At 67.9% G+C, this 114,170-nt stretch carries 100 protein-coding genes, 1 tRNA gene, 5 pseudogenes and 2 CRISPR repeat arrays; of the genes and pseudogenes, 53 read left to right on the top strand and 53 right to left on the bottom strand.

The features are described from left to right. Positions 1-35: 35 nt before the first annotated feature. Positions 36-109, top strand: a tRNA-Ile gene (locus tag AB0C28_RS24540). Positions 110-136: 27 nt separating this feature from the next. Here the strand turns inward: AB0C28_RS24540 and AB0C28_RS24535 are convergent. Together AB0C28_RS24535 and AB0C28_RS24530 are read right to left on the bottom strand one after the other, a co-directional pair. After that, positions 137-1,756, bottom strand: a complete 1,620-nt coding sequence (locus AB0C28_RS24535) for a site-specific integrase (RefSeq protein WP_358077681.1) — start codon at positions 1,754-1,756, stop codon at positions 137-139. A 7-nt stretch (positions 1,757-1,763) separates the two neighbouring features. Continuing rightward, positions 1,764-2,801: a helix-turn-helix transcriptional regulator gene (locus tag AB0C28_RS24530; protein ID WP_358077678.1), complete on the bottom strand. Its 1,038-nt coding sequence runs from the start codon at positions 2,799-2,801 to the stop codon at positions 1,764-1,766. Between the two features lie 172 nt (positions 2,802-2,973). Between AB0C28_RS24530 and AB0C28_RS24525 the strand changes: the two genes are divergently transcribed. The 4 genes from AB0C28_RS24525 (at position 2,974) to AB0C28_RS24510 (ending at position 6,653) form a co-directional block, all read left to right on the top strand. Next, positions 2,974-3,228 (top strand): DNA-binding protein, encoded by a 255-nt coding sequence (locus AB0C28_RS24525; RefSeq protein WP_346110855.1) that lies wholly within the window; start codon positions 2,974-2,976, stop codon positions 3,226-3,228. Positions 3,229-3,353: 125 nt separating this feature from the next. After that, a complete protein-coding gene (locus AB0C28_RS24520; RefSeq protein WP_358077675.1) occupies positions 3,354-4,223 on the top strand; it encodes a hypothetical protein in 870 nt (289 codons plus the stop codon). Then, entirely contained in the window at positions 4,220-5,758 is a 1,539-nt protein-coding gene (locus AB0C28_RS24515; protein WP_358077672.1) for a YfjI family protein, read from the top strand. The genes AB0C28_RS24520 and AB0C28_RS24515 overlap by 4 nt, the downstream gene beginning before the upstream one ends. A gap of 487 nt (positions 5,759-6,245) precedes the next feature. Continuing rightward, on the top strand, positions 6,246-6,653 hold the full coding sequence (locus tag AB0C28_RS24510) for a hypothetical protein (RefSeq protein ID WP_358077669.1): 408 nt from the start codon (positions 6,246-6,248) through the stop codon (positions 6,651-6,653). Positions 6,654-6,929: 276 nt separating this feature from the next. Beyond that, a CRISPR array of direct repeats spans positions 6,930-7,140; the repeat unit is 28 nt; unit sequence GGACCATCCCCGCGTGCGCGGGGAGCAC. Between the two features lie 148 nt (positions 7,141-7,288). Here AB0C28_RS24510 and cas2e read toward each other — a convergent pair. From cas2e to AB0C28_RS24495, 3 genes and pseudogenes are all read right to left on the bottom strand, one after another. Next, positions 7,289-7,636 (bottom strand): annotated as a pseudogene (gene cas2e, locus AB0C28_RS24505) (type I-E CRISPR-associated endoribonuclease Cas2e); the annotation flags it as partial. Next, a complete protein-coding gene (locus tag AB0C28_RS24500; RefSeq protein WP_358077666.1) occupies positions 7,633-8,091 on the bottom strand; it encodes a hypothetical protein in 459 nt (152 codons plus the stop codon). The gene AB0C28_RS24500 and the pseudogene cas2e, both read right to left, overlap by 4 nt. Positions 8,092-8,475: 384 nt before the next feature. Continuing rightward, positions 8,476-9,546, bottom strand: a complete 1,071-nt coding sequence (locus tag AB0C28_RS24495) for a recombinase family protein (protein WP_358077663.1) — start codon at positions 9,544-9,546, stop codon at positions 8,476-8,478. 511 nt (positions 9,547-10,057) lie between these two features. Here AB0C28_RS24495 and AB0C28_RS24490 point away from each other — a divergent pair. Then, positions 10,058-10,447: a VOC family protein gene (locus AB0C28_RS24490; RefSeq protein WP_358077660.1), complete on the top strand. Its 390-nt coding sequence runs from the start codon at positions 10,058-10,060 to the stop codon at positions 10,445-10,447. 168 nt (positions 10,448-10,615) lie between these two features. Here the strand turns inward: AB0C28_RS24490 and AB0C28_RS24485 are convergent, their stop codons facing one another. The 3 genes and pseudogenes from AB0C28_RS24485 to AB0C28_RS24475 all read right to left on the bottom strand — a co-directional run bounded on the left by AB0C28_RS24485 (position 10,616) and on the right by AB0C28_RS24475 (position 13,481). Then, entirely contained in the window at positions 10,616-11,098 is a 483-nt protein-coding gene (locus AB0C28_RS24485; protein ID WP_358077658.1) for a hypothetical protein, read from the bottom strand. Beyond that, positions 11,095-12,335 (bottom strand): annotated as a pseudogene (locus AB0C28_RS24480) (glycoside hydrolase family 15 protein). The gene AB0C28_RS24485 and the pseudogene AB0C28_RS24480 overlap by 4 nt, the downstream one beginning before the upstream one ends. A 417-nt stretch (positions 12,336-12,752) precedes the next feature. Next, positions 12,753-13,481 carry a tyrosine-type recombinase/integrase gene (locus AB0C28_RS24475; protein WP_358077655.1) on the bottom strand — a complete coding sequence of 243 codons (729 nt, stop codon included), beginning with the start codon at positions 13,479-13,481 and terminating at the stop codon, positions 12,753-12,755. A gap of 299 nt (positions 13,482-13,780) precedes the next feature. Here AB0C28_RS24475 and AB0C28_RS24470 point away from each other — a divergent pair, with 299 nt between their 5' ends. The 7 genes from AB0C28_RS24470 to AB0C28_RS24440 all read left to right on the top strand — a co-directional run bounded on the left by AB0C28_RS24470 (position 13,781) and on the right by AB0C28_RS24440 (position 17,522). Beyond that, positions 13,781-14,482: a DUF5994 family protein gene (locus tag AB0C28_RS24470; protein WP_358078124.1), complete on the top strand. Its 702-nt coding sequence runs from the start codon at positions 13,781-13,783 to the stop codon at positions 14,480-14,482. A 122-nt stretch (positions 14,483-14,604) separates the two neighbouring features. After that, a complete protein-coding gene (locus AB0C28_RS24465) occupies positions 14,605-14,928 on the top strand; it encodes an STAS domain-containing protein (protein ID WP_358077652.1) in 324 nt (107 codons plus the stop codon). Continuing rightward, positions 14,925-15,167, top strand: coding sequence for a hypothetical protein (locus AB0C28_RS24460; RefSeq protein WP_358077649.1), 243 nt, complete (start codon positions 14,925-14,927; stop codon positions 15,165-15,167). Before AB0C28_RS24465 ends, AB0C28_RS24460 begins: the two co-directional genes overlap by 4 nt. Further along, on the top strand, positions 15,164-15,616 hold the full coding sequence (locus AB0C28_RS24455; protein WP_358077646.1) for a fatty acid desaturase: 453 nt from the start codon (positions 15,164-15,166) through the stop codon (positions 15,614-15,616). Before AB0C28_RS24460 ends, AB0C28_RS24455 begins: the two co-directional genes overlap by 4 nt. 33 nt (positions 15,617-15,649) lie before the next feature. Beyond that, a complete protein-coding gene (locus tag AB0C28_RS24450; protein WP_358077643.1) occupies positions 15,650-15,952 on the top strand; it encodes a hypothetical protein in 303 nt (100 codons plus the stop codon). A gap of 87 nt (positions 15,953-16,039) precedes the next feature. Next, the gene (locus tag AB0C28_RS24445; RefSeq protein ID WP_358077640.1) at positions 16,040-16,342 is read left to right on the top strand and encodes a hypothetical protein; all 303 of its coding nucleotides are present in this window, start codon (positions 16,040-16,042) and stop codon (positions 16,340-16,342) included. 364 nt (positions 16,343-16,706) lie between these two features. Beyond that, positions 16,707-17,522, top strand: coding sequence for a GAF and ANTAR domain-containing protein (locus tag AB0C28_RS24440; protein ID WP_358077637.1), 816 nt, complete (start codon positions 16,707-16,709; stop codon positions 17,520-17,522). Between the two features lie 158 nt (positions 17,523-17,680). Here AB0C28_RS24440 and AB0C28_RS24435 read toward each other — a convergent pair whose 3' ends face one another. From AB0C28_RS24435 to AB0C28_RS24405, 7 genes and pseudogenes are all read right to left on the bottom strand, one after another. Continuing rightward, positions 17,681-17,923, bottom strand: a complete 243-nt coding sequence (locus tag AB0C28_RS24435) for a hypothetical protein (RefSeq protein ID WP_358077634.1) — start codon at positions 17,921-17,923, stop codon at positions 17,681-17,683. A gap of 286 nt (positions 17,924-18,209) precedes the next feature. Next, the gene (locus tag AB0C28_RS24430) at positions 18,210-18,449 is read right to left on the bottom strand and encodes a Tn3 family transposase (protein WP_358078121.1); all 240 of its coding nucleotides are present in this window, start codon (positions 18,447-18,449) and stop codon (positions 18,210-18,212) included. A 112-nt stretch (positions 18,450-18,561) separates the two neighbouring features. After that, positions 18,562-19,446, bottom strand: a pseudogene (locus AB0C28_RS24425) (Tn3 family transposase); the annotation flags it as partial. Positions 19,447-19,555: 109 nt separating this feature from the next. Continuing rightward, positions 19,556-21,238, bottom strand: a complete 1,683-nt coding sequence (locus tag AB0C28_RS24420; RefSeq protein ID WP_358077632.1) for a DUF4158 domain-containing protein — start codon at positions 21,236-21,238, stop codon at positions 19,556-19,558. Positions 21,239-21,767: 529 nt separating this feature from the next. Then, positions 21,768-24,518 carry a pyruvate dehydrogenase (acetyl-transferring), homodimeric type gene (gene aceE / locus AB0C28_RS24415; protein ID WP_358077629.1) on the bottom strand — a complete coding sequence of 917 codons (2,751 nt, stop codon included), beginning with the start codon at positions 24,516-24,518 and terminating at the stop codon, positions 21,768-21,770. Positions 24,519-24,721: 203 nt separating this feature from the next. After that, positions 24,722-24,946 (bottom strand): hypothetical protein, encoded by a 225-nt coding sequence (locus AB0C28_RS24410; RefSeq protein ID WP_358077626.1) that lies wholly within the window; start codon positions 24,944-24,946, stop codon positions 24,722-24,724. Beyond that, complete coding sequence (locus tag AB0C28_RS24405) at positions 24,943-25,689, bottom strand: helix-turn-helix domain-containing protein (RefSeq protein ID WP_358077623.1); 747 nt, start codon at positions 25,687-25,689, stop codon at positions 24,943-24,945. The genes AB0C28_RS24410 and AB0C28_RS24405 overlap by 4 nt, the downstream gene beginning before the upstream one ends. A gap of 78 nt (positions 25,690-25,767) precedes the next feature. On the opposite strand from AB0C28_RS24405, the gene fdxA reads away from it, so the two are divergent. The 3 genes from fdxA (at position 25,768) to AB0C28_RS24390 (ending at position 27,667) form a co-directional block, all read left to right on the top strand. Then, on the top strand, positions 25,768-26,109 hold the full coding sequence (gene fdxA / locus AB0C28_RS24400) for a ferredoxin (protein ID WP_358077620.1): 342 nt from the start codon (positions 25,768-25,770) through the stop codon (positions 26,107-26,109). Between the two features lie 104 nt (positions 26,110-26,213). Next, complete coding sequence (gene gap, locus AB0C28_RS24395) at positions 26,214-27,218, top strand: type I glyceraldehyde-3-phosphate dehydrogenase (RefSeq protein WP_358077617.1); 1,005 nt, start codon at positions 26,214-26,216, stop codon at positions 27,216-27,218. Between the two features lie 116 nt (positions 27,219-27,334). Then, a complete protein-coding gene (locus AB0C28_RS24390; RefSeq protein WP_358077614.1) occupies positions 27,335-27,667 on the top strand; it encodes a cupin domain-containing protein in 333 nt (110 codons plus the stop codon). Positions 27,668-27,975: 308 nt separating this feature from the next. Here AB0C28_RS24390 and AB0C28_RS24385 read toward each other — a convergent pair whose 3' ends face one another. Next, positions 27,976-29,220 carry a helix-turn-helix domain-containing protein gene (locus tag AB0C28_RS24385; protein ID WP_358077612.1) on the bottom strand — a complete coding sequence of 415 codons (1,245 nt, stop codon included), beginning with the start codon at positions 29,218-29,220 and terminating at the stop codon, positions 27,976-27,978. 558 nt (positions 29,221-29,778) lie between these two features. Here AB0C28_RS24385 and AB0C28_RS24380 point away from each other — a divergent pair. From AB0C28_RS24380 to AB0C28_RS24365, 4 genes are all read left to right on the top strand, one after another. Next, positions 29,779-30,114 (top strand): TraR/DksA C4-type zinc finger protein, encoded by a 336-nt coding sequence (locus AB0C28_RS24380; RefSeq protein WP_358077609.1) that lies wholly within the window; start codon positions 29,779-29,781, stop codon positions 30,112-30,114. A gap of 80 nt (positions 30,115-30,194) precedes the next feature. After that, positions 30,195-30,515 (top strand): STAS domain-containing protein, encoded by a 321-nt coding sequence (locus AB0C28_RS24375; RefSeq protein ID WP_358077606.1) that lies wholly within the window; start codon positions 30,195-30,197, stop codon positions 30,513-30,515. Positions 30,516-30,519: 4 nt separating this feature from the next. Continuing rightward, a complete protein-coding gene (locus tag AB0C28_RS24370; protein WP_358077603.1) occupies positions 30,520-31,839 on the top strand; it encodes a universal stress protein in 1,320 nt (439 codons plus the stop codon). 137 nt (positions 31,840-31,976) lie between these two features. Further along, complete coding sequence (locus tag AB0C28_RS24365; protein WP_358077600.1) at positions 31,977-34,727, top strand: cation-translocating P-type ATPase; 2,751 nt, start codon at positions 31,977-31,979, stop codon at positions 34,725-34,727. 397 nt (positions 34,728-35,124) lie between these two features. Here the strand turns inward: AB0C28_RS24365 and AB0C28_RS24360 are convergent, their stop codons facing one another. Then, entirely contained in the window at positions 35,125-36,390 is a 1,266-nt protein-coding gene (locus tag AB0C28_RS24360) for a GAF domain-containing SpoIIE family protein phosphatase (RefSeq protein WP_358078118.1), read from the bottom strand. A gap of 734 nt (positions 36,391-37,124) precedes the next feature. On the opposite strand from AB0C28_RS24360, the gene AB0C28_RS24355 reads away from it, so the two are divergent. The 5 genes from AB0C28_RS24355 to AB0C28_RS24335 all read left to right on the top strand — a co-directional run bounded on the left by AB0C28_RS24355 (position 37,125) and on the right by AB0C28_RS24335 (position 40,394). Further along, positions 37,125-37,463, top strand: coding sequence for a carboxymuconolactone decarboxylase family protein (locus AB0C28_RS24355; RefSeq protein WP_358077597.1), 339 nt, complete (start codon positions 37,125-37,127; stop codon positions 37,461-37,463). 71 nt (positions 37,464-37,534) lie between these two features. Continuing rightward, a complete protein-coding gene (locus AB0C28_RS24350) occupies positions 37,535-38,227 on the top strand; it encodes a GTP cyclohydrolase I (protein ID WP_358077593.1) in 693 nt (230 codons plus the stop codon). A gap of 6 nt (positions 38,228-38,233) precedes the next feature. Then, positions 38,234-39,109 (top strand): dihydrofolate reductase family protein, encoded by an 876-nt coding sequence (locus AB0C28_RS24345; protein WP_358077590.1) that lies wholly within the window; start codon positions 38,234-38,236, stop codon positions 39,107-39,109. Next, complete coding sequence (locus AB0C28_RS24340; protein ID WP_358077587.1) at positions 39,106-39,414, top strand: hypothetical protein; 309 nt, start codon at positions 39,106-39,108, stop codon at positions 39,412-39,414. The genes AB0C28_RS24345 and AB0C28_RS24340 overlap by 4 nt, the downstream gene beginning before the upstream one ends. Then, complete coding sequence (locus AB0C28_RS24335) at positions 39,411-40,394, top strand: magnesium transporter (RefSeq protein ID WP_358077584.1); 984 nt, start codon at positions 39,411-39,413, stop codon at positions 40,392-40,394. The genes AB0C28_RS24340 and AB0C28_RS24335 overlap by 4 nt, the downstream gene beginning before the upstream one ends. A 94-nt stretch (positions 40,395-40,488) precedes the next feature. Here AB0C28_RS24335 and AB0C28_RS24330 read toward each other — a convergent pair whose 3' ends face one another. The 6 genes from AB0C28_RS24330 to AB0C28_RS24305 form a co-directional block, all read right to left on the bottom strand. Beyond that, positions 40,489-42,483, bottom strand: coding sequence for an aconitate hydratase (locus AB0C28_RS24330; protein ID WP_358077582.1), 1,995 nt, complete (start codon positions 42,481-42,483; stop codon positions 40,489-40,491). 253 nt (positions 42,484-42,736) lie between these two features. Further along, the gene (locus AB0C28_RS24325; RefSeq protein WP_358077580.1) at positions 42,737-43,105 is read right to left on the bottom strand and encodes a DUF488 family protein; all 369 of its coding nucleotides are present in this window, start codon (positions 43,103-43,105) and stop codon (positions 42,737-42,739) included. Between the two features lie 59 nt (positions 43,106-43,164). Beyond that, positions 43,165-44,406, bottom strand: coding sequence for an FAD-dependent oxidoreductase (locus AB0C28_RS24320; RefSeq protein WP_358077577.1), 1,242 nt, complete (start codon positions 44,404-44,406; stop codon positions 43,165-43,167). After that, complete coding sequence (gene tal, locus AB0C28_RS24315) at positions 44,396-45,523, bottom strand: transaldolase (RefSeq protein WP_358077574.1); 1,128 nt, start codon at positions 45,521-45,523, stop codon at positions 44,396-44,398. Before tal ends, AB0C28_RS24320 begins: the two co-directional genes overlap by 11 nt. Positions 45,524-45,767: 244 nt before the next feature. Further along, positions 45,768-46,685 (bottom strand): slipin family protein, encoded by a 918-nt coding sequence (locus AB0C28_RS24310; RefSeq protein WP_358077571.1) that lies wholly within the window; start codon positions 46,683-46,685, stop codon positions 45,768-45,770. Positions 46,686-46,777: 92 nt separating this feature from the next. Further along, entirely contained in the window at positions 46,778-47,083 is a 306-nt protein-coding gene (locus AB0C28_RS24305; protein ID WP_358077568.1) for a DUF3040 domain-containing protein, read from the bottom strand. 187 nt (positions 47,084-47,270) lie between these two features. Here AB0C28_RS24305 and AB0C28_RS24300 point away from each other — a divergent pair, with 187 nt between their 5' ends. From AB0C28_RS24300 to ctaD, 3 genes are all read left to right on the top strand, one after another. Beyond that, complete coding sequence (locus AB0C28_RS24300; RefSeq protein WP_358077565.1) at positions 47,271-47,786, top strand: MarR family winged helix-turn-helix transcriptional regulator; 516 nt, start codon at positions 47,271-47,273, stop codon at positions 47,784-47,786. A gap of 292 nt (positions 47,787-48,078) precedes the next feature. Further along, positions 48,079-48,756 carry a hemerythrin domain-containing protein gene (locus tag AB0C28_RS24295; RefSeq protein ID WP_358077562.1) on the top strand — a complete coding sequence of 226 codons (678 nt, stop codon included), beginning with the start codon at positions 48,079-48,081 and terminating at the stop codon, positions 48,754-48,756. Positions 48,757-48,760: 4 nt separating this feature from the next. Next, positions 48,761-50,395, top strand: coding sequence for a cytochrome c oxidase subunit I (ctaD, locus tag AB0C28_RS24290; RefSeq protein ID WP_358077559.1), 1,635 nt, complete (start codon positions 48,761-48,763; stop codon positions 50,393-50,395). Positions 50,396-50,552: 157 nt separating this feature from the next. Here ctaD and AB0C28_RS24285 read toward each other — a convergent pair whose 3' ends face one another. The 5 genes and pseudogenes from AB0C28_RS24285 to AB0C28_RS24265 all read right to left on the bottom strand — a co-directional run bounded on the left by AB0C28_RS24285 (position 50,553) and on the right by AB0C28_RS24265 (position 55,036). Beyond that, entirely contained in the window at positions 50,553-51,047 is a 495-nt protein-coding gene (locus AB0C28_RS24285) for a DUF6245 family protein (protein WP_358077556.1), read from the bottom strand. A 319-nt stretch (positions 51,048-51,366) separates the two neighbouring features. Then, positions 51,367-51,570, bottom strand: a pseudogene (locus AB0C28_RS24280) (Tn3 family transposase); the annotation flags it as partial. A 600-nt stretch (positions 51,571-52,170) separates the two neighbouring features. Beyond that, positions 52,171-52,998, bottom strand: a complete 828-nt coding sequence (locus AB0C28_RS24275) for a thiopeptide-type bacteriocin biosynthesis protein (protein ID WP_358077553.1) — start codon at positions 52,996-52,998, stop codon at positions 52,171-52,173. Positions 52,999-53,028: 30 nt separating this feature from the next. Continuing rightward, positions 53,029-53,928 (bottom strand): lantibiotic dehydratase family protein, encoded by a 900-nt coding sequence (locus AB0C28_RS24270; protein ID WP_358078115.1) that lies wholly within the window; start codon positions 53,926-53,928, stop codon positions 53,029-53,031. A 43-nt stretch (positions 53,929-53,971) separates the two neighbouring features. Further along, a complete protein-coding gene (locus tag AB0C28_RS24265) occupies positions 53,972-55,036 on the bottom strand; it encodes a lantibiotic dehydratase (protein WP_358077550.1) in 1,065 nt (354 codons plus the stop codon). Positions 55,037-55,196: 160 nt separating this feature from the next. On the opposite strand from AB0C28_RS24265, the gene cas3 reads away from it, so the two are divergent. From cas3 to cas6e, 5 genes are read left to right on the top strand one after another with little or no spacing between them, the layout of a single operon-like run. Then, positions 55,197-59,714, top strand: coding sequence for a CRISPR-associated helicase Cas3' (cas3, locus tag AB0C28_RS24260; RefSeq protein WP_358077547.1), 4,518 nt, complete (start codon positions 55,197-55,199; stop codon positions 59,712-59,714). A gap of 29 nt (positions 59,715-59,743) precedes the next feature. Beyond that, positions 59,744-60,391: a type I-E CRISPR-associated protein Cse2/CasB gene (gene casB, locus AB0C28_RS24255; protein ID WP_358077544.1), complete on the top strand. Its 648-nt coding sequence runs from the start codon at positions 59,744-59,746 to the stop codon at positions 60,389-60,391. A 5-nt stretch (positions 60,392-60,396) separates the two neighbouring features. Then, positions 60,397-61,566, top strand: a complete 1,170-nt coding sequence (gene cas7e, locus AB0C28_RS24250; RefSeq protein ID WP_358077541.1) for a type I-E CRISPR-associated protein Cas7/Cse4/CasC — start codon at positions 60,397-60,399, stop codon at positions 61,564-61,566. Continuing rightward, a complete protein-coding gene (gene cas5e / locus AB0C28_RS24245; protein ID WP_358077538.1) occupies positions 61,559-62,338 on the top strand; it encodes a type I-E CRISPR-associated protein Cas5/CasD in 780 nt (259 codons plus the stop codon). The genes cas7e and cas5e overlap by 8 nt, the downstream gene beginning before the upstream one ends. Further along, the gene (gene cas6e, locus AB0C28_RS24240; RefSeq protein WP_358077535.1) at positions 62,331-63,074 is read left to right on the top strand and encodes a type I-E CRISPR-associated protein Cas6/Cse3/CasE; all 744 of its coding nucleotides are present in this window, start codon (positions 62,331-62,333) and stop codon (positions 63,072-63,074) included. Before cas5e ends, cas6e begins: the two co-directional genes overlap by 8 nt. Positions 63,075-63,736: 662 nt before the next feature. Here cas6e and AB0C28_RS24235 read toward each other — a convergent pair. Continuing rightward, positions 63,737-63,874, bottom strand: coding sequence for an HD domain-containing protein (locus AB0C28_RS24235; RefSeq protein ID WP_358078112.1), 138 nt, complete (start codon positions 63,872-63,874; stop codon positions 63,737-63,739). 538 nt (positions 63,875-64,412) lie between these two features. Next, positions 64,413-66,027: direct repeats of the CRISPR family, unit length 29 nt; unit sequence GTGCTCCCCGCGCACGCGGGGATGGTCCC. Between the two features lie 274 nt (positions 66,028-66,301). Continuing rightward, on the bottom strand, positions 66,302-71,536 hold the full coding sequence (gene mobF, locus AB0C28_RS24230; protein WP_358077532.1) for a MobF family relaxase: 5,235 nt from the start codon (positions 71,534-71,536) through the stop codon (positions 66,302-66,304). 275 nt (positions 71,537-71,811) lie between these two features. On the opposite strand from mobF, the gene AB0C28_RS24225 reads away from it, so the two are divergent. After that, positions 71,812-72,018 (top strand): hypothetical protein, encoded by a 207-nt coding sequence (locus AB0C28_RS24225; RefSeq protein WP_358077529.1) that lies wholly within the window; start codon positions 71,812-71,814, stop codon positions 72,016-72,018. A 36-nt stretch (positions 72,019-72,054) separates the two neighbouring features. On the opposite strand, the gene AB0C28_RS24220 is transcribed toward AB0C28_RS24225, so the two are convergent. After that, positions 72,055-72,438, bottom strand: a complete 384-nt coding sequence (locus tag AB0C28_RS24220) for a hypothetical protein (RefSeq protein WP_358077526.1) — start codon at positions 72,436-72,438, stop codon at positions 72,055-72,057. A gap of 122 nt (positions 72,439-72,560) precedes the next feature. Between AB0C28_RS24220 and AB0C28_RS24215 the strand changes: the two genes are divergently transcribed. After that, positions 72,561-72,938 carry a hypothetical protein gene (locus tag AB0C28_RS24215; RefSeq protein WP_358077522.1) on the top strand — a complete coding sequence of 126 codons (378 nt, stop codon included), beginning with the start codon at positions 72,561-72,563 and terminating at the stop codon, positions 72,936-72,938. 126 nt (positions 72,939-73,064) lie between these two features. Beyond that, positions 73,065-73,427 carry a hypothetical protein gene (locus tag AB0C28_RS24210; RefSeq protein WP_358077519.1) on the top strand — a complete coding sequence of 121 codons (363 nt, stop codon included), beginning with the start codon at positions 73,065-73,067 and terminating at the stop codon, positions 73,425-73,427. Positions 73,428-73,782: 355 nt separating this feature from the next. Here the strand turns inward: AB0C28_RS24210 and AB0C28_RS24205 are convergent, their stop codons facing one another. The 4 genes from AB0C28_RS24205 to AB0C28_RS24190 form a co-directional block, all read right to left on the bottom strand. After that, positions 73,783-74,076: a hypothetical protein gene (locus AB0C28_RS24205; protein ID WP_358077516.1), complete on the bottom strand. Its 294-nt coding sequence runs from the start codon at positions 74,074-74,076 to the stop codon at positions 73,783-73,785. 92 nt (positions 74,077-74,168) lie between these two features. Continuing rightward, the gene (locus AB0C28_RS24200; protein WP_358077513.1) at positions 74,169-74,672 is read right to left on the bottom strand and encodes a single-stranded DNA-binding protein; all 504 of its coding nucleotides are present in this window, start codon (positions 74,670-74,672) and stop codon (positions 74,169-74,171) included. A gap of 78 nt (positions 74,673-74,750) precedes the next feature. Further along, positions 74,751-74,942 (bottom strand): hypothetical protein, encoded by a 192-nt coding sequence (locus AB0C28_RS24195; RefSeq protein ID WP_358077510.1) that lies wholly within the window; start codon positions 74,940-74,942, stop codon positions 74,751-74,753. 842 nt (positions 74,943-75,784) lie between these two features. Further along, entirely contained in the window at positions 75,785-76,615 is an 831-nt protein-coding gene (locus AB0C28_RS24190) for an IclR family transcriptional regulator (protein WP_358077507.1), read from the bottom strand. 168 nt (positions 76,616-76,783) lie between these two features. Between AB0C28_RS24190 and AB0C28_RS24185 the strand changes: the two genes are divergently transcribed. Beyond that, positions 76,784-76,927 (top strand): hypothetical protein, encoded by a 144-nt coding sequence (locus AB0C28_RS24185; RefSeq protein ID WP_358077504.1) that lies wholly within the window; start codon positions 76,784-76,786, stop codon positions 76,925-76,927. Between the two features lie 9 nt (positions 76,928-76,936). Beyond that, entirely contained in the window at positions 76,937-77,239 is a 303-nt protein-coding gene (locus AB0C28_RS24180; protein ID WP_358077501.1) for an amidohydrolase family protein, read from the top strand. 637 nt (positions 77,240-77,876) lie between these two features. Here AB0C28_RS24180 and AB0C28_RS24175 read toward each other — a convergent pair. Beyond that, on the bottom strand, positions 77,877-79,082 hold the full coding sequence (locus AB0C28_RS24175) for an FAD-dependent monooxygenase (RefSeq protein ID WP_358077498.1): 1,206 nt from the start codon (positions 79,080-79,082) through the stop codon (positions 77,877-77,879). A gap of 824 nt (positions 79,083-79,906) precedes the next feature. Here AB0C28_RS24175 and AB0C28_RS24170 point away from each other — a divergent pair. After that, a pseudogene (locus tag AB0C28_RS24170) lies at positions 79,907-80,590 on the top strand (IS5 family transposase); the annotation flags it as partial. Between the two features lie 31 nt (positions 80,591-80,621). On the opposite strand, the gene AB0C28_RS24165 reads toward AB0C28_RS24170, so the two are convergent. Both AB0C28_RS24165 and AB0C28_RS24160 read right to left on the bottom strand, forming a co-directional pair. Further along, on the bottom strand, positions 80,622-81,791 hold the full coding sequence (locus AB0C28_RS24165; protein WP_358077495.1) for a zinc-dependent alcohol dehydrogenase: 1,170 nt from the start codon (positions 81,789-81,791) through the stop codon (positions 80,622-80,624). Continuing rightward, entirely contained in the window at positions 81,788-82,681 is an 894-nt protein-coding gene (locus tag AB0C28_RS24160; protein WP_358077492.1) for an SRPBCC family protein, read from the bottom strand. The genes AB0C28_RS24165 and AB0C28_RS24160 overlap by 4 nt, the downstream gene beginning before the upstream one ends. Before the next feature lie 403 nt (positions 82,682-83,084). Between AB0C28_RS24160 and AB0C28_RS24155 the strand changes: the two genes are divergently transcribed. The 4 genes from AB0C28_RS24155 to AB0C28_RS24140 all read left to right on the top strand — a co-directional run bounded on the left by AB0C28_RS24155 (position 83,085) and on the right by AB0C28_RS24140 (position 87,623). Beyond that, positions 83,085-84,191, top strand: coding sequence for a hypothetical protein (locus AB0C28_RS24155; RefSeq protein WP_358077489.1), 1,107 nt, complete (start codon positions 83,085-83,087; stop codon positions 84,189-84,191). A 213-nt stretch (positions 84,192-84,404) separates the two neighbouring features. Further along, the gene (locus AB0C28_RS24150; RefSeq protein WP_358077486.1) at positions 84,405-84,869 is read left to right on the top strand and encodes a hypothetical protein; all 465 of its coding nucleotides are present in this window, start codon (positions 84,405-84,407) and stop codon (positions 84,867-84,869) included. Between the two features lie 238 nt (positions 84,870-85,107). Then, positions 85,108-86,160: a glucose 1-dehydrogenase gene (locus AB0C28_RS24145; protein WP_358077483.1), complete on the top strand. Its 1,053-nt coding sequence runs from the start codon at positions 85,108-85,110 to the stop codon at positions 86,158-86,160. A 62-nt stretch (positions 86,161-86,222) separates the two neighbouring features. Then, positions 86,223-87,623, top strand: coding sequence for a sugar porter family MFS transporter (locus tag AB0C28_RS24140; RefSeq protein WP_358077480.1), 1,401 nt, complete (start codon positions 86,223-86,225; stop codon positions 87,621-87,623). A gap of 44 nt (positions 87,624-87,667) precedes the next feature. Here the strand turns inward: AB0C28_RS24140 and AB0C28_RS24135 are convergent, their stop codons facing one another. From AB0C28_RS24135 to AB0C28_RS24120, 4 genes are all read right to left on the bottom strand, one after another. Further along, complete coding sequence (locus AB0C28_RS24135; RefSeq protein WP_358077477.1) at positions 87,668-88,765, bottom strand: hypothetical protein; 1,098 nt, start codon at positions 88,763-88,765, stop codon at positions 87,668-87,670. 244 nt (positions 88,766-89,009) lie between these two features. Continuing rightward, positions 89,010-89,510, bottom strand: coding sequence for a phosphate-starvation-inducible PsiE family protein (locus AB0C28_RS24130; protein WP_358077474.1), 501 nt, complete (start codon positions 89,508-89,510; stop codon positions 89,010-89,012). A 149-nt stretch (positions 89,511-89,659) separates the two neighbouring features. Continuing rightward, positions 89,660-90,274, bottom strand: coding sequence for a DUF1345 domain-containing protein (locus tag AB0C28_RS24125; RefSeq protein WP_358077471.1), 615 nt, complete (start codon positions 90,272-90,274; stop codon positions 89,660-89,662). A gap of 116 nt (positions 90,275-90,390) precedes the next feature. Next, entirely contained in the window at positions 90,391-90,819 is a 429-nt protein-coding gene (locus AB0C28_RS24120) for a DUF2267 domain-containing protein (protein ID WP_358077467.1), read from the bottom strand. A gap of 169 nt (positions 90,820-90,988) precedes the next feature. Between AB0C28_RS24120 and AB0C28_RS24115 the strand changes: the two genes are divergently transcribed. The 10 genes from AB0C28_RS24115 (at position 90,989) to AB0C28_RS24070 (ending at position 103,064) form a co-directional block, all read left to right on the top strand. Beyond that, entirely contained in the window at positions 90,989-93,601 is a 2,613-nt protein-coding gene (locus AB0C28_RS24115; protein ID WP_358077464.1) for an AAA family ATPase, read from the top strand. Positions 93,602-93,694: 93 nt separating this feature from the next. Then, the gene (locus AB0C28_RS24110; RefSeq protein ID WP_358077461.1) at positions 93,695-94,168 is read left to right on the top strand and encodes a general stress protein; all 474 of its coding nucleotides are present in this window, start codon (positions 93,695-93,697) and stop codon (positions 94,166-94,168) included. A 33-nt stretch (positions 94,169-94,201) separates the two neighbouring features. Further along, positions 94,202-96,094, top strand: coding sequence for a molecular chaperone DnaK (dnaK, locus tag AB0C28_RS24105; RefSeq protein ID WP_358077458.1), 1,893 nt, complete (start codon positions 94,202-94,204; stop codon positions 96,092-96,094). Between the two features lies 1 nt (position 96,095). Next, a complete protein-coding gene (locus AB0C28_RS24100; RefSeq protein ID WP_358077455.1) occupies positions 96,096-96,632 on the top strand; it encodes a nucleotide exchange factor GrpE in 537 nt (178 codons plus the stop codon). After that, the gene (locus AB0C28_RS24095) at positions 96,632-97,597 is read left to right on the top strand and encodes a DnaJ C-terminal domain-containing protein (protein ID WP_358077452.1); all 966 of its coding nucleotides are present in this window, start codon (positions 96,632-96,634) and stop codon (positions 97,595-97,597) included. Before AB0C28_RS24100 ends, AB0C28_RS24095 begins: the two co-directional genes overlap by 1 nt. Beyond that, positions 97,594-97,887: a chaperone modulator CbpM gene (locus AB0C28_RS24090; RefSeq protein ID WP_358077449.1), complete on the top strand. Its 294-nt coding sequence runs from the start codon at positions 97,594-97,596 to the stop codon at positions 97,885-97,887. Before AB0C28_RS24095 ends, AB0C28_RS24090 begins: the two co-directional genes overlap by 4 nt. Before the next feature lie 9 nt (positions 97,888-97,896). After that, the gene (clpB, locus tag AB0C28_RS24085) at positions 97,897-100,515 is read left to right on the top strand and encodes an ATP-dependent chaperone ClpB (protein WP_358077446.1); all 2,619 of its coding nucleotides are present in this window, start codon (positions 97,897-97,899) and stop codon (positions 100,513-100,515) included. Positions 100,516-100,609: 94 nt separating this feature from the next. After that, a complete protein-coding gene (gene trxA / locus AB0C28_RS24080; RefSeq protein WP_358077443.1) occupies positions 100,610-100,945 on the top strand; it encodes a thioredoxin in 336 nt (111 codons plus the stop codon). Beyond that, complete coding sequence (locus tag AB0C28_RS24075; RefSeq protein WP_358077440.1) at positions 100,942-102,609, top strand: FAD-dependent oxidoreductase; 1,668 nt, start codon at positions 100,942-100,944, stop codon at positions 102,607-102,609. Before trxA ends, AB0C28_RS24075 begins: the two co-directional genes overlap by 4 nt. 5 nt (positions 102,610-102,614) lie before the next feature. Continuing rightward, the gene (locus AB0C28_RS24070) at positions 102,615-103,064 is read left to right on the top strand and encodes a DUF1931 family protein (protein WP_358077437.1); all 450 of its coding nucleotides are present in this window, start codon (positions 102,615-102,617) and stop codon (positions 103,062-103,064) included. Between the two features lie 93 nt (positions 103,065-103,157). Here AB0C28_RS24070 and AB0C28_RS24065 read toward each other — a convergent pair whose 3' ends face one another. The 11 genes from AB0C28_RS24065 to AB0C28_RS24015 all read right to left on the bottom strand — a co-directional run bounded on the left by AB0C28_RS24065 (position 103,158) and on the right by AB0C28_RS24015 (position 114,024). Beyond that, positions 103,158-104,261, bottom strand: a complete 1,104-nt coding sequence (locus AB0C28_RS24065; RefSeq protein WP_358077434.1) for a DUF4192 domain-containing protein — start codon at positions 104,259-104,261, stop codon at positions 103,158-103,160. A 100-nt stretch (positions 104,262-104,361) separates the two neighbouring features. Beyond that, entirely contained in the window at positions 104,362-104,970 is a 609-nt protein-coding gene (locus AB0C28_RS24060; RefSeq protein ID WP_358077432.1) for a vWA domain-containing protein, read from the bottom strand. Positions 104,971-104,997: 27 nt separating this feature from the next. Further along, entirely contained in the window at positions 104,998-105,681 is a 684-nt protein-coding gene (locus AB0C28_RS24055) for a hypothetical protein (RefSeq protein ID WP_358077429.1), read from the bottom strand. An 81-nt stretch (positions 105,682-105,762) separates the two neighbouring features. Further along, positions 105,763-106,860 (bottom strand): DUF3560 domain-containing protein, encoded by a 1,098-nt coding sequence (locus AB0C28_RS24050; RefSeq protein ID WP_358077426.1) that lies wholly within the window; start codon positions 106,858-106,860, stop codon positions 105,763-105,765. A 64-nt stretch (positions 106,861-106,924) separates the two neighbouring features. After that, positions 106,925-107,392 carry a hypothetical protein gene (locus AB0C28_RS24045; protein ID WP_358077423.1) on the bottom strand — a complete coding sequence of 156 codons (468 nt, stop codon included), beginning with the start codon at positions 107,390-107,392 and terminating at the stop codon, positions 106,925-106,927. 71 nt (positions 107,393-107,463) lie between these two features. After that, a complete protein-coding gene (locus AB0C28_RS24040; protein ID WP_358077420.1) occupies positions 107,464-108,606 on the bottom strand; it encodes a DUF932 domain-containing protein in 1,143 nt (380 codons plus the stop codon). An 81-nt stretch (positions 108,607-108,687) separates the two neighbouring features. Beyond that, positions 108,688-109,521: a hypothetical protein gene (locus tag AB0C28_RS24035; RefSeq protein ID WP_358077417.1), complete on the bottom strand. Its 834-nt coding sequence runs from the start codon at positions 109,519-109,521 to the stop codon at positions 108,688-108,690. A gap of 195 nt (positions 109,522-109,716) precedes the next feature. Then, positions 109,717-111,357, bottom strand: a complete 1,641-nt coding sequence (locus AB0C28_RS24030; protein ID WP_358077415.1) for a hypothetical protein — start codon at positions 111,355-111,357, stop codon at positions 109,717-109,719. A 193-nt stretch (positions 111,358-111,550) separates the two neighbouring features. Next, positions 111,551-112,012, bottom strand: a complete 462-nt coding sequence (locus AB0C28_RS24025; protein WP_358077412.1) for a hypothetical protein — start codon at positions 112,010-112,012, stop codon at positions 111,551-111,553. A gap of 525 nt (positions 112,013-112,537) precedes the next feature. After that, positions 112,538-112,855, bottom strand: coding sequence for a hypothetical protein (locus AB0C28_RS24020; protein ID WP_358077408.1), 318 nt, complete (start codon positions 112,853-112,855; stop codon positions 112,538-112,540). Positions 112,856-113,328: 473 nt separating this feature from the next. After that, the gene (locus AB0C28_RS24015) at positions 113,329-114,024 is read right to left on the bottom strand and encodes a haloacid dehalogenase-like hydrolase (RefSeq protein WP_358077405.1); all 696 of its coding nucleotides are present in this window, start codon (positions 114,022-114,024) and stop codon (positions 113,329-113,331) included. Positions 114,025-114,170 lie beyond the last annotated feature (146 nt).

The raw sequence follows: 114,170 nt of genomic DNA, 5'->3' as shown, positions 1-114,170 counted from the left end.
GGCATGATCCTCTCGTCGCCGTACAACTCAATCCAGGGGCGGTAGCTCAGCCGGTCAGAGCATCGGACTCATAATCCGTGGGTCGTGGGTTCAAGTCCCACCCGCCCTACCTTTCCACCTGGTGCTCTACCTGCGGCTACCTTGATCCCGTCGAGTCCGCAGGGCGACGGTCCCCCGCTTGGGAGACCGAAGGGAGACCGCCAGTCTCGGACGCCCCCGTCACCACGACAGCCCGGGGCACCAGGGCAGCACTCGCCTCGGCCGCTTCCCGCGCCACCTCCGGCAGAACCGTCGTATACAGATCGGCCGTGATCGAGATGCTGGAGTGCCGCAGCATCGCCGACGTCGTCTTCATGTCGTTGCCGGCCGCCAGGGAGAGTGTGGCCGCGCCATGGCGAAGATCGTGCAGCCGGATCGGCGGCAGACCGGCCGCGAACGTCAACCGCTCGAAATGCTCGCTGACCCAGTCGGGCGTCAACTCGCTGCCGTCGGCTTTGGCGAAGATCCGTCCGCTGTCGATCCACGCCGACTCCGCCGCCAGCCGCTCCGCCTCCTGCCGCTCCCTGTGCGCCCGAAGGACGGCCACTGTGCCCGAGTCCAGCGCGACCACCGCGTCCGACGACTCCGTCTTGGGCGAGCCCTCCTTCACCTGCCGCCCGACGTTGTTGAGTTGCCTTGCCGTGGCCAGCAGTCCCTCATCCAACTCGGCATCGACCCAGCGCGCCCCGCACGCCTCGCCCCGGCGCAGACCCCGGAAAGCGATCAGGTGGTACAGGGCGTACAGCCTGTCAGCTGCCGCGTGATCAAGAAACACCCCGAGCTGCGCCGGTGTCCACACCATGACAGCCGATGGCCGCGGCGTCGCCAGCCACACCTTGAACCTTTCCAACGGCTTCTTCGGCCGAACCTCGGCCGACCGCTCGGCTGCCAGCCTCGCGTCGAAAGCAGCCTCGAAAACGTCCACTCGCGCCTTCGTCCACACCACCCCCTTGGCCTTCTTCCCAGAGTCCAGCTTCACCAGCTCGGCGGCGTTGAAAGTAACCACGTGCTCCCGTTGCGCTGAGGCCAGCACTGTGCGAAGCGTCGCCCGGATCCGCTGTTTGGTCACCGGCCCGGTGGGCCGCTTGCCCCGTACCGACGCCCGCACCTCGCGGTCATCAGACGCACGGGCGGCGAGCAACTCCTCGTTCTTACGGTCGATCTCGGTGAAGACCTGCTCGACCACAGGCACGAACAACCGGTCCATGCGCACGCCGGCCAGGACATCGCGAATATGTGTCTCCCAATGGGAGATGTAGCCGATCAGCGTGCTTTCCCGAATGTCCCCGAGCCGACGGCGACGCTCCACCCAGGTATCCCAATACTCCCCGAACGTGATCGACTGCAACGACTGCCCGGCCTTGTACTTTCGGTGCAGCTCCTCGTACTCCGGCAGCGGCGCCTGTCTCTTGTGCGCCGCCCGGATCATGTCGAGGATTTCCATACGAGCGTCATGCCCTTCCGGGCCCGCGTCCGGAATGTCGAGCAGGCGGCCGGCGGCCTGATACCAGGCGATCAGATCCGCCTCAGTGGCGAACCCGCCGCATCGGAGATAGATGCGCTTGCCGTCGGGGCCAGCGGGAATCTCCTCCTTGCCGCACCAAGTCCCATGGTGAGGATTCCAGGAGCCGTCCTTACGCCGTAGTCTGGGGCATTTCGCGCCGAGTTCGCGACCGTTCTCGCGGCATCTACACCGCTTGAACCCGTTGCCCGTCATCAATGACTCACCTCATTCCTGATTCGCGATACATGTCACCGAGGTCCTTCGCATCCCGGTAATCCTCCACGCTCACGCCGAATTCGCCGGCGGATCGCGCCTGCCGCTCCTGGGACTCATGAGTTTCCCCGCGTAGCCCGATGCGGGCGGCCAGGCTTTCGAGGTGCTCGTGCCGATTCTTGGGCTCGCGGGCGATGATCTCTTGCAGGCGTCGATCGATCTCCGTCACCACTTCATCGACGGGGTGTGCCGTGCCGCGGGCGTAGGAGTCGATGAGGGGCATGGCGACTTCCAGCAGGTCGGCGCGGATCAGCGTCTGGGCGAAGTGATCGACCAGGTCCGGGACCACTCGTACGGGGGTGCCGGGGATGCGTGAGGCGAACAGTTCCCGTGCTCGCAGAAGGTCGGCTACCACGCTGCGGTGTCGGCGGACGTCGTCCGTGGGCGGGGTCATGTCTCGGCCGGTTCCGAGGGTCTGCAACGTCCGTTCGAGTTTGTGGTAGGCGGCTGTCGCGTCACGCCAGGACGGCTGGTCGCGCCACACCTTGATCGCCTCGCTCGCCTGATCCACGCCGACTCTGCGCTGGGCGAGGAACTCTTGGTAGAAAGCGCGGTTGTCCTGTTGGCTGAGGCGGTGACGTAGCCGTGCCCAGGCCAGGAGGAACTGTGCGTGCTGAGCCTTGGCCTTGCGTCCCTCGTGGGTGACGGTTCGGCTGAGCTCGTGCAGATCTCGGCCTTCGGCCGCCTCGGGGGGAAGGGGTAGTTCCTCCAACGGGATGCCGAACACACGGGCCATCGCGATCGCCTCGTCCACGCTGATCACGCGGCGGCTCCCGTCAGGCTTGGGATTGACGATCTTCGAGATCGCCGACTGGTGCGTCGGACATCCGGCATTCGTCAGCTCTTGGGCCATACGTTCTTGCGACCAGCCGCGCCGGCGCATCTCCCAGGCCACCCGCATGGCGACGTTTTCCTCGCTCAGCGTGCGGGAGGCGGGGGAGCCAGGCGAGTTCTGCTCGGCGTTGCCGGACGTTGCGTCACCCATCGGCCATCTCCATATCCATCCGAATGGGATGGGACATTACAAGCGTTTGGGTTGATTGTCCATCATTGATCATGCCATCCTGACCGCGAGCACACTTCCATCCCATTGTGATGACACCGCCCGGTACTCCTGCTACGAGCCCGGGCGGGCTCTCTTCAGAAAGGCGCGCCCCATGGCTCAAGCCCTGACCACCAAGGAACTACTCGCGCTTCCCGCTACCGTCGACCTCCCCACCGCGGGGAAGGCCTTCGGCATCGGTCGTACGAAGTCGCATGAACTCGCCAGAAACGGCCAGTTCCCCTGCCGCGTCCTGCGCGTCGGCAACACCTATCGCGTCGGTCGCGCCGACATCCTGCGCTGTCTCAACATCGACGACCCGGCTCTCACCTCGGCATCCACCCTCGAGGCGATCGACATCGCGTCCTGACCGCCGATCAACCCCTACAGCCCCACGTCCAGCCACAACGAGCAGAATCGGGTGATCTGGTGCAGGCCCGTCCCCATCACTCGCCTCAACCAGCCACGTGCCGACACACAGCACGGAGCGACCCCATGACCGCTCCCTTCGCTCTGATCCTCCAGGCGCTCTACGACACGACCGGGTACGCGCCCCGCGGTTCAGCCACGCAGAAGAGCGCCCGGTGTCCCGCCCACGATGACCGGCACCCGTCTCTCTCGATCGGCGTGACCCCGGACGGGGTGGTCATGCTCACCTGCCACGGCGGCGCGCGATGCTCCGTGCAGGACGTCATGGCAGCCCTCGATCTGCCCATGACCGCGTTATGGCCGGCAGACGAGCGGAAGACTCGCCGGCTCAAGCCCACCGCCGACCGTTGGATGCCGTGCGGGCACGATCGCGTGGCCGACTACCGCTACACCGACGAGCACGGGCACCTCCTCTACGGGGTCTCCCGCTGCAACCGCAAGGGCAACGGCTGCCAGGGCTTCCGCCAATGGCGGCCCGACTCCTCCACTCGTTCCGGCCGCCGCTGGAGCCTGCACGGCCCTGACGGCAGCCTGGCCGTACGTCTCGTGCCCTATCGCCTGCCCGAGGTCATCACCGCCGTCCGCGAACAGCGCGTCATCATGATCCCCGAGGGAGAGAAGGACGTCGAAACCCTGCGCGCCCGGCCCGGCATCACCGCCACCTGCAACGCGATGGGCGCCGGCAAATGGCGACCCGACTTCGCCCGCTACTTCCACGGTGCCGACGTCTCCATCATCGCCGACCGCAACCAGGCCGGCCGCCGCCACGCCGAAGCCGTCGTGGCCAACCTGCTGCCGGTCGCGCGCTCCATCTACGTGCTACAGGCCCGCCACGGCGTGGACGCCCACGACCACCTCACCAGCGGAGGCACTACCGGCGACTTCCTCCCGGTCTGGGCTCCCAAGCCGTTCCCACGCGAGGAGATCCGCCGGTGACCACGGAGCCGAACTGGGCCCCCGACATCCCCAAGCCCGGCGCGCCCCACAGCGGGGAGGCGTGGGAGGAGATCATCCCGCTCGGCTCACGACTCGTCCCGCCCGCCTTCCCCGTGGCATGCCTGCCGATCTGGATGCGCGACATGATCGACGGTGTCGCGGAGGAGACCCAGACCGCGCCCGACATCGCCGCCGCGTTCGGCCTCGGCGCCCTGTCCACCGCCGCCGGCGGCAAGGCCATCATCCGGGTCCGCGGTGGATGGCACGAGCCCCTCAATCTCTTTCTCGCCTGCGTCGCCCCGCCCGCCACCCGCAAATCAGCCGTCTTCCGCGCCATGACCGCCCCGCTGTACGCGGCCGAAGAGGCTCTGGTGATCGCGGGCCGGGCCAAAACCCGGCAAGCGGAGTTGCTGCGTCTACAGCTGGAAGAGGCCGACAAACAAGCCCGGACCCGTGCCGTCAGGAGCGGCTCGGCCAGCGACCTGGCCGAAGCCGAATCCACCGCCCTGGCCCTGGCCGAGATCACGGTCCCGCACGAGGTCCAGCTCATCGCCAAGAACGTCACCCCCGAGGAGTGCTCGACCATCCTGTCCGAGCAGGACGGGCGCCTGGCCATCCTGTCCGCTGAGGGCGACATCTTCGACATCATCTGCGGCCGCTACAGCAACGGCGTCCCCACCCTCACCCCGTTCCTCGAAGCCCACGCCGGCGACGTCCTCAAGGTCAACCGCCGCGGCCGCGCCGAATACGTCAAATCTCCCGCTCTGACCATCGCGGTCTGCATCCAGCCCGCCGTCCTGACCGTCATCGCGGAAAAACCCCGCCTACGCGGCCAAGGCCTGCTGGCCCGATTCCTGTACGCCCTACCGCCGGACACCGTCGGCTACCGCAAGAGCTCTCCCGACCTCGTCCCCGACGGCGTCCGCGAAACCTACACCGACACCTTGCAGGGCATAGTCCTCAGCCACGCCGAATGGGACCAGCCGCAGATCCTGTCCCTGGCTCCTGCCGCCGACCAGCTCGTCACTGCCTTCCAGGACGAGATCGAGCCCAAGCTCCGCGCCGGCATCGGCGAACTGGACAGCCTCCGGGACTGGGCCGGCAAGCTCGTCGGCGCCTGCGTCCGCATCGCCGGACTGCTGCATCTCGCCATGCACGCCGACGACGGATTCCGCAAACCCGTCACCGAAGACACCATGCGCGACGCCATCGAGATCGCCCGCTACTACATCGCCCACGCGGCAGCCTGCTTCGGCGTCATGGTCGAAGGCCCCCACACCCAGCTCGCCCGCGACGCCCTCAACTGGATCACCAAGAACGACAAGGTGGCCCAGAACAGAACCTTCAGCCAACGCGACCTCCACCGCCGGCTCCAGTCGAAAGCCAAGGACGCGGCCACCGTCAGCGCCGTCCTCTCACTCCTGGACACCCACGGCTACATCCGCCCCCTCCCCCAGCCAGAACGCGACTCCAGAAGCGGCAGAACGCCCTCCCCTCGGTTCTCCGTCAACCCCGTCCTCTTCGAGAAGCGATGACAGAACCGACACAACCCTTCCGACCTGCGCCAACACGCCCGACAGAACGGAGAGACAAAACCATGACGAAACTCATGATCGATGACAGAACCCCAACCTCCCTGCCCCCTGCAGCGCTCTGGTGCACACACGCGGTTCCGTCATTGCCAGCGCCGCTACGTCACAGCTCTGTCCGGCCCTCCGTCATCAGCCAACGCCACTCGTCAGCACCCGAAACTGGAGTTCTGTCAGTTATGTCAACAGTCCCCGACCCCGCAGGCACTCCGTACGAACGACCTCATCTCGCAAGCTCCGGGCGCCCTGCGCAGACCCCTCGCGCCCCGTCCACGCGGCGGCCCTGCCGCACACTCCGCCGCCAACCGTCCAAGGCAGGCCGATCGGTACGACCAAGCCAAGACCGGCGATCATGTGTGAGGCGGCCCCTCACACCACGGACTGTGAGGCAGCGCCTCACAACAAAACGGAGAACAGAGGGTGGGCGGTAGTCATGGGTACCCCCGCTCGCGGCAAGCACCGTAAGCGCGTTGTGGAGACCGAAGATTTCGTCGCCATGCTGCACCGAATGATCGAAGCGCTCGCCCGCCGACTGGCCGATGATCCAGTCGGGCTCGTACACGTCGAACCGTTGCGCCAACACCTGCGCGACGCGATGAACACCGCCATCGCGATCAACCAGGAGAAGCCGCGCGGCTACTCTTTCGGCGAGCTGGCCACAATCCTCGGCATCAAACGCGAGTCGGTCTACGAACGCGCGATCAAGGGACGCGCGCTGCTGGCAGAGATGCGTACCCGGCTCGGTGTCGTCAGCCTGCGTGAGCACCGCCAGGAACGGCTCGATCGAGCAGGTGTACCCGATCTCCGAAATGTCGGCGGCGGGCGATCATCAGCGCGCTAATTACAGACGCCAGCCGCATAGTGATCAACGGCCGCCCCTGATTCTCATTCGATGTCACTTCCGCCGCTGTGCTGAGATCACCAAGCGGCCTTTACAAAGCAAAGCTACCCGTGCCTGGAGTGCGAGGACCAGGGATGTCCAGGGCCTTGATAAAAAATCAAGGTCCTACCCCATCAGGAAGCGTAGAGCCACCACCATCCCCCACGCATGCGGCTCAAGGTCGAGCGGACTCCTGATAGTCGATCGTTCAACGCGGGACCTCGCTTGACATATCTCGATCATCCCCCGCGTGCGCGGGGAGCACGAACGGGTCCTCAAACTCTCGGAGTGCCAGGAGGGACCATCCCCGCGTGCGCGGGGAGCACTTGTGCTTGTGCTTGCTGAGCCGCCCGTCTTTGGGACCATCCCCGCGTGCGCGGGGAGCACGGGGCCGTGAAGCCGTACGGGAAGCCGTACGACGGACCATCCCCGCGTGCGCGGGGAGCACTCTCGATGACCTGCAGCGTTAGCCCGCCAAGACGCCCAGATCGAGCACTTTCGAGAATTCGGACATTTGGGCACTCTCGATCAATGGCGCGGACGAGAATATCGCCATGCGCCTGCCTACGGTGGCGCATGAAGCAGTTGGTGGGCCAGCGCTGTCCGTAACGGCGACGCTTAGATGCCTTGCTCCATCCGGTAGGGGCAGAGGCCGCCGCGGTTGCCGACCGGTCTTTGGGCCGACGTATCAAGACGAGACCGTCGTGATCGATGGGGTGCCATTTGTGGTCGTGGGTTTCGAAGGCGAATCCCTGCTCGTTGTTGGTGGTGTAGGCGAGCAGAGCGCGTCCGGTGTCCGCGTACTGCTGGACTTCCATCCACAGGGCTTGTCGGATGCGCGCCGACGGCCCGCCGATGAAGACGCCTGGGGAGATTTCCATCAGCCATCGCGTCAGGAAGCCCCGTAGGCCGGCGGGGCAGCGAGTGAGCACGGTGACCATCACCAGGGCACCTCGTCTGCTTGGTCGTCGCCGTAGTTACAGCCCGATTCCAGTTCGATGCCATGGTCGCTTTGCAACGTCACACGATCGACGTCCTCGTCCGCTATCTCATCGGTGGCGCTGTCGGTCAGCAGGAGGTGCTTGATGTCCGTGACGCATCGCTTCAGCAGGACGATCTTGTTGACGTGGTCGCGAATGGCTCGGCGGGTACGAGAGCCGACGTCCTCGGGGTCTTCTGCGGCCACGTCGAAGGCGATGGGGATGGCGATTTCGGTCTTGTAGAGGTCCGCGATGTCCAGCACGAAGGCCAACTCATGCCCGGAGTGGATGAACCCGAGCCCGGGCGCGCAGCCCAGTGCGGTGACCGTGGTCTGTGCAATGCCGTACATGCATTGCGCTGCTGCCGTGACGGCTTGGTTGAGCGGGTCTGTGGCGCTGAAGTCACCGGGGATGTACACCCTGCCGTTCCAGGGGATCGCCCCTGCGCTTCCCTTCGTATCGTGGAGTTCGCATTCCGGCTAAGCCATCCTGGAGAGTGTCCAGGATGTCCAAATTCTCGACAATCACTCCTGGCCTGGCGGTGACCGAGCACCACACGAAAGTCTGCCCAGACTACCTCGCACGGTGGAAACCGATCTTGGACGAGGTCAAGCGCAGGGAAGCAGACGAGCAGAGCGGCCTCAGCGACGACCAGTAGCCGCAGCGTGTGCAGCGCTACGAGGGGTGCGGCCGGAATACACTGGAAACGGGCCGCAGTGCTAGATCGCCGATAGAACGCGCAGGTCAGCGATTGGTTGTTGGGTAGCTGCCTCGGGCGGTGCGAGCAGACTTCAAGTGACCGATTAGGGGCGATCTTGGCGTTGCAACCGTTCGCGAAGCGCGGCCTCTGCCGGTGATGGTTCCTGATCTTGCTGCCGGACACGGGCCCTGTGTGGGCGAGGCACGTCATCGGTCAGATGGAGGGCGACGTAGTCGGTGTGGGCAGCCTGGATGGCTTCGGGGTAGGCCTGGGCCTTGTCGTGTTCGGCCAGGGCGCGGTAGATGCTGGCCAGGCTGGGGTTGTGGCCTTTGCGTTTGCCGGTGGGGATGATCAGATCAGGGCGGATGGCTTCGACGGATTCGCCTGCGGCGCGGCGGCGGAGCACGGTGTGCAGCATGTCGTCGGTGATGACGGGTGGGCGGCCGCCGTGTTTGCCCTTGCGGGCGGCGGCGTCGAGGCCTTCGAGGGTGGCTTCGCGGACGTTTTCGCGTTCGGTTTCGGCCATGGCGGCGAAGAAGGCGAACAGGATGCGGCCGGGGCCGGTGGGGTCGTAGATGCCGGGCAGGGGGCCGGCGAGCATTTCCAGGACCAGGCCGTGGGCGAGTAGGTGGTCGGCCAGGGCGGTGAGTTCGGCGGCGTCGCGGCCGAGCCGCTTCATCTCATACACGGTCAGGATGACGCGGCAGTGCGGGGCGTGTGCCTTGATCTGGCGGGCCAACTCCAGAGCGGCCTCGAACTGGGGACGGACCCGGACGCGGCTGCTGACCTTTTCGGCGAAGATCTTGTCGCGGCCGATGCCGTGCGCGGCCAGGGCGTCCAGTTGGGATTGGAGTTCCTGGGTGAGGGTCGAGCAGCGGGCGTAGCCGATGCGGATGTCGGTCGAGGGCGCGTCGGGGACGACGGCCAGTGGGACGGGTATGCCGGGACGCCACGGCTGGCCGGGTCCGCGGTCGGCGGGGGTGGGCACGCGCAGCAGCTTGGCCAGGCGGGGCACTTTCGTGAAGCGGCCGGTGTGGTAGGTGCCGGCGATGGCGCCGCCCCGCGAGCGGCAGGGCGAGCCGGGCTGGACGCCGCAGCGGGGGCAGGGGTGACGCTCAACGTCGTCGGCGTCGCTGGCGGAGGACTCCGCGGGGCCCGGGGTGGGGGTCGGCATGCCTCTGATGCTCTCACAAACATTTCCCAGAAGTATTGTTTCCCGCATTTGCATGAGAACGAGTTTTGAGAATGAATCGAAGACCGCCGAGAACCCTTCCACACGTTTTCGATCTTGCTCTGGGAATGAATCGTTTGTGAGAATGCGGCTCTCCGGAGGGGCTGGCGTAGGACATGGTCTCAGCCAACGGGCTCGGATTGAAGTGGCAAGACCCAGTGGGTCAGGGAGCGCAGATTGAACCCCCTGTTTGATCCATCGGGGATCGAGCTCCCGTCGTACCAAAACTGGCGAGTCGGGGCCGGAGCACTTCTGCGGGGTAGCGTAGAAGGGACCGTATCCGAACAGCGGGCATTTCGCGCTTGCGAAGGAAGATCGGGGGCAGGGCATGGAACCGGGTTCTGCGTCCGGGTCTGGCCGCCGGGATTCTGATGCGGACAGAATCCATGTACAGCCGGGAGATGCCCAGGAAAACCATCCGGTAGCGGCCGCCCCACGCGTGCAGTTGGCGTCGGTGGTGATGTTCGTCCGCGATTTGGACGTCAGCGTGGATTTCTACCGCAGGCTTTTGGGGATGGAGGTCACGGTCCGCAGTCCTACCGCCGCTCTGCTGGTCAACGCGGACGGTCTGCAGGTATACCTTCGCGCGGTGGGGGCGGACACCACCCATTCGCTGGGCAACGTCGGCGTTCAGTACGTGATCTGGACCGCGGCTGACGAGGAGGATCTGTGGCGCTGCGAAAGCTTCTTGAAAGAGGCGAAGGCCCATGTCCACACGCGGACCGGTGACGGCTTCACTCTGGTTGAGGGCAGTGATCCCAGTGGTGCGCCGGTGATGGTGGCCTATCCCGGCCCCGACGTGGCAGTGCGGACGCGGATCATGCCGCGGGTCTATGCGTGGTGAGCGGTGCTCATACGGGCGGATGATGGCCTTCATCCTCAGCAGTTGTCGGAGGGGTTTCTCTGCGCCGCCGAAGCCTCGGCCCCGCCCCACGGTGGCCTTGCCAACGGCGCAGGACCGCCAGGGCGTGTTTCTGTCGGGTACTCCTGTACGTGATCGTTGTGTTGCTTCTCAGCCGGGCCAAGTGGTGAAGCCACCGACGATGGCGCCGTAGGCGAGATGCGCGAGTAGGGTGACGGCGGGTGTGCCGGGGCCGTAGTTGAGCATGAGGAAGCCGGGAGGTTCGAGCAGTGCGACGTCGGGGGCGCTGGTGTGGGGAGTGCCCATCCGCGGGTGTACGAGAGGCAGCAGGATGCTGACCAGTGCGGTGGCGGCGAACAGGCCGTGGAGAAGGCCGAAAATGGCGCCCAGCCACCAGCTGCTGTAGCCGATGGCGGTGAAGATCGCGCAGTAGAGCAGGGCGATTCTCTGACCGTTGACGAAGTGCGCGTCGTAGCCGAGGGCCTTGGCGCGCGTCCGGTCGCTGGTGAAAGCGGTGCCGAGCAGAAACGGCAGGTCGATCCGCGTGAGATGGAAGGCGCTGGCTGCGCGCATGCCGGTGGTCAGCACCACGGTGCCGACGAACCCGCCTGCCAGTGCCGCCCAGATGCTCATCGGGTGGCCTGCTCGATGGCGCAGGCGGCGCTGACCAGGGCCAGGTGGGACAGGCCCTGGGGCAGGTTGCCGAGGAAGGCACCGGTGGCCGGGTCGATTTCCTCGCTGTAGAGGCCGACGTCGTTGGCCAGGGCGACGAGTTGTTGCATGAGGTGGGCGGCCTCGTCGAGGTGGCCGCATCGGGCAAGGGCCTCGGCGAGCCAGAAAGAGCAGGCCAGGAAGGCGCCCTCGCTGCCGGGCAGGCCGTCGGGGCCGAGGTAGCGGTGGACGTAAGGGCCGTCTTGCAAAGTCCGCTGGATGGCGGCGACGGTGCCGTGCATGCGAGAGTCGTCGGGCGCGCGGTAGCCGTGGAGCAGGCCGAGCAGGAGGCTCGCGTCCAGGTCGTCCTTTCGGCGGAGCGCACGTAGCTGTTCAGCCGCGGGCTGAAGCAGCGGGTTTCGACGAACGTGGCGATGGCGTGGCGGTGGCGCTGCCAACGGTCGGTGTGCCGGTCGGGGATCAGCTGCTGTTTGGCCAGGTCGAGGGCGCGGTCCAGGGCGATCCAGCACATCATCTTGGACTGGGTGAAGTGCTCGGGGCGGCTGCGGACCTCCCAGATGCCCGCGTCGGGCTGTTGCCAGGCGGTGCAGACGAAGTCGGCGGTCTCGGCCAGCCTGCGGGCGATGTCGGCATCGAGCCGGTGGCCTCCGGCGGCGTACAGCCATGCGGTCTGCAGCAGTTCCCCGTAGGTGTCGAGCTGCAACTGGCCGGCGGCGGCGTTGCCGACGCGCACGGGCGCCGAGCCGCGGTAGCCCGACAAGGCCAGCGTCCGCTCAGGGGCGCGGGCGCCGCCGTCGAGGCGGTACAGGACGTTCAGGCGGGGATGGGTGAGCTGGGAGGCGTGCATCAGCCACCAAAAGTAACCGGTCGCCTCCGGTGCGCAGCCCAGTTTCAGTAAGGCCTGCAGGGTGAAGGCGGAGTCGCGGATCCAGCTGAAGCGGTAATCCCAGTTGCGGTTGCCGCCGATGCGTTCGGGCAGCGAGCAGGTCGCGGCGGCGGCGACCGCGCCGGAGGGAGCGAAGACCAGGAGCTTGAGGGCCAGGGCGCTGCGCAGCACCGCTTCGCGCCATGGTCCGGTGTAGGTGCGGTTGTCCGTCCATTGCCGCCAGGTGGCGGTGGTGTGCTGCAGGCGGGACTCGCACTCCGCGCGGGCGGGAAGCACCAGCGGTTCCTGATCCGCGTACGGCAGTGCGATCATGGCGCGGGTGCCGACATCGGCCCGGAACTGGGCGGTGATGGCCTCGGCTGTGCACTGCGGTTGTCCCGCGTCCCAGGCGCAGACCGCGACCGCGTCGGGACCGCAGGTGGCCACCGGAACGCCCGCGCGGTGCGCAAGGCGCGAGGCGCGGGTGCCGTAGCCGAAACGCGGCTGGACGCTCCAGCGCATGGCGACGCTGCCCGCCAACCCCTCGATCCGCCGCAGGAGTTCCCGCCCGGGCGCTAGCGAGCGGGTGTCGGGCACACTCAGCGTGTCGGTCAGCAGGACCGTGCCGCCTGCGGTGGTGAACGTCGTCTCCAGCACATTGGTGCCAGGGCAGGTAGGGGTGCCGGTAAGAACCTTGTCAGGAGCCCCAAACCGGGTTGATCTTGTTCTCGATGGTCACTTCCGGCTTCGTTAATGATCGGTGATGAGCGCGTCCAGGGCGGCGGCCTTGTCGGCCTCGGTGGGCAAGGCGTACCGGCGGGTGGTGTCCAGAGAGCCGTGGCCGAGGAGCTCGGCGACCAGGATGGGGTCTTTGCCGTCGCGGATGAGCTGGGTGGCGAAGGTGTGGCGCAGCACGTGCGGGCCGAAGGGTTCGGTGGGGTCATCGTTGATACCGCAGGCTTCCCCGAGGCCGGTGATGATGTCGCGGGCGGCGCGGTCAGTCAGGCGGCCGCCGCGCTGGTTGAGGAACACCGCGGTGCTGTCGGCGCCTTTCCATTCGGCGCGGGCCTGGAGCCAGGCGGTCAGGGCCTGGCGGAGGTCGGGGTGGACGGGCAGGTGGCGGATCTTGCCGCCGTCGCGGCCCTTGCCGCGGATGCGCAGTTCGCCCTTGCGGGCTGACAAGCGGATGTCGGCCAGGTCGAGGCCGACGACTTCGGCGATGCGCAGGCCGGCGAAGTAGGGCAGCAGGGCGAGGGCTTTGTCGCGTGGGGCGGCGGTGAGCTGGACGTGGCGGACGTAGCGGCGGGCCCGCCGCTCGTCCAGGGCGCGGGGTGCGGTGCGGCGGGACTCGCGTTCACGCCGGGCCTGCGGCTTGCCGAGGCCGCGGCGGGCGTAGAAGTCGTCGATGGCCGACAGGTAGGTGTCGATGGTGTTGGGGGCACGCCGGCCGTTCTTCAGGTGGCGGCGGAAGTCGCGCACCGCGCCGGTGGCCGCGATGGGGTCGGTGAGCGGGTCGCCGTCGGCCTGGTCGGCGAGCCAGGCCAGGTAGCCGCGCAGCCGCGAGCGGTACTTGTTCTTGCTGGAGTCGGCCAGTGGTGAGCGCTCGAGCGCGGCGGGCGTACTGGTCGAGGATCGCCGCGTACGGGCCGGGCAGCGCGACCGCTCGCGACCGGCTGGTGTTTCCGGAAGCTGTTCCGGAGGGCTGGCAGATCTCTACGGGTGCGTTTCCGGAAGTCACTCCCGGATTCTACTTCCGGAATCGCGCAATTCCGGAAGTCATGACGTACACTGAAGGTACCGAGGTCTTTTCGAGCGTTGGCAGTCAGGTCTGCGTCGCCCCCGGCGAACCACCACCGGCCCTCTTCGCAGGGCCCGGACAGGTCAGGCAGATCATGACGCCGACGCTTCACTCTCACTCCGAGCGGCTCAGCGCCGCCTCCTCCGCAGTCCCTCAGGTCGATTCCGCGCTACGCCTCAGTCTCCGGCCGGTGCCGAATCGGCGGGCGGTGGTGGACGGGGCCTGGTGGCCCTCCTCCCGTGACGCGGCCGCCGAGCTGCCCGGCCTCATCGCCGCCGTCGACCGGCTGCTGGATCGCATCACGCTCCGCATCGGCGTCCATGGCGATGCGTGGCACAACATCCCGCGCCGCATCCCGGCACGCGGGCGCCAGGTCCGCATCGGCTGGTTCCGCCACACCGACCCGCGCGTGATCACGCTCAGCTTCGCCGCCGGCGAACCGGTCGTCCTGCTGATCATCCCTGCGGGCACCGCCGCCGCTGCCGCCGAGGCCACGCTCACGCTCACCGCCCAGGACATCGCCGGCTTGAGCATCGACGCCATCCTCACCCTCGCGCACCTGCCGGGCGACTCCGCTCCGCGTGCCAGGGCCGACGGCCCGGCCCGCTGGGAGGACGAGGGCGGGCCGGTCATCGGACAGCCGGCGCGGCCATCCATGGGACGGCCGGCAGCATTGCAGTGACCCCGGGTGCCGCCTGCCGGCCGGATCGAGCGGTCCTGGCACCGCCCGTACTGGCGGCGGGCCGATCTCCGGCCGGCAGGCATTTCATCCCACTTTCAGCTTCTCCCGTGAGGAGACCTTCCATGATCGTCATCGACACCGCCCCGCTCGCCGGGGCCAGCGCCTCGGCGCCGACCCTCGTGCATCTGTCGGGGGAAATCGACATCTTCACCACAGCCCGGCTGCGCAAGCGGCTGATCAACGCCCTCGACCACAGCACCGACCTGCTCGTCCTGGATCTGTCCCGGGTCACCTTCTGCGGGGCAGGAGGGCTGGGCGTGCTGGTCGGCGTGCAACGCCGTGCCCGGGCGCGGGGCATCACGCTGGCCCTGACCGGCGTTCCGCCGCGCATGGGCCGGCTGCTACGCATCACCGGCCTGGACCACCGCCTCCCGGTCATGGCGTGACCGGCATGCCGAGCGCCACCCGCACCACCGCCGAGGCGGGCTATGACGGCAATGCGCCGTTCCCCCGCCCGGCTGCGCCCGCGCGGGCCGGCATCGTCGCGGTGACGCTGACCGCCGCGATCGTCATCGCGCCGTTCATCGCGCTGGGCGCCGGCATCTGGCTGGCGTGGGGAAGCGGGATCACTCTCACCGACCTGCTGCTGGCCACCATCTTCTATGTGGTGACGGGGCTGGCGTGACGGTCGGCTTCCACCGGCTGCTGACCCACCGCTCCTTCACCGCCCGCCCGTGGCTGCGCGTCGTCCTGGCCGTGGCCGGGTCGATGAGCTTTCAGGGCAACCTCATCGATTGGGTGGCCGTCCATCTCCGCCACCACGCCTTCACCGACCGGCCCGGCGACCCCCACTCCCCCTACCGCTACGGCACTCATCTCGGCGGGCAACTGCGCGGCCTGGCCCACGCCCACCTGGGCTGGCTGTTTTCCAGCGAGCCCACCTCGGCGGCACGGTATGCCCCCGACCTGCTGCGCAACGATCCGGCCATGCTCCGCATCTCCCGCGCCTTCCCCGCCTGGTGTGCCGCCTCCCTCATCCTGCCGTTCGCCGCGGGCTGGGCGATCAGCGGCAGCCTGTACGGTGCTCTGACCGCGTTCATCTGGGCCGGCCTGGTCCGCATCGCCCTGCTGTAGCACGTCACCTGGAGCGTCAACTTCCTGTGTCACATGATCGGTGACCGACCGCACACCACCCGCCGCCACGACCGCTCCACCGACCTGTGGCCGCTGGCGCTGCTGTCCTTCGGGGAAAGCTGGCACAACGGCCACCACAGTCAGCCCGGCTGCGCCCGGCACGGCCGCGGCCCCCGCCAGATCGACCCCTCCGCCGCGCTCATCCGCCTGTTCGAACGCCTGCGCTGGGCCACCAACGTGTGCTGGCATCCCGCCGACGTCCTCGGCCACCCACGCATGGTGGCCGGCAAGCACACACTGCGCACCACCCCAACCACCCTGGCGCCGCACCGATAGCCGCCGACCCGGCCCCAGCGTCCCGTCGTGAAACGACGATTGCTGACTGAGCGTCCTTACGCGAAACCAACAACGGCGAGGTGAACAATGGTGAACGCCCCACCTGCGCAACAGCCGGGTTGCGATGGTGGCGAGGACCAGGCCCTGCCCAGCGTGTTGAAGGCGATCGGCCCAGCCGCGCGCACCCTCGCCCTTCACAACGCGATAAGCACGACCTGCCACGGTGACCGGCAGCGGCTCGCCGCCTATCTGGAGGCGATGACCCCGGATCAGCTCGTTGAGGTAGTCGCCGCCGCGAGGCTGCTCTGCACCGAGGCCGACCACGCCCTCACCAGCAAAGCACCAGGCGGATGCGCGTTACCGACCGATCCGGCCCCCGACGGCTCCTGACCACCCGCCCACCACTCCTCACCTGACCCCAGGTGCACTCGGCTCTGGACACACGGCCCGGGACGGGCACCTGAGCCCACATACTCGCGCTCAGCCGCCCATGACCCGCAGCCTGCCCGGCGCCGGCGCGTAGAGTTCCGGGTATAGGCCAGTTGCCAACTGGCGGTAAGACCATTTGGACGGGACCCGGCAGGAAATCAGACCTTCGGTGTCCCTCGGGTGATGCGCCAGGAAAGGGGACGTGTCGCCGGGCCGCATAGAGAACGCTTCTCACAGGCGGCCCAGATGCGACCGGGCGCCGCGCGGCGGCGCCAGAACCCCTGCTATCTGGCGAGGTCTTCCCCTCGTCCACGGAGGAGCCCGCATGGGCCCGACAGGCGAACCTTTCAACAATGACCCCGCAGACCCAGACGCCGCAAACCAAGCCACGCCCGACCCGGACGGCCTGCCGGAGGGCTACCTGCACGAGCTGGCCGGCGTGCTGCTGGCCACCAGCCCCATCGACGCCGCCCTGAACGAACTGGCCGTCGCCGCCTCCCGGATCACTCCCGGCGCGCCAATGGCCGGCGTCACCCTGCGCCTGGAAGGCCGGGTGAGCACGGTGGCCTCCTCCGAGGCCCACGCGCTGAGGGTCGATGAGATCCAATACGACAACGGCCCCGACGGCGGCCCCTGCCTGCAGGCCATCGACACCGGCCAGATCGTGATCGCCGGCGACCTGGCCACCGAACCCCGCTGGGGCGCCTACCCCGCCCACCTGCTCGCCCACGGCCTGCGCAGCGTCTTCTCCCACCCTCTGAACACCGGCGAAAAGGTGATCGGCGCGCTGAACATGTACGCCACCACCCCCGCCGAGACCGCCTTCACTCCCCCCGCCCGCCACGCCATCGCCCGCGTCGCCACCCACACCGGCCTGCTGCTGCACGCCGTGCTGCAAGCCGCCCGCCACACCCAGGTCACCAACCAGTTCCGTCAGGCGCTCACCCAGCGCGCCATCATCGAGCAAGCCGTCGGCATCCTGATGGGCCAGCGCCGCTGCACCGCCCCCGACGCGTTCGCGATCATGCGCCAGGCGTCGCAGAGCCGCAACCGCCGCCTGCGTGACATCGCCACCGACATCATCGAATCCTTCACCGGCCAGCCCCCCGCGCGGCCCTCACCCTTCATCGACCCGCCATAAGCACCCTAGGCCCCCGCAACGCCTCGGCCCGCCGCGCGGAGCCGACACGCAGGAAGAGCAACCAGGCAAGCCGTCCGGCGGCGAGTCAGCGCCCGCGCGCCCAAGCTTTTGACCTTGCCCGGTCAAGGCAAGACGCGTCAGGAGCCCGCATGTCGGGATCAGATGTCAGGACGGCGATCATCCTGCCCGTCCGGGGCGCCGGTCTTCGGGAAGTTCTGAGCCGGGGCAGCGCCGGGCAAGCCGTCCCGGCGGCACCGCTCCGCGCGCGCACGAGCGGCCGCCGCGCGCTGCCCGGCCCGCTCCGCCCGGGCCCTGGCGGCCTCGGCGCGTTCGGCGGCCAGGCGGGCACTTCGCCGAAACTGTTCGGCGGCGCTCTGCCCGAGGTCCCTGCGGCCCTCCACCCGCTCAGTATCCGCCCGCCGGCACGCCCATCCATCCTCAATGGCCAGACCCGGCCAAGCGGGTGCGGGGAAGGCCGAGAGCCTGCTCTGCGCACAATCCAGTTGACAGGGCAACGCCAACAGCTGTTCGGGTACGCAAAACGCCTTCTGCGAGACCGACGAGCTCCCCTCAACCACCCATGATCACCATTCGCAACCAAGCACTTACGACGGGCCTTGGCGCCGGGGCCCGGTGCGCGTCGTCCTGCCAGGAAGGCGCGCACCAGCCCCTACCACGATCATGAAGCTAGTCCGGGTTGCCCACCTCCGGTGCCTGCGCAGCGCCGCCGAGCGAAAGGCGCTTGGCCACATCCAGCCGTACCTCGCCGTAGGGCTGGACGTGCTGCCAGAACAGCGGGGTCAGGCCGCGCTGGTCGGCGGGCTTGAGCAGGGTGGCCCATTCGGGATCGGCCAGGACGTCCTGCAGCATCAGGGTGTTGATGTACACGAGCGCGGCCTGCAGGATGCGCAGACACAACACGCTCATCTCCAACTCCTCGCGCCGGTTGGTGGAGATGTCGCCCGCCCTTGCCGTAGAAGATGACCGAGTTCGCGCCGTTGAAGGACTCCACCACGTTGAGCCCTTTCTGGATCTCCCGCTGGAGCGCGCGCAGGCGCAGGTAGCGGGCGACGAAGATGGTCTTCTGCGCGCGGCCGACCTCCAGCATGGCCTGGTAGGTCGGGTGGGAGGCAGACTCGGTGAAGCGGCGCAGAATGGCCTCGGTGGAGGCGGTGCCCTGCTTGATCGCGGTGGCGTATTTGATCATCTGGTCGTAGTTCTGCTCGATCAGTTCCCAGCGGATCGGCCGGGTCATCGCCGGCGTCAGGCGCGGGTACAGGTCGCTTTCGCCGCTCTCGACCCGGTACAGCTTGACCTTGTTGATCTGCTTGATGCGCGGCAGCAGGTCAAAGCCCAAGAACCTGGACACGCCGAACCCGATTTCGGTCTGGCCGTGGGAGTCCACATAGTTGCCCTCGATCTTCATCGTGGTGCCGTGCCGGACCGCGCCCTCGATCATCGCGTGCACCTCCGAGGCCGAGGCGCGCAGGGTCTGGGAGTGCACCACCATGGACCCGCGCTCGCTGTGCCAGTAGATGAGGATGCCGCGGCCGCCGTACCGCGAATGCCATTCGGTGAAAATATTCTGATCGTAGGCGCGCACGTGCGTGGAGTCGGAGGCGACGGTGGTCGTCCCCTTGCCCCACAACTCCACGTCCCGGGCGGTGAAGGTGGCGTTCGCGATGGCGATCGCGATGTCGGTGGCGACCTGCGGGGTCAGATAGCGGCGCCTGACGTAGCGGATGTCGTCTTCGCTGTGGGCATGGCCACCGGAAGCCACGGCCCGGATCCCGGTGTTGGTGCCGTACCCGAAGATCGCGAGCATCAGCCGCTCGGCCAGGACGTCGGGCTTGAGGCTGGAGCCGCCCACCACCGAGGTGACCGCCTTCAGGCAGCCGGTACGCAGCACCGCCTCTTTGAGCATGTCGATCAGCGGGACCGAGCCCCAGCGCCGGCTCGCCTCGTTCTTGATCCGGCGCAGGTTCCGCGGCTCATCCGCCGGGCCGAGCTTCGTCAGCTTGATCGCGCCTGACTTACGCTCGGAGATGGCCAACCAGTCCAGCTTCGGCAGCACGGTGTCGAGCGCCTCCAGCTCGGCGCGCATCTCGGCCTTCAACTCGGCGATGAAGCCCTTGGGGGTCCAGCGGCTTGCGCAGCTGGGCGTAGTTCTCCACGCGGCGGGCGGCGAAATCCTTGGGCAGGTCCTCCTCTGGGTCGCAGAAGGAGTGGGCGCCGACCACCCAGATCTCCTTGCAGCGCAGGGCTTCGCGCAGCGCCTGGAAGGTGACGATCTCGTACACCATCCGCCCCACCCGCCAGCGCCTGCGCTTGTCGTTCTTGAACACCAGGTTCTCCCAGTCGCCGGCGGTGCCGCGGTGTTCGGGCACCACCTCGCCGCGCGGGTAGTAGGTGGTGTTGCCCGCCTTGGCGTAGCGGCGGATCAACGCCAGCGCCTCGATCACCGGCTGGTAGGCGGTGTTGTTGCTCTTGAACTCCAAGGTGTCCAGCAGCGCGATCAGGCCGCGCCGGTATTGGTTGGTGTAGGACGCACGCAGCGTGGTCTGCACCGTGGTGCGGTAGGCCGGCCCCTTGGTCTTGAACTCGTGCACCAGGTCCTTGAGCGTCTCCTCGCCACCACTGACGGCCGGGAAGATGACCTGGCGGACCGGATCGTCAGGCTGGCCGAGCGCGGCGTCGGCGACCTTGAACAGGATGTTCTCCTTCCCGGTCACCCGCTTGAACACGTTGATCAGCTCCTTGGTCACCTTGCTGTCGGCCCGCGCCTTGATCCGATGCACGGTGGCGATCAGTAACTCCACCAGCGTGTCGGTGATCTCCCGCTCCCGCTCGTGGATCAGCGCCGCCAGCAGCAAGACGGTCAGCTCGCGCCGGTGCGTGCGCATGTGAGAGGGCGCTTCCACCGCCGCCCGGGCCCGCCAGGCGGCCAGCACCTTGGGCGCCACATCAGCGAACAACCCGGGCGGCAGCACGATCGGACGCGCCGCCGCCAGCTTGCGGATCTCGGTCATCATCGACTCCAGGCTCACGTTGTCCGGCGCGGACCTGATCAACGCCAGAAGGTCGGAGTCGATGTCGTCGTCCTCGGACGTCTCGCCGGTGAGCTCCTGGCCGGCGCCGGCCGCCGCGCGGCTGACATCGTCGAGGCCGACCAGCGCGCAGATGCGCTGCGTGCTCTCGGGACTCAGCCGGGAGGTGATCCGCATCGACCAGGTCACTTCGGCGTTGTGCAGGGCCGAGGCCACGATCCGGGAGATCCGCCCAGGCGCCGGCGGTTCGATCCGCTCCTCGCGCAGATGCTTGAGCAGCTCCTCCCGGACCCGTTCAGGCCGCCGCTCGGCGTGCGCGACCTCCTCGGCCAGCCACACCGCCAGCTTGGTCGCATCCGCCGTCGTGCAGGTACGAAAGCCCAGATGCGTACGGATCTGGCTGCGGTGGTACTCAATCGTGGAGCCGGACCACTCATAGAAGCCGAACTCTGACGCAGGCACCTGGACCTGCTTGGCCACGTGCTCGACCACGTCGTCCGGCAGCTCCGAGCGACCACGCGGGAACCGGCCGTGCTGCGTATAGAACTTCAGCAAGATCGCGAAGCCGAGCCGCGTGGCATCGCGCTTTCCGGCGATCAGGCCGCGCTCTTCGTCCAGGATCGTCCCGTGCTCGACCAACTCGTCGATGCGCATCGGGGGGTGTTCCATGACGGCCCAGCATTGACCAGGCACGTCACAACAAGATCAACGCCGTTTGGGGCTCACGACAAGCTTCTTACCGGCACCCCAGGTAGCGGCGCTCTGCGGTGTAGGGCACGTAAGGCTGCAGCAGGAACCTGCCGCCGAACGTGCGGTCGAGCAACGCGGCGAACACGGTCGGCGAGTCCAGGTCCGGCTAAGCCAGCCAGTCCACCGAGCCGTCCCGGGCGATGAGCGCGACGCACCTGCCGTCCCCGATCACGGCGTAGTCCCGCAGCTGCGCATACCCGTCCACCCGTGCCGGCTGCCCGGCAGCGCAATCATCCGGCCTCGACCGTTCGGCGCGCCGCCCCTCCTGCGCCGGTGGCGTGCCATGGCCCGATCCGGGAGGCACAGCTGTCATCTCGGAAAACCCTTCCCGTATCACGCTTCGTCAAGCCGGGGCAGGGCCGGTCAGCGGCCGTCGAGATCGGCGGCACCTCACGTTCGCCTGACAGCTTCACTGGCTGTGGCAGGCTGCCCTTTCGCCGCGGGCGGCCTACTCGGCGGAGCCTTCGGTGTTGCCGGGCGCGGCGGCGGTGACCTCATTCAGCCGGTACAGCTCGACGGCTTTGCCGGGCGCGGAGGCGTCAAGCTCTCCCCGATCGGCCAGTTGGGTGAGCACCCGCAGCACGATGGAGGGTGCGTCGACGTGGAAGTGACGGCGCAGCGCCCCGCGGGTGTCGGAATGTCCGAAGCCGTCGGTGCCCAGGGAGGACCAGGGGGCGGGGACGAACGGTGCGATCTGGTCGGGCACCGTCCGCATCCAGTCGGACACGGCCGTGACCGGGCCCGGCTCGGTGGCCAGGCGGCGGGTGACGTACGGAACTTTGCGTGGCCGGCCGGGGTGGGCGAGGTTCCACGCGTCGGCGGCGAGGGCTTCACGGCGCAGTTCGGTCCACGAGGTCACCGACCAGACGTCGGCTGCGACGCCCCAGTCGTCGCGCAGCAGGCGTTGGGCCTGCAACGCCCATTGAACGGCGATGCCGGAGGCCAGGATCTGAGCTCGCGGCCCGCCTGTCTGCTCGGCTGGGGCGTAGCGGTGCATTCCGGCGAGGATGCCGTCGATGTCGACGTCGGCCGGCTGCGCCGGCTGGGCGATGGGTTCGTTGTAGAGGGTGAGGTAGTAGAAGACGTTCTGGTCCTCACCCTCGCGAGGCTCACCGTACATCCGGCGCAGGCCGTCGCAGACGATGTGGCCTAGTTCGAAGGCGAAGGCGGCGTCGTAGGCGACGCATGCGGGGTTGGTGGAGGCCAGCAGCAGCGAGTGGCCGTCCTGATGTTGCAGGCCCTCGCCGTTGAGGGTGGTCCGGCCGGCGGTGGCGCCGAGAAGGAAGCCGCGAGTCATCTGGTCGGCGGCCGCCCACAGGCCGTCGCCGGTGCGCTGGAAGCCGAACATGGAGTAGAAGATGTAGACCGGGATCATCGCTTCGCCGTGGGTGGCGTAGGAGGTGCCGGCCGCGGTCCACGACGCCGTCGAGCCGGCTTCGGTGATGCCCTCGTGCAGCAGGACGCCCTTGGTGTCCTCCTGGTAGCTGAGCATCAGTTCCCGGTCCACGGCGAGGTAGGTGTGCCCGTGCGGGGAGTAGATCTTCGCGGTCGGGAAGAGCGCGTCCATGCCGAAGGTGCGGGCCTCGTCCGGGATGATCGGCACGAACCGGTGGCCGATGCCGGGGTCCTTCATCAGGTCCTTGAGCAGCCGGACGAACGCCATCGTGGTGGCGACCTGCTGCCGGCCCGAGCCGCGGCCGGCGACCGCGTACGCTCCGGCGTCCGGCAGGGTCAGCAGAGGTGGGCGGGGCACACTGCGGGCGGGCAGAGGGCCGTCGAGCGCACTGCGCCGCTCTCGCAGATACTCCAGCTCCGGCGAGTTCTCACTCGGCCGGTGATAGGGCGGCAGCTCCTCGTCCAGGTCGGAGTCGGGAATGTCGAGGTAGAGCCGGTCGCGGAAGGACCTGAGGTCATCCAGGGTGAGTTTCTTCATCTGGTGAGTGGCGTTGCGGCCCTCGAAGTGCGAGCCGAGGGTCCAGCCCTTGATGGTCTTGGCCAGGATCACGGTCGGCCGGCCGGTGTGCTCCACGGCCGCCTGGTAGGCCGCGTACAGCTTGCGGTAATCGTGGCCGCCACGTTTGAGTCCCCAGATCTCCTCATCCGACAGGTGCGCGACCATGGCGGCCGTGCGCGGGTCGCGGCCGAAGAAGTGCTCGCGGACAAACGCCCCCGACTCGGCCTTGTAGGTCTGGTAGTCCCCGTCCGGTGTGGCGTTCATCAGGTTGACCAGCGCGCCGTCGGTGTCGGCGGCCAGCAGGGGGTCCCATTCGCGGCCCCAGATCACCTTGATGACGTTCCAGCCGGCGCCGCGGAAGAACGCCTCCAGCTCCTGGATGATCTTTCCGTTGCCACGGACCGGGCCGTCCAGGCGCTGCAGGTTGCAGTTGAGGACGAAGGTGAGGTTGTCGAGTCCCTCGCGGGCGGCCACGCCGATCGCGCCGAGCGCTTCGACCTCGTCCATCTCGCCGTCGCCGAGGAAGGCCCACACCCGCTGCCGGCTGGTGTCCTTGATCCCGCGGTGGTGCAGGTAGCGGTTGAACCGGGCTTGGTAGATCGCGTTGATGGCGCCCAGGCCCATCGAGACGGTGGGGAACTCCCAGAAGTCCGGCATGAGCCGTGGGTGGGGGTAGGACGGCAGGCCACCTGGGTGGGACAGTTCCTGACGGAATCCGTCGAGTTGGCCGGCCGACAGCCGGCCCTCCAGGAAGGCGCGCGCGTACATGCCCGGTGAGGCGTGGCCCTGGAAGTAGATTTGGTCGCCGCCGCCCTCGGCGCCGTGGCCGCGGAAGAAGTGGTTGAACCCGACCTCGTACAGTGACGCTGCCGAGGCGTAGGTGGAGATGTGCCCGCCCACCCCGACGCCGGGCCGCTGCGCCCGGTGCACCATGATCGCGGCGTTCCACCGGATGTAGGCGCGGATGCGTCGTTCGATCTGCTCATCACCGGGGAACGGCGGCTCCAGTCGCGGCGGGATGGTGTTGATGTAGTCGCTGCTGTGCGGGCTCGGCACGCCGATCTGCCGTTCCCGGGCGCGCTGCAGCACGCTGAGCATCAGGTATCTGGCCCGATTCGATCCGGCGTGATCCACCACCGCGTCGAAGGACTCCAGCCATTCCCGCGTCTCGGCGGGGTCCAGGTCGAGAAGCTGGCTGGCCAGCCCGTCGCTGATCAGCGGCTGGCGCTGCGTTCCTGAGGTCATGACGTCGGCCTTTCTCTAACAAGCGTTGACCTTGCGTCGTCCTCCGGCCCTGAACGCCGGCATGATGCGGCCGGGCCGTCCGAACTGACCGATGGTGCGGGGCGCGGTCGAAAGAGCGGAACGGTGCGTTGCTCGCCAGTCGCCCGGCTGCGAGGAGGAGGACCGGTCCGGTCGGCGACCTGCTGGCGCCGCCTGGCGGGCGATCATGGCAGGAGTCCACGGGTGAGCAGGATGCCGAGGGTGGGCAGGAGCACGATCTTGGCGCATTCGGCGGCGATGTAGGCCAGGTGGTGGTGCGATCGCGGTGGGTTCTGCCCCTGGATGAGTTGCCGGGCAGGGCGGTCCAGACGGGGCCGCAGCAACGCCACCTGGATGACCAGCAGCGTCCAGATGGCGATCCGCGCCACGGCGGCGAGGTGGATGTTCACGGCTGATCACCGACGTCGGGCGGCGATGCGGCCTGCTGGTCGTGGACAGGCCCGGCCGCAGGGGCGATCTGCGCCAGGCACAGGTGAGGCTGAACGAAGGGCTGCAGGCTGACCGTCGTGGCTGGGGCGTCGATGTCGGCCAGGGCTCGCCGCAGCATGCCCAGATGGATCGAGCAGACCACCTCCGGGTGCGTCGTGGCGATGGCGCGAAACGGGCAGGCATGCAGGCGAATCTGCCTGCTGTCTCCGTCGTGGGCCAGTTCGGGGTCGAAGCCGAGCTCGGCGAACACGGCGGTCACGTGCAGCGCCGCCTCATCCAGCGTCGTCGTAGGAGCCGGCGGCGCGGGTGCGGGTTCGCGTTGCCCGCTCCAGGCCCAGCCGGCTTGTTCGGCCCGCTGCGCGCGTTCGGCGCGGTTCCCGGCCCAGTGCGCGGCCAGAAGCGCGGACAACAGCTCGTAACCGGTAGGCCCGCCGGGTGCGACGGCGTGGCTGGCCGGGCTGTAGAGCCGGCGCGGTCGTCCTCGCGTCCCGGACTGGCCGCTCTGGCTTCGCACCAGGCCCGCGTCGGTGAGGACGTCGAGGTGGAAGCGGACGGTGGTGACGTGCAGGTCGCACGCCGCGGCCAGCTCACGCACGTCCAACGGGCCGTCGCTGGCCCGCAACGCATCCAGCAGCCGTAGCCGGCTGGCGACGGCGAGTGCTCCGTGCGTGTGGGTTCGCTCGCCCGCTCGGTCGTTGTCCACCCCACCACTCTATTAAAAATGATGCTGATAGTCTAAAAACGGTTCGCTGGTACGACGCCCGGCGAGGAGGAGACCGATATGACCTATGTGATCGCGGAGCCGTGCATCGATGTCCTCGACCGGGCCTGCGTCGAGGAGTGCCCGGTCGACTGCATCTACGAGGGGGCCCGGGCGCTGTACATCCATCCCGACGAGTGCGTGGACTGCGGCGCGTGCGAGCCGGTCTGCCCGGTGGAGGCGATCTTCTACGAGGACGACGTGCCGGCCGCGTGGTCGGAGTTCACCGCCGACAACGCCAGATTCTTCACCGAGCCGCTGCCTGGAGCGGTCGCGGCGCTGGGCTCCCCGGGCGGGGCGGCCAAGCTCGGCCGAGCAGGGGTGGACACCCCGCTGGTCACCGGGCATCCGAGCCCCAGCTAAAGGCGGCTTCACTGCGCGCACCGGGCCGGGCACCGGCTGCGGGTGCCGCCGGTTCGCCGCAGCTCCCGCATGCTGACGAGACTTCACGATGAAGGTGGGATGAGATGCCACGCGTGGCCATCAACGGACTGGGCCGCATCGGCCGGGCAGCGTTGAAAATCCTGCTGGATGCCGACGGGCTCGACCTTGTCGTGGTCAACGACATCGCCGACGTCGACAACCTGGCCTACTTGCTCAGATACGACACCGTCTACGGGCGCTACCACCGCAGGGTCGACGCCGTGGACGGAGCGCTGCTCATCGACGACCGGCGGATCCCGGCGTTCGCCGAACATCACCCGGCCCACCTGCCGTGGGCCGACTTCGGCGTCGACCTGGTGCTGGAATGCACCGGTGTCTACAAAACCGAGGACGACCTGAAGAAGCACCTCCAGGCCGGCGCCTCGTACGTGATCCTGTCCGCGCCGGCAATCGCCGACGGCGTGCCCACGGTGGTGCACGGCGTGAACCGCCCCGACGGTGAACCGCAGATCATTTCCTGCGCCAGCTGCACCACCAACTGCATCACGCCGGTCATCGAGGTCGCCCACCGGCACATCGGGGTCCAACGGGCGGTGATGACGACCATCCACGCCTACACCGCCGGCCAGAAGCTCGTCGACGGCCCGAGTAAGAGGTTTCGGCGCGGTCGGGCCGCAGCGGCCAACCTGGTCCCCACCTCGACCGGAGCGGCACGAGCCACCACCCGCGCCGTCCCCGAACTGGCCGGCAGGTTCGACGGGATCGCGGTGCGCGCCCCCATCCCGGTGGGGTCGATCGCCGACATCGTGTTCGTCGCCAACCGGCCGACCACCGTCGAGGAGGTCAACGACGCCTACCGGCAGGAGGCCACCTCCAGCCGCTACCAGGACATTCTCGGCGTCTCGGAGGATCCGCTGGTCTCCGCCGACATCATCGGCGACCCCCGTGCGGCCGTCATCGACCTCGACCTGACCCGAGTCGTGGACGCCACCCTGGTCAAGGTGATGGCCTGGTACGACAACGAATGGGGATTCACCCACCAGATGATCCGCGAGGCTCGCGCCACGCTCGGCGTGACCGCAACCTGACGCCTCGCTTCAAGGACGGTTGGGAGACGATTCACACTGCAGTGCGGCGACTCCCGAGAAACGCCAGAGGCTGTCCCATGCCTGTGGCGACAGTCGAACCTGGAGGCAATGACGACATGCAGAAAGTCTCGCTCACAGCTCTGGCCCGCCAACAAGCCGACCGGGCAGCCGTAGCCGGTGGCGGTCATGCCGCCGGCACCGTCTACGGCGGCCACGAGAAGGTGCTCCGTCAGACGGTCATCGCCATGAGTCAAGGCGCGCGCCTGTCCGAGCACGAGAACCCCGGCGAGGCCACGGTGCAGGTGCTGCACGGCCGTGTCCGCATGATCGCCGGCGCGCAGTCGTGGGAGGCACGCACCGGAGACCTGCTCATCGTGCCCGATGCCCGCCACAGCCTCGAAGCGCTGGAGGACTCCGCGATCCTGCTGACCGTCGCCAAGCTGCCCTGATCCGATGGTGCCGCGGCCACCCGGCAGGCCGGCGAAACGCCCTCGCGCCGGTGCCGGGGCGTCCGTGCGGGCTGAGGTCGGCCGGGCTCAACCGTGGCCGCCACGACCAGGTCATGTCCTGGTCAACGGGCGATGTGTCCGCGCCTGCATGATCGTCACCGTCGGGGCGGGGATGGCCAGTCTCGCCGATGATCGGTTGCCATCTGGTGGCCAAGGAACCTACCGGCGCGCACCCTGGTCGTCTCGTTGAGCAGTGCAGGTCACGTTCAGCTGTCTGACTCCAGCCGCCTGGGTGCCCAACGGGCAGGCTAGGGCGGGGTGGGCAAGGGCTGTTGCGGCCAGTTGAGGACTTTGGCGCCGAGCACCGCCGCCTGCAACGTGAAGCGGTGGGCAGGATCGGCCGGGTTGTAGCCGGTCAGCGTCTTGACCCGGTTCAGCCGGTAGGTGACGGTGCGCACCGACACGTGCAGTCGCTTGGCCGATTCGGTGGCCACCGCGCCGGTGTCGAAGTAGGCCTCCAGGGTGGCCAGCAGCGGCTGGGCGCCGCCACGGGCCTGCAACAGGGGGCTGAGCACGGCGTTCACCAGGTCGACGATGGCGGGTTGGTCGCGGAGCAGGACCCGGTAGATGAGCAGGTCGTGGGCGTTGACGACCGGGGTGTCGACGTGCAGCCGGCCAGCCATGGTGAGCGCCTCGCGGGCTTCTTCGTAGGAGCGGGCGATGCCGTACAGGCCCGGGTGGGCACGGCCGACCGCGACCCGCCATGGGCGCCCGCGGGGTAGGCGGCTGAGTTCGCGGTGCATGAGCCGTCCGAGGTCGTTGCCGGGATCGGCGGTGGGCGCTACCCGGTCGGCCAGGGCGGGGTCGGCGGGTGCCAGCACGACGAGGAGGCCGTCCTTGGTCGCGACGAGCACGTCGCGGTCGCCGAGCCGGTCGAACATGACCGCCTCCAGGGCGCTGATCGCCGCGTCGGCGTCGGGCAGCCGCCGGCTCGGCGAGGCGAGGGCGACCTGGTGGACGCGGGCGAGGTCGAGCCCGAACGGCTCGGCGCGTTCAACCAGGGCGCCGAGGTCGGAGTCGCCGCGCAGGAGGTCGTCGATCAGTTCGCGGCGCAGCGTCTCTTCCCGGCGGACCAGGTCGCGGCGCGCGTCCGCGTAGCCTTCGGCGAGAGTCGCGACCGCGACGTCGACCACGTGCAGCACCGCGGTGGTGGCGGCGCGCACCGCCTCGCGGTCGCGGGAGCGCACCGCCATCGGCAGGTCCTGCCACAGCCGCCGCGCCGCCGACAGGTACAGCTGAACCACCCGCCCGGCGGAGATGCCCTGTTCCGCGGCCCGCCGGCCGAGCAGCCCCACCGCCTCCAGCTCGCCGTGCTTGGGCCGGCGTCCGTGGACGGCGGCGTCGGCCAGCAGCGGCAGGTACTCGCCGAGCAGCTCCACCGGCACACCTCCGGCGTCCCGGCCGGCCCCCTCGGCAACGCCGATGAGCCACGCGTCATCCACGTCCGATTGCGACGGTGAGCGCTCGCTGCGCCGCCGGCTGCTGTCAGCCATGCCCATCTCCGTACCCGCCTGGCCTCCTGAACCACGGACCCGGTGTTCGACGGGTCTCGGTGGCGGTGACGGGGCGCCCGCTTCGCCGGCCTGTCCTTTGCCGGACCTCGGCAGTTTAGACCGGCCGGGCCCGTGCGCCTGACATCTGTCCGGCACTGTGGAACGCGATCACCAGGAAGGCCGCATCCGCGAAATCCGCCCCGGCCCGTCTCTGGGGCCGCCGGGCCGCCCCGCTGGTACGACCGCTGATCGCCGGTATCCGGGGACGGTGAGCGGTCCTCGTGCGCCCGCTAGGCGCGGCGACGCTGTGATTGCCGACGGTCGGCAACCATGCCTCCGGCATGTTGGCCGGTGGCAGCCCCTGCCTTCCGCATCACGATCGCGTAGGTTGGCAGGTGAAGGGTGATGCCGGATCGAGCGAGGAGGCAGGCCATGGCGGCCTGTCGGCATCCCGCTCCATCCCATCGGTTCGGACCTCGCGCCAACACACTCATCGGTGGCGGCTCGCGGCGCGGTCATCCGGTCTGACACCCGAAATCTGAGAAAGGGGCTGGTTACGTGACCAGCACTGTGCACGATCCGCCTGTGCGCGATCCGATCGAGGAACTGCGCACCACGCTGGAGGAGCAGTTCCAGCGACACAGCGACCAGCTCGCTCACCTTACCGTGTGCAGCCGGCAGCCCGACCGCGGCGGCTTCGACGACGACATTCTCCAAGCACTGATCGGCTCCTCCCGCCAGGTGGTGGCCGACACCGCGCGGGCGTTGCGGCGCATGGCCGAGGGCAGCTACGGGGCCTGCGAACGCTGCGCCACCGACATCCCGCTGCAACGGCTGGAAATCCTGCCGCACGCCCGGTTCTGCGTGCCGTGCCAGCGCAAGCGGACCGGCTGACCGGCCGGCACCTGACCGGAATGCACCGGCGTGCCCCCGCACCAGATCGCGGCGACAACCGCACCGAACGGAGGCCACCGATGGGTTGGTCATCGCCCCGACGCTCGGCCGGCGACCGGGTCGTCACGCTGACCCCTGTCGGCGAGATCGGCCTGCGCACCGCCGGTGCGCTGCGAGCCGCCATCGCGGACACACTGCGTGCGCCACGCCCGGTCGACGTTGTCGTGGATCTGGCCGGGGTGACGTTCCTCGACGGTACGGGAATCGGCGCGCTGGTGGCCGGCCGCGACATCGCCATCCGGGTGGACGCGGCTACACGGTGGTCAACGCGCAGCGGCAGGTGCGCCGGCTCCTGGACCTTGCCGGTGTCCTGCGGGAGCTCACACCCGGAAGGGGACTGAGAGCATGACCGCCAACCCGGCCGCTGTGATCGTCGTAGGAGTCGATGGCTCCGACCAGAGCCTGTCCGCGGTGGAATGGGCCGCCCGAGAAGCGGCCGTCCGACAATGCCGGCTGCGGATCGTGCACGCGTTCCTGTGGCCGCTGATGGGCGTATCGCTGGAACCGCCACCGATGGGGCCGCCCGACGCCGGGCTCCAGCGGGCCGCCGAGAAGCTTCTGTCCATTGCCGTCGAACGGGCCCGTCAGGTCGCCCCTTCCTTGGACGTCAGCACCGATCTTCCGGTGTGCGCCCCCGCCGCGGCGTTGATCGACGCCTCCCGCGATGCCGCCCTGGTAGTGGTCGGTCACCGCGGCCTGGGTGGGTTCACCGGACTGCTCGTCGGGTCCGTCGGCGTCCAGGCCGCCGCGCACGCCGCCTGCCCCGTCGTCGTCGTGCGCGACAGCCCATCCGGCGACGCCGCGCAGGCCGGCCCGGCCACCGGTCAGGTGGTGGTCGGCGTGGACGGCTCGGACCTGTCGGACCTCGCCGTCGACTTCGCCTTCGCGCACGCGGAGCGGCACGGCCTGGGCGTCGTCGCCGTGCACTCCTACCAGTGGCGGATCGGCAGCTACTACGCGGATCACCTGTCTCCATGGCCTGCCCGGCTGCTCGCCGAAGCCGTTGCCGACTACTGCGAGCACTACCCTGATGTTCCGCTCCAGCAGAAGGTCGTCCAGGGCGAGTCCGCCGATGTCCTGATCGCCGAATCCGCTGGCGCCGCCCTGACCGTCGTGGGGTCCCGCGGCCGCGGCGGCTTCACCGGCCTGCTGCTCGGCTCCACCAGCCAGCGCGTGCTGCACCACGCGAGCGGCACAGTGGCCATCGTCCGTGCCCAAGCAACCCATGGCGGCGGCACGATCCGCGTTCGGCAGGGCGTGTCGGACGTACCGGAACCTGCGCAAGCAGCCACCAGGCCCACCGCACCGGCAGCCGCCCAGCCGACCCTCGCCGCGCAACCGGCAGGAGAGCGGACCGGCGCCGATGCCGCGGGTGCGGGTGCGCCGCCGGTGTCGTCATTCGCCAAGGCGCTGTTCACCGACCGGCTGCCGGCGGCGATGGTGATGCCGTATCCGCGGCTGGCCCGTGACGAGCAGCGCCGCGTCGACGCCCTGATCGCCGACGCCCACGAGTTCCTGGACGCGTGCTACGACCCGGTCAAGGTCGAGCAGGAACAGTGGGTGGGCGACGACGTCGTGCTCGGCCTCGGCGAACGCGGCCTGCTCGGCCTGTATGTGGCGCCCGAGTACGGCGGGCCCGGTGTGTCGATGTCGTGCGCATTTTGACGAGCGAGTCTTAGCCGCATAGAGATGGCCCCACACTCCGCCGGTTGGCGCCCCACCCGGCAAACGCCGGCGCCGGGCGATGGCCGCGCAGGCGTCAGCGCAGTTTCCTGGCAGCACTGGCCGGAGAGGATCACCGCATGGCCGGGCCCACCGAAACGACGCCGCAACCGTGGCACGCGCGTGCGGCCGAAGCCGCCGCTCACGCATTCGAGGTGGACCCGCAGCATGGGCTGTCGTCGGCGGAGGCGGCCCGGCGGCTGCAGCGCCACGGCGCCAACCGGCTTGATGAGACGCCGCGCGAACCGCGGTGGCGGGTGTTCCTGCGGCAGTTTCAGGACCTGTTGATCCTGATCCTGCTGGTCGCCGCGGTGGTGAGCATGGTGGTGACCCGAGACTGGGAAACCCCGGCGGTGATCGTCTTGGTGGTCTTCCTCAATGCCACCATCGGGTTCGTGCAGGAGTCCCGGGCGGAGGCCTCGCTGGAGGCGCTGCGGCGTATGCTCCTCACCACCGCGACGGTCCGTCGCGGCAGCCGCGTCGTACAGCTGGACGCCGCCGAGTTGGTGACCGGCGACATCATCGTGATGGAGGCCGGGGATCGGATACCCGCCGACGGCCGGCTGCTGTCCTCGGCCTCGCTGGAGGTGCAGGAGTCCTCGCTGACCGGCGAGGCGCACCCGGTCGGCAAATCCGCTGCCGCCGACGTCGACGAGGCGGCACCGCTGGGTGACCGGGCGAGCGTCGTGTTCATGAACACGATGGTCACCCGCGGCCGCGGCGAGGCGGTGGTCACGGCCACTGGCATGGACACCGAAATCGGCCGGATCGCCGACCTGCTGCACGCAGCCCGGCCCGGGCCGACGCCGCTGCAACGCCAGATCGACGGCCTTGGCCGGACGCTGGCGGTCATCGCCGGCTTCGTCATCGTCGCCGTCTTCGTGCTGGGGCTGGTACGGGGGCAGGACTTCGGCACGCTGTTCGTCAGCGCGGTCTCCCTGGCTGTGGCGGCCATCCCGGAAGGGCTACCGGCGGTCGTCGCGTTCACTCTGGCGATGGGAGCCGGTCGGCTGGCCCGCCGGGGCGCGATCGTCAAACGGCTCGCCTCGGTCGAAACTCTGGGGAGCACCTCGCAGATCTGCACCGACAAGACCGGCACGCTGACGCTCAACCAGATGACCGTACGGGAGATGTTGCTGGCCGGCCGGCGGTTCACCGTCTCCGGCGAGGGCTACACGCCCGACGGGCGGATCCGCACCACGGACGGCTCACCACTGCCCGCGACGCTCGACGACCCGCTGATCGCCGTTGCCCTGTGCAGCGACGCGGTACTGCGCGACGGGCAAGTGGTCGGCGACCCCACCGAGGGCGCTCTGGTGGCCCTCGCCGAAAAGGGCGGCATCGACGTCCGGGCCCTGCGCCAGGAACGCCCCCGCATCATGGAGATCCCGTTCGACTCCGACCACAAGTTCATGGCCACCTTCCACCGCTGGAGCGACAACCGTGGCCGCGACGTGGTCCGATGCTTCATCAAAGGCGCCCCCGACGTGCTGTCGGCGCGGGCCGACCGCTACCTCGGCGGCGAGGCGATCGCGCCGTTCGACGACGCCGCCCGCCAGCGCTACGACCGGGCCAACACCACGCTGGCCGAGCAGGGCATGCGGGTGCTCGCCGTCGGCGTCGAGGATTTCCCCGCCGACGGCTTCGATGCCACCGGCGACCCGAAAGACCTCCTCGACCGGGTCGTCCTCGTCGCCTTGATCGGCATCCTGGACCCGCCCCGCCCCGAGGCACGACAGGCGATCGCGCAATGCCGCGACGCCGGCATCCGCGTCCGAATGATCACCGGCGACCACGCCGTCACCGCCATGGCCATCGCCGCCGAACTCGGCATCCCCGGCACCGCCATCAGCGGCACCGAACTCGACCGCACCCCCGACGCCGACCTCGCCCGACGCCTCGACGACATCGGCGTCATCGCCCGAGTGTCCCCCGCACACAAGATACGGATCGTCAAAGCGCTGCAGGCCCGCGGCGACGTCGTCGCGATGACCGGCGACGGAGTCAACGACGCCCCCGCCCTGCGCAAGGCCGACATCGGCATCGCGATGGGCCTGACCGGAACGGAGGTGACCAAAGAAGCGGCGACGATGATCCTCACCGACGACAACTTCGCCACCATCGTCGGCACCGTCCGCGAAGGCCGCGGCATCTACGACAACATCGTCAAGTTCACCCGGTTCCAGGTGTCCACCGCCTTCGGGTTCGTGCTCACCTTCCTCACCGCATCGGTCACCGGCCTCGCCGGCGGCGCACCGTTCACCGCGCTGCAGATCCTCTTCGTCAACCTGATCATGGACGGCCCACCCGCCATGTCCCTCGGCATCGACCCGGTCAGCCCGGACGCCATGAGCCGACCACCCCGTCCCGCCGGTGAACGCATCCTGACCCGGCAGCGGCTCACCCGGATCGTGCTGGCCGGCGCGGTGATGGCGGCCGGCACGCTCGCGATCCTCGCCTGGGCCCCCGGGCCCCAGCCGGAGCTGGGACAGCCCACGGTCGCCGCGACGATGGCCTTCGTCACGTTCGTGTTCTTCCAGGTCTTCAACCTGCTCAACGTGCGACACGACATCCGCAGCATCTTCAGCCGCGAAACCCTGCACAATCGTTCGGCCTTCATCGCCACCGCCGTCGTCCTGGTGCTCCTGGCACTTGTCGTGGAGATGGACATCCTGCACGGCTTCTTCACCACCACCGACCTCACCGCAGGCCAATGGCTGGCCTGCGCCGCGGTCGGCTCGGCCATCCTGTGGACCGGTGAACTCGTGAAGATCGTGCTGCGAGCCCGCCGCCGGGCAGGCGCGCGGCCTCGCCAGGACATCAACACATGACAAGCGAGCCTCCAACAGGCGTCTGGCTGCACCGGCGGCCGCGCGGGACGGGCAAGGAGAACACCCACCCCAACGCACGATTGCGCGAGGTCGCCCCATCCGCCGAACTGCGGTGCTGAAACGGACACAACCCCGACTACTCTGCGGAGTTTCGCCGTCGCCCCCTTGCTGAACGGCGCGGACCTACCAGGAGCTCTGCGTGAACTGGACGAGCTCGGCCCCGTCACGGATAGGTGCCACTTGCTCACTGAAATCCTCGATGTCGAACATGGCCAGGCCGCAGTCCTCGCCGACCGGCTCTCTCCCGGGGTCTCTCTGGGTTGCACGACAGCATGATCCGGCCGCAGGCGGCCCTGGGCGCTGTGGGATCCGGTTAGCGATGCGGCGGCGACGTAGGCTAGTTGTATAGGGCCAGCAAGGCGACATCGTCGCCCCGCGTAGGGGCGAGCCGCTCCGTCAGTTCATCCAGGAAACGATCTGGCGGCAGACCGTGGAGATCCATCGCCGCACGGCCAAGCCGCTCCAGACCAAGGGACAGATCTTCTCCGGGTCGCTCGATGAGACCGTCGGTGTACAGCAGGAACAGGCCGCCCGCGGCGATCGCAATCGAGGCCGCCGCTTCTCGCGGCACGCTGGCGTCCACGCCTATCGGCAAGCCATGGCCGCCGGTGACAAACCGGGCCTGGCCATCGGCGGGCACCAGCAAGGGGGGCGGATGCCCGGCGTTGCTCCATGCCAGGACAAAGGAGCCGGCATCCAGCGTTCGCGCCACACCGAAGATGAGCGTGGCCATCACATCGGGCTCGTGAAGGTTCTCCAGCGCCTGATCCAAGCGGCACACCACGTCGTCAGGCGGGCCGGGACGGTCCAAGGCGAGGGCCCTGAGCATGTGCCGCAGTTGGCTCATCCGGGCGGTGGCGCGAAGGTCATGGCCGATCACATCACCAATGGTGAACGCCAGCGTGCCGTCCGGTAGCAGGAGGGCGTCGTACCAGTCACCACCCACCTCCGCGTGCGTGCGAGCCGGCGTGTACCGGGCGATGAGGTGAAGTGGCGCGAGCGCAGGCAAGGACTCAGGCAGCAACGAACGCTGTAGGTAGGTGGCGATTTCGCGTTGCTGGCCGTAGAGACGCGCATGGTCCACGACGAGCGCGCCCTGACGAGCGATGCTTTCAATCAAGGGAACCTGCGCCTGGGTGAAGGGCCGATCCGCAGCGGTACGGGTCACGATGATCACGCCGAAGGGGCGACCGCCGACGTCCAGGGGAGCTGCGATCGCAGTGCGCGCGCCGAGCCGGGCCAACAACTCCAATTGGGCGAGTTCCAAAGGATCGGCTGCCTTCTCCGGGGGCGGCACATCGGAGATCAGCACCGCAGCGCGCCGGCGCAGAGCCTGGGCCAGCGGTGCTGTGGAGACCTCCGGCCACGCCGGGAGCAGGTTCGAGGGTTCTCCTGGATGAGGGCTGTCCGAGCCTGAGGCATGCCCCACCACCACAACCCGCCTTGCCTGACCACTCTCGTCCAGCAGATCGACCACGCACCAGTCCGCGAGTTCCTCGACAAGCAGTTCCGCCAGCCGACGCAGACTCCCTTCCCATCCGCTTCCCGCCGTGATCGCTTTCGTGACATCCGCCAGCAGCCTGATAGGGATGGCCCCGTCCATGATCACCCTCGACCTCCTCGACGTCGCGTAAGATCGTCAGAACGGTCCGGCCGATGCGTCCCAGCCCGTTTGACGGCGATCTCGGCATCCGTGATGTCCGCCTCCATCAGGTACTTGGAAAACCTCAAGTCGTCTCGTCGCCACCTGTCCTGTCCCGCCCGGCGGGGGCGCCGGAACTGCGGCGCCATGAGATTACCCAGCGGCCGCTGAACCGGAACTCCGCCACGCAAGCCGACTCACTAAGAGTGAGACGGCAAATCCACTATGTGGGCGGGGCGGGTCACCGGAGTGGGCTCGATCCCTGACATGGATGGGCCAGCGTCCCAACTACTGGCCGCCCTGGCCGGCGTGATCATCGGCATGTTCGTCGAGCGCCGAGCCGATCGGCAGTCCAAGACACAGGATCCGGTGCGTGCGGCCGTGAGGTGAATTGCTGGACGAATCATTAACCAGACAGGGTCGTATGGCCGCGGAGCTGGGACATGTCGTAGATATGGCTGTTGACCTCGAAGACTTCGTCGTTCGCCAGACCACCAGGGACGTCTGCGGACGGTAGCACGACCTTGAACGAACAATGGATCTCATGGTCGACAAGGCGCAGCCGATCGCGGTCCTGCTCGCCTGCATCGTCTCGGGTGTCATCGTGGCCGCTTCCGGGTTAGCGCCGCGTGCCGTCGTCTCGGCCGTCGCCGGATGTCGGCAATGTCGATGCCTAGGGAAAGGATGGTGCTCTCGTGACCGAGGCCCTCTACCAACCGGCCACACCTGAGATCGCGGCCCGGCGCGAGCAACTCGCGCCGGGCATTCATGAGGCGTTCGAGAACTTCAGCCGTGCCGTGTTCACTGACGGAGCGCTGCCGGAAAAGACCAAGCAGCTGATCGCGGTGGCGGTGGCTCACGTCACCCAGTGCCCCTACTGCATCGACGGGCACACCCGTCTAGCCCGCCGTAAGGGTGCAAGCCCCGAGGAGATCATGGAGGCGATATGGGTGGCCGCCGAAATGCGCGCCGGCGGCGCCTACGCGCATTCCACCCTCGCCCTGCACGCGATGGGCGAGGTCAGCCTCAGGTGAGAAGTGATGAGCGGCGAGTCCAGCGCAGGCGCGACCCACGCGGATCGACGTTGTTGTGAGGAGTTGGCGCAGTGAGCGACCATACCGACCGCGTGGGGGTGGCCTCGGATGCCACCGGGCCGGCGGTGACGGTCTCTGGGGCGTTTGCCGAGGAGTGGGAGGCCGTCGCCCCTCGGCAGATCGATCCGGAGCAATGGCAGCGCTTCGAAGCGTACATGAGGGAGATCTTCACCGCGATGGGCCTGCCCGCCGGGTCGTCGTCCACGATGGACACGCCGCGCCGTTTCCTGCGCGCGATCTTCGATGCGACCAGCGGGTTCGAGGGCGATGAGAAGCTGGTCACCGCGTTTGCGACCGAGTGCCGCGGCGGCCCGGACTGCCGTATCAGTCAGGTGGTGGAAGGGCCGATCCCGTTCTTCTCCCTGTGTGAGCACCACAGCCTGCCGTTCTTCGGCAGGGCCTACATCGGCTACATCGCGCATGAGCACATCCTGGGGCTTTCCAAGCTGACCAGGTTGGTGCGATTGTTCGCCCGCCGGTTCTCCGTGCAGGAACGGATCGGCCAGCAACTCGCGGACGCGCTGGATCGCATCTTGGCCCCGCACGGTGTGGCGGTACATCTGGAGGCGGTGCACCTGTGCACGCAGATGCGCGGCGTGCGGGAACTCGACTCCAGCACCCGCACCACCTACTGGCGTGGCAACTACGACGCCGATGCGCAGCTGCGGGCCGAGTTCATCGGGCTGTGCGGCCACCGAGGTTGACCGGGCATGGAACAGCACAACGCCGGACACCCCGCCGCTCAGGCACCGGTGGAGTTGCTGAACCTGCTGCCTGAGGAGGAGGTCGGGCTGCCGCGTGGGCGCCTACCCTCGGCCCTCGCTACGGCCTACGGCGGCAATCTGGGATTCACCGAGCCGTGCGTGTACGCCAACTTCGTTGCCTCACTTGACGGAGTAGTCGCTCTCGGCCCACAGTACCCTTCCTCCGGTTCGGCGATCAGCGGCGGCGAACCGGCGGACCGGTTCGTCATGGGGTTGCTGCGCGCCTTCGCCGACGTTGTGCTCATCGGCGCCGGCACCCTGCGAGCCAGCCCCGGCCATCGGTGGACGCCAGAGCACATCTACCCCGCGGCCGCCGCTGACTTCGCAGCGCTGCGACGCCGCCGAGGCCGTGCCGCCGGTCCTGAGCTGGCCGTGGTCACCGCCACCGGAAACGTGCCGACCGGCCATCCCGGGCTCGAAGCCGGTGCGCTCGTCCTCACCACGAAGGCCGGGGCCCGCCTGCTTGAAGAGCGTCTCCCGGCAACCTGCACCGTCGTCACCCTGGGCGAAGGATCGGTCCTGCGCATGGCGGATGTGCTGCGGGCCATCCGTGATCGCGGGCACACCATGGTGCTGTCTGAGGGCGGCCCGCGCCTTTTCGGGCACCTGGTCCGCGACCGCCTGGTGGACGAACTCTTCCTCACCCTCTCCCCAGTGATCGCCGGCCGCGCGGACACCTCGCGCCCCGGCCTGGTCACCGGGTTGGAGCTGCTCCCCAGCAGACGGGAGAGTGCCGAACAGGTCAGCGTCCGCCGGGGCGCGTCGTACCTGTTCCTGCGCTACCGGCTTCACCACAGCGACCATCTGGAGAGCAGACCGTGACGGCGGACAGCATCGCCGCGCGCAGCCGCCGCGCTCTTGACGATGACAGCAGCCACATCATCGAAAGCGCGCCGATCGACGCTCCGGCTCGGCTCCCGTACAGTCTGGGGGTGCTGCTGGAGAGCCTGCTGAACGAGGGCGGCGCGCTGGTCACCGGCGAGCGGGTCATCGCGGTCGCTTCCTGGACCCGGCGACCGAGCACGGCGCGAAGGCATCAGGTCACCCGCCAGGCTGGGCCTGCTGCAGGAGACGACATCACGACGAGCGCCGTACGGCCGCCTAGAGCTCCGGGCCGCGCACCGTGACGGTCGGCACTCCCACCGGCGGTGCGGACTTCACGGGCACGGCCGCTGAGCACGTCGTGACCGAGGTGCCGACCTTCGGGCCCGAGGTGCGTGCGGGCGACGCCCGCACGCGGATGCTGGGTCGCCGCTTCGACTGCGCCTGCGACATCGTGGTGGTCGACGAGCGCGGCAGGCTTCACGGCCTGGTCAGCATCGAGCAGCTGCTCGCCGCCGACGACGCCGTCACCGTAGGCGAGCTCGCCGATCATGACCCGCCCACCGTGACCCCGGGCGTGGATCAGGAGATCGCCGCCTGGCGGGCCGTACAGCACGCAGAAAGCAGCCTCGCGATGGTCGACCCCGACGGGCGCTTCCACGGGCTGATCCCCCCGCAGCGGCTACTCCGCGTCCTGCTCGAGGAACACGATGAGGACATGGCCAGGCTCGGCGGCTATCTCAAGGGCTCCGCCACCGCCCGCACCGCCGCGGAAGAGCCGGTACGGCGGCGATTCGCCCACCGGATGCCCTGGCTGCTGCTCGGACTTCTCGGCGTCATGCTGTCAGCCGGCATCGTCGGCTCGTTCGAGGAACAGTTGGCCGCCAACGTCACCCTTGCCTTCTTCCTGCCCGGCGTCGTCTACATGGCCGACGCGGTGGGCACGCAAACTGAAGCGGTCGTCGTGCGGGGCCTTTCCGTCGGAGTCTCCATCCGCCGCCTTGTTCGCGGCGAGGCCATCACCGGCCTCATCATTGGCGCCGCTATGGCCGCTACGTTTCTTCCCTTCGCCCTCTTGTACGGCGACGCCCACGTGGCCCTCACCGCCTCCGTCTCTCTGTTCGGCGCCTGCTCGGTGGCATCAGTGCTCGCCATGGCTCTGCCCTGGCTGCTCAACCGGCTCGGCCAAGATCCGGCGTTCGGCTCGGGACCGCTGGCCACGGTCGTGCAGGACCTGGTGTCCATCGCCGTCTATCTGCTCACCTCGCTGATCATCGTCGGATGAGCCAAGGCCCCGGCCAACGCGAACATTCCGGCGAGCCGCGCTGACCTTCACCACCGGGGCGGATGTGACAGCGGTGAGTGAGCTGCAGCATCGCTCACCTGGCCTCGCGCGAAGAAGACGGCTCCGGCCGTTGGCTTGCCTTTCGCTGGCGTAGCCAGGGAATCAGCCCACCGGCCAGCAGCATCGCGATCTGCCGGTCGGACAGTCGGTGCCGCGTGGAGTACAGCTGGTCTCGGGTGGTGTTGCGCACCGTGATCTCGGTGCCGCCGGAGCCGATCGCGTGCCGTAGGCCGTCCAGCACGAGCACGTCGCCCTGCTCGACGCGGTGGTAGTCCTCAGGGTCGGCGAATTCCAGCGCGAGCACGCCGAAGTTGGCCAGGTTCTGCCAGTGGATACGGGCGAAGGACACCGCCAGCACCACGCGCAGGCCGAGATAGCGGGGGGCGATGACGGCGTGTTCGCGCGAGGAGCCCTGTCCGTAGTTGACGCCGCCGACCACGATGTGCCCGCTGCCGCGGCAGGCGTGTGCCCGGCTGACGTAGGACTCATCGATCTGTGCGAAGGTGAACTCGGCCAGCTTGGGGATGTTGCTGCGGTAGGGCAACACCCGGGCGCCGGCGGGCAGGATCTCATCGGTGGACACATCATCGCCGACCTTGAGCGCGACCGGTGCCTGGATGCGGTCGGGCAGCAGCGGGGAGTCGGGCAGCGAGGAGATGTTCGCTCCCTTGACCAGTTCGGCCTGATCGGCATGCGCCGACGGCGGCGGTTCGAGCATGGCGGTGTTCACGCTGGACTCGGCTGGCAGCTTCAGGTGCGGATAGTCGATGCCGAGCAGGCGCGGCAAGTCGCGAGGGTCGGTGATCTGGCCGGTGAGAGCGGCCGCGGCGGCGGTCTCGGGGGAGCACAGGAAGACCGAGTCCTCACGGGTGCCGGACCGGCCGGGAAAGTTGCGCGGGACGGTGCGCAGGCTGTTGCGCCCGTTGGCTGGCGCCTGGCCCATGCCGATGCAGCCCATGCAGCCGGACTGGTGCAGCCGTGCACCGGCCGAGATCAGCGCGAACGTGGCGCCCATCTTCGTGAGGTCCTGCAGAATCTGCCGCGAGCTCGGGTTGATGTCCAGCGACACCCTCGGATGCGCCTGCCGCCCAGAAACGATGGCGGCGACGACGGCGAAATCGCGCAGCCCGGGGTTGGCCGAGGAGCCGACCACCACCTGGTCCACCTGCCGACCGGCTACCTCGCGCACCGTGACCACGTTCCCCGGTGAGCTGGGCAGCGCGATCAGCGGCTCCAGACTCGACAGGTCGATCTCGTCGGTCACGTCGTAGGTGGCGTCGGCGTCGGCGACCAGTTCGGCGAAGTCGTGCTCGCGCCGCTCTGCCCGCAGGAAGTCCCGGACCTGATCGTCGGCCGGGAACACCGTGGTGGTCGCGCCGAGTTCGGCCCCCATGTTCGCGATCACATGCCGATCCATGGCGGTCAGCTGCGCCAGCCCGGGACCGTGATATTCGATGATCCGGTTCACGCCGCCTTTGACGCCGTGCCGGCGGAGCATTTCGAGGATGACGTCCTTGGCGCTCACCCAGGTCGGGAGTTCGCCAGTCAGCCGTACTCCCCAGATGTCGGGCATGCGCAGGTACACCGGTTCGCCGGCGATCGCCATGGCCACCTCGATGCCGCCCAGGCCGATCGCCAGCATTCCCAGCGATCCCGCCGCCGGAGTGTGGCTGTCGGAGCCGACCAGCGTCTGGCCGGGGATGCCGAAGCGCTGCATGTGGGTCGGGTGGGAGACGCCGTTGCCCGGCTTGGAGTACCACAGTCCGAATCGATGGCAGGCCGAGCGCAGGAAGGTGTGGTCCTCGGCGTTCTTGCTGTCGGTCTGCAACAGGTTGTGGTCGACGTACTGCACCGACACCTCGGTGCGTGCCCGGTCCAGGTCGAGCGCTTCCAGTTCGAGCATCACCAAGGTGCCGGTCGCGTCCTGGGTGAGGGTCTGGTCGATCCGCAGGGCGATCTCTTCCCCGGTGGTCATGTCGCCGGAGACGAGGTGTGTGGCGATCAGTTTCTGTGTGACGTTGTGTCCCATGCTGACCCTCCTGGCCTGCATCGAAGAGTGTGCTGCCGCCACCGCGCGCTAGGCACGCCGCGATGATGTTCCGGCCTGCCGGCGGCAATCGCCGTCTCAGGAAGCCGGTCATCACGCCACCGATTCCGGGCGCTTCCGCTCCTGGCCCAGGGGGCAGGACAGGGGTCCTGATGAGGGACGGCGACGGACGCCTGCGCAGATCGGCCCTCCAGCACGGCCGCCCTGCCGGCGGCCATCCCGCAGGCGGCCGTAGTCACTGCTGGAGCAGTTCAGCGAGCACGGCCGCCTCGCTGATCTCCGGCTGTCTGGTCGCGGTGAGCAGGGTCAGCACGCCGCCTCGGGCGAGATCGCGCAGGTGCGTGACCGCGGCTGCCCGTTCGGGGTCTGCCAGTTCGCTGCGGTAGCGGCGGCCGAACTCCACGAAGAGTTCGGGGTCGTGGTGATACCAGGTACGCAGCTCTGTCGAGGGGGCGACCTGTTTACACCATTCGTCGAGGCTGGCCTTGGCTTTGGTCAGCCCTCGCGGCCAGATCCGGTCCACCAGCACCCTGGTGCCGTCGTCTCCCGCCGGTTCCTCATAGACCCGGCGCACCTGAACCTTGCCCTTGCTCTTGCCTGCCATGGTTGCCTCCTCACGGTCGAGCGAGTTCGTAGGGCGGGGGCGCCTTCATCAGCGCCTGTTCAGGGCGCAGCGCCTGCCAGCGAGCCCAGCGGTGTCTTGACATCTCCCAGCGCGCCGGCGTCCACCCGTCCGCCCGCGCGCACGAGATTCTGGATGGCGTCATTGACGTCCCAGATGTTGACGTTCATGCCGGCCAGCACCCGCCCGCCGCGCAACCAGAACGTGATGAACTGACGCGCCTCCACGTCACCGCGGAAGATCACTTCGTCATAGCCGCCGGGCTCGACGTAGCCGGAGTACTCCATTCCCAGGTCGTACTGGTCGGTGAAGAAGTATGGCAGCCGGTCGTAGGCCACATCCTGGCCGAGCATCGCCCTGGCCGCGACCTGCGGCTGGTAAAGCGCGTTGGCCCAATGCTCGACGCGGATGTGCCGGCCCAGCAGGGGATGGAAGGCGTTGGCCACATCGCCGGCGGCGTAGATGTCCGCATCGGAGGTGCGCAGGTGCTCATCGACCCGGACGCCGTTGTCCACCTCCAGCCCCGCTGCCAGCGCGAGCTCGACGTTGGGCGTGATACCGATCCCAGCGATGACCGCGTCGGCATCGATCCGGCTGCCGTCGGCCAGCCGTACGCCGACAGCCTGGCCGCCCCGGCCGAGGATCTCGGCGACCTGCACACCGCAGGCCAGGTCGACCCCGTGTTCGCGGTGCAGGTCGGCGAAGACCTCGGCGGCCTCGCGGCCGAGCACCCGCAGCAGCGGCAACGGCGCGCGCTCCAGAACGGTCACCTCGGCTCCGGCGGCGCGGGCGGCGGCCGCGGTCTCCAGCCCGATCCAGCCGGCCCCGATGATCGCCACCCGGGACGCGCTCTGCAGGGCTGCCTTGAGCCGGTCGCTGTCGTCGACCCGGCGCAAGTAGAGCACACCGTCCAGGTCGGCGCCCGGCAACTGCAGCCGCCGCGGAGAGGAGCCGGTGGCCAGCAGCAGCTTGGCATAGCCGATGCGGCTGCCGTCGGACAGGCTCACCTCGTGCCGGGCGGGGTCGATGCCGGTGACCGCGGTGCCGAGGCGCAGGTCGATCTGGTGCTCGCCGTACCACGGTTGCGGGTGGACGTAGATCTCACCTCTACTGGTGGTGCCCAGCAGGTAGCCCTTCGACAGCGGCGGCCGCTCGTAGGGGGGTTCGCTCTCCTGGCCGATCAGCACGATCCGGCCCTGGAAGTCCTCTTCGCGCAGGGTCTGCGCGGTCTTGGCCCCCGCCAGGCTCGCTCCGGCGATCAGATACGTCGGGTCACCGGCCATGTCCAGCACCTCTGCCGGTTGCTCGTAGGGTGGTCGCCAGTTGCTCGCGCAGCCGGTCCCAGCTCGCCTCAAAGACGGCCACGCCGTCGTTCTCGAGCCTTTGCACGACGTCGTCGTAGTCGATGCCCAGCCGTCGCAGCCGGTCGAACACCTGCTGGGCCTGCTGGTAGTGGTCGGGTATCGACTCGGGCGGCACCTGGCCGTGGTCGGCCACCGCGCGCAAGGTGGCCTCGGGCATCGTGTTGACCACACCGGGCGCGACCAGATCGACCACGTAGCGCGTGTCGGGGTAGGCCGGGTCCTTGGTCGAGGTCGAGGCCCACAGGGGTCGCTGCGGACGCGCGCCCGCCGCCTCCAGCGCCCTCCATCGCGGCGAGGCGAGCATCTGCTCGTAGCGTTGATAGGCCAGCCGGGCGTTGGCCAGGGCGGCCTGGCCGCGTAGTTCGGCCGCCTCAGCGGTTCCGATCTTGTCCAATCGATCGTCGATCTCGGTGTCAAGCCGGGAGACGAAGAACGAGGCCACCGAGGCGAGAGCGGACAGATCCCGGCCGCTCAGCCGGGCGGCTTCCATCCCGTCGAGGAAGGCCTTCATCACCGCGTCGTAGCGGGACAGCGAGAAGATCAGGGTGACGTTGACGCTGATCCCGTCGGCCAGGCACGCGGCGATCGCCGGCAATCCCTGACACGCGGCCGGGATCTTGATAAACAGGTTGGGCCGGTCCACCAGCCACCACAACGCCTGCGCCTCGGCGATCGTCGCGCCGGTGTCGTGGGCCAGCCGCGGGTCCACCTCGATCGACACCCGGCCGTCCACCCCGTCGGTGGCGTCGTAGACCCACCGCAGAACGTCGCAGGCCGCGCGGACGTCGAAGGTGGTCAGCGCCCGCAGCGCCTCCGCGGCCTCGACGCCACGCGCCGCCAAAGCGCTCATCTGCGCGTGGTAGGCGTCGCCGCCGGTTATGGCCTTGGCGAAGATGGCGGGATTGGTGGTGACTCCCATCACGTGGTCCCGCGCGACCAGGGCGGCCAGGCTGCCCGAGACCAGCCGTTCCCGGCTTAGGTCGTCCAGCCAGATCGACACCCCGCGGGTACTGAGTTCGACAAGTGGATCGGCCATGGCATGACTCGCCTTCCTGTGGTGCGGTGATGTACATCCGCTGACGTACATCCAGCCTCGTTCAGAGCTCCACCAGGGCCGTCATCTCGCTCATGACACCGACGCTACGCCGGTGGACGTCAAAGCGAGTTCAGGAGATTTCCAGGACGGTGGCGCCTTCGTCCAGCTCCGTGGCCCTTGACGGGATTTTTCATCGCATATGTCACGCGTACCGGCCGGCCCTTGCCGCCGGGGCCGGCGAGGGCTACCGGCCGGCCAGCACGTCGCTGGGGGCGGCCTGGTCGAGGCGCTGGGCGTCCTGCAGGGTTCGGTCGGCCGGTACCGATGGCTCCTGCGGCCGCGCGGCGACGGACGGCGGGGTGGACGCGCTGTGGGCGACTCCCGCAGGGTCGGCATCGGCCGGTGTCGCACGTTCCAGGAAGCGGAGCAACTCCACCGGGAAGGGCAGGACGAGGGTGGAGTTCTTCTCGGCGGCGACCTCGACGACGGTCTGGAGCAGCCGCAGTTGCAGCGCTGCCGGGTGCTCGGTCATCGTTTCGGCGGCCTGGGCCAGCTTCTGCGAAGCTTGTAGTTCGCCTTCGGCGGTGATGACGCGTGAGCGCCGTTCCCGTTCGGCTTCGGCCTGTCGTGACATGGACCGCTTCATCGTCTCGGGAAGGGCCACGTCCTTGATCTCGACCCGGTCGATGTGCACGCCCCAGCCCACGGCCGGGCTGTCGATCATCAGCTCGAGACCCTCGTTGAGATGCTCCCGGTTGGACAGCAGATCGTCCAGCTCGCTCTTTCCGATGATCGAACGGAGTGAGGCTAGCGCGACCTGCTGGATGGCCGATACGTAGTCCTGAACGTCGACGACCACCCGCAGCGGATCGACGACCCGGAAGTAGACGACGGCGTCCACCCGGACGGTCACGTTGTCGCGGGTGATGCCATCCTGGGCGGGTACCGGCATCGTGATGATCTGCATGTTGACCTTGTGCAGCCGGTCGGCGAACGGCGCGATCAGCGCCACGCCCGGACCGCGAATCTCGGAGCGGACCTTCCCGAACCGCAAGACGACGCCTCGTTCGAACTGTTTGACGACCCGGACACTCGCGCCGAGCACGACCGCGCCCAGCGCAAGGAGTGTGATCAGCGCGGCGCTGACGATGGTTCCGATCATTGCATCCTCCGATGCTCTGCCTCAGCCGACCTATGGGCGGCTCGAGGCCTCGCTATCTCCCGCCGGGCATCTCCCGCCTGGCATCTCCTGCGCTACATGACTTGCCGGGACGCCGTCGACGTCACGGCCGCTCCTCGATGCGAGCGTGCGTACCAGATCCACATGGTCAACGCGGCGAACAGCAGGGCGAGGAACGGCGATCCGGCCAGCAGCAGGATCACCACGAACGCCGAGCTGAAGACGCGCATGACCGTGTAGGCCTGCCTGGACAGGTCCGGTGTTGCCGCTCGGTGCAGGCGTTGCGCATCGGTGCTGAACGATTTGGCGAAATCCGGATCCTCGACCAGCAACTGGCGCTGGATCTCCCGCAGTGCTTCACGTTCGTAGTCGTCGAGCACGAAACACCTCCAGGGCGCTGTCGCCAGGTGCGATCTCATCATCCATCCACCTGGACACTTATATCGTAGCACGATATAAAATGGAGTCCATGGACCCGCCATCACGGGCGGCCGCACGTGTGGCACGATGCGCTTATATCGCATTGCGATATGATTGTGCGGGATTCGAGAGAGGGGCGGCACGGTCATGGAGGGCGAAGCAGTACAACCCGAGCCCCTGACCAAGCAGGACTTCGAGGCGCTGGCCCGGTTCCGTTTCGGGATCCGCAGCTATCTGCGCTTCAGTGAGGAGGCGGTGCGCGCCGCCGGCCTCACCCCGCAGCAATACCAGCTACTGCTGGCCCTTAAAGGGTTCCCCGGTCGCGACTGGGCGAGCGTACGGGAACTCGCCGACCAGCTGCTGTTGCGCCACCACAGCGTGGTCGAACTCATCAGCCGAGCGCAGAAACAGGGCCTCGTGCACCGGGGCGCGCATCCCAGCGACGGCCGGGCAGTGCGGGTAATGCTTGCCGCCGAAGGCGAGCGCGTCCTGGCGCGCCTGGGCGCGCTACACCGCGACGAACTGCGGCGTATGGACACCGCGATCCTTCCCCCGGTATGGGACAGCGCCCCGCAGCCGGACACGCCGTCGGCGCATGAGGCCGCCCGGAACGGGTCCGTTCCACCACACCATCGCGGTGATCTTGGCGGAGAGCTGATCTAGCGCGCCCACGCATCGGCGCGGGCACGCTCCACGCCTGTTGGCGGTACGGAAAGGAACGGCATGGACGGGGAGGACGAACCAGGTCTCAGGTAGGACGAGCGGTAAGGGTCGTGATCGCCACGCCAGGAGTGGTGGACCAGGCACGCGTGGGGAAGGACCCGGTGGACTGGCTGCACCGGGGCCGCAAGGAGCAGATCATTCATCCAGACCAACGCATCTACGGCGGGCGCAGGCGAACCGGTCCAGCAAGTAACGGACCCGGCCCCGCCAGATCCGGTCAAAGGAAGGGATCATGGATACTCAGACCACATTGACCGCGGAACACGCTCACCTCCTGACCCAGATCACCGACCGAGCCCGCCGCGTCCTGCAGATCGCCTCGCACGACCGATGGCCCAGGCGGGAACTGACGACGCTGGCCCGCTATCTGCGCGCGGAACTCATCCGGCAGCTCACTGACGAAGAACGGCTGCTCTTCCCCGCCCACGAAGCCACCCCCGAACTGTCACGGCTGGCCCGCGACCACGCACGGCTGCGCGCCTGCGTGGACACCATCGCCACCGCCGCCCGCGGACGCGGCACCCGCTCGCCCGCCCAGATCGCCACCACCGTCCGCGACCTGCTCACCCTGCTCCACAACCACCTCGCCACCGAGCAAGCGACCCTGACAGGTTCTGGCAGGCCGACGATCTCCACCGCTGCCCTCGGCGCCTTCCCGCACCGCTGGTATCCGCTCACCGAAGGCCCCACCATCGACCTGGACGTGCTCCCCGCAGACCGGCTGCTGGAGGCCGTCAGCGAACGGCTGCACAGGCTGCCCCGCGGCGAACACCTCGACCTGTGTTCCCACACCGACCCGGACAAACTCTGCCACGCCCTGGCGGCTGGCGAAGACGACTACGGCTTCGCCTACCTGGCCTGCGGGCCGGACCAGTGGCAGGTCCGCGTCACCCGCCGGCTCGAAAGGTGACCGCATGTCCGTCACCGAGCACGTCATTGCCCTGCCCGCCACCGCCAAAGGGCGGCTGCTGGTGTCGTGGCTCTCGTCGACGGACCACAAGGTCATCGGCTACCTGTACCTGATCACCTCGTTCGGATTCTTCCTGATCGGTGGGGTCATGGCCATGGTGATCCGGGCCGAGCTGACCCAGCCGGAGCTGCAGTTCGTCGGCGCCGGGCAGTACAACCAGCTTTTCACCATGCACGGCACCATCATGCTGCTGCTGTTCGCCACTCCGCTGTTCGCCGGCTTCACCAACGTCATCATGCCGCTGCAGATCGGCGCACCCGACGTGGCCTTCCCCCGACTGAACGCGGTCAGCTACTGGCTGTTCCTGTTCGGCGGGCTGATCGCGCTGAGCGGGTTCGTCACCCCTGGCGGCGCAGCTGCCTTCGGCTGGTTCGCCTACACACCCCTGTCCGACGCGATCAGCTCCCCAGGTGTCGGCGGCGACTTGTGGGTCATGGGCCTGACGCTGAGCGGCCTCGGCACGATCCTGGGCGCGGTCAACTTCGTCACCACGATCATCGGCATGCGCGCCCCCGGCATGACCATGTTCCGGATGCCGATCTTCACCTGGAACGTGCTGCTGACCAGCATGCTCGTGCTGATGGCCTTCCCGGTGCTGGCCGCCGCCCTGCTGGCACTGGAGGCCGACCGCAAGCTCGGCACGCAGATCTTCAGCCCGGAAAACGGCGGCGCGATGCTGTGGCAGCACCTGTTCTGGTTCTTCGGCCACCCCGAGGTCTACATCATCGCGCTACCGTTCTTCGGTATCATCACCGAGGTCATCCCGGTCTTCAGCCGCAAGCCCGTCTTCGGCTACATCGGCCTCGTCGGCGCGACCATCGCCATCGCCGGGCTGTCGATGACCGTCTGGGCACACCACATGTTCGGCACCGGACAGGTGCTGCTGCCGTTCTTCTCCTTCATGAGCTTCCTCATCGCGATCCCCACCGGAGTGAAGTTCTTCAACTGGATCGGCACCATGTGGCGCGGGCATCTCAGCTTCGAAACGCCGATGCTGTTCTCGATCGGTTTCCTCATCACCTTCCTGTTCGGCGGCCTGACCGGCGTCATCCTGGCCTCGCCACCACTGGACTTCCACGTCACCGACAGCTATTTCGTCGTCGCGCACTTCCACTACGTCGTGTTCGGCACCGTGGTGTTCGCCATGTTCGCGGGCTTCTACTTCTGGTGGCCGAAAATGACCGGCAGGCTCCTCGGCGAGACCTGGGGAAAGATCCACTTCTGGACGTTGTTCATCGGCTTCCACACCACCTTCCTGGTCCAGCACTGGCTCGGCATGCTCGGCATGCCCCGGCGCTACGCCGACTACAGCGCCGCCGACGGCTTCACTACACTCAACGCCATCTCATCGGCGGGCGCGTTCCTGCTCGGAGCCTCCACGCTGCCCTTCCTCTACAACATCTGGCGCACGACACGGGGCGCGCCACCTACGCTGCCGGACGACCCCTGGGGATTCGGCAACTCACTGGAGTGGGCCACCTCCTGCCCGCCACCACGGCACAACTTCACCGCCGTCCCGCGCATCCGATCCGAACGCCCCGCCTTCGACCTCCACTACCCACACGAGCCCGCGAGCTGATCTGCATGGTTCTTCCCCGGGTCCCCTTCTCGCACGGCAGACCCGCCGATACTTGGTGATCAACTGCGGTGACGCCGAGCCAACTCTGGCAGTCACTTCTCCCCGAGGACGGTGTGCAGACCGCCGAGCATGTCGAGCAGGAGGCCGATGTTGCCGATCACGTGGACGAAACACCCGCGGGCGGCCTCGATCTGCGCGATGTGCTCCTTGACCTGCTCCACACTGGGCACTTGACTGGCGGCCACGACGCCGAACAGCGCTGCAGACCGTCGGCGGCGTGCGCGGCGGCCACCAGGATGGGGCCGGTGCCGGCGTGCTGAGCGACCAGTCGCAGCGGCCCGGCGACGCGCAGGGTCTGCCATTGCAGGAAGCCGGTCAGCTTGACCGGGTCGTCGCTGACGCCCGCGGTGACCAGCTGCTCGTCGTGCGCCCCGCCCAGGTCCACGTCCTGCTCGGCGAGCATCGCCTCGATCTGGGCGGCATCCAGCAGCGCGTTGGCCAAGCGGATCCGGTAGCGCCGCTCGCCTAGGCGTTCGGCTTCGGCGTCATGTTCGGCCTGGTCGCCTTCGCCCGTGTAAACGCCCAGCGCTATCAGGGCGGAGACCAACTGCTGCACCGAGGTGGGATGTTGCGAGGGAGGCTCGCTGGTCATGGCGTTCACCGCAGCCGGTGCGCGCCTGCGCTACGGGCATAACCGGCCAACGCGGCACAGCTGGAAGTCGGGCCGTGGGCGGCGGTCGGATCAGGCCGGGCCGGCGGGGAACAGCACGCGCGGCTCCAGAGCCAAGCGCGTGGTCGGCGCCTGGTCCGGCGGCGTCAAGTTGATCACCCAGTTGCCGAACCGGCGCACCGTATGGGTGATGTCAGGAGAGATGTGGCCAGGTCATCGACGTCGACCGGCCGGCCTTCGGCGGCCAGCTGGTTGGCCGCGTCCGTGATATCGCAGGCGGTCGAGTAAATCACGCAGTTCGCGATCGCCCCAACTCCCGAAAGGCTCGATACAACCGGTTCTTGCGCGAGTGATTGCCCAGCCGGCGCAGCAGCGTCACCGACGACAGCCGGCTCTCCCGGATGGAGATCGCGGTACGCAGCAGGTCCGTCCAATGGGTCTCGATCAGCCCCCAGTCGATCACCTCCTCCCCGAACAACGGCTCGATGTGGGTGTAGCGGGTGCGCTCGTCCGCCTGTCGGCGACTACCGGCCTACACAGACCGGAAGTAGCGAGGCGTGAGACCTGACATGACTGACATGCCCGAAGACCACTGCATATCTGTAAGGCACGTAGGCGTCAACCTACTTGCCTTAACATAACGATGACAGCCCAGGGATGGCCGACGGGTTCCTGGATGCGCCTAGCCTCTTTCTCCAGTGGGCGCCGCCCGCACCGCCGCACGTTCGCCGCTGGCCCACTGCCAGTCACCTCTACGGGCGATTCCGCCTTGACCGATTAGGCCAGGCGAGGTTTCCTGCCTGGAGGACCTGCTCGAGGTATGCCGGGCCCAGCGGGATCCCCGCAGGCCCCCCGGTCACCGGCCTGACCTGGACCCCAGAACAGTTCCTCCGCCACCCATGGCTCGCCCAGGGAGAAGGCGCGCCCGACCCGCACAAGACCGACGCCTACGAGCGCCTTCTGGAGCGCTGCGGCGACAAGATCCCCGCCGGCCTTGCGATCATCGAGCTGGCTGCCACAGCTGTCAGCGGCGCTTGTCCCACCGGCAGGACCGCGATGGCCTCGAGGGCGACGCCACCATAGGCAGGCATCTCGCGAGCCGCTCTCAGCCCGCACGTGGTGCGGCGCGGGCCAGCCGGTTCGTGACCGCCTCGGTGCCGGGATCGACGCCGAGGGCGCGGACGTGGTGGTCATGCAGCAGGGACCGCAGCACGGTGATGGGTTGGTGGTCGTGGCGGGCGAGTTGGACGCGGTAGCCGCTCAGGGCGGCCCGCCGAGCAGTCCAGGCGTTGGCCACTGCCGCGCCGCCCGGCTGGTCGCGGAGGGCTTGGTGGTCGTCGGCGGGGTTGGCCAGGAGCAGCGTCGCGTCGCGTGACGTCCGGCCGAGCTTGCCGTACTCGCGGTCGAGCTTGTTGATCAGCCATCCATACCCCTCTTCGGATGCGGCGAGGCTGGCGGCGAGGTCGGCCATCGACGCCGCGGCGATGGCCTGAGCGGGCAGGCCTGTCCGGGCGGCCATGACGATCTGCGCGAGTGCGGCGCCGGAGTCGCACGCTGCCACTTCGTGTGCGGCGGCCAGCGCGACGCCGGCACCGTAGCGGCCCGTCTGCGGCTGGTACGCGGCCAGGTCCATGCGGGCGAGCAGCCCCGCGGACTGCAGGCCGGTGGCGAAGCCTGCCAGGTGGGTGGCGACTGCGCCGTACTGGTGCGAGTTGCAGAGCTGGAGGTAGAGCAGAAGCTGGTGGAGAGTGTCGGGCCGGGTGATGTCGCGGTGGCGGCGAAACCACCAGCGCACCAGTGTGGTGTTGAGCGGGTCCAGGAGCCGAGGCAGGTGCTCGGTGAGGATCTCGTCGTAGCGGTCGGGGTGGCCGAGCAGCCGGGCGTGGACTAGGTCGCCCGCGCCGGGCATCTGCATCGCGGTGGGCGGGCGCATGGTTGCGGGGAGGCGGGCGGGGCGCGCAGCTTAGGGGACGGTTGTCAGCGGAGTGAGGAATTCGCACGCCCGGCCGACCCACCCCGGTCCGGCGGCTGTGGGCGCTTCGCGGAGTTCGAGCCGTCCGGCGCGGTCCAGGCGGGTCCGCAGGACCAGTCGGTCAACATCCTGGTCGGGGTCGAGCGGGAGCCGTAGCTCGTCCTGGCATAACACGACCTGGGCCGGGGCTCGCCAGCGATCCCGCCATGCTTCCAGCGTCTTCACCCATGCTTGGAAGGGCTCGCGCGGCCCGGCCAGGTCGATGGCGTGGAGGTTCCAGCGGGCCGGGGCCAGCACCGTCCGGCCGTAGCGGATTCTCGGCAGGTGCGGAAGGCCGCGAGCCGCGCCGAAGTCGATCGGGCCGTAGACCGCATGGCGGGCCGAGGCGACCCCGGCCAGGAACCGCGCCAGCGGCGGCGTGTTCACGGCCGCCTCCAGCGGATGCAGCACGTACGGGACGACGCGGCGGCCGGTCGAGACCTGCACCAGATACATCTGGGTCGAGTCGGCGGTGACCGCGAGATCGTCCACACCGATCGTCTTGGCATCGGCGGGATACTCCGACAGGGAGATCAGCGCGGGCAGCAGTTGCGGGACGCGCACGACGTTCTCGTTGCGCTGATACCGGGGCGGGAACGAAAGCTGAGCCGTCACCACGTCGTCGGGCCCGGTGTAGGAGGCGGCCAGCAAATCCTGGGCCTGCCCTGACAGCAGATGCGCGAACCTGCCGGCCATGCTGCAGTCGGACCTTGGGACACCGGTCACCCACAACTCGAACGCGCCCCGCTCGACCGCCTCGGCCGTGGCAGCGTGCAGCTCGAACGCAAGCTCCACGCGCGGCGGGGCGACGTGTCGCGGTCGGTCAGGGCGCGGGCCGCGCGCCCGCGTGATGAGCCGAGGAACCCAGCCGGCAGCCCGAGCCCTGAGTCGCTGATCAGGTCACGCACGCGGACGATCGCGCCGGGCCCGTATCAGGCGCGGAACGCGACGTGGAGTCCCGCCACGTCTCGGCGCCGAACGGGCGCGTGGTCAGCCGCAGCAGAACCGACGCAGCCGAGGCCGCCTCCTGCGCTACGGCGTGCGGCACGATGATCTGGCCGTCCACCGCTGTGTCGGCCGCTACCGCATGTTCGCTGCGGCTGATGGTGGTCATCCGTGCAGTGACGGTGAGGCCGAGCGGTTCAGCGTCGGCCAGCGGCGCAGCCTTGTGATGGCGGGCAAGGTCGCGCTGGATCTCGCACAGTTCGGTCAACAGGTCGGCGATGTCGGGCAGGCCGCCACCGAGGGCGCGAAGCTGGCTGATCACGTGAGGCAGGCCATCCACGACGGTCGTGGGCGGGCGCAGGCTGGACAGCAGCGCGCCCTGCTGCACGAGGCTGGTCAGCATGGTGACGATTGTGTCGGCCGGCACCGCTGGGGCCGCCGCTTCAAGGTGGTCGGCGAGTTGGGTGAACCGGACCGGTGTAGACGCCGCGGCGAGGGCCAGACGTACGGGCCGGGTGTGGCGGATGGACACTTCGGCGAGGAGATCCGGCCGCTCGGCGGGGACATCGAGCCTGGCCGGGATAACGAACCGGTCACCTCGGACGGATCCGCCGCTGTTGGCAGTGACTAGCAGGTGGGGTTGTGCCTCCAGCCGGTCGATGAGCGCGCCGAGCCGCGCCGCGTCTGCTCGTGCCATGATCTGGTGCCGGGTGCCGAAGTCCGCCTTGGCCGCATGGCCGAGCAGGGCCGGAACGATTCCGGCGAACAGACCGAACGGGGTGGGGCGTCGCTGCCAGCGCAGCAGGTAGGAGGTCACGGCCAGGGTGAGCCTGCGGATTCGGGCGGGGTCGGTGCCTTCGGCGAGTTGGTCGAGCTGTTCGGCAAGGGTTGGACTGGCGACGCGTACGGCCGCGCGCACGTCGGGGCGCGTCCAGATGCGCGATAGCCAATGCTGCTCGGCTTCAGGTGTGGCGCCGAGGGCGGGTAGTTCCAGATCGCCCGGGTCGGTGGTCACCCGGTCTCGGTTACACATCGAACTGCGAGGCGCACAGCTCTCAGTCGCGATCTCGCTCAATCTTGCCCACGTCAGCGTCGTGCTCCTCGCCATCGTGATCGCGGGTCTCGTCTTCGCTACTTTCGTGGCAGGGATCACCCCGCCGCGCTAGAACCAGCACATGGCCTCACTGCGTCACGGAAGTACCCCACAGGACCCCGGATCGAGATTCAGCAGGCCCGCCCAGGCTCTGTGGGGCAAGACGGGTGCAGTTCGAGGCAGAAACACTCTCGGCGACAGGTGGCATTCTCTGCTCGCGCACATGGTGGACACCCTGGAGGTCGCGGACGAACTCTGGGACTGCTACCTGTCGCCGGCGTTCCATGAACGCCTAGCAGACGGCATTCCCGGGACAGAGCAGGAGCGCACCCAGGCATCCCGGGCTCTGTTTCGCTGGCTGGCCTCCCTACACGATCTGGGAAAGGCCAGCAGCTTTCAAGGTCAGAGCGCGCAACACGGCCCCAAGATCAACCATGTGATCCCCCTACCGGCTGGCCCGTCTACGCAGCCGCACAGCATGGTGTCAGCGCACCTCATGTACCTCTTCACGTCCGAAGCTGGCTGGACTCCGCGGGCAAGCTCTTGGGTGGCGAACGTCGTAGGGGGACATCATGGGATCTACCCTCGACCGGGATCAGTGGAGATTCCACTCCTTACCTCGGAGATCGGAGGGCCGGAGTGGCGGGAGGTCCAGCGGGAGCTATTTGAGGAGATGACTCGGCGGTCAGGCGTTCCTCTGGCTCTGTTGGCTGACCATGTACCGCCCATCGGTAGCCAGGTCGTCTGTTCGGGCGCCGTCATCCTCTGTGACTGGCTGGCGTCCAATGAGAAGCTTTTCCCGTACGCGGGTCCTTGGTCTGATGGCTATCCGGCGCAAGCGGCACGCAGGGCCGAGCAGACGCGGCGAACCATGCAATTGGAAGCCGTCTGGCATCCGGTGAACATCTCTGATGCCAGGGAAATGTACTCCCAACGGTTCGGCATTCGAGCACCGCGCGATACACAACTAGTCGCTCATCAAGTCGCCGCCGAGATGGATCAGCCTGGCCTAGTCATCGTCGAAGCGCCCACGGGCGAGGGCAAGACGGAGGCGGCGCTGGTCGTCGCAGAGGTTCTCGCCGCTCGCTTCGGGTTCAACGGGTTGTTCTTCGGGCTGCCTACTCAGGCGACGAGTAATCGCATCTTCGATCGGGTGCTTGACGTATGGCTACGCCACCTGCCGCAAAGTCCTCCTCCGACTGTCGGCCTGGTGCACGGCAAAGCCAGGCAGCATGAACGGTTCGAGGACCTGCCTCTCGGAGGAGTAGGTGACTGCAACAGCGCTTCCGCTACCGCCTCCCAGTGGATGAGAGGTGGAAAAAAGGCGCTGCTCTCCCCCGTCTCGGTGGGGACCATCGACCAGCTTTTGTTCACCGGCGTAAGTGCTCCACATGTGATGCTGCGGCATCTCGCGCTCGCCAACAAGGTCGTGGTGATCGATGAGGTGCACGCCTACGACGCGTACATGTCACGGATCCTGCACCGGGTGTTGCACTGGCTTGGAGTGCATCGGGTGCCCGTGGTGCTGTTGTCCGCGACTCTGCCAGCCGAACAGCGCTCTGCGCTGCTCAGAGCGTACGCGGGGAATATCGACACCAGTGTAGATTCGCCCGGCTACCCGCAGATCACATGGGTCCCGGCGCCAGGCCAAGCCAGTAGAAAAGCTAGCGCGTCGTTTTTCAGGCCAGCCGCCGACGCAGACCAAGCCGTCACCGCTGTGCACACTTGCGTCGCTGAGAAAACCGAGTCTCGTGACGTTTCGGTCGAAGTCGTCCTCGCCCCAGCGGATGCTGACGACCATGCGTCCATCATGCGGTGGATTCCCGCTCGGGGCTGCGTTCTCATCCTGCGTAATACCGTCCCGCGGGCGCAGCAGACCTACCAGGAACTGAGGAAGCGCCTAGGCGCCGATGAAGTGACGCTGCTTCATGCGCGCTTCACCAGCTCCGATCGTGCGCGCCTCGACAACTGGCTCTCCGCGGCATTCGGCCCGCCTACGACCGACGAGGCCACCGGGGCAATCTCCGAGAATCCGAATAGACCAGCCAGACATGTAGTCGTAGCTACTCAGGTGGTCGAGCAATCGCTCGACGTGGACTTCGATTTGTTGATCACGGACCTCGCGCCGATCGACCTCGTGTTGCAGAGAGCAGGGAGGCTGCATCGGCATCAGCGTCCAAACCCGCGGCCTGACCAACTGGCTGATCCCACAATGGTCGTCACGGGCTATGAAGAAGTCGATGGCCTTCCAAGCTTTCCCACGTTCGACGATCGCCCGTACCTGCACCACTTCCTGCTCCGTACCTTGGCTGTCCTTCGCGGAAGGGAAGGCGTCAGCATTCCGGACGACGTCCCGCTGCTGATTGAGGAGGTTTACGGTGACCGACCGGTCGTACCGGACGCTTGGAGCGAGCGGATGGCTGCGGCCACGGCCCGGATGCGGGACACCCTTGCGCAGATGCGGCGAGAGGCCAACGCGCTGCTGCTCGCAGAGCCGGATCCGATCGCTCCCGACCTCAGTGAGCTACAGCGAGGCACTTCCCACGATGCGGACGAGGAGGCCGCCGGCAACCGCCTCCGAGTACGTTCCGGTGAGCCGAGCATCGAAGTGATCCTGCTGCGAAGGGTCGACGCGACGATCGCGGTGACCGTGTCGGAGGGCGAGCAGGTGATGATTCCGCTCGATCGCACGCCCACACCGGAGCAGAAGAAGGCGGTACTCGGTCAGGCGATTCGTCTTCCGTCCCGGATGGTGGATGAAAGCCGGTTGGAGTCTCCACCAGGATGGCGGAACGCGCCATGGTGTCGGTCCCTTCGTGTACTCATGTTGAACAAGGCCACCGGGACGGTACGCCACGGTGCCAGGAGTTTCACCTACAGCACTGAAACGGGGTGGACCATTAGCGAAGCCAACTCGTCGGGCTCGGAGCCTTCGTTCAACCTGGTAGACGAACCGTGGCTCGACCATGTCACGATCAGTGGGGCGCCGGCCACCGCTTCCCTTCGTGACTTACTGCTCAATGCGCACCTGATTCGGGATCTCAGCGTCGATGTCCCGACTCAGTACCCCGCACTGATCCGATACTTGCTGGCCGTCCTGCATCGCGCGCTCGGCATGCGCGATGGAAAGCAGCACGAGTCTCAGCCAAGGATCAAAGGTGACTGGGAGTACCTCCACTCACTCGGCCTCTTCCCTCCGGAGCCCATCAACAACTACCTGGACACCTGGCGAGACCGCTTCGACCTCTTCCGCCCCAAGCATCCGTTCTTTCAGGCCGGCGGTCTAACGAGGTTGGGCGACGGAAGGAAGCCAGCCGGCCTGCTGATCCCCTATGCCGCCAGCGGTAACAACGTTCCGATCTTCTCGCAGTCCGCGGAGCGGCAGTCGGTCGAACTCACCCCACCCGAAGCCGCCCGTTGGCTGCTTCACGTCCACTGCTGGGACACCGCAGGTATCAAGACCGGGGCCCACGGCGATCCCCAAGCCAAGCAGGGCAAGACGACCGGCAACCGCACAGGACTTCTTGGCTCGCTGGGCGTACTCATCCCAACAGGCACAACGCTGTGGGAAACGCTCATGTACAACCTGCTTGTCCTCAACCAGGACATCTCCCCGGCGGACGACACACCTGCATGGGAACAGGACCCCCTGACCGCTGCCTGGCAGGCACGGCTGCCGCACGGTGTCCTCGATCTGTACGGGTGGCCCGGTCGGCGTGTCCGGCTCTTCCCCGAACGCAGCGGAGGTGAGACCACCGTCCGGCAAGTCCTCGTCTGTGCCGGCGACCGTCTTAAGGACGAGACCACACTCGACAGCCTGGAGCCGCACACCGCTTGGTACGCGGTGGACGATGCGGCGAGTTCCGCCCGTTATCGCCCATCTCGGCACCGCCCGGGGCAGCAGCTGTGGCGCGGTCTTGGGGGCATCCTGGGACGGCGGTACGAGAAGGGTGATGGAGGCCGCCGCTCCATGGCGCCGCATGTGCTGACGCACCTGCGGTCGGTCAAGCTGCCCAAGGACAAGGTGCTGCAGCTTCGCGCATACGGCGTGGTCTACGGCACTCAAAGTTCCGTGATCGAAGAGACCTACACGGACGTTCTTCCCTTGCCGGTCGCACTACTGCGTCCAGCCGGCAGAGAAGGCCTCGACGCGATGGCCGTTCAGTGTGTCGAGGACTCGTCCCGGGTGGCGCACGCCCTTGGCCAACTCGCCGCCGAGGTCGTGCTGTGCTCGGGCGGCGATGAGGAAGCCCAGCTCGCTCGGCGAAACAGCGCTCAGAACCGCCTGTACCTCGTACTGGACCAGCCTTTCCGCGACTGGATAGCGAAGCTTCGCGACGAAGAAGCCGTCGATGCCTATCGAGCGGAGTGGCATGACCGCGTCCGAATGGAAGCCCAGCGACTGGCGAAGTCGATCGTGGATGATGCGCCTCCGACCGCGCACCGTACCCGCATGCGCGTTCCGAAGAAGGGGGGCCGGCCAGAGCCGATCAACCTCGCGATTGCTCATAGCCGGTTCCTTCAGGTGCTGTTCGCCTTGTTGCCGAAGCCCCAGGACCCTGATGAACCGGCAGGACCGCAGAACGGAGGCCAGGAGTGACAGCGCCCACCGCATCACGCCGTAGGGACTTGAACGCCGAACGCAGAAGACGGCTGCAGCATGAACTCGAGGCCCTGTTCAAACCACCGCCGAGGAACGATCTGCGCGACGACGCGTCAGCGACTCTGAGCAGATGGCGCCAGGGGTTGAGCCACTCGCCCGACACCATGCCGGTCCTGGCCATGCAGATCGCGAACGTGCTCAGTCATCCCGACGAGCGGGAACATGATCGCGAAGCACGGGCGTGGGAGGTCGCGATTCACTACGGCCTAGGCCTCTTCGCCGTTCATCAGCAGTCGCAAGATCGCCCGATGCACGAACGCTCCAGGAGATCCTTCGGGGAAGCCAGCCGGCTGCTCGCAAAGCATCAGGCGCAAGGTCTGGAACGGCGCGAGTTCAGTCCGGCGACACCGCAGTTCGAGGCGGTCAATCGCGGAATCGTGCGGCGGCTGGAAGCAGCAATGAGTTCGGTGTCCGTGGCCGAACTCGTCGGTCATGCGCGCGGCCTGGTTCCGATGCTGCGGCAGGCGTCCATCGCCCTCGACTACGTCCAGTTCATCTCGGACCTGGCGGCCTGGGCCTACGCGCCCTCCCGCGGTTCGACAGCTCTGCGCTGGGGGCGCGACTTCTACAAGCCGTTCCCCGCAGAGAACAAGCAGACTACAGACAAGGAGTGAGATCCATGGTGTTTCTGGACGTACACGCGATCCAGCCCGTGCCGCCCGCCAACATCAACCGCGATGAGAACGGCAGCCCCAAAACCGCCCTGTACGGCGGCGCACGGCGGATGCGGGTCTCCTCACAAGCCTGGAAGCGCGCAGCGCGGAAACAGCTAGAGCGCGCCGCGGATTTCCAGCCTTCCCAACGCACCAAGAGACTGCCGGAGATCCTCGCCGCCGATCTGCTGGAGCGGCAGCCCCAGATGGGCGAGCGTGCAGCCGAAGTCGCCGATGCCACGGTGACGGCCCTCTTCGGAGCCAAGACGCCGAAGAAGAACGGGCGAGCCGCTACCGAGTTCCTCCTGTTCTATGGCGAGGCCCAGCGTTCCCGCATAGTTGACGTCCTGCTACAGGACACGGAGCGGGTCCTGAAAACGGTCGGCAACACGAAGGAGTTCACCAAGACGCTCAACGATCTGAAGCTTCGGGACACCGTCACCAGCGGTCATGCACCGGCAGTCGCGCTGTTCGGCCGGATGATCGCGACCGACCCGACGATGAACGTCGACGCCGCCTGCCAAGTAGCGCATGCCATTTCCACGCACGCGGTCGAGGCTCAATTCGACTACTACACAGCCGTCGACGACCAGGACGAGTCCGCTGACGAGACCGGCGCGGGCATGATCGGCACCGTCGAATTCAACGCAGCCACCATGTACCGCTACGCAACAGTCGACGTGCAGAGCCTGATCGACAACCTGGACGCGGACCGACCGTTCGCCATAGACGTCGCGGTGGAGTTCGCCAAGGCATTCCTCCTCAGCATGCCGACGGGCAAGCGAACCACGTTCGCCAACAACACCCGGCCGGACTTCGTCCTGCTCTCCGTACGGACAGACCAACCGGTGAGCCTCGCCGGCGCCTTCGAGCGTCCCGTCCTGGCCGAACGCTACGACGGCGAAACCGTCGGCTACCTAGGCCGTTCTGTGTCCGCGCTCGCTCGCTACTACCGGGAGCAGGACGAGCTCTACGGCACCGCTCCCGCGTTCCACACGGCCAGTTACCCGGCCTGGCTCGGCGACGGTCATGAGCAGGACCAGATTCCAGGGCTACCTGCTCCTCAGCCGCTCCCTACAGGGCTGGCAGCCGCACGTGACGCCCTGACGCGAGTGATCGGCATCGAGCATGACTGATGTCCTCGTCCTGCGCCTGAGCGGACCGCTCCAATCCTGGGGCGGCGCCACGCGGTACAACGTGCGGGGCACCCTCAGCCACCCCACGAAATCGGGCGTGATCGGGCTGTGCGCCAGCGCTCTGGGATGGCCCCGCGGAACGGACCTTTCCGCGTTGGCTGAGCTGCAATTCGGCGTACGTATCGATCGGCCCGGACAACTCCTCATCGATTACCACACCATGTCGGCGGCCTCGCATGACCCCCTGAAGCCACGGGAGCAACGACTGCCCACCGCCGACGGCAAGTCCCTCAAGCCTGGGCAGAGCAAGATATCCCGCCGGTACTACCTCCAAGACGCCGTGTTCGTCGCGGCCCTCGCCGGCGATCGAGACGATCAGCGCGACTTGCTCCAACGAGTCGCGGCTGCCCTGCGTACCCCGCGTTATCCCCTGTACCTGGGACGTCGCTCCTGTCCGCCGGACAAGCCCGTGCTGGTCTCCCTGCTGCGCGACATCACAGGTCTGGAGACCGTGCTACGCGAAGTCATTCCCTGGCAGGTGTCCGAGTGGCGGCAGCGAACGGAGAACATGTCCCTCGCGCTCATACTCGATCAACCCGACGGAGAGGAACTTTTGGATGACCTCCCGGCAGAGGGAGGGACTCCCTTCGACCGGAAGTTCACGCAACGTCCGGTGCACCACGACGTGTTGACTGCGCAGGACCTGCTGGCACATCAGAAGGCCGGCTACGGCTTCACCGGAGATGCCGTCATGGATCTGCTGGATGGATGACATGTATCTCACCCGTACCTTCATCAATCCACGACGACGTGGAGCCGTGACGTTCCTGGGCAACCCACAGAAGATCCACGCCGCCGTGATGCAGGCCTTTCCCGTTGACCCCGCATCAGACGCCGCGACGGGCCCTCGTGTGCTGTGGCGCTTGGACAGCGACGACCATCGCCGGCCGGTGCTGTGGATCGTGTCGCCGGACAAGCCAGACCTGCACCACGTCACAGACTTCTACGGATGGCCTGAATCGGGCCGGCCCTTCGAGACCAAGGATTACCTCCCCCTGCTGAACCGCCTGGCCGCCGGACAGCGCTACGTGTTCCGCGTGACGATCAATCCTGTCAAGTCGCTGCACCCCGGACCTGAGGCGAGAGAAGCCAGGGCCAAGGTTCGAGGCAAGGTTGTTCCGCTGGTCGGCGCCCTCAACCAGATCTCATGGTTCGCAGAACGGGCCGACAAGTGGGGGTTCGAACTTCTGCCGGGATCTGTTCCGCTGCCCGATACCGAGCCTCCATCGGAGGCCTCGATCCCTTTCGCAGTGGAGATTCGGGATCGCAAGCGGCTCCGATTCTGGCGATCGGACAGCGAGAAGAAGCCGGTGACACTGGAAACGGTGACGCTGGAAGGCTTGATGCGAGTGACCGATCCTCAACTGCTACGCGAAGCGCTTACGTGCGGCGTCGGGCGAGCGAGGGGGTATGGGTGTGGGCTGATCAGCTTGGCAGCCCCTCGATAGTCAGTGCCTTGGATGTGGCCTGAATGAGTCGCATGATGCAACCTAATCGGAAGTACTCGCATCCGTCGTCGTGGGTTCCCCGCGCACGCGGGGATGGTCCTGTCTGGATGACGACGTCCGCCCGCAGGTCGTTGTGCCCCCGCACACGCGGGGATGGTCCCACCGCCGGCTTGCGGACGTTCACGGTGTCGCCGTGCTCCCCGCGCACTCGGGGATGGTCCCCTCACAGGTTTGTTCACTGTGAGGCGGCTCACGTGCTCCCCGCGCACGCGGGGATGGTCCCTTGCCGTCGTGGTCGCGGGAGACGTCGGACTCGTGCTCCCCGCTCACGCGGGGATAGTCCCGAAGGAGATACGCATCGTGGTCATTGCCAAGAGTGCTCCCCGCGCACGCGGGGATGGTCCCCCCGGGAGCCGGAAGTGACCCGCCAGACCGTTGTGCTCCCCGCGCACGCGGGGATGGTCCCAAGGTTCTGAAGCCGGCCTTCAGACCATCTAATGTTCCGCGCCTGAAACGCGCCTGATCCAGGCCACCTGAGCCTCGCCAGCACCCGGGGCAGGGACGTCATCGTGTCAGACATCCTGGCGATAGGGCCGCCAACCACACCGCCAACCAACGCCCGTCCTCGATGCCTCCCGGCAGGCTTTCGGCGATGACCCGCATCACCTGGACGGGCAGCCAACGGTCCCACAGCAGGCCACTGCTGCGCTGTCCGCCATGTGCCGCCACAAGGGCAACCATCCACCGGTTTCCTGGTGATGCTTAGCCCAAACCGCGCCGGCCGTAGCGGTCAGCCCCATCGCCCAACGGCCGGGAGAAGGCTCCTCATCGAGCATGCAGCCATTGAAGGACATCATCCCCGGGGAAACCCCAACAACCGAAGATTTTCATGGTCGCGTGACAAGCAGAGGGGATGCCTGTATGCAAGCGATCCCCTCTGCCTCGCACCCGCCAGGGCGTCAAGGTCATCGGCCGGTTCCCCGGCGAGAGCAGCTGCGACTCACTCGTGTGAGCCGTCCTCGACCGGGCCGCCCGTGGTTGGCGTGGCTTCATCCTGACCAGACTGGACCTGCGCAGCCTGCACGACCTCCGCCGAACTCTGCTCCACCCACCCACACACTCCACCGACCGACGGCCCGGCCTTTACGCCCACCACCGAGGCCGCCCACGGCACCTACCTCGTCGAGCCTTCAACACCGCTCCGAGGACGCGACTTAACCCGTATCGTGAAGTTCTCATTCCGCATAAGCGCCAATCTGAATAGTGTCCAAAATGTCCAAATTTTCGAAAGTGCTCGATCTGGGCGTCTTGGCGGGCTAACGCTGCAGGTCATCGAGAGTGCTCCCCGCGCACGCGGGGATGGTCCCGATCCCGAGGCGACCGACCTCGACCGCAGAGAGTGCTCCCCGCGCACGCGGGGATGGTCCCTAGGGCACTGATCAACGAACTGGCCAATTGGAGTGCTCCCCGCGCACGCGGGGATGGTCCCGCGGCCATGAGTGGAGCGCGGTGGCGGGACCTGTGCTCCCCGCGCACGCGGGGATGGTCCCGGGTCTGCGTGGTTGGCCAGCCCTATCAGGATGTGCTCCCCGCGCACGCGGGGATGGTCCCTGGAGCCTTCCGGCCTCTTCCTCGCCGACGTTGTGCTCCCCGCGCACGCGGGGATGGTCCCAACGCATCTGGGCGTTGGAATTCGGCGGGGCCGTGCTCCCCGCGCACGCGGGGATGGTCCCGCCGCGGTGAGCATGTGGCAGGGCCTGGTTTCGTGCTCCCCGCGCACGCGGGGATGGTCCCCGAGGCTCGCGAACGTGGTCACTTCCTTGTCCGTGCTCCCCGCGCACGCGGGGATGGTCCCGGCGCGATCGTCACATCGCCCGTACTGTTATCGTGCTCCCCGCGCACGCGGGGATGGTCCCTCAGCGCCGTAGTACAGGATCGAGCCGACCTGGTGCTCCCCGCGCACGCGGGGATGGTCCCGGCATCCTGTATTTCGTCGATCCCGCGTCGCTGTGCTCCCCGCGCACGCGGGGATGGTCCCATCGACTGGGCCGGCCCGAACTGGTCGGAGGTGTGCTCCCCGCGCACGCGGGGATGGTCCCTATGCTCGATGTGTTTCGCGAGACAATTTCCGGTGCTCCCCGCGCACGCGGGGATGGTCCACGGTGACCCGCGTGCCGATGTTGTTCGTGGCGGTGCTCCCCGCGCACGCGGGGATGGTCCCTGCTGGTGGGTGGTGCGGGGGATGCGGATCCCGTGCTCCCCGCGCACGCGGGGATGGTCCCTACCGGCGCCGTAGCCGGGCTGAAGCCCCTGAGTGCTCCCCGCGCACGCGGGGATGGTCCCGGCAAGGTCATCAAGCTCAAGGCCGAGGCCGAGTGCTCCCCGCGCACGCGGGGATGGTCCCGAGATCCCGAACGTGTCGTAGCCGACCGCGAAGTGCTCCCCGCGCACGCGGGGATGGTCCCCCCGGCCAGGAACACCGGCACGTCAAGACCATGTGCTCCCCGCGCACGCGGGGATGGTCCCGTGTGATCAGACACGTGGCTCCTCCGTTCGACGTGCTCCCCGCGCACGCGGGGATGGTCCCCCGGAGGTCCCGGACAAGGACCCGGACGGGAGGTGCTCCCCGCGCACGCGGGGATGGTCCCGGCTCGCCATCGGGCGATGGCTGCTCCAAAGGGTGCTCCCCGCGCACGCGGGGATGGTCCGCGAGCCGCCTGGTGCTGTTCCCGGCCTCGGCGGTGCTCCCCGCGCACGCGGGGATGGTCCCGAGACCTACGGACACGACACCACCGGAAAGGCGTGCTCCCCGCGCACGCGGGGATGGTCCCACCACGCCCGCCGTGCCGCTGTTCACCGTCGGGTGCTCCCCGCGCACGCGGGGATGGTCCCACCCAGTCGCGGGTGTCGGTGCCCGTCAGGACGTGCTCCCCGCGCACGCGGGGATGACGGCGACGCCTAGAACGGCCTGATCCACGCCACCGGCCTCGCCAGCACCCAGGGCAGGGACGCCATCGCGCCAGGCACCCTGGCGATCTTCACCAAGGCGTTCCACGGCGGCGGCGTAGTCGGCCTGTCACAGGTCAAGCGACTGCCCAGCCTGGCATGACCGTCACCCAGTCGGTCGGCCGCGTGCTACTGGAAGTGCTCCGCGACCGCGCCGCCGACGTAGTGGTGACGGCCCAAATCATGCAACTCCATGCTCACTTGCGTAGCGCCTTCTTGGCTCAGTGGTTCCGTTCGCGATCTTGATGCTCCGGCACTCGGTCTTGAGTCCGGCGGAAAGTTGCCGGTGTTCGGCTGGCACCTCGGCGAGTCCCCCGTGGTGCCAGCTCTTCACGGAGGCGCCGCTGGTGCTCGGCTCGGGCGTCGTGCTCGGCCTTGCGTTGTCCGTGGGGCAGGCTTTGGCGGCGCTCGACTTCTTCTACGGTGGCCTGCAGCATGCAAGCCGTTTGAAGAGCGTCTCGGCGGCCCTCCTCGAGACGGTCTTGACCCGACTTCAGGTCGGCGGCCTGGGCTTGCTGCCGCGTTAGTTCCCAGTTGTGCTTCAGCTCGGCGGCCTGTCGGCGAATCTGCGGCCACGAGGAACGGGGAGGAGCTTGCTCGGCGCTGGCGTGGGCGGCTCGGCTCGCTTCGAGATGTGCGCTTTCAAGCGTCTGGCAGCTCTGCAAGAGGTCGGTGTGCCGCTGGTAGAGCTGGACGAGTTGATTCTCCAGGGCGGCGCGGCGTGCTCGTGCCCCAGGCAGGACCCGTCCTAGCGTGGGAAGTTCGTAACGGATCTGTTGGATCTGTTCCAGGATCGTCTCGTTCTGCTGGGTGAGGCCTCTCAGGCGCTGGGCCAACTCGTCGCGTCGCCGGGCGGCCGGGTCTGCGGCGTCGATGTGCTGCAGGTGTCTCGCCAGTTCGTCACGACGCTGTTGGAGGGCGTGCTCGGCGGGGCCGCCGCCTAGTTCGGTGACGTGCGTCAGGTGGTCTTCTGCGGTTCGTACGGTAGTGGCGAGTTCCTGTTGGCGCCGGCGGAGTTCTGCCATGCGGGCGGAGAGTTGGCTGGTGGTGAGCAGGCCCACACCGTCGGGTGTGCCAGCCAGGGTGGACAGAAGTTCCTGCTGCTGTTGCTTGGCGTGGTGGTGATCGCGAGCGGCCTGCTCGACGTGCTGGCGAGCCAGGGGCAGGGCGTGGCGGCGAGCGATCTCGTCCTGGGCTGCGTCCAGTTCGTTGCGGATCAGCTGCTGGGTGGCTCGGGCGGTGACGGCGTCGTTCTCAGCGGCCTGGATGTCGGCTTGCCGGCCGGCGCGCAGGATGGTGTCCCAGTGGGTGATCAGCTGGTGGCGCTGGTGGCGGATCAGCGGCCATACGGTACGCGGGGGTGCCTGGGCGAGGGCCTGATGGGCTTGTTCTCTCGCGGTGGCGTGCGCGTCCTGTGCCGCGGACAGGCGAGCGCTTGGTTGCTCGGCCAACTGGGCCTGCTCCAGTTCTTGTTCGGCGAGGTGAAGTCGTTCCTGCGCTGCGGTGACTTCCTCGATGCGGTGCAGTTGCTCCGTGAGCTTGACGCGTTTGCTGGTCAGTTCTTGCTCGGCGGGACCGCCTCCGGTGACGGCGTAGGTTCGGGCGCGTTGTTCGGCGGCGGTGAGGGCGGCTGCGGCATCGCGGGCTTGGGTGGTGAGCTCGTCGGCGCGAGCAGTGAGCTGTTCCAATGTGAGCAGCCCCACGCGGTAGGGCGTGTGTGAAAGGGCGAGCAAGGCGCCGGCCTGTCTCATCGCCGCGGCGGTGTCGTCACTGCGCGAGGGGGACTCTAACCTCTGTGGGGTAGCGCGGTCTGGCGGACGTACTTCGCCATCCGGGCGTTCGGCGGCTGGGAAGTTGCGGGAGGTCAGAGCCTGCCGGGCGGCCTGCCAGGCCGCTTCGCGGTCAGGAGCGAGCGGTCCGGGGCGGTGGTTGGTCAGCAGGGAAGTGCCGTACGCCTCACCGTAGGCAGCGATGACGCCGGCTCGGACGATCCATTCCTCTCGTAGGAGAGGTTCGTCGGGAACCGCGCCGAGGTGCTGCAAAGCCCAGGTCGGTGGAGACTGGGCCGCGAGCTGACCGAGGTGTTCGGTGCGTTGGTCCATACGCTCAGCGACCTCGCGGACGTATCGGGCCAGGTCGGGATCGTCGATGTGCGGCGGCCGGTCACGCCAACGCACGGGCACCGGATTCCGACCCTCGTCATCGATGGTCAGCAGGCGACTGAGGCGATGGTGCAGTACCTGGGCGATCGAGCGGGCGTCGTCGAAGGTGCGCTGGTGCACCGCCCGGCGGATCAGCTCGGTACTGTCGCGACCGGACAGCTCAATCCGCTGGAGCAGGGCGGCGAGCGCGCGGCGGGCCGGGTCGTTTTGGAGCCTCTCGTACAGGTCGGGGGTGAGCTCCGCGCCCAGCGTCCGGCGGTGACGTGGTCGGGTGGCCAGGGCGATGATGTCGCGCCAGATGGCCATCAGATGCGCCATATGGGTGACGCGTTCGCCTTCCTCGCGCAGGGCCTCGATGGCGGCCGGTGCGGCGTCGTCGCGATCGAGGACGTGAGCGAGGACGGTGCGGGCGTTGAGGGTGGGTGCGCCGGGCGCGGGGTCGGGGTCGGCCAGTTGGAGCGACTGTTGGCCGCCTTCGCGCAGGTCGGCTGCGGCCAGGGCCGTGACGTCGACGTAACCGACATTGGCGGAGCGGCCGCGGGTCAGCATGACGTACAACATCTGGTGGGTGACCCGGCCGTCGATGAGGGCGCGGGCGACGTCGACGGTGCGGCCTTGGGCTGCGTGGGTCGTGGTGGCGTAGCCGAGTTCGAGGTGCTTGGCGGCGTAGTGGGCGGGGATGTAGACGCGACGGGCGGGGTCGCCGCCAGGGTGAATCCGGCTGGTCAGGTGGGCGATCAGGCCCCCGTCGTCGAGGACTCGGTCGACGCGCAGAACGTCGCGGTTGGACAAGGTACGCCAGGTGCCGGCGACGTTGACGCGTCTGGTGTTGGCGCGGGCCATCACCAGGTCGCCGACACCCGCGACGGCGCCGTCGCGAAGCCGTACCCCCTCAGTGCTGACTTCACCGCGTCGCACCAGCTCGGCGCGCACTCGGGCCGCCAGCTCGCGGGCATCGGCGTTGGACATGGTCAGCATCACCGCCCGCCGACCGGCGGCGCGGTCTCCCAGGTAGTCGGACACCAGGCGAGTGGTCACCTGCTCGCGGTCGCCTTCCACGATGCGGCCGCGCTCGTCGTACTCGTCCACCACCCAGACCTGGCCGGCGCGCAGCCGCAGGGAGGCCTCGCGCTCCCAGACCGCTTCCATGCGCTCGACCACGTTCAGCGCGTACGAACCGGCGTCGGCAGCCAGCACCCGCATGAGCCCGCCCGCTTCCGGTGCTGACAACTGCGCGGTGTCGCCCGCCCACACCACCTTGCCGAACGCCCGCTCGGCGACCTCCTGGATGGCGGCCAGGTCGGCGGTGGGCACCATGGACGCCTCGTCGACCACGATCAGCGTGCCGGGCTCGATCCTGAGCTTGCCCGTGCGCGCCAGCGTGAGGAAGCGTCGGATGTTGAACGTCCGCTCGAAGCCCTCGTCGGCCAGCACGTAGGAGGCGTTCGTGGACAGGGTGAGCCCGATCGAGCCCACCCCTTGGCCGGCCCGCCACAGCCCGGTCAACCGGCCCAGCGCGTAGGACTTGCCGGATCCGGCCGGGCCCTCGAACACGTCCACGGCCCGGCCCGAGGTGGCGATGCCGATGATGGCTTCGGCCTGGTCCTCACGCAGTCCAGGACTGTCGTCGCCGGAGCGGCGCGGTGCCAGCCATTCCTGCACCCGTTGGCGCGGGATCGCCGGAGCGGTACGGGCCTGAGCGGCTGTGAGCAGCCGGTTTTCGATGGCGAGGTGATCGTCGGTGGTGAACCGCTCGGCGCAGGGCGCGACATAGGCGCTGCTGCCGTTCGCCCTCCGCAGCTCGGCGGGCACCTCGACCACTTCGGGCACGTTCAGCAATCGCACCCCGTACGTGTTGCCCGCGCCGATCGCCTGTTCGGTCAGGTTCTCCAGTACCTGTCTGACTGCGTTCGCGGGTAACCCACCAAGCCAGCCGGGGAGGTGGCGGTTGATGGCGCGGGTCACCTCGTACCGGGAGAACACGGCCTTGGCTCGTTGAGCGTCTGCGACCGCTGCCTGGAGAATTCGGTGTATCTGCTGCTCGGCTTGGGACTCTTCGGCGCCTTCCACGGCGGCGTCGGGTCGAGGTGTAGGAGTCGCATGGCCCGAACGCTCCAGGATCTGCTGGGTGAGAGCCGCCGCCTGCTCCCTTTCGGAGCTCGTCTGCGGATGCGTGCGCTGGCTCAAGGCCTGGTCGGGAACTTCGGCCAGTGTGCCGGATTCGACCTGTCTGGACTGCTCCATCCACTGGTCCAGCTCCGCGGCGTGGGTGGGTGCGGGAGCTTTGCTCTTTCGGGCCTTGGTGGCGCGGGTGGCGTACTGCGCCATGGAGAACAGGGCGCGAGCTGAGGGCTCGCGCTTGTGCCGGGCGACGTACTGCGCGCGCAACTGCTCCAGAAGTCCGGAGACCTCGACGCGGCGTGAGGAGAACATGCCGATCAAGTCGTCGTCGATGCCCTCGACCTCCAGCCCATGGCCGTCGGCTCGAACCCGCGTGTCGATCGGCAACGAACAGGTCAGCGTCTCCCACATGACGCGCTCAGCCAGCGCGGCCGCAGCAGGACGGACAGCATGAATCGCTCGGCTGTCCAGCGCCCGCCACTTACCGTCGGCATCGCACGGAACCCGGTTTAGGACCGGGTTGTGCACGTGCAGTTGGGGGTCGCCGTTGCGGGAGGTGTGCTGCCGGAACGAGGCGACCACCCAGCGCGGCGCGTCGACCCAGCGGCCGGTGGACCTCCCTGCCGCCTTCGGACCGTGCTTGCCGGCCCGGCTCACCCCACACACGTCCTGGTAGTACTCCAGCATCGCCGCGTTGCCCGTCATGACCGCGTCCCATACAGCGGCGGCCTGGGCCCGGAGGTCCAGAGCTTGATCGGGGTGGCCATCGCGCTCTTGCTCAGCCGCTTTCGCCAGCAGGCCGGCGTGGAGCAGAGTCACGCTTTTGGGTGGGCTGAAGGTCAGGTCCAGGAAGTAGACGGGCTTGCGGCCGGTGTCCTCGGCGAACTGGGCTGGTCTGCTGCCGAGCACCGGCTTGCCCGCTTCAGGGAGAGACGGGTCGTCGAAGGCGGGGTTACGCGGGTCGGCGAAGCTGCGGTACAGCCGTTCGAAGGCTGTCGGTTCGACCGCCTCGCCGGGCGTGAACCCTAGCTCGGCGCAGGCTTCACCGCTCCATACCCCTGGCGGCTCACCGCGCTCCTCGTCACCGAGCGATGACAGGTAGTAGTTCTCCGCCCCCTTGCCGACCTGCCGCGTCAAATACCCCGGGTCGTAGCCGAGGCCGATGCTCAGCATGGGAGTGCGTCACCTCCGGGCTGTGAACCCGGGCACGGAAGCTGGATCAAGGCACCACAGCCAAGATCACGAACCTGATCAATATAACAAGGGCGACAAAAGATGCCTAGGTGTGAAGGCCGATCCGCAGGCGTCTTCACACCTAGGCAGAGGGCGGGCGCTGCGCACACGGCTACTGTAGGACCGTCACCTCATGCGGGGACGTAGGGTCGCACTGCTGGGGCTCTGTACGTGCGAGGCAAGGTCGGGAAGGGCGGCGGGCGATGAGCGCAGTAGTGACGGTTCTGCTGACGATCGGCGAGGAGGCGGAGTTGATCACGCCGCATCATGACGCCGCCGCTCCCCTTCGGGTTCCGTCCCACCGCATCGCAGCGCAGGCCGGTCTGCCTGCCAATGAGCTGCCCGGTCGGCGCTTCACGGTCGAACGGCTGACGGCGACCGATGCTGACGGGTTCGCCCTGGTGAACGACCCTCGCCGGTGACAACACCTGCGTGATCATCAGGGATCAGATCCGTGGTTACGTAGCTTTCGGCGGACGGCCCACGCGGCGGTCCCATGTTCTATTGAAGACGTCGATGTCTTGTCGCCGCCACAGTTTCCCGGCGAGATGCGGGTAGCGCTGCTGGGGAAAGTCCGGTTTCGTATCGGCGAGCAGGTGCAGGCGTGAGCGTGAGACACCGAGGATCTTGGCGGCTTCCGCTGCGTCCACAAGGTCATACCGGCTCGGTTCTCTTCGGATGATCTCGCCGAGAGCGAGCAGTAGGTTTTCGCCGTCGCTCCTGGCGGGTTGGTCGCTCGCGGTGAGCGTGCTGACGATCTCGTCTAGTTCGGCCATCGTTATTCCAAGCGCCTGGGCGACATAGGCGGCTGCGTCGCGGACCGAATTATTGGTGTTTTCCACGCCTCTATTATGCCATTAACTATTGAATATCTTCAACGATTAATGGCATAATAGAGACGTCGGCAAGGGGGTCGAAACCCCGAACCGCGCACATTGACAACTCAAGAGAGGACACCATCACGGTGGACCGCGAAGAGTACCTCGCACGCGTGGATGCACTGCTGGAGATGCTGATAGGCATCTACTTCCGCCTCGCGAAGCTCCTCACACTCCTGCCCGTCCCGATCGGACTCCCCCGGATCGACGACCCGTCCGACACGGTCCAGGCCCTCGTCAGGGCGAGGACGCTCATCCTCGATCTCCCCCTGGACGACAAAGTCAGGTCCCTCCTGCACATGACACTCACCGAGTGGCCAGCGGTACTCGATCTGTGTGCCTTGTGCACGATGGAAGACGAGCAGGAAGAGTACCGGATCGACGCCATCTGGCTCATGATCCAACGCCTCGGCACATTGACCGAAATGCTCGCCCCAGAACTCGGTCTCGACCTGGATCTCTGACCGTTTCCGATGGCCTCACCCGGTTCCTTCCGGGTGAGGCCAGGGCGATCACCAGGCATCGGTAAGGGAGTCGAAATCCCGAACGATGTCGCACAGTGACAACTCAAGAAAGGCAGGCCATACCCCATGGACGAGTTGGAAGAGTTGGCCGAAATGCTCTTGGGGGCCTACGCCCTCACCAACAAACTCCTCAGCCTCCTGCCCATCCCCATCGAACTCCCGCCAATCCACACGGAGGAGTCAGGCGGTCTCCTCGGGGCCAAAGCCATGGAGCGCGCACGTACCGCGATGCTCGACCTTCCACTGGATCCGGTCACCACGGCAATCTTCCGTGACCTCATCTTCCAGTGGCTGATAGCTCGGGATCTCTGTGTACTGGCCGTTTCTGTGGCCCCCGACCCGCACCGCATCTATGGTCTCAGGGCCGCACTCGCCAGATTCAGCGATCTGTCGGTGAAGGCGGAACGGCAACTCGGCTTCGACTGGTGAGCTGAGTTCGCCAGCGGATGTGACAGGACCGGCAAGGCGGAACCCCGAAGGGTTCTGAATCGAAAACCTTGCCGGTCCCTGCACATTGACAACTCCCAAAGGAGTCCGCTCCAGTGTAACGTTCGCGGCCCTGACCGGCCCCGGTCCTATCGTCGCCGAGTAAGCCGGGAGTACCGCGCCAGTGGCACGTCCGGATGCCCCGTGACCAAGGCCCGGCGACCGGGCGGGTGGGCAGGCCGCCTGGTTCGACGAGTTGTTGCGCGCCCGGTAGGCGGTCTGTCCACCCGCGGCGCGGGGGTCTGGGGGCGGCGTAGCCCCCAGCCGCCCCGTGCCAGAGGCCAGCCCCTCCCCCCCGTCACGAACCCGCATCTTCCGTACGGGCGGAGGGTTCGCCCAGAATCGCCTCTGCGACGCGTTGGGCGATCTCGTCCGGCCTGGAGCGGATCAGAGTGTTGATCGAGCGAAGGTTGACAGGCCGGCCGACGTCGCGGCTTTCCGGCCCGGAGATAAGCGCGATCGATGGAGCGTCGCCAACGAAAGTGATCTCCAGTTGCCAGAGACGGCGGCGCAGAATGACTCCGGGATCGGCGTTGAACTCTATGGTCCAACCGTGCCGGCGCGCGCGACGGGCTATGGCGTCAGGATCCATCGAGGTTTCTTCCCCTTGTCAGTAGAAGGTCGTACAGGCGCTGACGATCCTGAGCGGGCGGCACTGTGGCAGTCCCGCCCGCTCGGAACCGGTCAGAAGTCCGGCTCCGAAGTCTCATCGTCGCCGGTGGTGGTCGCGTGGGCGGCGGCCATGGCAGGCTCTGCTTCCGGGCGATCCGCGAAGGCGTTGGCCCAAGGATCTTCGATGGGCGCGGGGCCGGATGAACGCCCGTTCTTGACCGGGGTGACCCTGGCGGTGGCGCTACGAAGAGACGGGCCGACCTCGATGACCTCTACCTCGTAGACCGTACGTTTGCCGCCCTCGGTCGTCTCGTAGGTGCGCTGCTTGAGACGGCCCTCCACGATGACGCGCATGCCGCGTTGAAGTGACTCCGCGACGTGTTCGGCCTGCTGCCGCCACACGTTGCAGGTCATGTAGAGCGGCCGACCGTCCTTCCACTCGCCGCTCTGGCGGTCGAGAAAGCGCGGCGAGGAGGCGACGCGGAAACGGGCGACGGCATCCCCCGTAGGCGTGAAGCGCAGTTCGGGATCGTCGGTGAGGTTGCCGGTGAGGGTGATGGTGACGTCGTTGGCCATGGCAGTTCTCCCTGTGCGAAGCGTGAACGGATCGGAGGGAACGCGTAGGGGCGAGAGTCGCCCGCCCCTACGCTCCAGCTAGGACTGAGTCGTGCGGTCGGCGGCTTCCGCCAGGCGGTGCGCTTCGACGGCTTCGCTTACACATCTCGGGCAAATTCGGCCACCGCCGTTCAGCGGCCAGCTGTCCCGCAGCCGGATCGCGTCGCCGCAGCGGATGCAGGCGGTGAGGTCGGTGGTGTAGAGGCGGATCCCGAGCGTGAGGCGCTTCATCGGTGGCTCCCTTCCGTACGCGGCTCCGGGTGGGCGGCCGCTGCGTGTTCCGGTGCGGGAGTCCGCGCAGGCGGTAGGGAGGAGTGCAACCGAGCGGCCTCGCGGGAGAAAGATGTTTTCCGCGCGGTAGAGGAAGGCGCCGGCGGAGCCGGTGGGTTCCGCGCGGAAAAGATCTTGCCGCGCGAGATCAGCCGCTCGGTTGCGCGACGACCGGACGCCTGCGAGGGTGACTGAACCGGAACACGGGGTGGCTGCTCAACCGCAGGATGTGAGCAGAGGGGGCCACCGATGAAGCGCCTCAGCGTTCGCCGGCTGCCCCCTGCCGTCGATCAGACCTCATCGTCCAGCTTGCGCTAGGTACGGGTGAGATCGCGTCAGCGTGATGGCGGACCCAAGCCAATGCAGCCGTAGCGACGTGACGTTGGTAGGAGCGCAGGTGCGGCACGCCTTCGGGAGCCGGTTGGCGGCTCGCCCGGGTCCAGTAGCCGGCGTAGGTGAATCGCCAGCTCCAGTACAGAGACTGGCGCACGCCGCGGCGTATCGCGGCTGGACCGATGAGCAGGACGACGAACTACAGCGACTCGCGTCTCAGCCAGGGGCCTCGGTCAAGGCCATCGCCGCAGCGCTCGAGCCTAGCGAAGGGGCGATCAGATCGCGGCTGAGACGGCTGCGCGATCGGGATGCTGCCGCACCAGACGGAGATCGAGCATTTTCAGACGCTGTCAAGGCGCCAGGCGATGAGCTTGTCGCGGAATAAGAGACCTGCGTTAACTCGCCTCTGAGGTATCCCTTGGGTGCGGCTTCGAGGGGGGGGTCTGCCCGATCAGCCGACCCGGTAACTTTCATGAGCCGATCTGGCGGGTGTCGTTCAGCGCGCGCGAGATGGCACGCGCGGTGGCGCGGACGGCGGGTACGTAGATCACCGCGTCAAAATCGGCACTCGGCGCCACCACGGACACGGCGGCGACCACGCCATCCGCGTCGCGGACCGGCGCCGCCGTGGTGTGCGGCTGGGGCCCGGACTTGCTCCCCATGGCGTAGCCGCCCCGTCTGACCTCGGCCAGGGCACGGCGCAGGCTCTCGGCGGTGCTCACGTCGTAGCTCTGCCCTGGCTTGAAGCGTTCAAGGATGTGCTCCTGGACATCGGCGGGGGCGTGGGCCAGCAGGACCATGCCGACGCCGGTTCCGGGCAGGGTCATACGGCCGCCGACCCGGAAGAGCGCGGGGCCCGCGTTGTGCGCAGACAGCCGCTCCACGAGCGTGGCCGTGTCGCCGTCCCGGACCGCGAGCAGGATGTGCTGGTGGGTGACGTGAAAGAGGTCCTCCAGGTAGGGCATCGCCACGGCCCGCAGCCCGTGCCCGCGTGGGGTGAGGGAGGCGATCTCCAGCAGCCGCAGCCCGATGACGTAGTGGCCGTCGTCGAGGCGCTCCAGCGCCCCGGCCTCGGTCAGCTTGCGGGCCAGGCGTAGCGCGGTGCTGTGCGGCAGTCCAGTCCGCTGGACGAGACCCGCCAGCGACAGGACGCGGTGCCCAGCGTCGAAAGCGCGCAGCACGGCGAAGGCCCGGTCGATCATCGCCTCGCCCGCTTTCGGGACGGCGCGGCGGCCGCCTTGGACGGATCTGATGTCGGCACCACATCCCGGTATCGCCAAGGCGATGCTGTAGCTGTCCACGCCAGGGGTCCACTTCGGTGACGACCGTGCCGCTCGCCGACTGTCGCGCGAGATCAACGAGTTCTGCGCCCAAACCGTACGAGACCACCCAGACCGGTTCGGGCAGTTCGCCACCCTGCCGCTGCCCGACGTGTCGCCTACTGCTTCGACGAACTCGGAGCCGACGGTGTGGCGCTACTGTCCAACCACGCCGGGATCCGGCCCGCCGACGAACGGCTCGTCCCGGTGCTCGCCAAACTCGACCGCCGTGCCGCGGTCGTCCTGCTGCACCCGAACACCCGCCCAGGACACGAGGCACTGTCGTCAGGATGACCCCCGCCGATGATCGGGTTCCTGTTCGAGACCGCCCGTACGGTCATCGACTTCATCCTCAGCGGCGCGGCGACGAGGTTCTCCCGCATCCGCCTGATCGTCCCCCATCTCGGCGGGATGCTGCCACTGCTCACCGAGCGCGTCGAAGCGTTCCGTACGATCAGCGGCGAGTTGGCCGGCCGAAGCACGGTCACCGAGACGCTCGACCGGTTCTCCTACGACCTCGCCGGCATGCCGTCGAAGCAGCAGATCGCCGCACTCGCCGGTGTCGCCGGGCCGGACCGGCTGCTCTACGGCAGCGACTACGCCTGAACTCGCCCTGCACCTGCTGCAGTACTCGACTCGACCCGACGAGCACGAGGACTGGCGATCCCTCACTACACACAACGCCGATCTTCTCCTCTGCCAAGGGCCTGGACGTTGTTCGGCCCGCTCCAATGTGTTTCCAAGAACGGCGCATGGCTCGAGAGAACGGGGTGGGCAACACGCTCACGCCTCGGGGCGCGCCGTCCGGCCCTCGGCCCGCTCCATCCGCAACGTCGCGCGGAGGGCACAGTCCAGGCCGAAGGGCAAGCTGCGCAATGTCCATTGGAACGTCCAGTGGTGGGCCGCGCTCGCCACCGTTCTTGCCGGACTCATGTCCCTGCCTGCGCTCGTTATATCTATGAATGCGCTCGGGGTTGCGGAGCAATTTCGAGCTCGGCGCGGACGTTGTCGAAACGGTGAGAATCTGCTGGCAGACGCGGCGATAGGGGGCAGCCCACGGCGGCTCGGCCGGACATGGGGTCTTGCGGCCGAGCGGGAACTGAGGTGGCGGCCGACGCGAGCCATCCTGGTCGCCGCTCAGATGGTTCAGGACGGTCGTTCCGATCGCCGCCGGCGCTGGAGTCGATGGCGGGCGGACGTACCGGCCCAGACCGATGCCTCGGACTGGGCCGGTGGTGCCAGGTCAGGCTGGCACCGGGTCGGCTAGAGGCAAGCCGAGGCCGAGGGCCGCGCTGAGTTGTGGGCCTTCTTGTAGTGCGCGGTGTACGGAGGGCAGGAGGCGCCGCTGCCAATGGTCCAGGGCGGCGTTCAGGTCAGCGCCGTGGTGGAGGTGCTGGCCGAGTGCGATGGCCAGGGCGCGGTCTTGTTCGATGCCGTTGTTGGCGCCCTGTGCGGTGTTGGGCCGTACCGGGGCCAGGGCATCTGCGAGCAGGACGGCGTGGGCGGCCCCGAGGGGGTAAACCATCTGCTGGGGTGGGTTGATGTCAAGGATGGGTGTCGCGTACCAATCGGTGGTGGCCGAGATGGTGTCTGCCACCGCCTCGGGAAAGAGCTGATAAGCCCGGCTGATGACTTCCTCGCTGGCCATGGGTGAGACGTGGTGTGGCCGGATGAAAGTGCGCTGGGTAGGGTCGCCGCCCAGCAGGCGGGAGAACACCTCGCTCGACATATTGAGGTAGAAGGTCCAGTCGAGGCCGGTGTCGCCGTTCTTGCGGACAATGGGGAACATGTGGAAGGCACTCCCGTGCGCTTCTAGGCGCGTGTAGTCCTGGATGCCGGCCCGGTTGCCGGTCAGTTGGCCGCGCCAGGCGACGTAACCGGCGTAGTGCAGGGGGCGCGACGGGTCCAGCAGGCGGCGGCCGATGGATCGCCGGCCGTCGGCGAAGACGACGAGGTCGGCGGTGATACTGGTTCGGTCGGCGAGGTCCAGGAGGGCCTGTCCGCTGCCCGCGATGCTCATCGACCGCACTCCGTTTCCGGTGCGGAGCCACGTGTCCGGCAGCCGGTTCAGCAAAGCGGAGTTGAGGACGTGCCAGGCGGTGTTGCGGCCGGGATAGACGGAGTGGACGCGGCTGGTCTCCTGACGGTCGACGATGTGGATTGCGGTGACGCGTTCGCTGGGAAAGGGCGCCAGCTCGGCTTGGGAGATGCCGAGTGTTTCCAGGGTGGCGAGCGAAGCGTGGTCCAGGCCGATGACGCCTCCGGCCTGGGCGAATGGCGATGGCGATGCCTCCAGTACGGACACGCGGGTGAAGCCCGCCCGGCGCAGAAGCAGAGCGAGGGTGGGGCCGGTGATCGAGCCGCCGACGATGGCGATCGACGGCTGCGACTCTGCTGGAAGAGAGGGCGTCGTGGGGGGCACCAGGCCAGGCTGGGCGAGCAGGTTCATGGCAGCTCCTGGGCGATACGGCTGATGGGCTGCCGGAAGGGCGACGGACACCCGTGAGGGTGGCGGGGCCGTCGTGTGCCCTTCCGGCAGGGAGCCGTCGGCGGTGCGGCGGACTGCCCTCGCAACCGTGTGGTTGTGGCCTGGTTGAAGATGTTTTGCGCCAGCAAAAGATCTCTGAACCAGGCCACAACTCGCCCACCAGGGCGGCGGAGCCAGGGCGAGAACACGGTTGCAAGGGCGGGAAGCCGTGCCGCAGGCTGCGACGCCGGAAGGGGAAGACGGCCCGCCTGCCTTCAGCAGGGCCGGCGCCTGGTCGGAGTACTCGTTGGGGTGTCAGGCCAGTGTCGTCATGGCCGGGCCGAGCAGGCGGTGATGCGACGGTGGTTCACGTGTGTGGCGTCTCTCAAAGCGCGGGGCGGGCGTCCGAAACTCGAGCTCCGCGCGGTGCCATCAGGGGGTGGCGTCGTCAGAAGGAGTCGGCAGCACTGGTCGAGCGGAGCGGGGATTCTGTGTCACGTACTGGGTGATGCTGGTGACGAGGTCGTCCACGTTCGTCTGGTCTTCGAACGCGGATGAGCTGATCCCTGACTGCAGGGCAGTGGAGATGAGAGGGGATGTTCTGTGACAGCCTGCCCTGTAATCCTTGTCGAGCGATTCGCGCGCTTCGCGAAGCAGCTATGCATATGCGAGTCTGGGTGGGCTCTCCTCGATGTCTGTTTCGTGAGACGAGCCGCTCCCGATTCCGTCTGGCGTAGAGATGCCCTGGACGCGTCATGTTCCGGCGGATGCCAGGCGTTACGGAGGGCTGGATGTATGGGTCGGATATGAACCCCCGACGCCCGTACCGTTCCGACATCTCCGACGCCCGCTGGGCCTTAATCGAACCGACCCTCACCGCCTGGCGGCGGGCCCGGCTCGATCGCCGTCCCACCGGCGCGCCCGCGCCCACTGATCTGCGAGACGTCTTCAACGCGATCTTGTACCTGAACCGGACCGGCATCGCCTGGACCTACCTCCCGCACGACTTCCCACCCCACGGCACCGTCTACTCCTCCTACGCCGCCTGGCGCGATGAGGGCATCTTCGCCCAGCTCAACTACGACCTCACCGGCCTGGCCCGCGCCAAGGAAGGACGTGACTCCGAACCCACCGCGGCAGTCATCGACACCCAAACGATCAAAACCTCCACCAACCCGCCGACCGCCACACAGGGCACGGACGCCGCGAAGAAGATCGTCGGGCGCAAGCGGAGCGTAGCCACCGATGTCCTCGGCCTGCTCCTCGCCGTGGTCGTCTGCGCCGCCTCCGTCTCGGAGAACCGGGCCGGCATCCAGGTCCTCGACCAGGCCAAGGGCGCCTCCCCCACCCTGGCTGCGACCTGGGTCGACACCGGTTTCAAGAACCAGTTCGCCGAACACGCCGCCACTCTCGGAGTCAGCGCCGAGGTTGTCCATCGCGACCCCGAAACCCGTGGCTTCCACGTCCTCAAACGAGGCTTGGTCATCGAGTGGAACTGACTGTCAACGGCAAAAGCTAGCGCTACGGCGTGAGGACCACCTTGTTGCACTCGTCCTGCTTGTTCTTGAACAGCTCGAACGCGTGCGGTGCCTCGCTCAGCGGCATTCGGTGCGAGATGACGAAGCTGGGATCGATCTCGCCCGCGCGGATCCGGTGCAGCAGCGGCTCCGTGTAGCGCTGCACGTGGCACTGGCCGGTGCGGATGGTCAGCGACCGGTTCATGACGGTGCCCATCGGGAACTTGTCCACGAATCCGCCGTAGACGCCGATAACGGACACCACGCCGCCATTGCGGCAGGCCATGATGGCCTCGCGCAGCACGTAGGGGCGCTCGGTCTCCATCCGGGCGGCCTGCTTGGTGCGATCGTAGGCGTACATGGCCGGCGTCGGGTGGTGGGCCTCCATACCGACGGCGTCGATGCAGGCGTCCGGGCCGCGCCCACCGGTCATGTCGCGCAGCGCCTCCAGCACGTTCACCTCCTCATAGTTGAGAATCTCGGCGCCGGTCCGCTGGACCCGCCTGAGCCGGTACGGGAAGCGGTCGATGACAATGACCCGGTCGGCGCCGAGCAGGAACGCGCTGGCCGCGGCGAACTGCCCGACCGGCCCCGCGCCCCAGATCGCGATCGTCTGGCCCGGCTTGATGTCGCACATCTCCGCGCCCATGAAGCCGGTGGGGAAGATGTCCGACAGGAACAGTACCTTTTCGTCCGGCAGGTCGTCCTCGATCTTGACCGGGCCGACGTCGGCGAACGGGACGCGCACGTACTCGGCCTGCCCACCGGCGAAACCGCCCAGCATGTGGGAGTAGCCGAAGATGCCGGCCGGGCTGTGGCCCATCAGCTTCTCGGCCATCCCGGCGTTGGGGTTGGAGTTCTCGCAGACCGAGTACAGGCCGTCCTGGCAGGCGAAGCAGGCCCCGCAGGCGATCGGGAACGGCACCACGACGCGGTCGCCGACGTGCAGGTTGCCCACGCCTGAGCCGACCTCGACGACCTCGCCCATGAACTCGTGGCCGAGCACGTCGCCCTTCTTGACGGTCGGGATGTAGCCGTCCACCAGGTGCAGGTCGGAACCGCAGATCGCGGTGGAGGTGACGCGGACGATCGCGTCGCGCGAGTTGAGAATCTGCGGGTCGGGAACGTCCTGGATCTCCAGGCGGTTGCGGCCCGCCCACACGTTGGCTCTCATGCCCGTCCTCCGATCGGTTGTGCGGGACGCTGGTGGAGCTGGCGCAGGGCGCGGTGGCCCTCGGGGCTGCCCTCGGAGCGGAGCACCTCGCCGGTCTCCATGACCTGCTTGAAGCGGCGCAGGTCGTCGCGGACCTGCTGCTCGGGGTGCTTACCGAGCATCCGGGCAACGGCGGCGGCGACCTTGCGGCCGGGCACGCCGTACTCCAGCGAGACGTCCACGACGGTGCCGCGCCCGCCGGGGCCGTCGGTGAAGCCGACGAGGCCGGCGGTGGAGACACCGGTGCCGGGCATCGACCGCCAGGCGATCAGGTCGCCGGCCCGCTCGTCGATGATCTCGGCCTCCCACTCCAGGTCGACGATCGGGCCTTTGGCCTTCCAGCGGGAGCGGCGCTGGTTGATGGTGCGCACCGAGTCCAGATGCGCCATGAAACGGGGCAGGTTCTCCAGCTCCCGCCAGAAGCGGTAAACCTCATCGCGCGGCCTGTTGATGGTGATGGAGGCGCGCACCTGCAGCGGCCCCTTGGCCCTGGCGGCACTGCCCCGGGCGCAGGCGAGGTCGAGGGCGGTGATCCCGGCGACGGCGCCCAGCGCGGCCAGCGCGCGGGTGCGGCGGGCGCCCGCGCGATCGGCGGCGGCCCTGCCGAGGACTCCGAGGTCCATCATGTCGCCGGCGGCCCTGGTCCACGCCCACTGGGCGGGGTTCCTGGCGCCGAGCAGCAAAGCAGCGTGCAGGAGTTCGCGCCCGCCGACGAGTCTGGCGGCGGTCGTAGCCCCGGGCGCGTCATCGACGCCGCACAGGCGGGTCACGACCCTGGGTGCCGCCAGTTGCGCCACGCCCAGCCCGAGACTGGTCCACCCGAGCGCGCGGGCGAGTTTGTCGGTCATCATGCGTCCTCACACAGCTTGCGATGGAATGTGCGTACGCCGCAGGCGGCCCTGGTCTGCTCAACGCCCCCGCGTCCACCGTCCCGTGCCCCGGGCAAAACCGATAACACCAGCGGATTCATGCACGAAAGGTGCACGCCGTGTGGATGGCCGTCCACGACGGGTTCACATTCCGCGCCGGACCTGCTGACGGCCGAACAACGCCAGGCGGTGTGCGTGGGCGGTCGCACAAATTGCGCGTGCAACGGCTTGTCCATGTCGAGCCGGTCACGGTCCGTCAGCGACGTCTCAGCCGAAGGCCACCTGTTCAACGGCCATGAGAGCACGACCCGACGCCTTCGCATGCATCGCGCGACTACGGGTAGTCACTGGCGGAATCCCGCCCGGCTACCGGCGAGGAGCGCCCATGGTCACCAGTGATCAGGATCGGCCGGAGATCGTCGTCGGGCTCGTCGCGGCCCCGCCGGACTACCCGGCACAACTGGTCGCGCACCTCACCGCCGAACTGGCGGACCGACTCGCCGAGCGGGTGAACCCGGACGTGCGGTGGACCATCCGGGAAGGCTGGGGTGAAGTGGCTCCGCGGCGCGACGACGGCGTTGAGGCGCTGCTGGACGATCTCGCCCGCCGGCGCGCCGACGCCCATTGGGACGTCGCGATCTGCCTGACCGACCTGCCGCTGCGCACCGAGCGGGTGCCGCTGGTCGCGCAGACGTCGGCCCGGCGCCGAGTCGCGATAGTGTCCTTGCCCGCGCTGGGGCTGGGCCAGCTGCGAGCGCTCCGCGCAGTCATCCCGGGCCTCGTGAGCCGGCTCCTCACTGACGCTTCCCAAGAGCGGGTGCCGCCCGGCCGGACACCGGCCGAGCTGACCAACCAGGTCGCCGCCATTCATGGGGTGGTCGGTGAGGCCGATGCCGGAGAAGTGGGCTACGTCGCCTCGTGGCTGACGGGACGGATGCGACTGGTGACCGGAATGGTCCGGGCCAACCGCCCGGGGCGCGCTCTACTGGGCCTGTCCAAACTGCTGGCCGGCGCCTTCGCCACGGCCGCATTCGCCCTCACCACCAACACCATCTGGGAGATGGGCGATGCCCTCGGCGGACTCCGCCTCACCGTGATCATGCTTCTCGGGCTAATCGCCCTGGTGACCTGGCTGATCGTGGCGCACGACCTCTGGGAGAAACCGGACCGGGAGACATCGGCTGAGCTGGCCCGGCTGTTCAACCTGGTCACGATCCTCACCCTCGCCCTGACCGCCGCGGTGTCCTATGTGGTGCTGTTCGCCGGAACGGCACTCGTCGCGGCGCTGCTGATCGACACATCCATACTGGAACAGAGCCTGCAGCGGCCGGTCGATCTCATCGACTATTTGAACCTGGCCTGGATCATCAGCTCGCTGGCCACCGTCGGCGGCACGATCGGCTCCGGGCTGGAGGACGAGGACACGGTACGGGCCGCCGCTTACGCCTATCATCCTGAACCCGGCGGCCGGCGGGACGAGAAGGACGCGTAACTCCCCTTTGACCCAGGGCTTGTCCGCACGCTGCCGGCCGGACACCACAAACCAGCACCGCCGAACTCAGCGACCACCTCAACGCCATCCGATAGTGTGTGCGAAAATTGCGCTCAACGGTCAGGCGCGTCCTTCTCGCGACAACGAAGAGGAGATGCGACAGCGCTACCGACAGGAGGAGCATTGGACAGCGCCTCGGACAACCTTCTGTGCGTGGAACTGACACAGCACGACCGGCGCTATGTTCTGGCCGCCGGCCGTACGGCGGACGGTCGACTGACGATCGAGCTCAACGGGAGAGGCGCCGACGGAGAACAGGTGGCGGACTTGAGCGGCAGCCTGCCCGTGACCGACCTCGGTTTGTTGATTGATCTGATCAGACTTCTGAAGGGACGATGCGCTCAGGCGAACGAAAGCGCCGTCTCGCTAGTCGAGCAACAGAGACACGCGCACGCTGCGGCATATCGAGGCTGGACCGATGAGCAGGACGACGAACTGCAGCAACTCGCGTCCCAGCCAGGGGCCTCGGTCAAGGCCATCGCCGCGGCGCTTGAGCGTAGCGAAGGGGCGATCAGATCGCGACTGAGGCGGTTGCGTGACCGGAATGCTGCGGCACCAGACGGAGATCGGGCCACACCAGGCTCTGCCACGGCGCGCACAGCGTTCAAGATGACGTAACCGGCCAGAGCCTTCTCCGTCCCGTCCTGCCGGGCCGCCCGCTTGATCTCCGCCCCACCGATTGCGTCCAGGTCGGCAGCGTTGAGCAACTTCCCCATCACCTTCATGAGGTGTGCCCAGTCAGTGGCGCTGCGACTGGAGGACATACGCCGCAGGGTGTTGAGCGTCATGTCATGGCTCTCCCCTTACTTTTCCCCTGGACGGCACGGGTAGGAACCAGTCCCGGAGGTGGTGCCAGATGCGTGCGCTGACGTTTGCGCCAGGCGAGAAGGGGACGCTGGAGGTACGGGAGGTGCCCGATCCCGAGCCGGGCACGGGCGAGCTGCTCGTCCAAGGGCTGGCCCTGGGCATCTGCGGGACTGACAGGGAGCTGGCCGCCGCTGTGTACGGCTGGCCGCCGCCGGGCAAGGCCCGGATGGTCATCGGGCACGAGTCGCTCGGCCGGGTGCTGGAGGCGCCGACGGGTTCGGCATTCGCGCCTGGCGACCTGGTGGCGGGTGTCGTGCGCCGTCCCGATCCTGTGCCATGCGGCGCGTGTCTGCACGGCGAGTTCGACATGTGCCGAAACGGGCGCTATTCCGAGCGCGGCATCAAAGAGTTCGACGGGTACGGAAGTGAGCGTTGGACGGTCGAGGCTGAGTACGCCGTACGCCTGGATCCGTCGCTGGAGAGTGTCGGCGTGCTGACCGAGCCCATGTCCGTGGTCGCCAAGGCGTGGGAGCAGATCGACAGAATCGGTGCGCGGGCCTGGTTCGAGCCGCACATGGTGCTGGTGACGGGAGCGGGGCCGATCGGGCTGCTGGCCGCGCTCATGGGGCGACAGCGGGGGCTTGAACTGCACGTTCTCGACCGGGCCCCTGAAGGAGGGCTCAAGTCGAGACTCGTGTCCGACCTGGGCGGCACCTACCACTCGGGCACGTCCCTGACGGATTTCCGTGAGCATAAGCCCGACATCATCATCGAGTGCACTGGTGCGGGAACGCTCGTCATCGAAGCCATGACGATGAATGCGGCGGCGGGCATGCTGTGCTTGTGCGGGCTCGCGTCCGGGGGGCGCGAGCATCGGGTGGACCCCGCGATGATCAACCAGCAGATCGTGCTGGAGAACGACGTGATCTTCGGCACGGTGAACGCGAACCTGCGCCACTTCGAGGCCGCGGCCACCGCCTTGGCCGAGGCCGATCGGGGGTGGCTCGAACGGCTGATCACCCGGCGGGTGCCGCTGGACCGCGCGCTGGAGGCTCTCGAGCCTGGGGACGACGTCAAGGTTGTCATCGACCTCACCACGTAGCGGAACGGTCCAAGTCGGCTACTCAGAGTACCTGTGGGTATGCCCCGTCAAGGGGAACTTTCATGATCACTAATCGGGCTCGTCAAGAGCGCCTTGGACATGTGGTGTTCATCGCGGCGGCCGCGGCCGTCGGCGGATTTCTGTTCGGGTACGACAGCGCCGTCGTCAACGGCGCGGTCGTCGGTATCCAGCACCACTTCCGGGCAGGACCGGTCGAGACCGGGGTCGTGGTGGCGATCGCGCTGCTGGGCTCGGCCGCGGGCGCCTGGACGGGCGGAAGGCTGGCCGACCAGCTGGGGCGTACGAGGTCCATGCAGCTGGCGGCGCTGCTGTTCGCCGTCAGCTCGATCGGGCAGATGCTGCCGTTCGCGCTCTGGGAACTCGCGTTCTGGCGAGTGGTGGCCGGTTTCGCGATCGGCATGGCGTCAATGCTGGTGCCGGCGTACATCGCCGAGGTGGCGCCGCCCGCCTACCGCGGCCGGCTGGGCTCGTTCCAGCAGCTGGCCATCGTGCTCGGCATCGCCGTCTCACAGCTCGTCAACTATGTGATCGCCAGCATCGCCGGTGGAAACGTCAGCAACCACCTCGGGCCGCTGCAGGCCTGGCAGTGGATGCTGGGTGCCTGCGCGATCCCTGCCCTGCTGTACCTGCTGCTCGCACTGAAACTCCCCGAATCGCCCCGATATCTGATCATGGCGGGCCGTACCCGGCAGGTGCGCGAGGTGCTGACGCAGATCGAGGGCGAAGACGTGGATCTCGACGAGCGTATCGCGGAGATCAAGCACGTGGTGCACGCCGAACGCGTGCCGGGGATGAAGGACCTGCGCGGCCCGGCGCTCGGACTGCTGCCGATCATCTGGATCGGCATCACCCTGTCAGCCTTCCAGCAGTTCGTCGGCATCAACGTGATCTTCTACTACTCGACCGTACTGTGGCAGTCGGTCGGCATCAATCAGAGCGACTCCCTGCTGATCAGCTTCTCCAGTTCGATCATCAACATCATCGGCACGTTGATCGCGATGGCGTTGGTCGACAAGATCGGCCGCAAGCCACTCCTCCTGGTCGGCTCGGTGGGGATGACGATCGCGCTGGCCACCACGGCATGGGCGTTCAGCGCAGCCAGAGGGATCGACGGCAGGGTTACGCTGCCGAATCCGCAAGGGCTGATCGCGCTCGTCGCCGCCAACGCATTCGTGCTGTTCTTCGCACTGTCATGGGGAGTGGTGGTGTGGGTGCTGCTCGGCGAGATGTTCCCCAACCGCATCCGCGCCGCAGCTCTGGGCCTCGCGGCCGCGGCCCAGTGGATCGCCAACTGGCTGATCTCGGTCTCGTTCCCGGCGCTCGCGGAGTGGAATCTCACGCTCACCTACGCCGGGTACGCCGTCATGGCGCTGCTGTCCTTCATCTTCGTCGCCAGGTGGATCAGGGAGACCAAGGGCCGCAAGCTGGAGGAGATGGGCTGACCCGCTCAGCACGGGCCGCGGTGAAACTGCTGGACGGCCGAAGGTCAGTGTCGCCGGCGTGACGTGAGCCGGGCCGCTTGTTCACGGGCGCGTGGGGGGATGGCCTCGCGATGTGGCCCGTCGTCGGGATCGACCTCATGTCGCAGTTGGACGCAGTCGTCGAGCAGCGCGCCGTACAACGTCCAGAGGGGTGAGTGCGGATCGATCTCTGCCATCTGCATGCGGGCGGCGCGTTCGAGGCGCTCGCCTTCCGCAATGGTGGCGCGCAGGTGAACCAGGTCCTCGCCACTGCCAGGGACGACCAGCAGGTGCTCGAAACAGGCGTAGGCCTTCCCGATCGCATCCAGCAGCTCGGCGAAGACCTGGGGGAAACTGCCGGTCTCGCGCTGTCCTGGAAGGCCGCGAACCCCGGCAGCCAGGTCGGCGAGGGCGCGGGCGACCCCGCGCAGTTGAAGGCAGGCGTGCTCCAGGCATAGGACAGCCTGCATGATGCGGCGCAGGCGCTGGCGGGTTCGCGCCCGACGCAGGGTGAAACGCAGGGACTCATTGGCTCGTTCGGCGCTCTCGTGGGCCGAACGCAGCCTGGCAGACAGACGTCTGGCGCGGGCCAGCCATTTCTGCGCCTGGCTCGCGGTCCACGATTGCCTCACGCCTTCCGCCAGGTCGGAGCAGAGGTCGGCGAGATCATCGGCCAGGTCAGCCATGTCCTTGGCCGCCCGGCCCACGTGACGGGGCGGGATCATCAGGGTGAGCGTGGCTCCGACGAGCGCGCCGATGACAATGTCGAGCAGCCGCGCCATGCCGTACTCGCGGCCCAGGGTGAAGACGAGCAGGGCGGTGATGGGCGCCTGTGTGTTCTGCCACGGTATGCCGACGGTTCTGCTGACCACGAGCGCGACCGCGACCAGGACGACCATGGTGGCGGCGTTGGCGCCGAACACCTGCACGAAGCCGATGGCAGCCGCCAGCCCGACCAGCACCGCGACGGTTTGCTGAACGGCCTGGACCACGGTGCTGTAGGCGGTCGCCGTCACCGACAGCAACACGCCGGTAGGAGCGAGCACCGGCTGAGGTGAGCCGATCAGCTCGGTGGAGACCCACCATGCCACCAGGCAGCCGACGACGACCGTCACCGTCGGCATCAGCAACTGCCTCTCACGCCGCACCCAGCGGCGCAGCCCACGCCGCCGCCATCGACCCGAGCCGGGGACTCGGTCACCCCACCGGGCCAGCCATCGCCTCGCGGCGGAAAGTACCATCACTGCACTCCCAGACGTGGTGCCCCGCCTGGCGGCTTCCGGGTCGTCTTCCACCTTTATCGTGAGGCTCCCCGCGTCGGGTGGCGGGCGCTCCGTTCCCGAGCAGCAAATTGCCTTCTCCATGCCCTCATGCGGAAGCGTTGGAGTCGCCGCACCCGGCGGCGGACGGGGCAGGCCGCCGGTGCGACCATCGCGCCAGCGCCAGCGCCGCGACCAGTACGAAGGCGCTCCCCGCGTAGATGGCAAGCTCCGTGAGCTGCTGGCGGCTCTCTGCCGGGTTAACCGAAATCGTCAGCCGGACGACCACCGACAGGAGGTGCCGAATGATCGCGATGATGCCGACGATGATGAACGGTTCCAACTGCAGGCGACCGCCCGCGAGGTGGGTCTGCACCGTCACGAAGATCTCCAGCACGATCAGCACGAGGAGAAGCTCTTCCAGGATGACGATGATCTTCTCAGCGCCAGACGCCCCTCCTTGGACGATCGTGAGCGTCAACAGCGCGAGAATGCCGACGCCCAGAGCCAGCAGCGCGAACGACACCAGGTAGAGGATTCCGTGCTCGGCGGCGACCAGGATGGCCAGCAGCCTGCTGTTCCCTGGCTTGTGGGCGATCTCGTGTGCCACGGCGTCGGCCGGAGACGAAGGTCCGGGCGCACCTGATCTGTCCGCTGAGTTGTTCATGAGCCGTATCTGCCCAGCTCAGCGCAGCTGATCGCCGACCGCCCCGCTAGCCGGCATCGCGCCTGGGGCTGGCAGATCACCCCGACCAGGGGCTACTTGCCCAGGTCGACGACAAGGTTGATGGCCACCGCGACGATGCCGGTGCTGAAGAAGTAGGACAGCAGGGCATGAGCGAGGGCGACCTTGCGGATGTGCGTGCTGACCACACTGTTGTCGGTGACACCGAAGGTCACGCCGATCGAGAACGCGAGGTAGGCGAAGTCGCTGTACGCCGGAGGATCCTCCTGTCCGAACTCGATGCCGCCGTCCTCGTCCACGTAGTAGAGCCTGGCGTACTTGAAGGCGAACACCGTGTTCACCAGGCCCCACGACACGATGACCGTCACCATGCTCAGGATGACCAGGGCCGTCGTCAGCGGGGTGTGACTGGCGGTGCGGACCAGGGCGAGCGCGACCGCCCCCAGGCTGGCCACCGCGCCGATCAGAACGCCGGTGTCGGTGGACCGGGCGTCGCCCTCGTCCTTGGCCAGCCGCTTGGTCTCGTGGTGGTCCTTGGGCCAGCTGATCAGCCACACCCAGACCAGGCCCACCGTCGCGGCCACACCCCAGCCGACCAGTGGCGACAACTCCGGGACCCCGAGCCGCCAGGCGACCGCCGCCGTGACGACCCCGGCCCCCAGTGACGTCAGCACCCGGCGCACCGACATGACACGCTTCCCAGCGCGTCCCCTGTACCCAGACCTCACCGCTCCAGCATCCCAATGAGCCTCTATGCCCACGGGACCCCGGCCGGTGTGTCGCCGATCGGAGTTCGGGTCGGCGATCAGGGCAGGATAGAGGTCAGATCCTTCGGCATGGTGGACTTCACGTCCTCCCACTCGCCATCGGTAATGTGCTTCCTGAGCGCTCGCAAAACCTTCTTGACCAGTTCTTCCTCGCTTTCCTGGAGCTCGAAGGCCAGCTCGCAGGAGATGCGGTCGAGGAACTCCTTGCGATGGGCCTTGACCGGCACGGTGCTTGGACGCCAGCCGTCGTAGTAGACCCCGCGGATCAGCAACGGCAACTGGGCGGCGAGCTGGGCGCTCTCTTCCACGGTCAGCCGGTCGCGCAGCGCGTGCAGCACGGCGCGCAAAGCGGCGTAGGACTGGTTGCGGCGCTCAGGCGTCCAGCCGTGCGCCTCCTCGATCTCCCGCAGCACGCGGTTCGTCTTGTCCACCGTACGGTTGAACGGCGCATAACCAGTTTCCGCCATCTCCTTGGCTCCTTCCTCGCCTCGGCGGGCAGGCCCTCGCGTCAAGTTTCGGCTGGGCGGACATGGGTCACATCCCCCAGCCGGGTAGTTGCCCCGTCAGGAACGAAAGATCTTGTCGGGCATGAGATTCCCCGTTTCCTGTCGTGGCAGGCGCTCCGTGGGAGGAGTCATGCGGGGACGCGATCGGGAATGGCGTCACGTCGAAAGCCTGCTGCGGAGGTTGCGGCGAGGTGGGAGCGGGACGCTGCTGGTGGACGGAGAGCCGGGGTCGGGGAAGAGCCGGCTGCTGTCCGAAGCCGTCGCCGAGGCATCCGAACGCGGGATCGGGGTCGTGCACGGCAGGGTGGAGGAGCTGGGCGAACTCGCTCCGTGCAGCATGTTGCTGGATGCCCTCGACCTGCGGTCCGAGCCGGGAGGAGATGACGGTTCCACCCGCTCCGGCTCGCTGGACCTGGAGCGACTGCGGGCGGGTTTCGAGCGGCTGGCCACGGGGCCGGTGCTGGCCGTGTTCGACGACCTGCAACGGGCGGACCCGGCGACGCTGAGGATGCTGCACACCCTGCACGACCTGCTCGCCAACCTGCCCATCGGCTGGCTGATGTCCCGCTCGACCGCGCCGGACGCGTGCCAGGCCGTGGCGCTGTTCGACATCCTGGAGCGGGAGGGCACCGACAGGGTGACGCTAGCACCGCTGTCGTCCCAGGCGGTCGCGGCACTGACGGCGGACGCGGTCGGAGGGTCCCCCAATCCAGCGACGCGGGCGCTGGCCGCCTCGGCCGGAGGGAATCCGCTGCTGATCACCGAGTTGTTCGCGGGGCTGCGCGAGGAAGGGCTGCTCTCCGGCGGGGACGTGGCGCGGGCCCACACGCCTGACCGGCTGCGGATGGTGGTGCGAAGCTGGATGGACGCCCTGAGCGCGGAGGCCAGGAGCCTGGTGGAGATGATCGCCGTGCTCCGTCGCTCGCTGTCTCTGGAGCACGCCGCGTCGCTGCTCGACACCACGCCGGCGGCACTGCTCACGGTCACGGAGGAGGCGACGGCCGCGGGCATCCTGCTCGTGACCGAGCACGGCCTGACCTTTCGTCATGATCTGGTCGGGGACATCGTCGCCGCGGGCATCCCCCCATCGGTGCGACGGACCCTGCTCGACCAATCCGGCGTTCTCATGGGCGCTGTCGGCCGCCCGGCCCGGCTGCTCACCGGTCCAGCCTCCACCGCGATAGAGGCGGCGGTCGCCAGCGGCCGGTTGGACGAGGCCGAGCAGATGGCCCGAGACCGCCTCGCCGAGCACGAATCCGTGTACGGCTCGGCCGAGTCGCGCTGCTTGCTCGCGGACACCATGTACTTGACGGGCCGGGGTGACGAGGCGATCTACGAGGCCGAGACTGTGCTGGCGGTGCCGGGCCTGCCCCGCCATGTACGCGACCGGGCCACCCTCGTGCATCTGTACGCCACGGCGCGTCTGCGTGACGCCGGCTGCTCGCGGTCGTTCGCGCAGGAGGTCATCGACGGTAAGGACCGATACGGCTCCGCGGCCAGGACCGCCGCGCTGGTCGCCCTGGCCGTCGCCGAGCGTCGCGAGGGCCGGCTCTCCAGCGCGCTGGCCCTGGCAGAAAGTGCCGGACGGCTGGCCGGCGCCGACGCGACGAAGGAACGCCGCTACGAGGCTTGTCTGACGGCCGCCGCCGTGCTCGTCGACGTCCATCGGCTGGATGAGGCGCAGGCCATGCTGCGCCAGGCGCGCAAGGACATGTTCGGTCACGGTCATATGGCCTGGGCGGCGGACGCCTCGGCGCTGGCAGCCCGGCTGGAGCTGCTCGCGGGACGTTTCGACGGCGCGGTCACCGAGGCGAGGAGGGCCCTGGACCTGGCCGGCGCGCTCCACACGCCGCTGTCGGCTGCGGCGGCCGGCGCCGTGCTCGCCGCTGTCGCGCTGCGACGCGGCGAGCTGCAGGAGGCGGTTCACCACCTCGCGGAGCGGCCTGGGGGAACGGCCGAGGCACGCTTTCGGCACACTCTGCTGGGCGCACAGGTCGCGGAGGCACGAGATGGGCCGCGCAGCGCGATGACCCTGCTCGCGGGGCTGCCTCTTCCGCTGCCGCTCGGCATGGAGGCCGCAGCGGGCCCCTGGATGGTCCGGGTCGCCCTGGCTGCGGACGAGCGGGCGATGGCCGGGTCCGTGGTCGCCGCCGCGGAGGCCCTCGGCCGGGCCAACCATGCGTTTCCCACGCTGGCCGCCGCCGCGGCGCATGCGCGGGGCCTGCTCGACGGGGATCGCGACGCGCTGGCCCTGGCCGCCGGACCGGCCGAGGACGTGTGGGCGCGAGCCTCTGCCGAGGAGGACCTCGGCACGATGCTCGCCGCCGCCGGGCAGCGCGTGGCGGCGGCTCAGAGCCTGGACCGCGCCCTGTGCCTGTATCGCGACATCGGTTCCCTGCGGGACTCCGCGCGTATCCGGCAGAGATTGCGTGGCGTGGGAGTACGCCATCGGCACTGGAGCTACGCCGAGCGCCCGGTCTCCGGGTGGGAGAGCCTGACCGAAACCGAGCACGGAATCTCGTTGCTGGCGGCGGACGGATGCACCAACCGGGAGATCGCGGAACAGATGTTCATCAGCGTGCACACGGTCGCGTTCCACCTGAGGCACGTCTTCCGCAAGCTGAGCATCAGATCCCGGGTCGAGCTCGCGCGGCTGGCGGCGGAGCAGTCGGGGGACGTCTCGGTCAGCCGCCCGGCGGAGGGCGCTGCTGGCCCCCTGCCGGCGCGGGGTTCCGGCGAATGACTACATACCTGGGGGATGTGGCCGCGAGAAGCCCGGGTGAGAGTGGGAAGGGTGGTCATCCAGATTTTCGCCTGAGGCGGGAGAGGAGGGGCCGTGTCCCTCGCGCCATCGGATCCCATCGCAACCAACCTGGAACCGATCGCAAGCTCACGCAGCTACAAGGAGGCGCAGAAGATCGTCGACTACCTGTCCGACCACGGATTCCCCGTGCGCGGAACGCTGATCGTCGGCGTGGGCCTGCGCTCAGTAGAGCAGGTCGTCGCACGCATGACCAATTTGCGGGCCACCGGCTGGGGCGCGGCGGGCGGAGCCTGGTTCGGACTGCTCATCGGACTGTTCCTGGCGATCTTCACGACTACGGTCGCGACAGTGTTTCCCCTGGTGTTGTGGGGGCTGCTGTGGGGTGCCGTGGCAGGAGCGATCTTCGGCCTGATCTCGCACATGATGCTGGGCGGCAAGCGGGACTTCATCTCCGAGAGCGCCCTCGTCGCTGACAGATATGAGGTCCTCGTCGAGCCGGAGCACGCGGCCACAGCTCGTGAACTGCTGCGAGGAATGACCGGATAGAGCTCGAACGGGAGCACAAGGGGGAAGCGAGAAATGGCGAAAGCAGTCGGCATCGATCTCGGCACGACGAACTCGGTGATCGCCGCCACAGAGGACGGTCATCCCACTGTGCTGCCCAACGCGGAAGGCTCGCGGACGACTCCGTCCGTGGTCGCGTTCACCGACCAGGGCGAACGGTTGGTGGGCCAACTGGCCCGCCGCCAGGCCATACTCAACCCGAAAGGAACGATCTACTCCGCCAAACGCTTCATCGGCCGTCGCTATGAGGAGGTCGGGAGCGAAACCCACGCGGTGTCCTTCGACGTCGTCGAGGGCCCGGAGGGAGCCGTCCGCTTCCAGGTGGGCGACCGGCAGTACGCGCCGGAGGAGGTCTCGGCCCTCGTCCTGAGAAAGCTCGCCGCAGACGCGGCGAAGTACCTCGGCGAGAAGGTGACTGAAGCGGTCATCACCGTTCCGGCATACTTCAACGACGCCCAGCGCCAGGCGACCAAGGACGCGGGACGCATCGCGGGGCTCGAGGTCCTGCGGATCATCAACGAGCCGACGGCGGCGGCGCTCGCGTACGGGCTGGACAAGAAGTCCAACGAGACCGTGCTGGTCTTCGACCTGGGCGGCGGCACCTTCGACGTGAGCATCCTGGACATCGGTGAAGGAGTGGTCGAGGTCCGCGCCACGTCCGGGGACGGGCATCTCGGCGGCGACGACTTCGACCGCCGGATCGTCGACCACCTGGCCGACGAGTTCCACCGGGACCAGGGCATCGACCTGCGCAACGACCCTCAGGCCCTGCAACGCCTGTTCGAGGCGGCCGAGAAGGCCAAGGTCGAGCTGTCCGAGGTGACCCAGACCACGATCAGCCTGCCGTTCGTCACGGCGGACGCCTCGGGGCCGAAGCATCTCAACACCACGCTCATGCGGTCTACGTTCGAGCAGATCACGGCCGACCTGGTCGAGCGGTGCGTCACTCCCGTCAAGCAGGCGATGGAGGACGCCAAGCTCAGGCCCGCGGACATCGACGAGGTGATTCTGGTCGGCGGGTCGACCCGGATGCCAGCCGTGCAGAATCTCGTGCGCCGGCTGACTGACGGCAAGGAGCCCAACATGACGGTGAACCCGGACGAGGTCGTCGCCATCGGCGCGGCGGTCCAGGCCGGGATCATCAAGGGCGAGGTGCAGGACGTCGTCCTTCTCGACGTCACGCCTCTGTCACTCGGTGTCGAGACCCTCGGCGGGCTCATGACCAAGGTCATCGAGCGCAACACGACGATCCCGGCGCGGCGGACCGAGGTCTTCAGCACGGCCGAGGACAACCAGAACGCCGTCGACGTCGTCATCCTCCAGGGGGAACGGGAGCGCGCCGCCGACAACCGGGTACTCGGACGCTTCCGGCTGGAGAACATCCGGCCCGCGCCGCGGGGAGTGCCTCAGATCGAGGTCACCTTCGACATCGACGCCAACGGCATCCTCAACGTCTCCGCCCGGGACAAGGACACCGGTGCCGAACAGCGGATCACCATCAGTGAAAGCTCCAACCTGGACAAGCAGGAGATCGAGCGGATGGTCGCCGACGCCGAGCAGCACCGTACGGATGACCTCCGGCTCCGGGAGACCATCGACGCGCGCAACGAGCTGGACTCGGTCGCCTATCAGGTGGAGCGCCGGCTCCAGGAGCTGGGTGACGCGGTGCCCGTGCACGAGAAGGCGCGCGGGGAGCAGCTCGTCCAAGACGCCAGGCAGGCGATCAAGGAAGAGGTGCCGGTGGACCGGCTGCGCGCGCTCAGCGGAGAGCTGCAGCAGCTCTATCACGGACTCGGGGCCGCCGCGGGCGCCGGGCCCAGTGTGCCGCCGCAGGGCAGGACGGAACAAGCCCCGGCCAGTGACGAGGACGTGATCGACGCCGAATTCACGACCTCGGAGCCCGAGTGACATGAACGAGCACAGATCCGAGACCCATGACCAGGCCGGCACGGCCGCCCCGCGGGGCGAGCAGGCACCCGCGGAGGCGGCCGCGCCCGCGGATACCGACGCGAAGCTGGCGGAGCTGGAGGACCGATGGCTGCGGGCGGTCGCGGAGCTGGACAACCTGCGCAAGCGCATCGCCCGCGACGCCGAGCGGATCAGGGCTGAAGAGCGGTCCAAGGTGACGGCCGAGTGGCTGCCCATCTTGGACAACCTGGAGCTCGCGCTGAACCACGCGGTCCGTGACGACGGCGGCGCGGACGCCGTCCTTGAAGGGGTACGAGCGGTACGGGACCAGGCGGTCACCCTGCTCAACAAGCTCGGCTACCCCCGTCACGACGAAACCGGCGTGCCCTTCGACCCCGCCCGCCATGAGGCGGTGACGACAGTCGAACGGGCAGACGCCGATCCGGGCACTGTGGTGGAGGTGCTCAGGCCCGGCTACGGCGACGACGAGCGGCAGCTCAGGCCGGCGATCGTGGCCGTCGCGAAGAAGGAGGAGTGATGGCCGAACGCCGGGACTTCTACGAGGTGCTCGGCGTCGACCGGAATGCCGACGCCGACGAGATCCAGCGGGCCTACCGCAAGCTCGTGCGCGCCTACCATCCCGACGTCAATAAAGATCCCGGTGCCGAGGACAGGTTCAAGGAGATCTCGGAGGCCTACAGCGTCCTCTCCGATCCCGAGACTCGTCGCCGCTACGACGCGTTCGGACACGATTTCCGCCAGGTGCCGCCCGACGTCGATCCCGCCGACTGGGCGCGCGCACGCACCCGAGCGGGCGCGGGCGCGCGGGCCGGAGCGGGGGCCGGCGCAGGGGGTGGCCGATGGCGCTCGACCGGCGCCGAGGGCTTCGGCTTCGGCGCGGACGAGGGCATCGACCTGGAAGACCTCCTGGGCGGCATGTTCGGTGGCCGGGGCAGGCGGCAGTGGGGGCCGGTGCCCGGCGCCGACCAGGAGGCGGAGCTGACGCTGACCGTGGAGGAGGCCTATCACGGCGGGCGCCGCAGCATCACGCTTCCCGGAGGCAAGCGGCTGGATGTCACCATCCCGCCCGGGGTCACGAACGGGCAGCGGATCAGGCTCGCCGGCCAAGGCGGGCACGGCAGCGAGGGGGCCCAGCCAGGCGACCTCCACCTGATCGTGCGGATCGCCGACCATCCCCGCTACCGCCTGGACGGCCGCGACATCTACGCCCCGTTGCCGTTGGCTCCCTGGGAGGCGGCGCTCGGCGCCACGGTCACCGTCGACACGCCGGGCGGCGAAGCCAAGGTGAAGGTGCCGGCGGGCACATCCACGGGCCGCCGCCTGCGTCTGAAAGGGCGTGGCATGCCTCATCCGCGCGGAGCCGCAGGCGATTTCTACGCCGAGTCCCGGATCATGGTGCCGCCCAGGCTCACCGATGAGGAGCGACGCCTGTTCGAACAGCTCGCCGCCGTCTCGCACTTCGACCCCAGGAGGCGCTCATGAGCTACGCGCTCGTCCGCACGGCCCTCCTCGACCTGGACACCTACGCGCGGGTCACCGGCCTGCACCCCCAGGTGGTGCGCCGGCTGGTGGCGCTCGGCCTGCTGGACCCGGTCAGGAACGCCGGGGGGGAGCTGTGCTTCACGCCCGCCCAGGTGACGGCGGCGGCCCGCATCCAGCGGTTGCACGAGGGACTGTCCATCAACTACGCCGCGATCGGCGTGGTGATCGATCTCCTCGACCGGATCGGGGAGCTGGAGGCCGCCCTGCGCGACCTCCCACGACCACGCTAGGGGGCTGGAGTGGACCCGAACAGGATGACGCAGAAGTCACAGGAAGCCCTGCACGACGCCCAGACCAAAGCCTTGCGCTTCGGCCACACCGAGGTGGACGGCGAGCACCTCCTGCTGGCCCTGCTCGACCAGCCCGAGGGGCTGGCGCCCAGGCTGCTGGAGCAGGCCGGCGCCGATCCCGAGCGCCTGCACGCCGATCTGGAGGACGAGCTGTCGCGACGGCCCAGGGTCAGCGGCCCGGGCGCCGCGCCCGGCCAGGTGTTCGTCACCCAGCGCCTGTCGCGGCTGTTCGACGCCGCGGACCGGGAGGCACGCCGGCTCAAGGACGAGTACGTCTCCGTCGAGCACCTGCTGCTGGCCCTCATCGAGGAGGGATCCACGACCGCGTCAGGACGTCTCGTGCACGGTCAGGGCCTGAGCAGGGATCGGTTCCTGGAAGCGCTGACCGCCGTGCGGGGCAATCAGCGCGTCACCTCGGCCATGCCGGAGGTGGCCTACGAGGCGCTGGAGAAGTACGGGCGCGACCTGGTCTCCGACGCCCGGGCGGACAAGCTAGACCCGGTGATCGGCCGCGACACGGAGATCCGGCGGGTGATCCAGATCCTCTCTCGTAAGACCAAGAACAACCCGGTCCTGATCGGCGATCCCGGAGTCGGTAAGACGGCCGTCGTCGAAGGGCTCGCCCAGCGAATCGTCCGCGGCGATGTCCCCGAAGGACTGCGCGACAAGACGATCTTCAGCCTGGACATGGGCTCCCTCGTGGCCGGCGCCAAGTACCGCGGGGAGTTCGAGGAGCGCCTCAAGGCCGTGCTGAACGAGGTGAAGGCGGCCGAGGGGCAGATCCTGCTGTTCGTGGACGAGCTCCACACCGTGGTCGGCGCCGGGGCGACCGAGGGCGCCATGGACGCCGGCAACATGCTCAAGCCGATGCTGGCCCGTGGCGAACTGCATATGATCGGCGCGACCACGGTAGACGAGTACCGCAAGCACATCGAGAAGGACGCCGCCCTGGAGCGCAGGTTCCAGCCGGTGCTGATCGACGAGCCCACGATCGAGGACACCATCTCAATCTTGCGTGGCCTGCGTGAACGCCTGGAGGTCTTCCACGGCGTGAAAATCCAGGACAGCGCGCTCGTCGCCGCCGTGACACTGAGCCACCGCTACATCTCCGACCGGTTCCTGCCGGACAAGGCGATCGATCTGGTGGACGAGGCGTGCGCGATGATCCGGACCGAGATCGACTCCATGCCTGCCGAGCTGGACGCGCTGACCAGGCGGGTGATGCGGCTGGAGATCGAGGAGGCCGCGCTGTCCAAGGAGAACGACCCGGCGAGCCGGCAGCGTCTGGACGAGCTGCGCAAGGAACTGGCCGCCACGCGGGCCGAGAGCGAGGCGATGCGGGCACAGTGGGAGGCCGAGCGCTCGGCGCTGCGTAAGGTGCAGAGCCTGCGGCAGGAGATCGAGAGCGTCCGCAGGGAGGCCGAGCAGGCCGAACGTGATTACGACCTCAACCGCGCCGCCGAGCTGCGTCACGGCAGGCTGCCCGAGCTGGAGCGCCGCCTGAACGCCGAGGAGGAACGGCTGGGTACCCGGCAGAACGGCCACCGGCTGCTGCGCGAGGTGGTGACCGAAAAGGAGATCGCGGACATCGTCTCCCGTTGGACCGGCATCCCGATGGCGCGGCTGCAGGAAGCCGAGCGGGACAAGCTGCTCAAGCTCGACCAGATCCTGCACGAGCGCGTCGTCGGCCAGGAGGAGGCCGTGCGGCTCGTGGCCGACGCCATCATCCGTGCCCGCTCGGGCATCAAGGACCCCAAGCGTCCCATCGGATCGTTCCTCTTCCTCGGCCCGACCGGCGTCGGCAAGACCGAACTGGCGAGGTCCCTCGCGGAGGCTCTGTTCGACACCGAGGACAACATGGTCCGTATCGACATGAGCGAGTACCAGGAGCGCCACACGGTCAGCCGCCTGGTCGGGGCGCCTCCCGGCTACGTCGGCTACGAAGAGGGCGGCCAGCTCACGGAGGCGGTGCGGCGCAAGCCGTACTCGGTGGTGCTGTTCGACGAGATCGAGAAGGCGCACGCGGACGTCTTCAACACGCTGTTGCAGGTCCTGGACGACGGCCGGCTGACGGACGCGCAGGGCCGCACGGTCGACTTCCGCAACACCGTGATCATCATGACCTCGAACATCGGCTCCCACCATCTTCTCGACGGGATCACCTCCGACGGCGAGATCAAGCCCGAGGCCCGCGACGGCGTGATGGCAGAGCTGCGCCGGCACTTCCGGCCCGAGTTCCTCAACAGGATCGACGACATCGTGCTGTTCAAGCCGCTGACCGAGGCGGAGATCGAGCAGATCGTCGACCTGATGTTCACCGACATCAGGCAGCGGCTGGCCGACCGGCGGCTCACCTTGGAGGTCTCCGAGGAGGCCCGCAAGCTCATCGCCAATCAGGGGTACGACCCCGTCTACGGCGCCCGGCCGCTGCGCCGGTTCATCGCCCGCGAGGTCGAGACCAGGATCGGACGGGCCCTGCTCGCGGGAGACGTCCCCGACGGCTCGACCATCGTGGTCGGCGCTGACAAGGGCGAGCTGAACGTCACCTTCTACGCCCCGGGAGGCTGACATGCCTACTGCGCGCTGCGCGAACTGCGGGAGGCCGAACCGGGTTCCAGACGCCGCCTCGGGAACGCCCCGCTGCGGCAACTGCCACCAACCGTTGCCGTGGATCGCCGAGGCGGACGACGACACCTTCGCGGAAGTCGCCCAACGGGCCGATCTGCCGGTCCTCGTCGACTTCTGGGCGGAATGGTGCGGGCCGTGCCGGATGGTCACGCCCGCGCTCGAACAAGTCGCCCAAGAGCTGGCGGGACGCGTGAAGCTCGTCAAGGTCGATGTGGACCGGTCCCCGGCCCTCTCGCAACGCTTCACCATCACGGGTGTCCCGGCGCTCATGATGCTCAACGAGGGCCGCGTCGTGGCGCAGCGCGTCGGCGCGGCCCCGGCGCCCCAACTGCGCGAATGGGTTGAGGACACGCTGAGGGCGCCGTCATGACGCGGTCGCCGGCCACCCTGCCCGAGACACCGGACCTGTACGGCGCCTATCCCCGGCTCGATGAGCGGCGGATCGCGAACCTGTCGCAGTGCGGCGAGCGCAGGCCCGTGTCGCCCGGCGACGTCCTCTACCGGGAAGGCGAGCCGATCGGCGAGTTCATCGCGATCCTGCGCGGCACGGTGGCCATGGTGGAGGGGTATCGCAGCGAGGAGGAACGCACGATCGCCGTCCACGGCCCCGGGCGTTTCCTCGGCGAGCTGGGCCTGCTCACCGGCCAGGCCGGGTTCCTCACCGCAGTCGTGCGGGAGGCCGGTGAGATCCTGGCCGTCGGCGCCGACCAGGTGCGCGCGCTGGTGGCCGGTGACCCGGCGTTCGGGGACCTCATCCTGCGGGCCTACCTGACCCGCCGTAGTCTGCTGATCGGCATGGACGCCGGGTTCCGCATCATCGGCTCGCGCTACTCGCCCGACGCACGCCGGCTACGTGAGTTCGCCGCCCGCAACAGGCTTCCGCACCGATGGATCGATGTGGAGGAGGATGAGGAAGCGGAGGCGCTGCTGCGCCAGCTCGGCATCTCCCCGCAGGAGACGCCGGTCGTGATCTGGCACGGAGACCAGGTGTTGCGCAACCCGACCGTGGCCATGCTGGCCAAGACCATCGGCCTGCCCGTACCACGGCCCGGCGACGGCGTGTGCGATCTGATCATCGTGGGTGCGGGCCCCGCGGGCCTGGCGGCGAGCGTGTACGGGGCTTCGGAGGGCCTGACCACCATCGTGCTCGACGCGGTCGCTGCGGGCGGCCAGGCGAGCACCTCCTCCCGCATCGACAACTACCTCGGCTTCCCGTCGGGCATCTCGGGCGCCGAGCTCGCTGAACGCGCCGTTATTCAGGCGGCCAGGTTCGGGGCACGGCTGACCGTACCGGCCGAGGCGTGCGGACTGGAGACCGAGAATGGCCACTACAGCGTGCTCGTCGAAGACGGGCCTGCTGTGCAGGGTCACGCGGTGCTCATCGCAACCGGCGCTCGTTACCGCAAACTCGACGTTCCCGACCTGGAGAAGTACGAAGGCTGCGGCGTCTACTACGCGGCGACGCCGTTCGAGCTGCGCATGTGCAGGCAGGCGCCGGTGGTCATCGTCGGCGGCGGCAACTCCGCAGGCCAGGCAGCACTGTACCTGGCCAGGAACGCCTCATCAGTGCGCATGCTCGTCCGCGGCGGCAGTCTCGGCGAGAGCATGTCGCGCTACCTCACCGACGCGATCAGCCGGACGTCCGGCATCGAGGTCCTGTTCAACACCGAGGTACGCGAACTGCTCGGCGAGGACTCCCTGCGAGCCGTGCGCGCCCAGAACAACCAGACGGGACAGTTCACCGAGATCGAGACCAACGCGATGTTCGTGTTCATCGGCGCGGATCCGCACACCGGCTGGCTGGCGGGCGTCGTCGCGCTGGACGACCGGGGCTTCGTCGTCACGGGGCAAGGTTCGTCGTCGCATGGGGAGGCCCTTCCTCTGGAGACCGGGCGGCCCGGCGTGTTCGCCGTGGGGGATGTCCGCAGCGGATCGGTCAAACGAGTGGCGTCCGCGGTCGGGGAGGGCGCCATGGCGGTCCGCCTGGTGCACGAAAGGTTCACCAAGACAGGGAATCGACAGGGAGGATGGTGATCCCGATGCCGGTGATCGCGATTTCCAGGTTCGAGCACTTCTTCCGCGCCGCTGCGGGGCTGGACGTGGACAAGTCCGACCTCAAGCGATACAGCGACTTCGTCAACCGGAAGATGTACGACATGCTCGTCGTCGCCGAGGCTGCGGCGAAGTCGAATGGGCGCGACATCATCGAGTTCTGGGACCTGCCCATCACCAAGGGCCTGCAAGAGAGCATGAACCACTTCCGGGATCTGAACGAGGAACTGGAGCTGGCTTCGATCCTGGCGGAGCTCAGGGCGCTGCCGCCGCTCGACCTGTCGCTCAGCGAGGAGACCGAGTCGCGGCTGTCAGCCGTGGCGGGCGGGCTCTCCCTGGCGTTGGCCAAGGCGTTCACCATCGTCTATCCCACGCTGAAGAACCCGGCCACCGAGCAGTGGGAGCGGGTGACCAGACTCTTCGACCTGTTGTTGTGATCAAACGCCGGGCCTCGGGGCTGGCGATCGAGCCGCTGACGATGGCCGAAGCCTGGTACGGGCGCGTCGAAGCTGAAGCTCCACGCGGTGCCGTCAGGGGGTGATGTCGTCAGGAGGAGTCGGCAGCACTGGCCGAGCGGAGCGGGGATGCTGTGTCGCGTGCTGGGTGATGCTGGTGACGAGGTCGTCCACGTTCGTCTGGTCCTCGAACGCCGATGAGGTGATACCTGATTGCAGGGCAGTGGCGATGAGCCGGGCGAAGGAGTTGTCGGGCTCGGCTTGAAGGGCACGGTTGACCGCGATGCGGGCCAGCGATCCGGCTCCGTTTCGGAGGGCGGTGAAGGCCAGATTGGTGGCCGGCGCCGCGGCGTAGCGCGGGTCGATGCGTCGGGTCACTTCGGTCCAGAATTGTTGTGCGACATCGGGACCGTCTTCGCAGCAGATCGTGAAAGCGATGTCCCTGACGGTAACCGCTGTGAGAAGGATTCCCAGCCAGGCCAGGTCTTCGGCGGGGATGAGACGTCCGCCTCGGACATGCTCGAAGCATTCTCGGGCGCATCTGCGTCCTTCGTCGAACCAGTAATGGTCGTCGAGGTTCGGAGCGTTCAGCATGGCCTCGGCTCGTACGCGGGCGGTGACCGTGGCCCTCGTCATGGCCTCGCGTTCCTGCGCCTGACCGGGTTGGAGGATCTCCTCGAAGGTCTCCTTGTCGGGCATCGCCACCATCCCGGCGGCGACCAGGTGGGCGACCGCGGAACTGGTGAAGGTGCCGTACGGAACACCGTCCGGTGGACAGCACGCCGGGTTCGAGCAGAGGTAGGACCAGCATCGCCCGTTCTCGTACCGGATCATGTCGATCACGTCGATGTGCTGGGCGCTGAGTGCGGGGGCCAGGGCGTCCATGACTGGGGTGACCGTCTCACCTGGGCCGTGGCCGACCAGGACGACAGCAGCGGCCCGGTTTCGCTTCAGCATGTGGACGGTGTCGGTGACGAAGTCGGCCACGTCCTTGGACTGTTCGGGTAGTTCGCGGTGCAGGACGGCCTGGAGGTGATCTCCGTCGAGGAGGGCGAGGTGGATGGTGTTGTCCTGGTGGTAGCCGATGAGGTATGGCAGTACGGCGACCATGTCGGCGGGGGTGCGAAGTGTGACCGTGGTCAGGTCCGCAGTGGGAATGGGCTCGTGGTGGTGAGGCATGGATCTTCCTTGTGCGGTGGGCTTAACGGGGTTCCTGCTCTGCTGGAAGCTGCGGGCGATGGGGTGATCGTTGGTCGTGCGCGCCGGAGCGTGGCCGGAGTCAGTAGCGGGTGGCGTCGCGGTCGTCGCTGGAGAAGCCGTCTTCCCCATGGGAGGTGACGCGTCCTGCTCGGGTGAGCGCGTCCAGTGTGTGATCAGTGCCGAACTGCAGGGTTGTCTCGCGTGGAATGCCGTAGCTCGCGGCCTTGGTGAAGGCGTCCGGGGTGGCGTCCAGGTAGTGGAACTTCCAGCCGCGAGCGGTCTGCTCCTCGATGAGGTGGCGGATCTTGGTACGGGAGCGCCATTGGCTGGAGGCGTTCTCGTGGCCATCAGTGATGATCACGACGATGATTTCGCCTGGCTGCTCGCTCTCAGGCATGGTGTCGAAGTGTTCCCGCATGCGGGTGATGGTCATGCCGATGGCGTCGAGGAGGGCTGTTCTTCCTTCGGGTACCAGGCGGAAGTCCGGCAGGTCGGCCAGCGGGCGGTATTCGTAGACGCTCTTGTAGCGGTGGTCGAACTGGTAGAGCGAGACCAGGGTTTCGGCGGGGTTGCTCTCCTGGGCGGCGAAGAACGCCGTGAGGCCGCCTTCGACGTCACTCCTGATGGGGTGCATGGAACCGGACCGATCCAGGATGACGGTGATGTGGCGGCGGTTCGGATGGGACATGGTTCTTCCTTTCGTTGTTCGCGGCGGTCAGGCGGCGTCGTGAGCGACGTGCGTGCCGTCGGCGGGCTGTGCGGAGGGGGCGTCTTCGGCCAGGAGCTCGTGCATGCGAGTCAGCTGGGCGCGTTGTTCGTCGAGCTCGCGCCGCCGGTGGGCGATGAGGGCTTCGAGTTCGGCGATGGTGGCGAGCTTGCGGTGCAGGCCGACGTGCCGCAGGAGGGTGCGGGCCGCGGCGCGGCGGAGCCGGTCGAGGTCGGGCCGCTGTAGCCAGTAGGTGGCCAGGGCTGCGAGGACGGCGGCGACGTGCCGGGTGACGGCGGTGGAGACGCGTGCTCGCCGGTGTCCGGTGGTGGCGTCGCGGTGGTAGATCCGTATGCCGTGCGGGCTGGGGTCACGGGCGTTGATGACGCTGTAGTCGACCAGGCGGACGGCGCCGTGGACGAGAGGGCGGTGAGGGCGGTACGTACCGGTGTGAGCTCCCGTCGGGAGTTCGTCGCCGTAATGGACCTTCAGCCGGGTGGTGGCGGGATCGACGGTGTCGTAGTCGAAGTCGGGTTCCAGGGTGAAGATGCCGGTGACGGAGGGGCTGCGGACCAAGCAGCGCAGCACGCCGGTGGCCGGGTTGGGCTTGGCCAGGACGCGGAGGTCTCCGTAGGCGGTCAGGTTCAGGGTGACGGCGTCGACCAGGGGCGCCGTCGATCGGGTGTAGGGCAATTCGGGACCTTCTTCTCAGCACATGGGCATGGCTGTGCCGGCGCCTCGGGGAAGGAGGCGCCGATGGTGGTTAAGGGGGTCTTAGTGGCCTGGCTGGGGCGGGAACTGCGTGGCGGCTTCTGCGCTGCTCAGCCGGCCTTGGACTTCGGCGTAGGGCAGCCGGCCGGTGGCGCGGGAGGGTTGTCCGGCGCGATCGACGTTGTCGCCTTGGCGCAGGATTCGACGGCCGACTTCGTGATGGCCGGTCGGCACGGTCAGGCTCTTGGCGTTGACGCGGAGCACCTCGTACCAGGTGCCGAGGTAGAGAACGAAGTCGCCGGCGCGGAAGTCGGCCGGGCCCCAGATCTTGACTCCTTCGGCCGCCGCCTGCGCGAGGACGTCCTGCCAGTAGGCGATCTTTCCGGACAGCTGGGCCTGGTCCAGCAGGAGCCGCTCGCGGTAGTCACCGGTCGCGGGTTGCCACTCCAGCACAGGGTTGCCGCTGTCGGTGAGGACGACTTCGCCGTCGCGTTCGACGAATTGGGGGTGAGCCTCGCCGCTCAGGCTGCGTTCGATCCGACGGAGCTGTTCGTGCAGGCGGTCGATGCGCCGCAGTGTGGCCCTGGGATCGCGGCGGTGTTGCTTGAGGTGTTCGGCCGCGCGTGAGCGAGTGATCCAGTATTGGTGGCGGTCGGCCTCCTCGATGGCCTTACGGGTGTGGCTGTGGTTGCGTTCGATGGCCCTTTCGTGGGCACGTTGCTTGGAGCTGCCGAGCAGAACCGGCTGATCGGGTGAGTAGCCGCGGGTGGCCGCGGCTGCTTGCGTGCGATGTCGCTCGGCCCGGGCGGCGGCTTCGGCGGCGCGTCGGCGGTAGATTCGCGCCCGATTGGAGGCGCGTGCGTACATTTCGGCCTCGATCTGCTCGGCCGAGCGAGCCTCGTCGGTGACGTCGATGGTGACGGACAGGCCGGCGGCCCGCAGCGTGGCGGCGATTTGCTCCATCCGGTCCTGGTGCTCGGAGGCGTGCCGGTCGCGGGAGTTCGGTTCGTACCAGGCGCCGTGTCGCCCGTCGTATTCGATGAGGTTGGCCCATCTCAGGCCTAGACCGCCGCGTTTGCGGCTGCCGAGCAGCCTTCGATGTTCCGGGCCGGTGCCGGTGACGATGATGCCTCGGGCCGGCGATACGTGGATGGTGATCACGCTTCCTCCTCTCTGTGAAGGTCGGTCGGTTCCTGTTGGAGCGGGTGGGGCCCATTCGCTGTGGTCAGGTGCCGGCTTCGGGGTTCGTGTTCGTGCCCTCGTGTGCGGCTTTGCGGTTGGCGATGACGGAGGCTCCGCTGTCAGCCGGGGCCGGCGTCTCGAAGGGGATGCCGTAGACGATGTGACCGTCGATCAGGACACGCAGTGCTTGGCGCGCTGCGGCGTCGGCGGGAAACAGATCGACGCACATGCCGCCGTCCGGGGCTTGCCGGACCAGAGCGGTCAGGGGCCCGGTCGCGACGCGGGCGATGGGCCAGTCCCAGCCGTCGTACTCCACTTCGGTGGCGATGGGCTCGGCGGTGACCAGCCTGCGGCCGGTGGCGAGGATCACGGTCTCGATCGCGTCGAACGTGGTTCCGTTCCAGTCGCTGTGCTGGTTGAGGATGCGGTGGATGGCTTCCATGGCCGTGTCGTCGGAGATGAGTACGTCATCCCGGGTGATCGGCAGCGGAGTGGGCTGCGGCCGAGCCACGGGCGTTTGAGGATCTGACGTCATGAAGGGATCTTTCGCAGCGATACGGGTGCGGGTACGTTGCTCGGCAGTCAGAAAGCCGCGGCCAGGTGCATGGCATCGACGCCGCGGCTTTCCATCTCAAAGGCCTTCTCCGCGTCGTCCAGGACCTGGGCGGCGCTGGTGACCGCGTGCATGACGCCGCCGGCGGTGATCGCGCCGCCCTTGTAGAAGTGCTGCAGGATGAGCTGCTGCTGATCCTTGGTGAAGGACAGCCTGGTGGAGACGAACTCGATCGTCTTCTCAGCCTCTGTGACGGCGACGCGGGCTTCCCGGGCCAGCTCTGTGATCTTGGTTTGGACGTAGTCGACGTCCAGGAAGGTTCGTACGGCATCACGCGCGCGTGCGGTGACCAACTGCATGCTCTTGGCCAGCGTGTCCTGGCTCCACCGCACGATCCCGTCGTCCATGCGGCCGCCCAGGTGAACCTCGCGCACCACGTCCCGGTTGATGGTCATGCCGTTGCGACACACCTGCAGGGTGAGCCTGGGAGTGATGGTGAAGGCGCCGTCACCGGTCTCGGAGTTGGCCAGCAGGAAGCCGGCGAACACCACCGGGTAGGCCGCGGCGGAGGCACCCGAGAAGGGGCTTCGATAGTCACCGACCAGTTCAGGGGCATATGCCTGGATCTGTTCGCAGGCCACGCGCAGGAACATGCGGCGTTCGGTCAGGTCGGCCCCGTCGATCTGGACGGCGACGCCGCTCTCCTTGATGCCGGCCAGCGCGGCCATGAGCACGTCGAGGTTGTCGATGACCTTGTAGCTGTTGGACAGCAGGGCCCGGCCGATGCCCGTGCTCCCGCTGCCGGCCAACCCCCGGAACAGGAACCGGCGGTGCGGGTCGGCCTGCAGCCAGCCGTTGACGTTGACGTCGTACAGCCGGCCGTTCTCCTCCCGCATACGGCGCAGGTACGGCGAGGGGATGCCCAATTTGGTGGCGATGTCCTGATCGCAATGGGCGGTGGGCAGGTAGCGGCCCGCGGTGGCGGTGACGCCGTCCTCGGAGACCAGAGATTCGGTGCCGATCAGTTCCAGGTGGGTGCCGACGGCGCGCAACCGCTCGGCAGGCACGATGACATCGATCTTCCGGGCGTGCTGGGCACGCAGCACCTCGACCAGGTCGTCGAGGGTGGCGTTTCGGAGGGTCAGGGGTGGAAGCGGGGACGCGATGGTCACGGGTCTCCTTCTCGGTGACTTGCTGCTGTGGATGGAGAGAAAAGGGTGATCGCACCCTGCGGGTTGGTGCGCTCGTACCGGTCAGGCTGCACGCATAGCGGGTGCTCCCCGGGTGGGAACCAGATGAAGAGCCGGACCGCGAGTAGGCACGTCTTGGCGGGCCAGGGCGGGTTCGGTATCTGTGGCACCACGGTGGGGCAGATCGATGACGGCGATGGTGAGGGTGTCGAGCGCACCCCGCTGTTTGGCCGCCGCGATGAGTTCAGCGCAAGTAGCCGGGGCGGGGACAGGCCGGCGGAGGATCCGGGTGAGATCAGACGTGCCGAGCGGAAGGGTGAGGCTGTCGGAGCACAGCAGGAGCCGGCGGATGTCGAGTACGCGCTCGTCCTGTTCGCCCCCACCGGGTGGTTCACGCCATACCTGCTGGCGGCGAACGGGCGCAATCGCGTGCCGCTTCGGTGCGGGTGGCCGGATCAGACCGTGCAAGGCCATGTCACCCGTGAGGGCGAAAGCTTGCACGCTCTCCCCCATCCAGCACAGATCAACGGTCCAGTAGGTGACCACCGCGGTCATGAGGGACCCCACGATCCGGGTCGCCTGCGGCTGGCGGGGCGGATCCGTCTCTTCGATGACGCTGGTTTCGAGAGCGCTGCGACCTGCGTAGAGACCGGCGGCGGCATTCGCCGTCTGCGTCGAGGCGACCGCGCTGACCTCGGCGGCGATCCGGGCATGGGCGCGGGCGCGGGCTCTGTCGTTGTCGACGCTGTCGCCTTCACAGATCGCCACGCTGACGCTGGCGTGATATTCGGCCACTGTGACGCGGTGAAGATTCCACGGGTTCGGCCCTTGATCGGACCGCACGGCCATCTGGCCGCCGATGGACAGAGGTAGGTGGTGCGTATAGGCGCTGGACATTGAAGATCCCTTCGGACATGAGAGCGCCGCGGTCATGACCGCGGCGCAGAGAGCATGGTGTGAGGGTGAGGCTGCGGGTCGGCTGCTGTAGCACTGCGAGGAGCACGATGCGAGTGAGTTCGAACTCGCCTGCGTGGAGGTGGACCGGTCTGGTCCTGGTCCGCAGCGCCCAGGACCAGACCGGAGATTCGGGGATCAGGCGGCCTCGGCGCCCTCGAAGTCTTGGCCGGCGGCGTCTGTGTTCTCAGCTCCGACCGTCACGTCCGAGGTGGCATCCTCATCGCGGCCGTCTCGTGCGGTGGTGGAGTATTGACCCGCTTCGAGTACGACTGTCGCGGGGTGCTCCCCGGGGCTTTCCTCCACGACGTCTGCCTGATCGACGGGTACGTCTCCCCGGTAGGGAGTGCCGTCGATGAGGGCCTGCTCGATCGGGGCGGGCTGGTACGGCTGCAGCGCGCGCGTGCCGAGTTCCGGCCCGAGGGTGTTGACCAGAAAACGGAGCCACAGGGCCGCATCTTCGGTAGAGCACGGGCTGTACTTGTCCGGCCGCCAGGTGTTCTTGCAGTCCTGGCTGGCTCGGGTCATCTGGTGCTCGAAGGCCACGGCGATGAGCCGCAGCAGCATCATGGCCTGCTGGCCGGTCGAGGCGTCCCGTAGTGCTTGGTCGACATCCGACGGTCCGCCGAACTCCTTGTACAACGTGCTGCGACGGGACGACGTCAGGTAGTCCCGTACCGGACCGGGCATCTCCACCAGCATCTTGGTAACGAACGGCAGCACGGGCTTGGGTGCGGTCTTGCGCTGGAAGAACTCCGCCAGCCACTGCTGTCGCAGGGTGCCGACACGCGGCCAGGCGTTACGTCCTTCGATCACGATCTTCCTGGACGGCTCGTCCCCTCTGGGCTTGGTGTCCACGCGAGACGATGACGCTGCCTGGGCGTTCGAGGGCTCGGGGGGCGCGTAGCCGTGTTCGGCGGGAGTGGTGCAGTAGTACTCCGGCTGGGTCTTGTTGTAGCTGTAGAAGAACGCGCCGTGCCCGGCGCAAGCGGCATGCTGATCGGGTTCCGGGTCGAACCCGTCGACGAGGTGGGCCAGGGTGTGCAGCAGGAACGCCTCCGGAGGACGCGTTTCGGTGACACGAACACCGGCCTCCTCCAACCTGGCGATGATCCTGTCGTGCTCGGCTTCCTCGGCCAGTTCGTCACGAACGGTCTCGACGGCATAGGCCACGGGGTGACCCCAGTCGATCCGCTGCTGAATCCTGGCCAGCGCCGCGTCATCGCCGTCGAACTCCGACAGCAACGCGATGTCGTCGAGCGTCCAGACGTGGTCCATGGCGCGCGCGGCCCGTTTGGTCTGCTCGCTGATCCGGCCGGCCGCGATGCCCGCGCTGATCTGCTCTTTCGTACGGCCGGTACGCCGCCGCAGCTCGGTGCGGCTGGCGCCTGCCTGATGCGCCTGAAACAGGGCCTGGGCTTGTTCGAACGCCGACAGAGGGAGGCGGAAGTCTCCGTCGTTCTCGACGAGCTGGTCGATGAACAGTCCGGCTCGATCGCCGACCATGGTCAGATCAACCAGGCACAGCATCGTCTCCAGCTGGAGCCTGCGGCCTCCTTCCAGGCGGCGGTTGCCCTTGGTCACCCAGAAGAGGTAGTCCTCTTCGCCTTCCTGGCGTTCATAGTCGTCGGGGATGGGAATCGCGGTGAGCACCACCTGCTGCTTGGCGAGCAACGACTTGCAGAAGGCGGAGGTGATGCCGTAGTCCTCACGGACGTTGTCGGGAAAGTGCGTCAGGTACTTCAGCGGGATGTGCCAGAGGATCAGGTTCTCCGGCACGGCGACGTCGGGAAGATCCGGCGGGACGAGAGACACGAGTGAGGCTTCCTTCGATAGGGACGGATGCTGGGCAGGACCGTGCCTGACGAGGCAGGGCACCTTCCTTTGCCGAGACGAGCTTTCGCGTGGTCACGGGCGCGAAGGCGAACGAGCGGCCCCCGGCACGGGAACCGCTCGTTCGCTGGAGCGCGGATCAGGCCGTGGAGACGGCTTCCACCTGGTCTTCCTCCATGACCGGGGTCGCCGCACCTTGAGCCAGGCGGGGCGAGGAGGCCGGCGGCCACGCGCCGGGCTGCTGGTGAACAGGGTCGTAGCGGGTCGACATCGCCAAGGTCTGGGCCACCACCTGGATGACGCCCCGAACGATCGGCCGGTTGTGACGGTCCTTCGTCTCGTAGGCGCGCGCGATCAGGTCGCGGCCCTGAACGGTGATGACGTGACCGACGTGGTAGGACTCGCTGGCGCGGATGGCATCGAGGCCGTGCGCGATCACCTCGACCCGGCGGGTGGGCACGTAGGTGCCGTGCCGGCCTGGGGTGGGCGGGCCAGCCACCTCCACCAAGGCGGACCACATCGGAGGCTTGTCGTCGTCGGCGGCCCAGAACTTCGGGTCGTACGCGATGCGTCCGGTGAGACTGATCTGCATGTCGTCCATGTGCGCTCCTTCGCCTGGTGCGGCCTGAGTGCCGCGTCGTCTGCGCCTTGACCGGCTGCGGAGCCCCGTGAGTGGGGGTGCTCCGTCCCGGCGAGCCGATACAGCGACGGCGGGACGGGCCTGGCAAGCCGGTCGTTCAGGGGGCTTCAAGATGTTTTGCGCAGCAAAAGATCTTGAAGCCCCCTGGCTCGCCGCCCAGATCGATGCGCGGGCGAGAGCCCGGCTTGCCAGGACCGGGCACGACGGCGCAGAGTCGGCCCGTCCGGGAACGGGGCAGCCCGCGGTCGGGGCCGAGCGTGATCAGGAGCAGCACACGTTGCGTCGGGACCGCCGCCGCATGATCCGCAGACGACCTACTTCTCCCGCGCAGGCGAAGGGACGGTAGGCCAGAAACGCATGGACACCGTCTTGACCAGTCTGGGAGGCGCACCAAGGACACCCGAACGGAGCAGTCGCCATTCCCACGCGGGAGACCGAGCCGGTCAGCGGGTACGGACGAGATGAGCAGTGACGGCGCGGTTTCGGCTACGACGGCCGTCGGCGACGCCGCGGCCGGGGTCCGGTAAGCGTGGGCAGCGGTGTCGGCACATCCCAGTCGATAACTCGCAGGCCGGCGGCCGTGATGTCCTGCTCGCTGACACCAAGGAGCTGGATAGGGGTCTTGCCGCCTTCACGCGCGAGCCATACCACCCGCCACCACTTCTCAGAGTGCGAGATCGCGTTCCAGTCATCGGTGACGACGCCGGCGACCGCGGCCTGTTCGTCGCCGACCCAGGGGAAGCGACCCCCTGGATGCTTCCCCGCGCTGAGCAAGATCAAGCCCCACGCTGTGCGATAGTCCATGGTCGCTCCGCAGGCCGACAGCAACCTGTATGTCCTCCTGTGGAGGCGGGGGAACAGAACCCACCGCCACGCCTTCAACGTCATCTCCTCAGATTCCCAGCCGCCCGGCCCGCGCACGAGTCAGATGTTCCTCACATGCGCCGGTGAGTTTGACCAGCCGGCGTCGGAGATCGGTCCTCCCAGTCCGCTACGCGCCGCTCGCAGCAGATCCCGTGCCGCCAACCAGGCGTGTCACGCCTCTAGAATGTCGGCCAACTCGATGATGACGTACTCGTCCCCCGGAGGTCACGTACCACTGGTGTTCCGTGATGACGGGGAGCTCAGGAAGACCGAGACGCTCTGACTGCTGATCATGGTGCCGTCATCGCCGGTCTTGCTGTTCCCGGTCCAGAGCTTGCGGTGCTTGACGCCGTTGCAGAGGTCGGCGTCCGAGCGAAGCACCGGGATGCTCGGCTGCGGGTGGTGAAGAGCTCTCACTCAGTAACCAGAGTTACGAGGGCATCACGGTTCTCCAGGCTCTGCAGAACATGCGCTGCTCCCGCATCGTGCAGGTCCTCGGCCAAGCTTCGCCCCGACGCCACCGCGATCACCGGTACATCATTCGCAAGAGCGGCCTCAACGTCGGCCGGTGTGTCTCCGATAAGTACCGCGTCACGAGCCGTGACCGTCTCGCCAAATGCAGCAGACGCCCGGCTCAAGGCAATGCGCACCAGCTCAGCACGAACATCGTCATCTTCTCCGAAAGCGCCGATATCCCATCGGATATGCCTGTCGAGGCCGAAGACCTGGAGCTTGATCTCCGCGACCATTCGGATATTGCCCGTCAACACGGTCTGCACGACTTCGGGTATCGCGAACAGCGCGTCCAAGGCAGACGCGGCGCCAGGCAGCGCGTGACCCCGTTCTCGCAACTCGGCAGCCCGCTCCACATGGGCCTTGGTGAGGGCCGAAGCGAACCGGTCGAAGTCCTTACGCTCGGTACGCAGTCCATGTAGCTTGGCGGTCTCGCGGAAGATCACCGGCTCGGTGATGCCGTCGATCTTCGCCTGCTTGATCATGGGCACGCCAGTGACCTGCTCAAAGGCCTGTGCTGACAGTTCGCGTCCGACTCCCCTCGTGTCGATGAGAGTGTGATCGATGTCCCAGAGCACGACCCGGCGAACCGCCATCGGACCCTCCATCCGTCCCGCCTTGCACTCCAGACTGACACATACTCGTTCCGGCCTAGGAATGTCCTGAAGATCTTGGTGGTCTGGCCAGGCGGAGTTTCGGGATTCAGACTCGGGTCATGATGGGCCGTCGGAGGGTTCCAGCT

The organism is Nonomuraea sp. NPDC048892, assembly GCF_040649735.1.
Taxonomy (GTDB): domain Bacteria; phylum Actinomycetota; class Actinomycetes; order Streptosporangiales; family Streptosporangiaceae; genus Nonomuraea; species Nonomuraea maheshkhaliensis.
Note: the sequence above shows the minus strand (reverse complement) of the source record. Positions and strands in the feature narration are given on the sequence as shown.

What these genes read in the sequence shown, in the direction of transcription:
- AB0C28_RS24485 (WP_358077658.1), bottom strand. Translation starts at nt 11,098, where the DNA reads ATGAGCATCTGGGCGGCACTGGCAGGCGGGTTCGTCGGCACCGTGGTG.
- AB0C28_RS24430 (WP_358078121.1), bottom strand. Translation starts at nt 18,449, where the DNA reads ATGAGCGTGTTGTGTCTGCGCATCCTGCAGGCCGCGCTCGTGTACATC.
- AB0C28_RS24090 (WP_358077449.1), top strand. Translation starts at nt 97,594, where the DNA reads ATGAGCTACGCGCTCGTCCGCACGGCCCTCCTCGACCTGGACACCTAC.
- AB0C28_RS24100 (WP_358077455.1), top strand. Translation starts at nt 96,096, where the DNA reads ATGAACGAGCACAGATCCGAGACCCATGACCAGGCCGGCACGGCCGCC.
- AB0C28_RS24530 (WP_358077678.1), bottom strand. Translation starts at nt 2,801, where the DNA reads ATGGGTGACGCAACGTCCGGCAACGCCGAGCAGAACTCGCCTGGCTCC.
- AB0C28_RS24365 (WP_358077600.1), top strand. Translation starts at nt 31,977, where the DNA reads ATGGCCGGGCCCACCGAAACGACGCCGCAACCGTGGCACGCGCGTGCG.
- AB0C28_RS24420 (WP_358077632.1), bottom strand. Translation starts at nt 21,238, where the DNA reads ATGGAACACCCCCCGATGCGCATCGACGAGTTGGTCGAGCACGGGACG.
- AB0C28_RS24465 (WP_358077652.1), top strand. Translation starts at nt 14,605, where the DNA reads ATGATCGTCATCGACACCGCCCCGCTCGCCGGGGCCAGCGCCTCGGCG.
- AB0C28_RS24060 (WP_358077432.1), bottom strand. Translation starts at nt 104,970, where the DNA reads ATGTCCCATCCGAACCGCCGCCACATCACCGTCATCCTGGATCGGTCC.
- AB0C28_RS24360 (WP_358078118.1), bottom strand. Translation starts at nt 36,390, where the DNA reads ATGGACGGGGCCATCCCTATCAGGCTGCTGGCGGATGTCACGAAAGCG.
- cas3 (WP_358077547.1), top strand. Translation starts at nt 55,197, where the DNA reads ATGGCCTCACTGCGTCACGGAAGTACCCCACAGGACCCCGGATCGAGA.
- AB0C28_RS24275 (WP_358077553.1), bottom strand. Translation starts at nt 52,998, where the DNA reads ATGCGCCCGCCCACCGCGATGCAGATGCCCGGCGCGGGCGACCTAGTC.
- AB0C28_RS24155 (WP_358077489.1), top strand. Translation starts at nt 83,085, where the DNA reads ATGGTCACCAGTGATCAGGATCGGCCGGAGATCGTCGTCGGGCTCGTC.
- AB0C28_RS24370 (WP_358077603.1), top strand. Translation starts at nt 30,520, where the DNA reads ATGACCGCCAACCCGGCCGCTGTGATCGTCGTAGGAGTCGATGGCTCC.
- cas7e (WP_358077541.1), top strand. Translation starts at nt 60,397, where the DNA reads ATGGTGTTTCTGGACGTACACGCGATCCAGCCCGTGCCGCCCGCCAAC.
- AB0C28_RS24145 (WP_358077483.1), top strand. Translation starts at nt 85,108, where the DNA reads ATGCGTGCGCTGACGTTTGCGCCAGGCGAGAAGGGGACGCTGGAGGTA.
- AB0C28_RS24200 (WP_358077513.1), bottom strand. Translation starts at nt 74,672, where the DNA reads ATGGCCAACGACGTCACCATCACCCTCACCGGCAACCTCACCGACGAT.
- AB0C28_RS24075 (WP_358077440.1), top strand. Translation starts at nt 100,942, where the DNA reads ATGACGCGGTCGCCGGCCACCCTGCCCGAGACACCGGACCTGTACGGC.
- AB0C28_RS24035 (WP_358077417.1), bottom strand. Translation starts at nt 109,521, where the DNA reads ATGTCCAGCGCCTATACGCACCACCTACCTCTGTCCATCGGCGGCCAG.
- AB0C28_RS24535 (WP_358077681.1), bottom strand. Translation starts at nt 1,756, where the DNA reads ATGACGGGCAACGGGTTCAAGCGGTGTAGATGCCGCGAGAACGGTCGC.
- aceE (WP_358077629.1), bottom strand. Translation starts at nt 24,518, where the DNA reads ATGACCTCAGGAACGCAGCGCCAGCCGCTGATCAGCGACGGGCTGGCC.
- dnaK (WP_358077458.1), top strand. Translation starts at nt 94,202, where the DNA reads ATGGCGAAAGCAGTCGGCATCGATCTCGGCACGACGAACTCGGTGATC.
- AB0C28_RS24375 (WP_358077606.1), top strand. Translation starts at nt 30,195, where the DNA reads ATGGGTTGGTCATCGCCCCGACGCTCGGCCGGCGACCGGGTCGTCACG.
- AB0C28_RS24135 (WP_358077477.1), bottom strand. Translation starts at nt 88,765, where the DNA reads ATGCCGACGGTGACGGTCGTCGTCGGCTGCCTGGTGGCATGGTGGGTC.
- AB0C28_RS24285 (WP_358077556.1), bottom strand. Translation starts at nt 51,047, where the DNA reads ATGACCAGCGAGCCTCCCTCGCAACATCCCACCTCGGTGCAGCAGTTG.
- mobF (WP_358077532.1), bottom strand. Translation starts at nt 71,536, where the DNA reads ATGCTGAGCATCGGCCTCGGCTACGACCCGGGGTATTTGACGCGGCAG.
- AB0C28_RS24300 (WP_358077565.1), top strand. Translation starts at nt 47,271, where the DNA reads ATGGAGGGCGAAGCAGTACAACCCGAGCCCCTGACCAAGCAGGACTTC.
- AB0C28_RS24390 (WP_358077614.1), top strand. Translation starts at nt 27,335, where the DNA reads ATGCAGAAAGTCTCGCTCACAGCTCTGGCCCGCCAACAAGCCGACCGG.
- AB0C28_RS24160 (WP_358077492.1), bottom strand. Translation starts at nt 82,681, where the DNA reads ATGATGACCGACAAACTCGCCCGCGCGCTCGGGTGGACCAGTCTCGGG.
- AB0C28_RS24385 (WP_358077612.1), bottom strand. Translation starts at nt 29,220, where the DNA reads ATGGCTGACAGCAGCCGGCGGCGCAGCGAGCGCTCACCGTCGCAATCG.
- tal (WP_358077574.1), bottom strand. Translation starts at nt 45,523, where the DNA reads ATGGCCGATCCACTTGTCGAACTCAGTACCCGCGGGGTGTCGATCTGG.
- AB0C28_RS24115 (WP_358077464.1), top strand. Translation starts at nt 90,989, where the DNA reads ATGCGGGGACGCGATCGGGAATGGCGTCACGTCGAAAGCCTGCTGCGG.
- AB0C28_RS24095 (WP_358077452.1), top strand. Translation starts at nt 96,632, where the DNA reads ATGGCCGAACGCCGGGACTTCTACGAGGTGCTCGGCGTCGACCGGAAT.
- AB0C28_RS24345 (WP_358077590.1), top strand. Translation starts at nt 38,234, where the DNA reads ATGGAACAGCACAACGCCGGACACCCCGCCGCTCAGGCACCGGTGGAG.
- AB0C28_RS24120 (WP_358077467.1), bottom strand. Translation starts at nt 90,819, where the DNA reads ATGGCGGAAACTGGTTATGCGCCGTTCAACCGTACGGTGGACAAGACG.
- AB0C28_RS24450 (WP_358077643.1), top strand. Translation starts at nt 15,650, where the DNA reads ATGATCGGTGACCGACCGCACACCACCCGCCGCCACGACCGCTCCACC.
- cas5e (WP_358077538.1), top strand. Translation starts at nt 61,559, where the DNA reads ATGACTGATGTCCTCGTCCTGCGCCTGAGCGGACCGCTCCAATCCTGG.
- cas6e (WP_358077535.1), top strand. Translation starts at nt 62,331, where the DNA reads ATGGATGACATGTATCTCACCCGTACCTTCATCAATCCACGACGACGT.
- AB0C28_RS24320 (WP_358077577.1), bottom strand. Translation starts at nt 44,406, where the DNA reads ATGGCCGGTGACCCGACGTATCTGATCGCCGGAGCGAGCCTGGCGGGG.
- AB0C28_RS24445 (WP_358077640.1), top strand. Translation starts at nt 16,040, where the DNA reads ATGGTGAACGCCCCACCTGCGCAACAGCCGGGTTGCGATGGTGGCGAG.
- AB0C28_RS24440 (WP_358077637.1), top strand. Translation starts at nt 16,707, where the DNA reads ATGGGCCCGACAGGCGAACCTTTCAACAATGACCCCGCAGACCCAGAC.
- AB0C28_RS24510 (WP_358077669.1), top strand. Translation starts at nt 6,246, where the DNA reads ATGGGTACCCCCGCTCGCGGCAAGCACCGTAAGCGCGTTGTGGAGACC.
- AB0C28_RS24025 (WP_358077412.1), bottom strand. Translation starts at nt 112,012, where the DNA reads ATGGACGACATGCAGATCAGTCTCACCGGACGCATCGCGTACGACCCG.
- AB0C28_RS24065 (WP_358077434.1), bottom strand. Translation starts at nt 104,261, where the DNA reads ATGCCTCACCACCACGAGCCCATTCCCACTGCGGACCTGACCACGGTC.
- AB0C28_RS24015 (WP_358077405.1), bottom strand. Translation starts at nt 114,024, where the DNA reads ATGGCGGTTCGCCGGGTCGTGCTCTGGGACATCGATCACACTCTCATC.
- AB0C28_RS24125 (WP_358077471.1), bottom strand. Translation starts at nt 90,274, where the DNA reads ATGTCGGTGCGCCGGGTGCTGACGTCACTGGGGGCCGGGGTCGTCACG.
- ctaD (WP_358077559.1), top strand. Translation starts at nt 48,761, where the DNA reads ATGTCCGTCACCGAGCACGTCATTGCCCTGCCCGCCACCGCCAAAGGG.
- AB0C28_RS24520 (WP_358077675.1), top strand. Translation starts at nt 3,354, where the DNA reads ATGACCGCTCCCTTCGCTCTGATCCTCCAGGCGCTCTACGACACGACC.
- AB0C28_RS24205 (WP_358077516.1), bottom strand. Translation starts at nt 74,076, where the DNA reads ATGGATCCTGACGCCATAGCCCGTCGCGCGCGCCGGCACGGTTGGACC.
- AB0C28_RS24325 (WP_358077580.1), bottom strand. Translation starts at nt 43,105, where the DNA reads ATGGCAGGCAAGAGCAAGGGCAAGGTTCAGGTGCGCCGGGTCTATGAG.
- AB0C28_RS24020 (WP_358077408.1), bottom strand. Translation starts at nt 112,855, where the DNA reads ATGGACTATCGCACAGCGTGGGGCTTGATCTTGCTCAGCGCGGGGAAG.
- AB0C28_RS24210 (WP_358077519.1), top strand. Translation starts at nt 73,065, where the DNA reads ATGGACGAGTTGGAAGAGTTGGCCGAAATGCTCTTGGGGGCCTACGCC.
- AB0C28_RS24310 (WP_358077571.1), bottom strand. Translation starts at nt 46,685, where the DNA reads ATGATCGGAACCATCGTCAGCGCCGCGCTGATCACACTCCTTGCGCTG.
- AB0C28_RS24470 (WP_358078124.1), top strand. Translation starts at nt 13,781, where the DNA reads ATGACGTACACTGAAGGTACCGAGGTCTTTTCGAGCGTTGGCAGTCAG.
- AB0C28_RS24165 (WP_358077495.1), bottom strand. Translation starts at nt 81,791, where the DNA reads ATGAGAGCCAACGTGTGGGCGGGCCGCAACCGCCTGGAGATCCAGGAC.
- AB0C28_RS24330 (WP_358077582.1), bottom strand. Translation starts at nt 42,483, where the DNA reads ATGGGACACAACGTCACACAGAAACTGATCGCCACACACCTCGTCTCC.
- AB0C28_RS24175 (WP_358077498.1), bottom strand. Translation starts at nt 79,082, where the DNA reads ATGAACCTGCTCGCCCAGCCTGGCCTGGTGCCCCCCACGACGCCCTCT.
- AB0C28_RS24195 (WP_358077510.1), bottom strand. Translation starts at nt 74,942, where the DNA reads ATGAAGCGCCTCACGCTCGGGATCCGCCTCTACACCACCGACCTCACC.
- AB0C28_RS24180 (WP_358077501.1), top strand. Translation starts at nt 76,937, where the DNA reads ATGATCGGGTTCCTGTTCGAGACCGCCCGTACGGTCATCGACTTCATC.
- gap (WP_358077617.1), top strand. Translation starts at nt 26,214, where the DNA reads ATGCCACGCGTGGCCATCAACGGACTGGGCCGCATCGGCCGGGCAGCG.
- AB0C28_RS24140 (WP_358077480.1), top strand. Translation starts at nt 86,223, where the DNA reads ATGATCACTAATCGGGCTCGTCAAGAGCGCCTTGGACATGTGGTGTTC.
- AB0C28_RS24070 (WP_358077437.1), top strand. Translation starts at nt 102,615, where the DNA reads ATGCCGGTGATCGCGATTTCCAGGTTCGAGCACTTCTTCCGCGCCGCT.
- AB0C28_RS24235 (WP_358078112.1), bottom strand. Translation starts at nt 63,874, where the DNA reads ATGGGGCTGACCGCTACGGCCGGCGCGGTTTGGGCTAAGCATCACCAG.
- AB0C28_RS24525 (WP_346110855.1), top strand. Translation starts at nt 2,974, where the DNA reads ATGGCTCAAGCCCTGACCACCAAGGAACTACTCGCGCTTCCCGCTACC.
- AB0C28_RS24495 (WP_358077663.1), bottom strand. Translation starts at nt 9,546, where the DNA reads ATGCCGACCCCCACCCCGGGCCCCGCGGAGTCCTCCGCCAGCGACGCC.
- AB0C28_RS24295 (WP_358077562.1), top strand. Translation starts at nt 48,079, where the DNA reads ATGGATACTCAGACCACATTGACCGCGGAACACGCTCACCTCCTGACC.
- fdxA (WP_358077620.1), top strand. Translation starts at nt 25,768, where the DNA reads ATGACCTATGTGATCGCGGAGCCGTGCATCGATGTCCTCGACCGGGCC.